102 protein-coding genes, 1 tRNA gene and 1 pseudogene (2 of these 104 running past the window's edge) are annotated in these 112817 nt (G+C 64.5%); 58 read left to right on the plus strand and 46 right to left on the minus strand.

What is annotated here, in order from left to right:
* Positions 1-274: the start of a TlyA family RNA methyltransferase gene (locus CHX26_RS12790; RefSeq protein WP_104942694.1), read on the minus strand. 491 nt of this gene lie to the left of the window's left edge; only the first 274 of its 765 coding nucleotides appear in the window; it begins with the start codon at positions 272-274; the stop codon falls past the left edge of the window.
* 35 nt (positions 275-309) lie between these two features.
* On the opposite strand from CHX26_RS12790, the gene CHX26_RS12795 reads away from it, so the two are divergent.
* Together CHX26_RS12795 and CHX26_RS12800 are read left to right on the plus strand one after the other, a co-directional pair.
* A complete protein-coding gene (locus tag CHX26_RS12795; protein WP_146107737.1) occupies positions 310-837 on the plus strand; it encodes a hypothetical protein in 528 nt (175 codons plus the stop codon).
* A gap of 781 nt (positions 838-1618) precedes the next feature.
* Positions 1619-2695: a branched-chain amino acid aminotransferase gene (locus CHX26_RS12800; protein WP_104942696.1), complete on the plus strand. Its 1077-nt coding sequence runs from the start codon at positions 1619-1621 to the stop codon at positions 2693-2695.
* 3 nt (positions 2696-2698) lie between these two features.
* Here CHX26_RS12800 and CHX26_RS15985 read toward each other — a convergent pair whose 3' ends face one another.
* Positions 2699-3697 carry a hypothetical protein gene (locus tag CHX26_RS15985; protein ID WP_199797834.1) on the minus strand — a complete coding sequence of 333 codons (999 nt, stop codon included), beginning with the start codon at positions 3695-3697 and terminating at the stop codon, positions 2699-2701.
* Between the two features lie 181 nt (positions 3698-3878).
* Between CHX26_RS15985 and trhO the strand changes: the two genes are divergently transcribed.
* Positions 3879-4679, plus strand: coding sequence for an oxygen-dependent tRNA uridine(34) hydroxylase TrhO (trhO, locus tag CHX26_RS12810; protein ID WP_104942698.1), 801 nt, complete (start codon positions 3879-3881; stop codon positions 4677-4679).
* Positions 4676-5305, plus strand: coding sequence for a glutathione S-transferase (locus tag CHX26_RS12815; protein WP_104943427.1), 630 nt, complete (start codon positions 4676-4678; stop codon positions 5303-5305). Before trhO ends, CHX26_RS12815 begins: the two co-directional genes overlap by 4 nt.
* Here the strand turns inward: CHX26_RS12815 and CHX26_RS12820 are convergent.
* Positions 5302-6195 carry a LysR family transcriptional regulator gene (locus CHX26_RS12820; RefSeq protein ID WP_104942699.1) on the minus strand — a complete coding sequence of 298 codons (894 nt, stop codon included), beginning with the start codon at positions 6193-6195 and terminating at the stop codon, positions 5302-5304. The two genes, CHX26_RS12815 and CHX26_RS12820, sit on opposite strands and share 4 nt — an antisense overlap.
* Before the next feature lie 211 nt (positions 6196-6406).
* Here CHX26_RS12820 and CHX26_RS12825 point away from each other — a divergent pair, with 211 nt between their 5' ends.
* Positions 6407-7108 (plus strand): pirin family protein, encoded by a 702-nt coding sequence (locus CHX26_RS12825; RefSeq protein ID WP_104942700.1) that lies wholly within the window; start codon positions 6407-6409, stop codon positions 7106-7108.
* 84 nt (positions 7109-7192) lie between these two features.
* Positions 7193-7789 (plus strand): FMN-dependent NADH-azoreductase, encoded by a 597-nt coding sequence (locus CHX26_RS12830; RefSeq protein WP_104942701.1) that lies wholly within the window; start codon positions 7193-7195, stop codon positions 7787-7789.
* Between the two features lie 137 nt (positions 7790-7926).
* Here the strand turns inward: CHX26_RS12830 and CHX26_RS12835 are convergent, their stop codons facing one another.
* Complete coding sequence (locus CHX26_RS12835) at positions 7927-8793, minus strand: DMT family transporter (RefSeq protein WP_233997156.1); 867 nt, start codon at positions 8791-8793, stop codon at positions 7927-7929.
* Positions 8794-8828: 35 nt separating this feature from the next.
* Positions 8829-10910, minus strand: a complete 2082-nt coding sequence (locus CHX26_RS12840; protein ID WP_104942703.1) for an NAD(+) synthase — start codon at positions 10908-10910, stop codon at positions 8829-8831.
* Between the two features lie 180 nt (positions 10911-11090).
* On the opposite strand from CHX26_RS12840, the gene yghU reads away from it, so the two are divergent.
* The 4 genes from yghU to CHX26_RS12860 all read left to right on the plus strand — a co-directional run bounded on the left by yghU (position 11091) and on the right by CHX26_RS12860 (position 13719).
* Positions 11091-11951 (plus strand): glutathione-dependent disulfide-bond oxidoreductase, encoded by an 861-nt coding sequence (gene yghU, locus CHX26_RS12845; RefSeq protein WP_104942704.1) that lies wholly within the window; start codon positions 11091-11093, stop codon positions 11949-11951.
* Between the two features lie 84 nt (positions 11952-12035).
* Positions 12036-12110, plus strand: a tRNA-Gln gene (locus CHX26_RS12850).
* A 119-nt stretch (positions 12111-12229) separates the two neighbouring features.
* The gene (locus CHX26_RS12855; RefSeq protein WP_104942705.1) at positions 12230-12961 is read left to right on the plus strand and encodes a hypothetical protein; all 732 of its coding nucleotides are present in this window, start codon (positions 12230-12232) and stop codon (positions 12959-12961) included.
* A 47-nt stretch (positions 12962-13008) separates the two neighbouring features.
* Positions 13009-13719, plus strand: coding sequence for a thermonuclease family protein (locus CHX26_RS12860; RefSeq protein ID WP_104942706.1), 711 nt, complete (start codon positions 13009-13011; stop codon positions 13717-13719).
* Between the two features lie 132 nt (positions 13720-13851).
* Here the strand turns inward: CHX26_RS12860 and CHX26_RS12865 are convergent, their stop codons facing one another.
* Positions 13852-14958: a hypothetical protein gene (locus CHX26_RS12865; protein WP_104942707.1), complete on the minus strand. Its 1107-nt coding sequence runs from the start codon at positions 14956-14958 to the stop codon at positions 13852-13854.
* Between the two features lie 4 nt (positions 14959-14962).
* A complete protein-coding gene (locus CHX26_RS12870; protein WP_104942708.1) occupies positions 14963-16012 on the minus strand; it encodes a phosphotransferase family protein in 1050 nt (349 codons plus the stop codon).
* Between the two features lie 277 nt (positions 16013-16289).
* On the opposite strand from CHX26_RS12870, the gene asd reads away from it, so the two are divergent.
* From asd to CHX26_RS12885, 3 genes are all read left to right on the plus strand, one after another.
* Positions 16290-17141, plus strand: coding sequence for an archaetidylserine decarboxylase (gene asd, locus CHX26_RS12875; protein WP_104942709.1), 852 nt, complete (start codon positions 16290-16292; stop codon positions 17139-17141).
* A gap of 75 nt (positions 17142-17216) precedes the next feature.
* Positions 17217-17672, plus strand: coding sequence for an MAPEG family protein (locus CHX26_RS12880; RefSeq protein ID WP_104942710.1), 456 nt, complete (start codon positions 17217-17219; stop codon positions 17670-17672).
* A 10-nt stretch (positions 17673-17682) separates the two neighbouring features.
* Positions 17683-18123, plus strand: coding sequence for an MAPEG family protein (locus tag CHX26_RS12885; RefSeq protein ID WP_104942711.1), 441 nt, complete (start codon positions 17683-17685; stop codon positions 18121-18123).
* A 26-nt stretch (positions 18124-18149) separates the two neighbouring features.
* Here the strand turns inward: CHX26_RS12885 and trxB are convergent, their stop codons facing one another.
* A complete protein-coding gene (gene trxB, locus CHX26_RS12890; protein ID WP_104942712.1) occupies positions 18150-19121 on the minus strand; it encodes a thioredoxin-disulfide reductase in 972 nt (323 codons plus the stop codon).
* A 55-nt stretch (positions 19122-19176) separates the two neighbouring features.
* The gene (locus tag CHX26_RS12895) at positions 19177-19992 is read right to left on the minus strand and encodes a tyrosine-protein phosphatase (RefSeq protein ID WP_104942713.1); all 816 of its coding nucleotides are present in this window, start codon (positions 19990-19992) and stop codon (positions 19177-19179) included.
* Positions 19993-20142: 150 nt separating this feature from the next.
* Between CHX26_RS12895 and CHX26_RS12900 the strand changes: the two genes are divergently transcribed.
* Complete coding sequence (locus tag CHX26_RS12900) at positions 20143-20604, plus strand: response regulator (RefSeq protein ID WP_104942714.1); 462 nt, start codon at positions 20143-20145, stop codon at positions 20602-20604.
* A 57-nt stretch (positions 20605-20661) separates the two neighbouring features.
* Here the strand turns inward: CHX26_RS12900 and CHX26_RS12905 are convergent, their stop codons facing one another.
* Positions 20662-22320 carry an acyl-CoA dehydrogenase family protein gene (locus CHX26_RS12905; protein ID WP_104942715.1) on the minus strand — a complete coding sequence of 553 codons (1659 nt, stop codon included), beginning with the start codon at positions 22318-22320 and terminating at the stop codon, positions 20662-20664.
* 389 nt (positions 22321-22709) lie between these two features.
* Here CHX26_RS12905 and CHX26_RS12910 point away from each other — a divergent pair, with 389 nt between their 5' ends.
* A complete protein-coding gene (locus CHX26_RS12910) occupies positions 22710-26024 on the plus strand; it encodes a TonB-dependent receptor domain-containing protein (RefSeq protein ID WP_104942716.1) in 3315 nt (1104 codons plus the stop codon).
* Between the two features lie 69 nt (positions 26025-26093).
* Here the strand turns inward: CHX26_RS12910 and CHX26_RS12915 are convergent, their stop codons facing one another.
* Positions 26094-27260: an acyl-CoA dehydrogenase family protein gene (locus CHX26_RS12915; RefSeq protein WP_104942717.1), complete on the minus strand. Its 1167-nt coding sequence runs from the start codon at positions 27258-27260 to the stop codon at positions 26094-26096.
* Positions 27261-27490: 230 nt separating this feature from the next.
* Between CHX26_RS12915 and CHX26_RS12920 the strand changes: the two genes are divergently transcribed.
* The 3 genes from CHX26_RS12920 to CHX26_RS12930 are packed head-to-tail and all read left to right on the plus strand — an operon-like array spanning position 27491 to position 30141.
* Positions 27491-27862, plus strand: coding sequence for an ArsR/SmtB family transcription factor (locus tag CHX26_RS12920; RefSeq protein ID WP_104942718.1), 372 nt, complete (start codon positions 27491-27493; stop codon positions 27860-27862).
* 14 nt (positions 27863-27876) lie between these two features.
* A complete protein-coding gene (locus CHX26_RS12925; protein WP_104942719.1) occupies positions 27877-28542 on the plus strand; it encodes a carbonic anhydrase in 666 nt (221 codons plus the stop codon).
* A gap of 30 nt (positions 28543-28572) precedes the next feature.
* Entirely contained in the window at positions 28573-30141 is a 1569-nt protein-coding gene (locus CHX26_RS12930) for a SulP family inorganic anion transporter (protein WP_104942720.1), read from the plus strand.
* A 25-nt stretch (positions 30142-30166) separates the two neighbouring features.
* On the opposite strand, the gene CHX26_RS12935 is transcribed toward CHX26_RS12930, so the two are convergent.
* Both CHX26_RS12935 and CHX26_RS12940 read right to left on the minus strand, forming a co-directional pair.
* Positions 30167-30532 carry an ArsR/SmtB family transcription factor gene (locus tag CHX26_RS12935; protein WP_172449834.1) on the minus strand — a complete coding sequence of 122 codons (366 nt, stop codon included), beginning with the start codon at positions 30530-30532 and terminating at the stop codon, positions 30167-30169.
* Position 30533: 1 nt separating this feature from the next.
* Positions 30534-31709 (minus strand): hypothetical protein, encoded by a 1176-nt coding sequence (locus CHX26_RS12940; RefSeq protein ID WP_146107738.1) that lies wholly within the window; start codon positions 31707-31709, stop codon positions 30534-30536.
* A gap of 211 nt (positions 31710-31920) precedes the next feature.
* On the opposite strand from CHX26_RS12940, the gene CHX26_RS12945 reads away from it, so the two are divergent.
* From CHX26_RS12945 to CHX26_RS12955, 3 genes are all read left to right on the plus strand, one after another.
* On the plus strand, positions 31921-33888 hold the full coding sequence (locus CHX26_RS12945) for an alkyl/aryl-sulfatase (protein ID WP_172449836.1): 1968 nt from the start codon (positions 31921-31923) through the stop codon (positions 33886-33888).
* A gap of 152 nt (positions 33889-34040) precedes the next feature.
* Complete coding sequence (locus CHX26_RS12950; RefSeq protein ID WP_104942723.1) at positions 34041-35513, plus strand: DUF1800 domain-containing protein; 1473 nt, start codon at positions 34041-34043, stop codon at positions 35511-35513.
* Positions 35514-35517: 4 nt separating this feature from the next.
* Complete coding sequence (locus CHX26_RS12955) at positions 35518-36684, plus strand: DUF1501 domain-containing protein (RefSeq protein WP_104942724.1); 1167 nt, start codon at positions 35518-35520, stop codon at positions 36682-36684.
* On the opposite strand, the gene CHX26_RS12960 is transcribed toward CHX26_RS12955, so the two are convergent.
* The 5 genes from CHX26_RS12960 to CHX26_RS12980 all read right to left on the minus strand — a co-directional run bounded on the left by CHX26_RS12960 (position 36681) and on the right by CHX26_RS12980 (position 45711).
* The gene (locus CHX26_RS12960) at positions 36681-39062 is read right to left on the minus strand and encodes a glycoside hydrolase family 3 protein (RefSeq protein WP_104942725.1); all 2382 of its coding nucleotides are present in this window, start codon (positions 39060-39062) and stop codon (positions 36681-36683) included. The genes CHX26_RS12955 and CHX26_RS12960 overlap by 4 nt on opposite strands.
* 89 nt (positions 39063-39151) lie before the next feature.
* The gene (locus CHX26_RS12965) at positions 39152-40351 is read right to left on the minus strand and encodes an MFS transporter (protein ID WP_104942726.1); all 1200 of its coding nucleotides are present in this window, start codon (positions 40349-40351) and stop codon (positions 39152-39154) included.
* Positions 40348-41403, minus strand: a complete 1056-nt coding sequence (locus tag CHX26_RS12970; protein ID WP_104942727.1) for a LacI family DNA-binding transcriptional regulator — start codon at positions 41401-41403, stop codon at positions 40348-40350. The genes CHX26_RS12965 and CHX26_RS12970 overlap by 4 nt, the downstream gene beginning before the upstream one ends.
* Before the next feature lie 22 nt (positions 41404-41425).
* A complete protein-coding gene (locus tag CHX26_RS12975) occupies positions 41426-42400 on the minus strand; it encodes a glycoside hydrolase family 16 protein (protein WP_104942728.1) in 975 nt (324 codons plus the stop codon).
* Between the two features lie 14 nt (positions 42401-42414).
* Entirely contained in the window at positions 42415-45711 is a 3297-nt protein-coding gene (locus tag CHX26_RS12980; RefSeq protein WP_104943429.1) for a TonB-dependent receptor, read from the minus strand.
* Positions 45712-45881: 170 nt separating this feature from the next.
* Here CHX26_RS12980 and CHX26_RS12985 point away from each other — a divergent pair, with 170 nt between their 5' ends.
* The 5 genes from CHX26_RS12985 (at position 45882) to CHX26_RS13005 (ending at position 50926) form a co-directional block, all read left to right on the plus strand.
* Entirely contained in the window at positions 45882-47417 is a 1536-nt protein-coding gene (locus CHX26_RS12985; protein ID WP_104942729.1) for a tryptophan halogenase family protein, read from the plus strand.
* A gap of 109 nt (positions 47418-47526) precedes the next feature.
* Positions 47527-48321: an NTP transferase domain-containing protein gene (locus CHX26_RS12990; protein ID WP_104942730.1), complete on the plus strand. Its 795-nt coding sequence runs from the start codon at positions 47527-47529 to the stop codon at positions 48319-48321.
* A 4-nt stretch (positions 48322-48325) separates the two neighbouring features.
* A complete protein-coding gene (locus CHX26_RS12995; protein WP_172449838.1) occupies positions 48326-48988 on the plus strand; it encodes an HAD family hydrolase in 663 nt (220 codons plus the stop codon).
* Positions 48985-50157 (plus strand): hypothetical protein, encoded by a 1173-nt coding sequence (locus CHX26_RS13000; RefSeq protein ID WP_104942732.1) that lies wholly within the window; start codon positions 48985-48987, stop codon positions 50155-50157. The genes CHX26_RS12995 and CHX26_RS13000 overlap by 4 nt, the downstream gene beginning before the upstream one ends.
* Positions 50150-50926, plus strand: a complete 777-nt coding sequence (locus CHX26_RS13005; RefSeq protein ID WP_172449840.1) for an FkbM family methyltransferase — start codon at positions 50150-50152, stop codon at positions 50924-50926. Before CHX26_RS13000 ends, CHX26_RS13005 begins: the two co-directional genes overlap by 8 nt.
* Here the strand turns inward: CHX26_RS13005 and CHX26_RS13010 are convergent.
* From CHX26_RS13010 to CHX26_RS13020, 3 genes are all read right to left on the minus strand, one after another.
* Positions 50899-51882: an NAD(P)/FAD-dependent oxidoreductase gene (locus CHX26_RS13010; RefSeq protein ID WP_335682303.1), complete on the minus strand. Its 984-nt coding sequence runs from the start codon at positions 51880-51882 to the stop codon at positions 50899-50901. The genes CHX26_RS13005 and CHX26_RS13010 overlap by 28 nt on opposite strands.
* A gap of 16 nt (positions 51883-51898) precedes the next feature.
* The gene (locus tag CHX26_RS13015; RefSeq protein ID WP_104942735.1) at positions 51899-53281 is read right to left on the minus strand and encodes a class II 3-deoxy-7-phosphoheptulonate synthase; all 1383 of its coding nucleotides are present in this window, start codon (positions 53279-53281) and stop codon (positions 51899-51901) included.
* Between the two features lie 119 nt (positions 53282-53400).
* The gene (locus CHX26_RS13020) at positions 53401-56454 is read right to left on the minus strand and encodes a M16 family metallopeptidase (RefSeq protein WP_104942736.1); all 3054 of its coding nucleotides are present in this window, start codon (positions 56452-56454) and stop codon (positions 53401-53403) included.
* A gap of 111 nt (positions 56455-56565) precedes the next feature.
* Here CHX26_RS13020 and CHX26_RS13025 point away from each other — a divergent pair, with 111 nt between their 5' ends.
* The 7 genes from CHX26_RS13025 to CHX26_RS13055 all read left to right on the plus strand — a co-directional run bounded on the left by CHX26_RS13025 (position 56566) and on the right by CHX26_RS13055 (position 60947).
* Positions 56566-57147 (plus strand): NifU family protein, encoded by a 582-nt coding sequence (locus tag CHX26_RS13025; protein ID WP_104942737.1) that lies wholly within the window; start codon positions 56566-56568, stop codon positions 57145-57147.
* Positions 57148-57150: 3 nt separating this feature from the next.
* Positions 57151-57753, plus strand: coding sequence for a malonic semialdehyde reductase (locus tag CHX26_RS13030; RefSeq protein WP_104942738.1), 603 nt, complete (start codon positions 57151-57153; stop codon positions 57751-57753).
* Between the two features lie 49 nt (positions 57754-57802).
* A complete protein-coding gene (tsaB, locus tag CHX26_RS13035) occupies positions 57803-58435 on the plus strand; it encodes a tRNA (adenosine(37)-N6)-threonylcarbamoyltransferase complex dimerization subunit type 1 TsaB (protein WP_104942739.1) in 633 nt (210 codons plus the stop codon).
* Positions 58435-58914 (plus strand): GNAT family N-acetyltransferase, encoded by a 480-nt coding sequence (locus CHX26_RS13040; protein WP_442956931.1) that lies wholly within the window; start codon positions 58435-58437, stop codon positions 58912-58914. Before tsaB ends, CHX26_RS13040 begins: the two co-directional genes overlap by 1 nt.
* 131 nt (positions 58915-59045) lie before the next feature.
* Entirely contained in the window at positions 59046-59480 is a 435-nt protein-coding gene (locus tag CHX26_RS13045; protein WP_104942740.1) for a MucR family transcriptional regulator, read from the plus strand.
* A 168-nt stretch (positions 59481-59648) separates the two neighbouring features.
* Positions 59649-60071 (plus strand): Fur family transcriptional regulator, encoded by a 423-nt coding sequence (locus CHX26_RS13050; protein WP_086609250.1) that lies wholly within the window; start codon positions 59649-59651, stop codon positions 60069-60071.
* A 9-nt stretch (positions 60072-60080) separates the two neighbouring features.
* Positions 60081-60947, plus strand: coding sequence for a lysophospholipid acyltransferase family protein (locus CHX26_RS13055; RefSeq protein WP_104942741.1), 867 nt, complete (start codon positions 60081-60083; stop codon positions 60945-60947).
* A gap of 36 nt (positions 60948-60983) precedes the next feature.
* On the opposite strand, the gene CHX26_RS13060 is transcribed toward CHX26_RS13055, so the two are convergent.
* From CHX26_RS13060 to CHX26_RS13090, 7 genes and pseudogenes are all read right to left on the minus strand, one after another.
* A complete protein-coding gene (locus CHX26_RS13060; RefSeq protein ID WP_104942742.1) occupies positions 60984-61868 on the minus strand; it encodes a LysR substrate-binding domain-containing protein in 885 nt (294 codons plus the stop codon).
* Positions 61869-61962: 94 nt separating this feature from the next.
* Positions 61963-62892 carry a hemolysin family protein gene (locus CHX26_RS13065; RefSeq protein ID WP_104942743.1) on the minus strand — a complete coding sequence of 310 codons (930 nt, stop codon included), beginning with the start codon at positions 62890-62892 and terminating at the stop codon, positions 61963-61965.
* Between the two features lie 26 nt (positions 62893-62918).
* Positions 62919-63397, minus strand: a pseudogene (gene ybeY / locus CHX26_RS13070) (rRNA maturation RNase YbeY).
* 3 nt (positions 63398-63400) lie between these two features.
* Positions 63401-63808, minus strand: coding sequence for a hypothetical protein (locus CHX26_RS13075; protein WP_104942744.1), 408 nt, complete (start codon positions 63806-63808; stop codon positions 63401-63403).
* Positions 63805-64866 (minus strand): PhoH family protein, encoded by a 1062-nt coding sequence (locus tag CHX26_RS13080; RefSeq protein ID WP_104942745.1) that lies wholly within the window; start codon positions 64864-64866, stop codon positions 63805-63807. The genes CHX26_RS13075 and CHX26_RS13080 overlap by 4 nt, the downstream gene beginning before the upstream one ends.
* 110 nt (positions 64867-64976) lie before the next feature.
* A complete protein-coding gene (gene miaB / locus CHX26_RS13085; RefSeq protein ID WP_104942746.1) occupies positions 64977-66320 on the minus strand; it encodes a tRNA (N6-isopentenyl adenosine(37)-C2)-methylthiotransferase MiaB in 1344 nt (447 codons plus the stop codon).
* Between the two features lie 170 nt (positions 66321-66490).
* A complete protein-coding gene (locus tag CHX26_RS13090; RefSeq protein WP_104942747.1) occupies positions 66491-66952 on the minus strand; it encodes a peptidylprolyl isomerase in 462 nt (153 codons plus the stop codon).
* A 103-nt stretch (positions 66953-67055) separates the two neighbouring features.
* Here CHX26_RS13090 and mgtE point away from each other — a divergent pair, with 103 nt between their 5' ends.
* Genes mgtE through CHX26_RS13105 form a run of 3 tightly spaced genes read left to right on the plus strand, consistent with a single transcriptional unit; the run spans position 67056 to position 69720 of the window.
* The gene (gene mgtE, locus CHX26_RS13095) at positions 67056-68504 is read left to right on the plus strand and encodes a magnesium transporter (RefSeq protein WP_104942748.1); all 1449 of its coding nucleotides are present in this window, start codon (positions 67056-67058) and stop codon (positions 68502-68504) included.
* A gap of 34 nt (positions 68505-68538) precedes the next feature.
* The gene (locus CHX26_RS13100; protein WP_104942749.1) at positions 68539-69297 is read left to right on the plus strand and encodes a glucose 1-dehydrogenase; all 759 of its coding nucleotides are present in this window, start codon (positions 68539-68541) and stop codon (positions 69295-69297) included.
* A 30-nt stretch (positions 69298-69327) separates the two neighbouring features.
* Positions 69328-69720, plus strand: coding sequence for a DUF1489 family protein (locus tag CHX26_RS13105; RefSeq protein ID WP_104942750.1), 393 nt, complete (start codon positions 69328-69330; stop codon positions 69718-69720).
* A 24-nt stretch (positions 69721-69744) separates the two neighbouring features.
* Here CHX26_RS13105 and CHX26_RS13110 read toward each other — a convergent pair whose 3' ends face one another.
* Positions 69745-70671 carry a Vgb family protein gene (locus tag CHX26_RS13110; protein WP_233997161.1) on the minus strand — a complete coding sequence of 309 codons (927 nt, stop codon included), beginning with the start codon at positions 70669-70671 and terminating at the stop codon, positions 69745-69747.
* A gap of 206 nt (positions 70672-70877) precedes the next feature.
* On the opposite strand from CHX26_RS13110, the gene CHX26_RS13115 reads away from it, so the two are divergent.
* The 13 genes from CHX26_RS13115 (at position 70878) to CHX26_RS13175 (ending at position 88904) form a co-directional block, all read left to right on the plus strand.
* Positions 70878-71960, plus strand: coding sequence for a putative urea ABC transporter substrate-binding protein (locus CHX26_RS13115; protein WP_104942752.1), 1083 nt, complete (start codon positions 70878-70880; stop codon positions 71958-71960).
* 31 nt (positions 71961-71991) lie between these two features.
* Entirely contained in the window at positions 71992-72807 is an 816-nt protein-coding gene (locus tag CHX26_RS13120; protein WP_104942753.1) for an ABC transporter permease, read from the plus strand.
* The gene (locus CHX26_RS13125) at positions 72803-73585 is read left to right on the plus strand and encodes an ABC transporter ATP-binding protein (RefSeq protein WP_172449918.1); all 783 of its coding nucleotides are present in this window, start codon (positions 72803-72805) and stop codon (positions 73583-73585) included. Before CHX26_RS13120 ends, CHX26_RS13125 begins: the two co-directional genes overlap by 5 nt.
* Positions 73586-73597: 12 nt before the next feature.
* Positions 73598-74110 carry a CopG family ribbon-helix-helix protein gene (locus CHX26_RS13130; RefSeq protein ID WP_104942755.1) on the plus strand — a complete coding sequence of 171 codons (513 nt, stop codon included), beginning with the start codon at positions 73598-73600 and terminating at the stop codon, positions 74108-74110.
* Complete coding sequence (locus tag CHX26_RS13135) at positions 74107-74928, plus strand: urea amidolyase associated protein UAAP1 (RefSeq protein WP_104942756.1); 822 nt, start codon at positions 74107-74109, stop codon at positions 74926-74928. The genes CHX26_RS13130 and CHX26_RS13135 overlap by 4 nt, the downstream gene beginning before the upstream one ends.
* A 17-nt stretch (positions 74929-74945) precedes the next feature.
* Complete coding sequence (locus CHX26_RS13140; protein WP_104942757.1) at positions 74946-75581, plus strand: urea amidolyase associated protein UAAP2; 636 nt, start codon at positions 74946-74948, stop codon at positions 75579-75581.
* Complete coding sequence (gene uca, locus CHX26_RS13145) at positions 75578-79162, plus strand: urea carboxylase (protein WP_104942758.1); 3585 nt, start codon at positions 75578-75580, stop codon at positions 79160-79162. The genes CHX26_RS13140 and uca overlap by 4 nt, the downstream gene beginning before the upstream one ends.
* The gene (atzF, locus tag CHX26_RS13150; protein WP_104942759.1) at positions 79159-80925 is read left to right on the plus strand and encodes an allophanate hydrolase; all 1767 of its coding nucleotides are present in this window, start codon (positions 79159-79161) and stop codon (positions 80923-80925) included. The genes uca and atzF overlap by 4 nt, the downstream gene beginning before the upstream one ends.
* On the plus strand, positions 80926-82416 hold the full coding sequence (locus tag CHX26_RS13155; RefSeq protein WP_104942760.1) for an ATP-binding response regulator: 1491 nt from the start codon (positions 80926-80928) through the stop codon (positions 82414-82416).
* Entirely contained in the window at positions 82413-83339 is a 927-nt protein-coding gene (locus CHX26_RS13160; RefSeq protein WP_104942761.1) for a response regulator, read from the plus strand. Before CHX26_RS13155 ends, CHX26_RS13160 begins: the two co-directional genes overlap by 4 nt.
* Positions 83340-83500: 161 nt before the next feature.
* Entirely contained in the window at positions 83501-84508 is a 1008-nt protein-coding gene (locus CHX26_RS13165; RefSeq protein WP_104942762.1) for a sterol desaturase family protein, read from the plus strand.
* Entirely contained in the window at positions 84505-85236 is a 732-nt protein-coding gene (locus CHX26_RS13170) for a hypothetical protein (RefSeq protein ID WP_199797835.1), read from the plus strand. The genes CHX26_RS13165 and CHX26_RS13170 overlap by 4 nt, the downstream gene beginning before the upstream one ends.
* 311 nt (positions 85237-85547) lie before the next feature.
* Positions 85548-88904, plus strand: coding sequence for a TonB-dependent receptor domain-containing protein (locus tag CHX26_RS13175; protein ID WP_172449842.1), 3357 nt, complete (start codon positions 85548-85550; stop codon positions 88902-88904).
* 42 nt (positions 88905-88946) lie between these two features.
* Here the strand turns inward: CHX26_RS13175 and CHX26_RS13180 are convergent, their stop codons facing one another.
* From CHX26_RS13180 to CHX26_RS13190, 3 genes are read right to left on the minus strand one after another with little or no spacing between them, the layout of a single operon-like run.
* Positions 88947-89639, minus strand: coding sequence for a DsbA family oxidoreductase (locus CHX26_RS13180; RefSeq protein WP_104942764.1), 693 nt, complete (start codon positions 89637-89639; stop codon positions 88947-88949).
* The gene (nudC, locus tag CHX26_RS13185) at positions 89636-90529 is read right to left on the minus strand and encodes an NAD(+) diphosphatase (RefSeq protein WP_104942765.1); all 894 of its coding nucleotides are present in this window, start codon (positions 90527-90529) and stop codon (positions 89636-89638) included. The genes CHX26_RS13180 and nudC overlap by 4 nt, the downstream gene beginning before the upstream one ends.
* Positions 90529-91917: a serine hydrolase domain-containing protein gene (locus tag CHX26_RS13190; RefSeq protein WP_335682304.1), complete on the minus strand. Its 1389-nt coding sequence runs from the start codon at positions 91915-91917 to the stop codon at positions 90529-90531. The genes nudC and CHX26_RS13190 overlap by 1 nt, the downstream gene beginning before the upstream one ends.
* 51 nt (positions 91918-91968) lie before the next feature.
* On the opposite strand from CHX26_RS13190, the gene CHX26_RS13195 reads away from it, so the two are divergent.
* The gene (locus CHX26_RS13195; protein WP_104942766.1) at positions 91969-92190 is read left to right on the plus strand and encodes a hypothetical protein; all 222 of its coding nucleotides are present in this window, start codon (positions 91969-91971) and stop codon (positions 92188-92190) included.
* On the opposite strand, the gene CHX26_RS13200 is transcribed toward CHX26_RS13195, so the two are convergent.
* Positions 92187-93242 carry an A/G-specific adenine glycosylase gene (locus CHX26_RS13200; RefSeq protein WP_104942767.1) on the minus strand — a complete coding sequence of 352 codons (1056 nt, stop codon included), beginning with the start codon at positions 93240-93242 and terminating at the stop codon, positions 92187-92189. The genes CHX26_RS13195 and CHX26_RS13200 overlap by 4 nt on opposite strands.
* 14 nt (positions 93243-93256) lie before the next feature.
* Between CHX26_RS13200 and CHX26_RS13205 the strand changes: the two genes are divergently transcribed.
* The 4 genes from CHX26_RS13205 (at position 93257) to CHX26_RS13220 (ending at position 98905) form a co-directional block, all read left to right on the plus strand.
* Positions 93257-93847: a DUF721 domain-containing protein gene (locus tag CHX26_RS13205; RefSeq protein ID WP_104942768.1), complete on the plus strand. Its 591-nt coding sequence runs from the start codon at positions 93257-93259 to the stop codon at positions 93845-93847.
* Positions 93848-93864: 17 nt separating this feature from the next.
* Positions 93865-94605: a DsbA family protein gene (locus CHX26_RS13210; RefSeq protein ID WP_104942769.1), complete on the plus strand. Its 741-nt coding sequence runs from the start codon at positions 93865-93867 to the stop codon at positions 94603-94605.
* A 97-nt stretch (positions 94606-94702) separates the two neighbouring features.
* Positions 94703-95452, plus strand: coding sequence for a thioredoxin domain-containing protein (locus tag CHX26_RS13215; protein ID WP_104942770.1), 750 nt, complete (start codon positions 94703-94705; stop codon positions 95450-95452).
* A gap of 30 nt (positions 95453-95482) precedes the next feature.
* The gene (locus CHX26_RS13220) at positions 95483-98905 is read left to right on the plus strand and encodes a chromosome segregation SMC family protein (RefSeq protein ID WP_104942771.1); all 3423 of its coding nucleotides are present in this window, start codon (positions 95483-95485) and stop codon (positions 98903-98905) included.
* Positions 98906-98908: 3 nt separating this feature from the next.
* Here CHX26_RS13220 and CHX26_RS13225 read toward each other — a convergent pair whose 3' ends face one another.
* The 5 genes from CHX26_RS13225 to rpmF all read right to left on the minus strand — a co-directional run bounded on the left by CHX26_RS13225 (position 98909) and on the right by rpmF (position 102079).
* Entirely contained in the window at positions 98909-99340 is a 432-nt protein-coding gene (locus CHX26_RS13225) for a MerR family transcriptional regulator (RefSeq protein WP_104942772.1), read from the minus strand.
* Positions 99341-99359: 19 nt separating this feature from the next.
* The gene (locus tag CHX26_RS13230; RefSeq protein ID WP_172449843.1) at positions 99360-99659 is read right to left on the minus strand and encodes an integration host factor subunit alpha; all 300 of its coding nucleotides are present in this window, start codon (positions 99657-99659) and stop codon (positions 99360-99362) included.
* A 139-nt stretch (positions 99660-99798) separates the two neighbouring features.
* Entirely contained in the window at positions 99799-100764 is a 966-nt protein-coding gene (locus CHX26_RS13235) for a beta-ketoacyl-ACP synthase III (protein ID WP_104943433.1), read from the minus strand.
* An 11-nt stretch (positions 100765-100775) separates the two neighbouring features.
* The gene (plsX, locus tag CHX26_RS13240) at positions 100776-101864 is read right to left on the minus strand and encodes a phosphate acyltransferase PlsX (RefSeq protein WP_104943434.1); all 1089 of its coding nucleotides are present in this window, start codon (positions 101862-101864) and stop codon (positions 100776-100778) included.
* A 38-nt stretch (positions 101865-101902) separates the two neighbouring features.
* Complete coding sequence (gene rpmF / locus CHX26_RS13245; RefSeq protein ID WP_086736123.1) at positions 101903-102079, minus strand: 50S ribosomal protein L32; 177 nt, start codon at positions 102077-102079, stop codon at positions 101903-101905.
* Positions 102080-102317: 238 nt separating this feature from the next.
* Here rpmF and CHX26_RS13250 point away from each other — a divergent pair, with 238 nt between their 5' ends.
* The gene (locus tag CHX26_RS13250; protein ID WP_104943435.1) at positions 102318-102713 is read left to right on the plus strand and encodes an MAPEG family protein; all 396 of its coding nucleotides are present in this window, start codon (positions 102318-102320) and stop codon (positions 102711-102713) included.
* Positions 102714-102838: 125 nt separating this feature from the next.
* Here CHX26_RS13250 and CHX26_RS13255 read toward each other — a convergent pair whose 3' ends face one another.
* From CHX26_RS13255 to CHX26_RS13265, 3 genes are read right to left on the minus strand one after another with little or no spacing between them, the layout of a single operon-like run.
* The gene (locus CHX26_RS13255; RefSeq protein WP_104942773.1) at positions 102839-103504 is read right to left on the minus strand and encodes an MBL fold metallo-hydrolase; all 666 of its coding nucleotides are present in this window, start codon (positions 103502-103504) and stop codon (positions 102839-102841) included.
* A 46-nt stretch (positions 103505-103550) separates the two neighbouring features.
* Complete coding sequence (locus CHX26_RS13260) at positions 103551-103844, minus strand: hypothetical protein (protein WP_104942774.1); 294 nt, start codon at positions 103842-103844, stop codon at positions 103551-103553.
* A 9-nt stretch (positions 103845-103853) separates the two neighbouring features.
* Complete coding sequence (locus tag CHX26_RS13265) at positions 103854-104534, minus strand: S24 family peptidase (protein ID WP_104942775.1); 681 nt, start codon at positions 104532-104534, stop codon at positions 103854-103856.
* A gap of 92 nt (positions 104535-104626) precedes the next feature.
* Between CHX26_RS13265 and CHX26_RS13270 the strand changes: the two genes are divergently transcribed.
* A complete protein-coding gene (locus CHX26_RS13270) occupies positions 104627-105505 on the plus strand; it encodes an IS1595 family transposase (RefSeq protein ID WP_104942776.1) in 879 nt (292 codons plus the stop codon).
* A gap of 62 nt (positions 105506-105567) precedes the next feature.
* Here the strand turns inward: CHX26_RS13270 and CHX26_RS13275 are convergent, their stop codons facing one another.
* On the minus strand, positions 105568-106014 hold the full coding sequence (locus CHX26_RS13275; RefSeq protein ID WP_104942777.1) for a hypothetical protein: 447 nt from the start codon (positions 106012-106014) through the stop codon (positions 105568-105570).
* Positions 106015-106383: 369 nt separating this feature from the next.
* Here CHX26_RS13275 and CHX26_RS13280 point away from each other — a divergent pair, with 369 nt between their 5' ends.
* Positions 106384-106587, plus strand: a complete 204-nt coding sequence (locus CHX26_RS13280) for a hypothetical protein (RefSeq protein WP_104942778.1) — start codon at positions 106384-106386, stop codon at positions 106585-106587.
* Complete coding sequence (locus CHX26_RS13285; RefSeq protein WP_104942779.1) at positions 106584-106994, plus strand: hypothetical protein; 411 nt, start codon at positions 106584-106586, stop codon at positions 106992-106994. The genes CHX26_RS13280 and CHX26_RS13285 overlap by 4 nt, the downstream gene beginning before the upstream one ends.
* Before the next feature lie 102 nt (positions 106995-107096).
* On the opposite strand, the gene CHX26_RS13290 is transcribed toward CHX26_RS13285, so the two are convergent.
* From CHX26_RS13290 to cysS, 4 genes are all read right to left on the minus strand, one after another.
* Positions 107097-108533, minus strand: a complete 1437-nt coding sequence (locus CHX26_RS13290) for an aldehyde dehydrogenase family protein (protein ID WP_104942780.1) — start codon at positions 108531-108533, stop codon at positions 107097-107099.
* A 41-nt stretch (positions 108534-108574) separates the two neighbouring features.
* Positions 108575-110257, minus strand: coding sequence for an acetolactate synthase large subunit (locus CHX26_RS13295; RefSeq protein WP_104942781.1), 1683 nt, complete (start codon positions 110255-110257; stop codon positions 108575-108577).
* 153 nt (positions 110258-110410) lie between these two features.
* Positions 110411-111361: a D-2-hydroxyacid dehydrogenase gene (locus tag CHX26_RS13300; RefSeq protein ID WP_104943436.1), complete on the minus strand. Its 951-nt coding sequence runs from the start codon at positions 111359-111361 to the stop codon at positions 110411-110413.
* A gap of 86 nt (positions 111362-111447) precedes the next feature.
* Positions 111448-112817: the 3' portion of a cysteine--tRNA ligase gene (gene cysS / locus CHX26_RS13305; protein WP_104942782.1), read on the minus strand. 100 nt of this gene lie beyond the right edge of the window; 1370 of the gene's 1470 nt are visible here — the last part of the coding sequence; its start codon lies beyond the right edge, outside the window; the stop codon is at positions 111448-111450.

Raw genomic sequence — 112817 nt, forward strand, 5'->3', positions numbered from 1 at the left:
CGCCTGCTGGATCGAGGCCGAAATGTTCGATCGCGTGCGCCAGCTTGATCCCGCCCCGGCTGACCCACGGATGATCGCGCCCGCGCACCTCCAGCGCCGCATCCTCGGCGATCTGGTGGCCGGGCTTGTCGATCTTCGTCTCGCCCGCAAACACCAGCCCCGCCATCACCAATGCTTGCGCCCGCGCACGGCTTTCGGCGAGGCCGCGCTCGACCAAAAGCTGATCGACACGGCGCTTTTGCGCTTTCGGGGGACGAGGTGGGTGGTCAGGCATGGACAACCACAGCCTCTAGCGCGCAAAGTGCAGGCATGAAAGCTGCTCTCCTGTCGATCGTTCTGCCCGCTCTTGCACTTGCGACCCACGCCCCTGCGCCCGCCCCGGTTGCGCTCCCGCTTTCAATTCTCACGCCTGCTCCGCTGCCAGTGGTGCAGGCCATGCCGAACGATATGTGGATGGACGCGCCAGCGACGCCGGGGGAGTGGCGCTATGAAATCAACGGTGAGGGATCGGCAGCGCTGTTTCTTGATGACCGGCAAAGTGCGAGTTTTTCGCTCTGGTGCGAGGCTCGGTCAGGCAGTGTTGCGCTTGTGCGCTATGGCACCGCACGGGAACCGCACGTCATTACAGTGCGCAGCGAGACCACCACTCGCAGCATATCGGCTGAGCAGACCCAAAGCCCATATCCCTATCTGGTCACAGCATTGAGACCATCCGACCCGCTGCTCGATGCGATAGCGCTGTCCAAGGGTCGCTTTGCGGTCGAGGTCGATGGCCTCCCGCCGCTCTACCTCCCCAGCCATGCCGAGGTCAGCCGCGTGATCGAGGATTGTAGATAAGGGGACATAGGCACGACCTGAGCGGATCGGTCGCGCAGCGACCGCAAGCGCGACCGCGCGCCCGCAGGCGCTCGATCCTGCAAGGATCGAAACGCGCCGAGGACGTGCCCGCGGAGGCGGGCACGCTCACAAGGACTCCCGATTCCATACATTAATATCCACAGGCCCATGCACAGGACATCCCCAATCTGTCCACACCCCGGCCCTGAAACGAAAAACGCCCAAGGAAACCCCGGACGTTCAGGCCGCAGTGTTACGCGGCGAGGAATGAGTATGACGGCGGAAAAGATTATTTCAAGACTTGTCTCGCCCCCTTGGATGACTCACATTGCTGCTTGAGGCCAGCGGCGAACGCGGCTCTCGGCCCCCGGTGAAACGCGGGGTCTGGCTCACAAGCGCGAAAGGAGGTGATCCGATGTCTCATGGTTCAGTAGCGAGGTCGGTGAAGATCCCTACGGAGCATACTCGGTAATTCTCCATCTGAGTAAGGCTACGTGAGCGGCACTTCCGGCCGCTGACCATGTCAAGGGCGTCTCCACCGACGGGCTGGAGACGCCCTTTTCATTTTTGGTTTTTTTCGCCCTCAAACGCCGGGCGGCGGACGTCCGTCCGCCTTGGCTTCGCGGCATAAGCCGCGGCGGGCGGTCGCCCTTGCGGGCCTGCGGCCCGTTTGATCCTCCCCTTCAGGGGAGGGGGACCATCCGCAGGATGTTGGAGGGGCGGGCGCCGTTGCTTCAATAGTCATCTTGCCCTGAGAGGCGCGCAGGATTAGGCGCGTGCCATGCAACTCACCCGCCTGCCCCACCCCTCGCCCACGCCTGACGCCACCCGCGAGAGCCTGATCGCCGATCCGGGCTTCGGCACCGTGTTCACCGATCACATGGTGATGATCGATTATGACGAGGCGGCAGGCGGCTGGCAGACCCCGGTGCTGGGGCCGCGCGAGCCGATCGCGCTCGATCCTGCCGCCAGCGTGCTGCACTATGCGCAGGAGATCTTCGAAGGCCTCAAGGCCTATCGCCACCCCGATGGCGGGCTCGGCCTGTTCCGGCCCGAGGCCAATGCCGCGCGTTTCAACGCCTCGGCCGAACGGCTCGCCATGCCCGCGCTGCCGGAAGAGCTATTCCTTGGCGCGATCCGCGCGCTGCTGGAAGTCGACGGCAGTTGGTACCCGGCGGTCGAGGGCGGCTCGCTCTACCTGCGGCCCTTCATGATCGCGACCGAGGCCTTCCTCGGCGTGCGTCCGGCGAAGAAGTACAAGTTCATCGTCATCGCCTCGCCGGCGGGCAACTATTTCAAGTCGGGCGCGAAGGCGGTGAGCATCTGGATTTCCGACTACACCCGCGCTGCCCCCGGCGGGACGGGCGCGGCCAAGTGCGGCGGCAATTACGCCGCCAGCCTCGTGCCGACCGGACAGGCCTTCGCCAAGGGCCACGATCAGGTGCTGTTCCTCGACGCCGCCGAGCACAAGTGGGTCGAGGAGCTGGGCGGCATGAACCTGTTCTTCGTGTTCGCCGATGGCACCGTCGTCACCCCGCCGCTGACCGGCACGATCCTGCCCGGCATCACCCGCAACTCGCTGATCACCCTGCTGACCGAGCAGGGGCTGAAGGTGTCGGAGGCCCCCTATTCCATCGACCAGTGGCGCGCAGATGCGGCCAGCGGCCATCTGGTCGAGGTGATGGCCTGCGGTACGGCGGCGGTCGTCACCGCGGTGGGCAAGGTCGCGGGGCCGGATGGCGAATTCACCATCGGCGCAGGCGGGATCGGCCAGACCACCGCCGCCTTGCGCGAAACGCTGGTGGGCATCCAGACCGGCCGGATCGCCGACACGCATGGCTGGGTGATGCGGGTGTAATCCTTATCGGCGCCCGGCGACGGTGCCGACGAAGAACAGCTCGTTCGCCCCGTCAAAGTTCTGATCGAGCCGATAGTTGAAGACATAGGCGAATTCGCTGCCCTGCGGGCCGAAAAAGCCGCCGTCGATGCTGCCCAATCCGCCGCCGGTGTCGAAATTGCCGGCCAATCCGGACGTCGCCTCGTTCAGCCCTCCGCTTCCCTGATAGGTGCCGATGCGGGTGGGTGTGCCGCCGAAACTGGTGTCGACGGCAAAGGAGAAATTGGCGTTGCCGGTCGTCAGGTCGACGACCAGCGCGGCCTCGGTGCCGTTGATGGTGCCGATCCGCAGCGTGCCGTTGCGGGCATCGAAGACCGTCCCGCGCACCTCGAATCCGGTGAAGGTGACCGTCGGCCCGGGGGGCAGATCGGTGTTGATCGTCGGCACGCCGGTGACGCAGAAAGCCTGAGTGCGGGCCTGCGTGCCGGTGGTCTCATCCCCCTCGATGTTGATGAAGGCCCCGCGGGTATAGACGAAGCCCTGGCCGCCGACGACGGGTGTGGCGATAAAGAAGTTCTCGGTCGCCCCCGGGGTTCGCGGCGAAGGCTTGGTGTAGCGGATCACGTTGGGATCGGTCTGGGTCTGCAAGGCGCTCGGCCCGAAGACGCTGCTGACGTTGTTGGGCGTGAAAACGCGGTAGGATTCGGTCGCCTGTGTGAAGGTGATGAGCCCGTTATTGCCGAAACTTGCAAAGCCCTCGACGCCCGGAACACCCAGCGGCGGACGACCGACATAGGCGGTGCATCCGACAGCCAGCGAACGGTCACCGGTTAGATTGGCGAAGGGCGTGTAAGTCGGCGACGGGGTTGGCGATGGCGTCGGCGTGGGGCTTGGTGAGGGACTGGGTGTCGGCGTCGGGGCCGGGCCTGACGAAGGCGGCGGCCCGCCTGAATCGCCGCCCCCGCAAGCACTCAAAGCGAGCACGAGCGCCAAACTGGCGCCATTACGAAGCCTGCGACCCATTTCCATGTCCCCCCCAATCAATACAAGCGCGTCAGCTAACACAATGCCAACTGCGGTCAATCCAGGTCTCTGTTGAAATTGCAGAAGTTTACACAGCTTTCCCAACCCATCAGAGCGACGGCAAGACGCCGCCACATAACGCGGCATTGTCACAGGCGCGCCACCCGCGATAAGAGCGCGCATGGCCCATTTGCCCTGCCACGTTGCCGCGCTCTACCAGTTCACGCGCTTCGACGATCCTCACGCCCTGCAAGCCCCGCTGCTCGCCGCCTGCGAGGCATTGGGCATCAAAGGCACGCTGCTGCTCGCGCAGGAAGGGATCAACGGCACCATCGCCGGAACCGACAATGCGCTCGCCGCGGCGCTCGGCCACATCCGCGCGCTGCCGGGCTGCGCCGACCTCGACGTGAAGTTCTCCGCCGCGCCCGCCACGCCCTTTGGGCGCCTCAAGGTGCGGGTAAAGCGCGAGATCGTCACTATGGGCGAGCCGGATATCGACCCTACCTTGAGCGTCGGCACCTATGTCGATCCGCAGGACTGGAACGCGCTGATCGCTGATCCCGATACGCTCGTGATCGACACCCGCAATGATTACGAAGTGGCGATCGGCACCTTCGCCGGAGCGGTCGATCCGGCAACCCCCTCCTTCCGCGACTTTCCTGCCTGGTTCCGCGACAATCGCAAGGAATTGCTGGCAGGCAAGAAAAGGATCGCGATGTTCTGCACCGGCGGCATCCGCTGCGAGAAATCGACCTCTTTTCTGCGGTCGGAAGGCGTGGATGCGGTCTATCACCTCAAGGGCGGCATCCTCAAATATCTCGAACAGGTGCCTGAAAGCGAAAGCCTGTGGCAGGGCGAATGCTTCGTCTTCGATGAACGCGTCAGCCTCGGCCATGGCCTCGCCCAAGGCACCCACACCCGCTGCCAGCCTTGCGGACGGCCCTTTCCGGTGGGCGAGGCTTGCTCGGTGTGCGGGCCGTGAGCCTGCCGGTCCTCTATTCCTTCCGCCGCTGCCCCTATGCCATGCGGGCGAGAATGGCCTTGTGGGCGGCGGGGGTGACGGTGGAACTGCGCGAGGTGAAGCTCGCCGCCAAGCCGCCGGCTCTGCTTGCCGCCAGCCCCAAGGGGACTGTGCCGGTGCTGGTTCTTCCCGATGGAACCGTGATTGACGAAAGCCTCGACATCATGCGCTGGGCGCTGGCGCAGGACGATCCCGAAGGCTGGCTGGCGGGGGACGACACAGACCTGATCGCGGCGAACGACGGGGTGTTCAAGCACCACCTCGACCGCGCGAAATATCCGGGGCGCTATGACGAGGACGGCGTTACCGATCACCGCGCCGAGGCCCTCGCCCTGCTGTCGCCGCTGGAGGCGCGGCTGGCTGAGGCGCCCTTCCTGTGCGGCGAGACCCGCAGCCTCACCGACATCGCGCTGCTGCCCTTCATCCGTCAGTTTGCCGCGATTGATCCGGCGTGGTTCGCCGCGCAGTCCTTGCCGCATCTGCTCGGCTGGCTCGACGGCCTGCTCGCCTCCGACCTGTTCGCCGCCGTCATGCCCAAGTTCGCTCCGTGGGCCGAGGGCGATGCGCCGGTGCTGTTCGGGCCTTAGCCCCCCAACCCCTCCCGGAACGCATCGACCAGCCAACTCGCCGCCGGCCCCAGCCGCGTGTCGCGCCGCCACAGGGCATTGAGGCCGTAATGCGCGCCGGGCTTCTCCGGCAGGTCGAGCTCCACCAGCGCGCCGCTCGCCAGATCATCGGCCACCATCGCGCGCGGCATGTTGCCCCAGCCCAGCCCCTCCTTGAGCAGCGAGTGCTTGGCCCCCAGATCCCCCAGCCGCCATGTCAGCGGACTAAGCACGGAGAATTCGCGGCCTTCGGTCAGCGGCGAACGATCGGTGAGCACCAGTTGCAGGTGACGGCGGCTTTCCCCCGGCGTCACATCCGGGCGCGCCAGCGGGTGCGCGGGCGCAGCAACGGGTATCAGTTCAATCTCGCCCACCGCCTGACGTTCGAGTGTGGGCTGGTCACCGATCACCGGCCCGCCGATGGCGAGATCGGCCCCGCCCTCGATCAGGCAGGCCGCGACCGCGCCGAGCCCCTCGATCCGCAGGGTGAGCGCGCAGGTCGGGAATATCAGGCGGAAAGTCCCCAGCACCCGCGCGGTGACCTCGCCCGGCACCATGACATCGACCACCAGCGTCAGCGAAGGCTCCTGTCCGGCATGGAGCGAACGGGCCTTGGCAAGCAGCGCGTCCGCCCCGTCGGCCACGGCCCGCGCCTCGGCCAGCAGGCCAGCCCCCGCCGCTGTCAGAACCGGACGGCGCGATCCTTCCCGCTCGAACAGGCTAAGGCCAAGCTGCGCTTCGAGCTGCGCAATACCGTAGGAAATCGCCGAGACCGCGCGCCCCATTGCCTTGGCCGCGCCGCCGAAGCTGCCCTGTTCCGCCACGGCAAGGAAGATGCGCAACTGATCGAGGGTGGGTTCGCCGAGTTTCACTTCACTGTCCCCATCCGTTCGTGTCGAGCGCAGTCGAGACACCTGCGCTTTTGCCTCTCGACTACGCTCGAGGCGAAAGGGGAATGGTGAGGCACGGCAGTCATCAGGCGTTTATGTTCGGATAATCTGAACATCTTGGCAAGTTTTATCGCACTTATCCGTTCACATCCGCTCGCCTATCTTCGTCTCAACGCAAGACAGGAGACACCCCATGATCGAACTCCGCCCCTTCAATACCCTCGGCGCTGCCAACCACGGGTGGCTGGATGCGCATCATCACTTCTCTTTCGCCAATTACCATGACCCCGCCCGCGTCCACTGGGGCGCCCTGCGCGTCTGGAACGATGACAAGATCGCGCCCGGCACCGGCTTTCCCACCCATCCGCACAGCGACATGGAGATCATCACCTATGTCCGCACCGGCGCGATCACGCACCGCGACAGCATGGGCAACGAAGGCCGCACCGAAGCGGGCGACGTGCAGGTGATGAGCGCCGGGACGGGCGTGCGCCATTCGGAATACAACCTCGAAGGCACCGACACGACGCTGTTCCAGATCTGGATCATCCCCGACGCGCGCGGCGGCGAGCCGAGCTGGGGCGCGCGCCAGTTCCCCAAGGACGACCGCAACGGCGCCTTCGTCCCGCTCGCAAGCGGGGCGGCGGATGATGATGACGCGCTGAAGATCCGTGCCGATGCCCGCGTGCTCGGCGCGACCATCCGGGCAGGCGAGAGCGTGACCTACACGCCGCGCTCGGCCGATCGCCACCTCTACCTCGTCCCCGCCACCGGCAAGCTGCGGATCGGCGATGTGGAAGCCTACGCCCGCGACGGCGTGGCGATCACGAAGCTGGCAAGCATCACCATCACCGCGCTCGAAGACAGCGAGGTGGTGCTGGTCGACGCGGCCTGAACCTTTCCCCGGAGCCGGCCGGTTCCCCCCATCCCCTCTCCACTGGCCGGCTCCACCCCCTCTCAACCTCGAAGGATCAACACAATGAGCAACATCCTCTACCTCACCGCCAGCATCCGCTCCGAGGCCCATTCCGTCTCGCGCGGGCTCGGCCAGCGGCTGGTCGACGGGCTTGCCGCGAAGACCGGCGCGAGTGTCACCACCCGCGATCTCGCCGCCAATGATCTGCCTTTCGTCAGCGCCGAACGCTTCGCCGCGAACCTCACTCCGGCCGCCGAGCGCACCGCGGAGCAGGCGGAGCTTGCCGCCATCGCCGACACGCTGATCGCCGAATTGCAGGCCGCCGATACCATCGTGATTGCCAGCCCGATCTACAATTTCGGCCCGCCCGCCGTGCTCAAGGCCTGGGCCGATCTGGTCGCCCGTGCCGGAACGACCTTCCGCTACACTCCGACCGGCCCGGAAGGTCTGCTGACCGGCAAGACTGCCTATCTCGCGATTGCCTCAGGTGGCACCCCGGTGGGCGCCGACTTCGACTTCATGAGCCGCTGGCTGACGTTCTTCCTCGGCTTCATCGGCATCACCGATGTCGAAGTGGTCGCCGCTGACGGGATCATGGGTCAGGACGGCGAGGCCAAGATCGCCGCCGCGCAGGAAGCTGCGCAGAAGCTGGCGGCATGATTTTTTGGCCCTCCGCCAGCCCGCCTTCGCTGGCGCTTCGGTGCCTGCCAGACCTCGGTTAGACGCCGGTCAGACCCCTGCCAGACCCCCTCCAGACCCCGGTCTGCGAGGGGGTTTCACGTGGAACACGGCGCCGCTCAGAGCTTGGGCCGCATCAGCTGCCATTTGAAGATCGTGCGGCTCGGGCGGATGACGATGATCGCCACCCCGATCAGCGCCATCGTCCCGCCGACGATCAGCGGCCAGTGGATCGTGTCCCCCGTCAGCCATGTCCCGAAGGCAATCGTCAGCAGCGGGGTCAACAGGGTCAGCGGCACGATCAGGTTCGCATCATGGGCCTGAAACAGCCGGAAATAGGCCGAATGCGCGCCGACCGAAACCACCACGCCGGCGAACAGGACACAGCCCGCCACGGCCAGCGGCGCAGCGGTAACTGCCTCTATTTGCCCGCTTTCCAGCACCAGTGACCCCGGCAGCATCACCCCCAGAGAGGCCAGCGCCGCCCAGGCCTGAAGGCTCACCGCGCCGACCTCCAGACGCTTTACAAAGACCGAGGCGAAGGCGCCGATGAAGACCCCGGCAAAGGCGAAGCCGAGGCCCACCGGATCACCCGCCTCCGACGGCGCGCCGATCGCAAGGCCCACGCCCCCCAGCGCCAGCGCCATGCCGAGGCCCCGCCGCCAGCGCACCTCCTCGCCCAGAAAGAAAATCGCAAACAACACGGTCAGCGGCGCGCCCGATAGGTTGACGATCCCCACGGCCGAAGGGCTCGCGGTCTGCAAGCCTATGAATTGCAAGCCGAAGCTCCCTCCGGTGATGGCAAATCCGATCAGCAGCACCAATCCCAGCCGCGCCGGCCGCCCGCGCATCAGCAGCGGGAACAGCACCGCCAAGACTACGCCCGAGCGCAGCACGGTATAGAACAGCGGCGGCAGGCCAAGGCTCGATACCGCGATCTTTGAGACCACGACATTCATCGCCCAGGCCACGTTGCAAAACAGCATGATCCCGAGCGCGGAGAGAGGCAGGCTTTTTGGCATCAGGCAGGCAGGTTTCGCGCCACCTCGTCAGGCAGGGCTTCGCGCAGTTCCTCGCGCCACACCGTTGCCACCGCATCGGACGGCGCACGCCAGTCACCCCGCGGCGAAAGTGCGCCCGCCGAGGAAACCTTCGGCCCATTGGGCAGTGCCGAACGCTTGAACTGCGAAAAGCCGAAGAACCGAGCACAGAACTTGTCGAGCCAGCGCGCTATGGTGGGAAGATTATATGCGTTTTTAGAGGTTTGCGGGAAACCAGCCGGCCACAGTCCGCCATTCGCATCCTTCCACGCATGCCACGCGAGGAAGGCGACCTTCGAGGGACGCTGGCCGTAGCGGATCACGTGGTGGAGGAAGAAGTCGTTCAATTCGTACGGCCCGATGATGCTCTCGGTCGACTGGATCGCCCCGTCCGCGTCGGGCGGCACCAGCTCGGGGGAAATCTCCGTCGCCAACACATCGCCCAGCACTTTCCCGCAAGTCTCGGTGAACTGGCCGGTGCTGATGACCCAGCGGATCAGGTATTGAATCAAGGTCTTTGGCACGCCTGCATTGACCCCGTAATGGCTCATGTGGTCACCTACGCCATAGGTGCACCAGCCGAGCGCCAGCTCGGAAAGATCGCCGGTGCCGACGACAAAGCCGCCATGCTGGCTGGCGAGGCGGAACAGGTAGTCCGTGCGAAGCCCGGCCTGCACGTTCTCGAAGGTCACGTCATGCACCGGCTCGCCGCCCGCAAAGGGATGGCCGATGTCTTCGAGCATTTTCAGCGCCGCCGGACGAATGTCGATTTCGTCCGCGGTGATCTCCATCGCCGTCATCAGGCGGTGGGCGTTGGCCCTCGTCCCCTCCGAGGTGCCGAAGCCGGGCATTGTGTAGCCGCGAATGGTCGTGCGCGGCAGGCCCAGCCGGTCACACGCCTTGGCCGCCACGATCAGCGCATGGGTGGAATCGAGCCCGCCCGAAATCCCGATCACGAGGCTTTTCGCACCAGTCGATTCGATCCGCCGCATCAGCGCATCGACCTGGATGTTGAACGCCTCGTAGCAATCCTCGTCGAGCCTCTCCGGCCGGTCAGGCACGAAGGGGAAACGCGCGACCGGGCGCACGAGGCCGATGTTGCCTGCCGCATAGGTGTGTTCGAACACGATCCGGCGATAGGTGTCAGCGGGGCTCCCGGCCCATTCCGCAGCGTCGGCAAAGGTCTGGTTGCGCATCCGCTCCGCCGCCAGGCGTTCGGTGTCGATATCGACAACGCACAGCTCGCCTGTCCGGTCGAACCGCTCCGACTGCGCGAGCAGATCGCCCATCTCGTAGATCACGCCCTGCCCGTCCCACGCGAGATCGGTGGTGCTCTCGCCGTGACCGCTGGCCGAATAGACATAGGCCGCGATGGCGCGCGAGGCCGAGGAGCGGCAGTGCAGGTGGCGATCATCCGCGCGCCCGATGGTGACGGGCGAGGCCGAAAGGTTGCACAAGATCAGCGCGCCGGCCAGCGCGGCCTGCATCCCCGGCGGCACTGGCGCCCAGAAATCCTCACAGATTTCAACGCCGAAGCGGAAGCCGGGGAGATTGGCGGCGGCAAACACCAGATCGGTGCCGAACGGCACTTCCTCGCCCGCCACCCCGATCCAAAGGTCGGTGCAGCCGCGCCCATGGGCGAAGTGCCGTTTTTCATAGAACTCGCGATAATTGGGCAGAAAACTCTTGGGAACGACACCCAGAATCTGTCCGCCTGCAATGACCACCGCGCAGTTATAGAGCTTGTCTGCCCGCCTGAGCGGGGCGCCCACCACCAGCACCGGCGTCAGCTCCGCTGAAGCAGCCACCACCTCGGCCAGAGCCTGCTCGACCCGCTCGATCAGCGCGTGCTGGAGCAGAAGATCGTCAATCGCGTAGGAGGATAGGGTCAGTTCGGGAAACACGACCAGATCGACGTTCGCCTCATGAGCCTTCCTCGCCTCGGCCAGCACGCCGGCCGTGTTGTGGGCGACATCGGCGGTGCGGCTCGCAGGCGTCGCGGTTGCCACGCGCACGAAGCCATGGTCATGGCAGTCGAAGAAGGGGTGCGAGGTCTCGCTCATGATGCTTCACGCGCTCCGGGTGGGCCTTGCCACAGGCTCTAGCGGCTAATCCTTGCCGTTCCTAGCAGCCCCCCAAAAAGTCCTGCTTCGCGCGCCCCAAGCCAATTTGCTGTCACCGGCGCTTGCGGAGCGGCGAAGGAGGCTTCAAGTGTCCCCCACATCATCAAGGAGCCGCACGCCATGGCCGATGCCACCTACACCCCGCCCGCCGTCTGGAGCGCCGACACCGTTTCAGGCGGGCGCTTCGCCAGCATCAACCGCCCGACGGCGGGCGCGCGTGAGGAGAAAGAACTCCCGCTCGGCGAAAACCCATTCCAGCTCTATTCGCTCGCCACGCCCAACGGGGTGAAGGCGACGATCATGCTCGAGGAATTGCTCGAAGCCGGACATAACGGCGCGGAATATGACGCCTGGACAATCAACATCGGCGCAGGCGAGCAGTTCGGCAGCGGGTTTGTCGACATCAACCCCAATTCCAAGATCCCCGCCCTGCTCGATCGTAGCAACCCGCAAGCCCCGTTTCGCGTGTTCGAGAGCGGCGCGATCCTTGTCCACCTGGCGGAAAAGTTCGGGATGTTCCTCCCCACCGATCCGCAGGCCCGCGCCGAGGTGCTGAGCTGGGTGTTCTGGCAAGTGGCAAGCGGCCCCTTCATCGGCGGCGGCTTCGGCCATTTTTACGCCTACGCACCCGAAAAATACGAATATCCGATCAATCGCTATGCGATGGAAACAAAGCGGATCTTCGACGTCGCCGACCGGCGGCTGGCGGAGAGCCGGTTCCTGGCGGGCGACGAATACACCATCGCCGACATCGCCAACTTCCCGTGGCTTGCCCCCTTCACCGAAGGGACGATCTACAATGACGCAAAGACTTTCCTCAGCATCGACGAATACCGCAACGTCGCGCGCTGGGTGGCCGAGATCAAGGCCCGCCCCGCCGTGCAGCGCGGGCGGATCGTCAACAAGGTGTGGGGCGATGAGGACACGCAGCTCAAGGAACGCCACTCCGCCGCCGACTTCGCAGGCAAGCGGCTCGATTAGGTGCAGGCACGAAAAAAGGGGGCAATTGGCTGTTTTCGCCCCCTTCACAACGCCGTTGGAGCCGTTATAGAGCGCGGCTCTTGCTGGGGCGTAGCCAAGCGGTAAGGCAGCGGTTTTTGGTACCGCCATGCGAAGGTTCGAATCCTTCCGCCCCAGCCACGAACATTTTCCGCCTTATGAAGCACCGCGCTGCTGAACTGCAATCGCCTTGAGGCCATCCGCATCATTGCACGCGTAACTGCTCGACACAGCAGGGCGCTTCGATCAGTTTCTGTGCAATGACGCTCATCCCCCTTGAACGGCCTCGGGTTCGGTCCACCGTGCCGTGGATCATTGTGTCGCTTGCCGGTGTGATCGTACCAGCCCTAGCCCTGCTGCTGCTGTTTGGCACGCCAACCGCTCCTGCAATGCTTGCTCTGGCAGCCGGGCCGGTTCTTGCGATTGGACTGATGGGCGCAGGCATGATTGCAGCCGCGACCGACGGGCGGCTGTGGGTGGGCGTTCTGCTGGCCTTGCTGTCGGGGATGGTGCTTAGTGTGGTGGCGCGGACGCTTGGGTTGCTGCCCTTGCCTGACCCGGTTTCGGCCACGCTCGCGCTTGTCATTGCCAGCGTCAGCTTTGCTGCAAGGGGCGCGCTGTTTGCCAGGTCTGCTGCCGAGCGAGGATGGTGGATCGCCGTTGCGGTGGTTGCAGGCGAGGCGGCGATCGTGGTGACTGCCTGGGCCAAGCCCGATGCCTTGCCGCAATGGCTTTTGGCACTGCTTCCAGCGCAGTGGGCAACCACTGCGATCCAGATGGCGATCAGCGGTTCAGGCACCCGTGGAGCGGTCCCGGCACTGGTGGCGCTGGGCGGCACGGCGGCAACCACGCTGCTGGTGGCAATGCTGTGGCCACGCCGCTGGCCCTATCTCCTGATGTTCTCGGCATGGCTCGGCCTGTCGGCACTGGTTTATCATCAGCCTGCACCGCCAGAACCCATCGAAGCGGCCAGGACAGTCAGAGGTTCTTAAGATCATTCGGCAAGACTGCGGCCTCCAGCCCTTGAAGGATGCCGCACATGTTCCGGTCCGCAAAGATCCACGCTCTCGCCGCTGTTGTTGCCCTCGGCGCGCCTGCGACCGCCAAGGCCAACGTCATCGAGGGGACCGCCGAGGTAATCGACGGGGATTCGCTCAGGGTGGGCGGCAGCGAGGTGCGGCTGTTCGGGGTCGACGCCCCAGAATTCACTCAGACCTGCTACAGCGACGGAGCGCCGGTCGCCTGCGGGATTATGGCCAAGGAGGCGCTGGAGGGCATGATCGGCGGCGGCCGACTGGTCTGCACGCCGCAGGACACCGATGCATTTGGCCGCGTTGTCGCCCGCTGCAGGACATCTGGCGTCGATGTCGGCGATGCACTTGTAGCTTCCGGATGGGCCACGGCCTTCAGGCGCTATGGTGATGATTATATCGCCGCAGAGGCCCGCGCCCGGGCATCGCGCGCGGGGATCTGGCGATGGGATTTCCAGCGTCCGGAGGACTTCAGGGCAAGCCAGCAGTCCGCACCAGAGCCCCGACGCACCACTCGTACCGGTACGCTGGCAATCGCGGCGCCGCGCCGGTACGAGAGCGGCGGGATGTGCAGGATCAAGGGCAATCATTCACGCCGGGGCGACTGGATCTACCATCTTCCGGGCATGCCCTATTATGATGCAACTCGCGCCGAAGTATACTTCTGCACCGAAGCGCAGGCTCAAGCAGCCGGTTATCGCCGGGCAATTGTGCGATAATCGGCAGCAGCACGCGCTCGACCTAATGGTCGGCGCGATCGAACCTTGTGGCTGAGCCCTTACGATTGTTCCGAGGGATGGTCGCAACATCGTAAACGCGGCGTCGTGTGTTGTGTCTCCTCAACTGCGAATCTATCCAGAGCCGGGATGACCTCCCTTGTCGGGCTGCGCAGGATCGGCCAGCCCGGTAAGCCCCAGCGGCACGTAATCGCCAATGGCAAGCTGTTCAAAGACGCCCATTCCCGTCTCGCCGTCAGTCCCTTCCACCCGGCAAAGCATCTGTACGTGAAGATTGTCCGGTCGGGCGGGATCGATGCTAGCAAGATCAATATCCTCGCGCTCCACCTCCAGTTCCCCGTGGTCGAGCCCATGGCCCCATTTGGGCGAGGTATAGCCCAGCCCTCGCATCTGGAATCGGGCAAGCGGCGTCAGGCGGAATTGCTCAGCGCCGACCGTCAATACGCTCGACCCCGGCCACCGGCTGCCAGCAACAAGGGTAGCTGCCATCTGCGGGGCGTGGTGCTCGATGAAGCTTGCGACCCCGCCGCCATCCGGCGCAATCACCGCACGCGTGTTCCAGGCCGTGCCATCGGCATGGGCGTTGAGGTGAAAGAACAGGCTGCGCCCCGGCAGGTTGATCGGAGTCCACTGCCAGAAGAACTGCGGCACTGCGCGTCCGGCGAATTGCGGATCAGCCGCGCCGATGGGCCGCACACCCCAGCTGCGATCGCGCGTCCCCATTGTGCCAGAGGCCAGCACCTCGCGTGAACCGTCCACTTCAATCCAGCCGGTATAATGTCCGTTCTGGGTAAGGCGGGTGTAATCCATCACCGTTCGCGGGCCGATGCGCCAGGTGAAGCGTGGCTCCTCGATCGGGAAGGCGCGCCCGGCAAAGGTGATGTCGGCGGCAATCCCCTCGCCCTCGACCATCAGACGAAGCGACTGAAGTGGCTCGACAATTTCGATACGGACAGGCCCGCACTCCAGCCCCATGCGCTCCATCCCGAGCCGGCGACTGGCGTGGAGGCAATGCTGCACGCCGTCTCGAACAACGCAGAAATGCGCGTCCGCCACGTCGAGATGCGGATAGACCCCGAAGGCCGCGGCAAAGAAGCTGCTGCCATCAGGCGCATAGCCGTTGAAGAAATAGCGGTCGTAGAAATTGCGATCGGTCCCCGCATAGGCGACCGGATCGGGAGTCTGGTGGATCGGGTAATCATCCCCGCGGCTCAGAGCCATCGCATCATCCCTTTTTCAGCATGGCAAGGCTGTCGTGCTGGCAGGCCAAAGCGCAGGCACCGCGGGCCATCGACAGGAAATTGTCATCGCCCCGTTCGGTGCGCACAACGAAGGCGGCGCTGAACACGGCAGTCGAGACACCGTGGAGCGCTCCTACCACATAGTCGCGCCAGATTTCCTCCACGCTGAGTGGTACCCCGCGCGCGGTCATTTCAGCGCAGTAAAGCTCGAGCAATTCGCGTTCATGCGTGCGGCGCAACACGTCCCCGATCCCGCAGCCGAGGAAATAGCCTAAATCTGTCAGACCATTACCGACAGTAAGCGTCTGCCAGTCGAGCACGGCGATCGGCTCTGCTCCGCCCTTGATATCGAACAGCAGATTGTCGAGCCGGAAGTCGCCATGGACCAGGCTGGTCTTCTCTACCGCCCGGTCGGTCGTGGCGGTGATCTCTGCCAACTCCTCGCATAGTGCCATGTATTCAGGTTCCAGCACCCCGGCGTAACGCTCGCGGAAGATGGCCTGAGCCTGAGGGTAGAGCGCCTTCACCTGTGCAGCGGCAGTGGGATCGGGCTGGAGCCAGTCAGCATCGAGGATCGCCGGATTGTGCCAGCTTGGCGCGTGGAGCGCTGCGGCCTGACGCACGCCTTCGCGCGCATCCTCCAGCGAGCATCCCGCAATCTGGTTCCCACCCCGCGCCGGACCAAGATCTTCAAACAGAAGGAAAAACGTCGCCCCGTCCGGCGCTATTTCGGCAAACAGGACCCGGGGGGTGCGCACCGGCAATTGCGGCGCAAGCTCGCGGTAGAAGCGCACTTCCTTGGCATAGAGCCCCAGCATCGCCGCTGTGCCGCGGCTGGTGGGATCGGCAGCAGCGAACTTGCCCGCCAGGGTCACCGGCCCTGCCTCATCGCCAAAATCCAGGGTGAAACGCACCGAGTCGCCCACCTGCCCGGTGCCGATCGGCTCCCAGTGCCAGTCACTTGGCGCACGGCCCAGCACCGCTTCCCACCAACCGGGGGTGATTGCGTCCGGGTGCGCCGGAAATCCGTTCATTTCGTCCTCTCCCGCTTACGGGATAGGCAGCACAGCCGAGCTCGGCAATGGGCTTGGCGTGTTTCACATGAAACACCGCGCAAGCGCGCGCGGGAGGGGGTCTGGACGCGGGCTAAGCAGGGTCTAAACGGAGCAAGACCCGATCAAGCGGAGGTTTGACACCGGGTAAGACGCGTTTGGCTCTGGCCGGGCGAGGAGGTTCAGACTAGAGCAACCCCGCCTTTTCCCACTCCCGGCCTGCCACGCGTGGGCCATCACACAGCGACCCCCCAAATCCATGTCCTCAGCTTTCATCGCGCTCCAGCACCTTTTGCCCCAGCACGCTCTGTCGCGGCTTGCCGGACGGCTCGCCGACAGCCGCCGCCCGTGGCTGCGCGATCGCCTGATCCGCCGCTTTGCCGCCGCCTATGCGGTCGACCTTTCCGAAGCCGAGCGCCAGATCGGCCAGTTTGCCAGCTTCAACGACTTCTTCACCCGCGAGCTGAAGCCGGGCGCCCGCCCGCTGGCGGATGCGGCGCAGTTCATCCTCTCGCCTGCCGACGGCGCGATCAGCCAGTGCGGCACGATTACCGCCGGGCGCATCCTGCAAGCCAAGGGGCGCGATTACAGCGTGACCGAAATCCTTGGCGGCGATGAGGCAGAGGCAGCGCGGTTCGAAGGCGGGACGTGGATGACGATCTACCTCTCCCCGCGCGATTACCACCGCGTGCACATGCCCGCTGCCGGAACGCTGGCAGCCACGACCTACCTTCCGGGCAAGCTGTTTTCGGTCAACACCGCCACCGCTGACGGGGTCGACAGGCTGTTCGCCCGCAACGAACGCCTCGCTTGCCTGTTCGACGGGCCGGATGGGCGCTTTGCGAGCATCATGGTGGGCGCGATGATCGTCGCCGGGATTGATACCGTCTGGCCGAGCAAGCACCGGACCCACGGCGCTGCATTGCTGCATGAGGATTTCGGCGGCACCGGCCCGGTGCTCGCGGCAGGGGCGGAAATGGGCCGCTTCTACCTTGGCTCCACCGTAGTCTTGCTGTTCGAGCCCGGACGGGTGCAATGGCTCGACGGGCTGGAGGCGGGAACTGCCTTGCGCATGGGGCAGGCAATCGGACGACGGCTTGGCGCCGGGTGACGGGCGGCGTTTGACAATCTCCGGCCGCTCTCGCAGACAAGCGCGCGAGAGAGGCTCTCGAAGGGGATCATTATCGTGCAAGCGCAAATTCTCGCGCCCGCTGCCGTGCTGGTGGTGTGGTCGCTGGTGGTGTTGTTGTGGATCATTCCGGCGCGTTTCGGCGCGGTGGCGAAGCTGGAAGACAAGTCCGCGCTGGCGGGCAAGGTGGGGGTCCGGGGGGCCGACCTTGAAGGCGTATTGCCCGACAAGGCCAACTGGCCTGCGCATAACTTCACCCACCTGATGGAACAGCCGACCGTGTTCTACGCGACGGTGATGATCCTTGCGATCATGGGGCCGGGCGCGCTCGATGTGACGCTGGCGTGGATCTATGTCGGCGTGCGGATCCTGCATTCGCTGTGGCAGAACCTGGTCAACACCATTCCGGTGCGCTTCGGCCTGTTCCTCATCAGCACCACCGCGCTGATCGTGCTGGCGGTGCGTGCGGTGATGGCAACCCTGCTGGCCGATCCTTCGGCCCTGCCCGCCTGAGGAGAGCACCATGATCGGAATGGATATTCTGCAACCCGTCGTGGTGCTGCTGGCGTGGACGATGGTAATGTGGGTGTGGATGTATGCGGTGCGCCTGCCCGCGCTGACGGCTTCAGGGCTGAAGCCCGATGACGCGCGCAACACCAAGACGCTCGACGGAGTTCTGCCGGAAAAAGCGCAGTGGAAAGCGCATAATTACAACCATCTGCACGAAGCACCTACAGTCTTTTATGCAGTAGCGATCGTGCTGGCGCTTATCGGGCATGGCGATGGCATGAACGCGACCATCGCGTGGGCCTATGCCGCCTTGCGGATCGCGCATTCGATCGTACAGGCAACGATCAACAAGGTGGCGCTGCGTTTTGCGCTCTATGCCCTGTCGAGCATCGCCCTGATGGTGCTGATCTTCCACGCGGCGATCCCGGTGTTTGATCTGCACCTGTTCGGTTGAGGAACAGACACAGACGGGGCGGCGGGCTATTCCGCCGCTTCGGTTTCCTTGGCTGCATGGGCGCGGGCTGCAAGATAGCGTTCGGCATCGAGCGCGGCCATGCAGCCCATCCCCGCCGCCGTCACTGCCTGCCGGTAGACGTGATCGGTTACGTCGCCTGCGGCAAACACGCCGGGGATCGCGGTCTTGGGCGTGCCGGGTTCGGTCAGCAGATAGCCGCTCTCGTCCATCGGAAGCTTGCCCTTGAACAACTCGGTCGCGGGTGCGTGACCGATGGCGACAAAGGCCCCGTCGACCTCAAGCGTTGATGCCTCGCCCGTCACCGTATCGGTCAGCGCAAGGTGGTGGAGCATGCCGTTTTCGCCCGCCTCGAAGCTGTCCACGGCCTTGTTCCACAGCACCGTGATCTTGGGATTGGCGAACAATCGCTCCTGCAAAATCTTCTCGGCGCGCAAGCTATCGCGGCGGTGGATCAGGGTGACGTTGTCCGAGTGGTTGGTGAGATAGAGCGCCTCTTCCACGGCGGTGTTGCCACCGCCGATCACCGCAACCTTCTTGCCGCGATAGAAGAACCCGTCGCAGGTCGCGCAGGCGCTGACGCCCTTGCCGCCCAGCGCCTGTTCGCCCGGAACGCCGAGCCATTTGGCCTGCGCCCCGGTGCAGATCACCACGCAATCAGCGATATATTCATCCCCGCTGTCCCCGATGGCGCGGAACGGAGAACCGTTGTCGAAATCGACCGAGACAATGGTATCCCAGATCATTCGCGTGCCGACATGCTCGGCCTGCGCCTTCATCTCCTCCATCAGCCATGGCCCTTGCACCACATCGCGAAAGCCGGGGTAGTTCTCGACATCGGTGGTGATGGTGAGCTGGCCGCCGGGCTGAAGCCCTTGCACAACAATGGGTTCCAGCATCGCCCGGGCCGCGTAAATGGCGGCGGAATAGCCCGCCGGGCCGGAGCCGATGATGAGCATCTTGGTGGTGTGGGTCGCCATGGGTTGTCTTCCGGTGAATCTCAGGGGAGCGATATGGAGGCGCTGCGCGCGATTGTCACGCCACCAGCCTGGCTCTGAGGCGCTGCTTGCGGGCCTCGTCCACACCTAATTGCGTGGCGAGATAGGTGTCGAGCGAGCCGTGATCTTCTGTCACCTTTGCGATGTAAGTGTCTATATATTCTGGCAGAACGCCCATGAGATTATGGAGCGCCTCTGGCTCTATGGTGCCATAATGCGCCTCCATCCGGGGAAGCGACTGGCGTTCGAGGATGGCGCGGGTGGGTGCGGCATTAGTCAGCAGGAATTCTTCAACAATATCATCATGATGCACCCCGAGCACATGGAGCAGCAGGCTCGCCGCGATCCCGGTGCGGTCTTTCCCAGCGAAGCAATGCACCAGGCTGCCGCCGTCATTTTCGTCCAAGGCCTTGAAATAGCGACTGAACATATCGATCATCGCGGGGTTGACCGGCATCCGCGTATAGACCGCCAGCATCCGTTCACGTGCCTTCTGCGGGGTCATCACCACGCGCCCGCCCCCGCCTTCATGCGGCGGTGAGTTCGACGTTTCCCCATCATAGGCAAGGACTTGTGCGGCAAACTTCGGATGGCGTCTGCACGGAAATCCCGCCCGCTCGCTCACCCCGCGCAAGTCGATCACGGTACGGATATCGAGCGCATGGAGCAGATCGAGGTCGGCGTCGCTGGCTTCCATGTGCTGACCCGAGCGCAGCAGCACGCCGGTCCGCACGCGCCCGCCCCCCGGCACCGCATATCCACCATAATCGCGAAGATTATGAATGCCTTGGGTGACAAAGAACGGGCCGATCCGGGCCGTGTTGGTATCTGTATCGAGAGAATCGCTGGTCATCGCGAACAACCCTTGCAGGTGCGCAGGGCCGGGGCAAGCCGGGGCTGACTGGGGTCTAGGGGATGATGCGGAGGGTTCGGGCAGGCCCGACAAAACCGGCGGGCGGCTAGACCGGCACGATCCAACAGCCAAGTACGAGGCCCCGCCCCCATGGCCCGAATCCTGATCGCCGATGATGACGAACTGATCGCTGCCCTCGCCAGCGAGGTGCTGATTGATGCTGGCCACGCTTGCGGCTGGGTGACAAGCGCCGAGGAGGCCTGGCGCTGCATCGGCCGCAAGCGTCCCGACATCCTGTTGCTCGACCAGTCGATGCCGGGCGAATCCGGCATGAGCCTGCTGCGCCGCCTGCGCCGCTCTGCACAATTCTACGATCTGCCGGTGATGATGTTCACCACCATGCAGGGCGAACAGGACGAGCTTCAGGCGATCTATGCCGGCGCTCAGGATTTCGTCTCCAAACCCTTCGACCCGGTCAATCTGGTCGCGCGGATCAGCCGCATGATCAAGCTGCGCGCCGGCCGCCCGCGCCATGTCGATCTGGTGAGCGCAGTGCGCGAGCAGAGCCTTGCCGCTCCCCTCGCAACACCGCCTCTGCGCCGGATGATCTAGGCAGCTTCGGTTGCCTCGCCTTCCGAGCGGCCGGGTGCTCCACCCGGCTCGAACACGCTACGCCGCAGCTGCCCGGCGCTGCGCGTCCAGCAGCCCGCGCCCGATCACTTGTGCCTGGATCTCCGCTGCGCCTTCGAAGATGTTGAGGATCCGCGCATCGCACAACACCCGGCTGATCGGATATTCCAGCGCGTAGCCATTGCCGCCGTGGATCTGCACCGCATTATCCGCCGCGCTCCATGCGGCGCGCGCGGCGAGGAGCTTGGCCATCCCGGCCTCGATGTCGCAGCGGCTGCGGCGATCCTTGGCCCGCGCCGCGAAATAGGTAAGTTCACGCGCCATCACCGTCTCTGCCGCCATCAGCGACAGTTTGTCAGCCACCCTTGGAAAGGCGACCAAGCTCTCGCCGAACTGCTTGCGGCTCAGCGCATAGTCCAGGGCAAGGTCAAAGGCGTTCCACGCCACGCCCACGGCCCGCGCGGCGGTCTGAATGCGGGCGCCCTCGAAAGTCCGCATCAGTTGCTTGAAGCCCTGCCCCTCGCGCCCGCCGAGCAGGCCGTCCGCAGCCACGGCAAAGCCATCAAACCCGAGCGCGTATTCTTTCATGCCCCGGTAGCCGAGCACTTCGATCTCGCTGCCCTCGATCCCCGCGTCGGGGAACGGCACGGCGTCGGTGCCGCGGGTCTTCTCTGCCAGCAGCATCGACAGGCCGGCATAGCCAGCCTCGCCCGGATCGGTGCGCACCAGCATGGTCATCAGATCAGCGCGGGCGGCGTGGGTGATCCAGGTCTTGGCCCCCGTCACCCGCCAGCTGCCGTCGCTCTGGCGTTCCCCGCGCGTGCGGACAGCAGCAAGATCGCTGCCGGTATCAGGTTCGGTGAACACCGCGGTCGGCAGGCACGAGCCATCAGCAATGCGCGGGAGCCAGCGCGCCTTCTGCTCGTCCGTACCGTTCTCCCCGATCAGTTCGCCCGCGATCTCCGACCGCGTGCCAAGGCTGCCGGCACAGATCCACCCGCGCGACAGCTCCTCGGACACCACCGCCATTGCCAGCTTGCCCAGCCCCAGCCCGCCATGGCTTTCCGGGATGCAGACGCCGAACACGCCGAGCGCGGCCATTTCGGCGATCACCGCATCGGGGATCAGCGCATCGGCAAGGTGCCATTGATGGGCAAAGGGTGTAATCTTCTCGGCGGTAAAGGCGCGGAAGCTTTCGCGCACCAGATCGAGCGTCTGGTCCCCCAGAGCCTCGCAGGGGCGCACGCCGTCCGCCAGCAGTGCCGCACAGCGGGCACGGGTTTCAGGGGTACTGCCTTCAGCGAGCAGGCGCGCGGTCGCCGGGTGCGCGGCAAGGTTGCGCGCGGCGCTTTCGAGCCCGAAGGCCGACGGGCGCACCACCTCGTGGGCGCTCATTGGCACGCCGCTGGTGATCTGCGCGAGGTATTCGCCGAACCCGATCCTCAGCGTCAGCGCCTCGATCTCACCGAACGCCCCGTCATGCTCGGCGCGCACCGCCCAGTCGAGCGTGGCTTCCAGCGCAGTGATCGTGGCCGCGATCCACGCCATGCCGTGCAGCCTGTGCTGTTCACGCGCAATCAGCGCCGGCTGCGGCACCCCGTCAGGCGCCACCACCTGCCCCGCAACGGCGCGCACCTGTTCTGCATATTCCCGCGCCGCGCCCAGACTCGCGCGCGCCAGACCGATCCATTCACTCATGCCCCCTTCGCTAGCAGAGGCGCAGGGCCAATGCGAAGCCGCAAGTTTGGTGAAAGGCAAACGATCACAGCCCAAGCAATGTTGCTTCAGGGTGACAGTGGGCGCACAAAAATGGCGTTGACAAGGGCTTGGAGCCATTTGCCCCTTAACCCGGCGTGTCAAAAGCGCGATACGTCAAATGCGCCATTGGATCGCCAATGTGCGCCAACTTGGATGGGGGCGATGCGGACAAGGGAAAGCCTTGCCGCGTGGTCTTGCGCAGGAAGAACCGCGAAAGCGAAGCCTTCCGGGCATACAGGGGCCCGGATGCGCGGACATCGCGAAACGAACAGGCTTCGGCAGGGCTCGGCTCTGCTGGCAGGCCAGATTTACCTATGCGAGGACAATTTATGCGCATTTTGAAGGTTACACTCCACTCGGCCTCGCGCCCCGCGCTGGCCGCCGCTCTGCTGGTCGCCGGTTTAGTGCCGACCGCAGCAGCCAGCGCCCAGGACAGCGTGACCGATGAAGAAGCGGCCGATGAAACGGCGCAGCAGCAGATCATCGTCACCGGTTCGCGCATTTCGCGCGATCCCAACGCGGTGGCTCCCGTGCCGATCAGCACGGTCGATGCCGATGACCTGCGCAATTTCGGCGGCACCGATGCCACGGCTGCGCTGCGCCAGATCCCGGCGCTGATTTCCTCCGGCACCGTGGCCGACTCGATCGAGCGTGGCGGCGGCGGCGTGGGTCAGGCGACCCTCAACCTGCGCCAGCTCGGCTCGAACCGCACGCTGGTGCTGGTCGATGGCTGGCGGCACGTTTCGGGCGTGGCCGGTACGCAGACGGTCGACGTGGCGACCATCCCCAACGCCCTGATCGAGCGGGTTGAAGTGCTCACCGGGGGCGCCTCGGCGGTCTATGGTGCGGACGCGGTGACCGGCGTCGTCAACTACGTGCTCAAGCGCGATTTCGAAGGCGTCCAGCTCAATGGGCAGATGGGCCTTTCGACCAAGGGCGATGGCCGCAGCTACCGGCTTGAAGGCGTGGTCGGCCAGAACTTCGCCGATGGTCGCGGCAACGTGACGCTGGCAGCTGGCTACACCAACGATGACGAGATCCTGTTCGGCGACCGCGAATTCACGCGGGACAATGGCCGTGGCAACAACTCGACCACCTATGCCAACCCGCTGCGCCGCTTCCAGGCCGGGGACATCAACCCGACAACCATGCCGAACTTTGCCAGCCGTTTCCGGCTCGGCGGTCCCGGGCCGGGCTCGACCCGTTTCCCGGTCGGCCCGCTGATCCCGACGCAGGCGCAGGCCAACACCCTGTTCCCCGGCGGCATCACCCCTGCCGAACAGGCGCTGATCGACCGGGCAGCCGGTTCGCCCGCCTTCGTGATCGGATCGGACCCGCGCTTCGCGATTTCGTCGAACCGCGGCCTGATCTTCCGCAACGATTTCGATTTCTTCAGCGCGGATACCAACAACAACGGCATCCCGGATTGTAACGAGAGCTTCATCGGCCGCACCGGTTTTGGCGGCGGCGGCTGCCTCGTCACCAATGACGATGGCACTGTGCGCCCGTTCCAGGACGGCATCATCGCCACGGGTGCGAACCAGTTCGGCGGCGACGGCGCGGTGGAGCGCACCAACGAAGCCTCGCTGATTCCGGGCTCCGAGCGCATCTATGCCAACCTGCGCTCCAGCTTCGAATTCTCGCCGGCGGCGCGGGCCTGGATCGATGCGAAGTACGTTCGCACCGAAACCACCAGCCGCAGCAACTACAACACCTTCTACGACAGCCTGTTCATCGCGCCTGACAACCCCTTCATTCCCGACGTGCTGCGCGCCGACGCGAATGAGGCTGGCGGTCTGCGCATCAGCCGCGACTTCCTCGATCTCGGGCCGGGCATTTCGACCGCCAAGCGCGAGACCTATCGCCTGGTTGCCGGGCTCGACGGGGAAATCACGCCGAACCTGCGGTACGAACTGGTCGGCAATTATGGCCGGACCGACAACGTCAACACCTTCAGCAACTCGGTGCAGTATGACCGCCTGTTTGCTGCGATCGACGTCGTGACCGATCCTGCCACCGGACAACCGGTCTGCCGCTCGACGCTCAACCCCAATGCCCCGCCGCATCCGGGTTCGGAATTCTTCCCGGTAATCGCGCCCGGCTTCTTCACTTTCCGTCCGGGTGACGGCCAGTGTGTGCCGGTGAGCCTGTTCCGCGGGATCAACTCGGTGAGCCAGGCCGGCGTCGATTTCATCACCACCCCGACCACCAACCGGTTCCGTCTCGAACAGACCGTCATCACCGGCATCCTGAGCGGCGATACGGGCGCGTTCTTCAACCTTCCGGGCGGCGCGGTGAAGTTCTCGCTGGGCGCCGAATACCGTGAGGAAAAGTCGCGGTCGCGCTTCAACGACCTGCTGCTGGGCCTGTTGCCCGAAGGCTCGCCCGCCGGCCCGGCGGGAACCTTCATCGGGGACATCTCGCCCAACCAGACCCTGCTGTTCGATGCGGCTGCGCGTCAGTTCAACGCGGGCGGCCAGTTCAACGTGAAGGAAGTCTTCGGCGAAATCCTGCTGCCGGTGCTCGATGATACGCCGTTCTTCCACGAACTGACCATCGGTGCGGCCGGTCGCTATGCCGATTACTCGACCGTGGGCGGCACCTTTACCTGGAACGTCAACGGCGTGTGGGCTCCGATCCCCGACGTGCGGTTCCGCGGTGCCTATGCTCAGGCGATCCGTGCGCCCAACATCGCCGAACTGTTCGATCCGCAGCAGGGCGCGACCTTCCGTCCCAACGATCCGTGCAGCCAGTCGAACATCGACCGTCTGATTGCCGATGGCGATCCGGCGGCTCAGAACCGTCTGAACAACTGCCGTGCTGACGGGATCCCGGCTGGCTATGAAGACCCGCTGACTGCGCGTTTCTCCGGTACCTCGGGCGGGAACCCCAACCTGCGGGAAGAAACCGCGACGACGATCACGGCCGGTGCTGTGATCCAGCCGCGCTTTATCCCCGGCCTGACGCTGTCGGCGGATTACTACTCGATCAAGATCGAGGACGCGATCCAGGCCGTCACATCGCAGGATATCGTCGACAGCTGCTATGACCTGCCGACCTTCCCGAACGACTTCTGCGGTCTGTTCACCCGTAACCGGACGCCCGGCTCGCCGACGTTCCTCGGGCTGAACTTCCTGCAGCAGACGCAGATCAACTTCGCCAAGCTCGAAACCCGCGGGGTCGATTTCCAGGCCAATTACGGGTTCGATGTTGGCAAGAACAACTTCAACATCAACATCGGCGGCAACTGGACCGAGCGGCTCAACCGCTTCTTCGATCCGGTTGATACCTCCTTCATCAACCCGGGCCTTGGCGAACTGGGCGCACCGGAATGGTCGGGCTTTGGCTCGGTCACCTGGAACCGGGGCGACTTCACGCTCAACTACGGGGTGCAGTACATCGATTCGACTGCAGTCGCATCGGTCATCCAGATCGAGCGACTGGAGACTGAATTCGGTCCGGCCGGTCTGGCGCCGGAGTACTGGCTCCACAACGTCGCCTTCAACCTCGATGCCACTGATCAGATCAGCTTCTACGGCGGCATCAACAACCTGACCGACGAGGAGCCTTACCTCTCCAGCTCGGCCTACCCGGTTTCGGGCATCGGGCGCACGGTCTTTGTCGGGGTGAACGCGCGGTTCTGATCGCGCGCCGCTTTCGGCGGTGCATTACGGCGGGCGGGACAGTTCAGGCTGTCCCGCCCGTTGCCGTTTCTATTCGCGCATGCCCAGCAGGCTGCGGGCGACCACCCAGTTGTGGATCTCGCTCGGCCCGTCATAAATGCGCATGGTGCGCAGCTTGTTCGACATGAGATACAGCGGCAGCTCGCGCGTCATGCCCATCCCGCCGAACAGCTGCATCGCATGATCGACGATCGCATAGGCGTTTTCGGTGCAGAAGCTCTTGATCATCGAGATTTCCGAGCGGACATCCCGCCCCTCGTCGATCTTCCAGGCGCAGTCATAGGTCATCAGCCGCATCGCATGGATCCGGGTCGCGGCATCGGCGATCCAGTTCTGCACGGTCTGCCGCGCGGCGAGCGGCTTGCCGAAAGTGCTGCGCTGGGGGGCGTAGTCGATCATCATCTCAAGCGCGCGCTGCGCCATGCCGATTGACCATGACGCCATCTCGATCCGCCGTGTTCCCAGCCGTACCTGCATCGGCGCAAAGCCCTGCCCGCGCTTGCCCAGCAGCTTCCACCCCGGCACCCGGCAATCATCAAGCGCGATTTCATAGGTCGAAGTGCCATCGATCATCGGGATCCGGCGCATCACGTTGAAGCCGGGCGTGTCGCGATCGACCAGAAAGGCGGAGATACCATTGCGCCCGTCGGGGTTCCTGTCCGTGACCGCCATCAGGATGGTGAAATCAGCCTCGGCCCCCTTGGTGATCCAGATTTTGCGACCGTTGATCACCCAGTCATCGCCGTCCTGCACGGCAGTGGTCTTCATCCCCGCCGGATCGGCTCCGGCACCGGGTTCGGAAATGCCGATGGCGCTGATCGTCTCGCCGCGCACGTAGGGCTCAAGATAGGCCACGCGCTGCCGCTCGTCGGCGGCGACCATCAGCATCCTGAGGTTGGGCGAATCAGGCGGCAGATAATAGGGGACAACGGTGCGGCCCAGTTCCTCGGACACGCCCACCATCGCCACCATTGGCAGGTTCATGCCGCCCACTTCCTCTGGCGCATCAAGCCCCCAAAGCCCCAGTTCCCGGCTGACGGCATCGACCTTGGCGGTCTCCTCGGGGGTGAGATAGGTGCCTTGCCCGAGATTCTCGCGGGCGATGACGCTGGCTTCGAGCGGCATCAACTGATCGCGCACGAACTTGCCGACCAGTTCCTTGAGCATGGCGTGTTCGTGGTTGAGTTCGAAATTCATCACTGGGGTCCCTGCATCTGATCCGGGTGCTTGCAGCGCTCCTGACACCACAGTTTGCACGACCTGTCATCCGCCCAGATTGAGAGGGCTGATCAAGGCAACCGCCCGCATCGCCGAGGCGTCAGGCCTGCTGGACAGCCGGGACACACCGACTCGCTTGACACCATTTGCAAAAATACATACCTTCACATTTGCAAACCTGCAAAACTGTGCAGGTTTGGGAGAGGGACATGCCAAGTCGGCTAATCGTATCAAAGGAGCTGGCCGAGCTGCTCAAGCTGCTCGCCCACGCTGATCGCCTGCGCCTCATCGAAGAGCTCAGAACGGGTGAAATGGATGTAACAGGGCTTGCCGAGACGCTCGATCTGCCGACCACCCGGGTCTCCCAGCACCTTGCCCAACTGCGGGCTCAGCGTCTGGTCGAAGAGCGCCGCGACGGGCGCAATCATTTCTACCGCCTGTCGCACCCGCAGCTTGCCGCCTGGATCGTCGAGGCGCTCCAGTTCGTCGATATCCGCACCCGGCTGGAAGATGCCGATCACATTGATGCCGCGCGCGCCCTGTGGAGCACGCCCGCCCCTGCTTCATCCGAATCTGACTGAAAGGACAATCTGCGATGCCCCATTTCGCTCAAGGCGTGGTCAAGTTCCAACGCGAGGTCTTCCCCGACAAGGCCGACCTGTTCGAAAAGCTGGCCACCGGCCAGAGCCCCGAGGCGCTGTTCATCACCTGCTCGGACAGCCGGATCGAGACAGCGATGCTCACCCAGACCGATCCGGGCGAGCTGTTCATCTGCCGCAACGCCGGCAACATCGTGCCTCCGCACACCAACCAGACTGGCGGCATGACCGCCTCGATCGAATTCGCCATCGGCGCGCTGGGCATCCCCCATATCGTGATCTGCGGCCACACCGAATGCGGGGCGATGAAGGGGGCGATGAACCGCGCTGGCCTCACCAGCCTGCCGCACGTGCGCGAGTGGCTGGGCTATTCGCAGGGCGCGGTCGACATTGTCGAGGCGCTGGGCACGGATCTCGATCCCGATGCCAAGATGCGCATGCTGCTGGAACAGAACGTCATCCTGCAATTGCAGCACCTGAAGACCCACCCCACGGTCGCAGTCGCCCTCGCGCAGGGGGCGGTGAAGCTCCATGGCTGGGTTTACGACATCAAGACCGGCGAGGTTTCGGCCTTCGACGATGCGACCGGCACCTGGGTTCCGGTCGAGGAACGCTACGCTTCCGAACTCGCCTCGGCCGCGCTGCACCAGCACGCCTGCTGATCTCAACCTCACGCGATTGGAACCCCTGCCATGAAAGCGCCTGCTGCCCACCAATTGACCTCCGCCGTGATCGGGCGGGACTTTCTGGCTTCGATCGTCGTCTTTCTCGTGGCCTTGCCGCTGTGTATGGGGATCGCGATTGCATCGGGCGCACCGCCCGCGCTTGGCCTGATCACCGGGATCGTGGGCGGACTGGTGGTCGGCGTTCTGGCGGGATCACCCTTGCAGGTGAGCGGCCCTGCGGCAGGCATGGCGGTGCTGGTCTATCAGCTGGTGCAGGATCACGGCCTGATCATGCTGGGGGTGGTCGGCCTGATCGCTGGCGGGCTGCAACTGCTCGCGGGCGTCCTGCGGCTGGGCCAGTGGTTCCGGGCGATCTCGCCCTCGGTGATCCACGGGATGCTGGCGGGGATCGGCGTGCTGATCTTCGCCTCGCAGCTCCACGTGATGCTGGACGATGCGCCGCGCGCCAGCGGTCTTTTAAACATTGCCGCGATCCCCGAAGCTTTCATGAAGGTGTTCCCGGCCGATGGGTCGGTGCATCACCTCGCGGCGATGGCGGGGATCGTCACGATCATCACCATTGTGCTTTGGAACCAGTTCAAGCCCAAGCGGCTGTCGTTGATTCCCGGCCCGCTGCTGGGTGTCATTACCGGAACGATCTTCGCGATCGCCTTTGCCCTGCCGATCACCCTGGTGGAACTCCCCGCCACCCTGACGAGCGGACTCAACATCCCAACCAGTGATGCGCTGGCCGGTTTTGTCGACCCCGACATCCTGACCCTTGGCCTGGTCTTCGCCTTTGTCGCCAGTGCTGAAACGCTGCTGTGCGCCACGGCGGTGGACAAGATGCACATCGGTGCGCGCACGGATTACGACAAGGAACTGCGCGCCCAAGGGATCGGCAACATGATCTGCGGCGGGCTTGGTGCGCTGCCGATGACCGGCGTGATCGTGCGTTCGTCCGCGAATGTCGATGCCGGGGCAACCACCCGCATCTCTGCGATCCTGCATGGCGCATGGCTGCTGCTGGCAGTCGCCGCCTTTCCCTTCATCCTCAACGAAATCCCGACCTCGGTGTTGGCCGCCATTCTGGTCTATACCGGCTACAAGCTGGTCAATGTTGCGCAGATCCGGAAAATCGCCGAATTCGGCAAGCAGGAGCTGGTGATCTACTTCGCGACCCTTGTGGGCGTGGTGGCAATCGACCTGCTGACCGGGGTGATCCTCGGCTTCGTTCTCGCGACACTGAAGCTGGTCTACACCTTCTCGCACCTTGATATCCGGCGCGAGCATGACGCCGAAACCAATCGGATCGATCTGTGGATGACCGGCTCGGCCACGTTCTTCTCGATCCCGCAGCTGGGCAAGGCGCTGGAAAGCTCACCGTTCGGATCAGAAGTCCATATCCACGTCGAAAAGCTCGAATATATCGACCACGCCTGCCTGGAGATGCTGTCTTCATGGGAGAAGCTGCACCAGTCCACCGGCGGCACACTGATCGTGGAATGGAACGAGCTGGTGGAGCGCTACGGGCGCCGCTCGGAAGATCCGACCAAGACTGAAATCCGCGGGCTGATGAGCCGCACCGCGGCCTGACGCCAAAGCTGCGCCCCCCAAGGGCTCAGATCACGGTTTCAGCGGCCTCGGCATGCCACAGCTTCTTGGCCTGTTCGATATCGTTGGCGCTGGCCCGGCCGAGGCGGTGCGCGATGAAGTCGATCCCTTCGATCAGCCACAGCGCCAGTTCCGGCTGAGCGAGGCGATAGACGCGCTTTTGCCCGTGGGTCTCTGTCTCCACCAGCGCAATGGCGCGCAGCACCCCGAGGTGCTGCGAGACGCGCGTGGGGGAGATTTCGAGGATTTCTCCCAACTCGTTCACCGTCTGGTCGCCCGATTGTAGCTTCAGCAGCAGGCGGATGCGATCGGGATGGGAAATCTGACGCAGCACATGGGCCAGTTCGTTTGCAACAATCTTGCGGCTCGGCATGTCAGCGCCCCTTCCAGTGAGCAGAACTATCGGAATTCGAAGCTACAACGCGCAAGACCCCGATATGGCTCCCCGCGTTTGGAGTTTCTGCATTTCCCAGCGCACGCCACGGCTTGACCGGTCGCTTGCTGGCGCACTGGCCGTGGCACAGCATGGCGATAAAGTCGACATCGCGGATCTCGTTGACATAGGGTGCATCACTGCCCCGGCCCGGCGTAGTAAGGCCGCTGTCGCGCAACCGCGCCCAGGCTTCGTGCAACCGCATGGCAGCGCGGATCGCGCCTGAGTGGTGCAGCACCAAAGCAAGCGATTGGATCAGTGCAGGCGCATCAAGCGCCGGGCGAACCGCGCCCTCGCCCGCTGCTTCACAAGCAACCAGCAGCGCATCACCGCCCTGCCACAGCATCGGCCAAGGGCCGCGCACGCCACTCGCTTCGGCCAGCAGGGTGAAGACGATGCTGCGCAGATCAGGCATGGCGATGATCGCGTCCCACCCGGCCGCGCCAGCCTTCAGCGGGCGCAGCGCCTCTTCGATGGTCAGCAGTTCAATCGCCAGTCCCTCGCGGGTCAAGCCACGGTCAGCCGCCATCAACTGGCGCGCGATCGCATTGCGCTGACGGGCGTGGAGGATGATTGCAAGCTTTTCGCGCCCTTCTTCGCGGGCGGCGCGGATCATCGCCTTCATCACATCGGCGCGTGGCATCGGCGCCCCGCCCGCTTCCTCGATGGCGCACAAAGCCGGGTGCGGGCTCATCAGCACCAGATCGATACCAGTGGCCTGCGCTGCACCAAGCCCACGGCCCTGATCGGCAAGATAGCTCGCAGCGAACTGCGCGACAGGCAAGCCTGCAAGCCCGCCATGCTGAAACGCAGTCGGCGACCAGCCGGTCCAGGGCGCAAACACCGGCACCCGGCGCGCGGTGTTGGCAGCGGGCAGCGCCCAGTCGGCCACGCGGGGCAAGCGACGCGGCACGGCAGCAGGGACGAATTCGGCCGTAATCCCCAGCCAGCCGAGCAGATTGTCGATCCCATCGCGCCATGGATCGGGCGCTGGCTGATCGGGCATGGCAAGCTGAAAACTGGCCGAAACCAGCGCGAGGCCAGGACGCGCAAACGCCTGCATCGGCTGCGAGGCGGCTTGTGACAGCCCTTCGGAAAGGGGGGTGCCATGGTTCATCCATCGGTTCCTTTGCGGCTGCGAGGAGAGAGTGACTGCTCCCTAACCGGCTGCCGAAAGTCTGAAAAATTCAATCTTTCTTCGCAAACGTTCTAAAATCTGAATGATTGAAGATAAGCAGCCACTCCTGCGAGAACGGCGGCGAGTGCGCGCTTGCAAGGCGCGCAAGCTGGGGGCATCAACAGGGGCGGGACGAGAGGGAATAACAAAAATGAAAAGATCGATGACAGGCAGCGCGCTGGCGCTGCTGATGACGGCAGAGGCTGTAATGGCGCAAGGCAATGTGCCGCCAAGCCCTGCTCCGGCCAGCGACACCACCCGCGCTGCGCAAGCCGCCGCCGCCGCGCAGCTTCCGCCCGAAGGGACGCGCGACGGCGCCTTTGCCACGCGCGGTTTTATGGCCACGCGGGCCGATCCGGTGATCCGCGATGCCGCCGGCAAGCCGGTCTGGAACCTCGATGCTTACGCCTTCGTCTCCGGCCCTGCCCCCGAAACTGTCCACCCCAGCCTGTGGCGGCACATGACTCATCTGAAACACCACGGGCTGTTCAAGGTGAGCGACAATATCTGGCAGGTGCGCGGGTTCGACCTGTCGAACATGACCATCGTGCGCGGCCAGACCGGCTGGATCGTGATCGACCCGCTCACCAGCGTCGAGACCGCAAAGGCGGCAATGGAGCTGGTCAACGCCACACTCGGCCAGCGTCCGGTCAGCGCGGTGATCTATTCGCACAGCCATGCCGATCATTTCGGCGGGGTGCGCGGCGTGGTCGATCCGAGCGATGTCGCGGCCGGCCGCACGCAGGTGATCGCGCCTGAAGGCTTCATGGAAGAAGCCACATCGGAAAACATCATGGCTGGCGGCGCGATGATGCGACGGGCCGCCTTCCAGTTTGGCACGGGGATGGAACCCGGAGCCACCGGACAGATGGGCAGCGGCATCGGCGCGGCGGTTTCGGGCGGCACCCTGTCGCTGATTGCCCCGACCCGGACCGTCGCGACCACCGGTGAAACCTTGCGAGTGGATGGTGTCGACCTGCAATTCCAGATCGTTTCCGGCAGCGAGGCACCAGCCGAATTCAACGTCTTCATCGCGCCGGAAAAGACCTTCCTCGCCGCAGAGATCGCCACCTGCACGCTCCACAACATCCTCACCCCGCGCGGGGCCAAGGTGCGCGATGCGCGGGCCTGGGCGCATTTTCTCGACGAGGCCGCAACCCGCTATGCGCCGCAAAGCGACACGGTGATCTCCAGCCATTGCTGGCCGATCTTCGGGCGTGAAGAAGGCATTGCCTGGCTCAGTGCGCAACGCGACAATTACCGCTGGTTGCATGATCAGACCGTGCGCCGCATGAATCGCGGCGAGACCATGCACGAAATCGCTGAAGCACTGGAGAATGCGACCCCGCCCGCGCTCGCGGCGGAATGGTCGACCCATGGCTATTACGGAACGGTGAGCCACAATTCGAAGGCGGTCTACCAGTTCTATCTCGGCTGGTATGATGCGGTTCCCGCCAATCTCCATCAGCACACCCCGGTCGCGCGGGCGAGGCGGCTGATCGATGCTCTGGGCGGAGCAGAGCGCACCCTGGCCCTCGCAGACAACGCGATGGCAAGCGGGGATTATCGCTGGGCCTCAGACCTGCTTCAGAACCTTGTCTTTGCCGAACCGGACAATGCCGCCGCGCGGGCGAAGCTGGCCGCCAGCTATGAACAGCAAGGCTACCGCGCCGAAAGCGCGATCTGGCGCAACCAGTTCCTTGCTGCCGCAGCCGATCTTGTTCGCGGACGCGCTGCAAGCAGTGCGGCGCAGAGCAGCGACCTGATCGCCGCCCTCGCAACCCAGGAACTGCTCGATAGTGCCGCAACCCGCTTCGCCCCCGAGCGCCATGGCGCGCGCCGACTGACGGTCGGCATCGAGCTGACCGATCGCAACGAACAGGCGATGATCGAGGTGAACGGGCAGGTCATGATCGGACGGATGGGCGCTTTGCCCGATGCGCCCGATGTCACCATCCGCGGCCCGCGCCTTGCGCTGCTGGCCTTGCTGTTCCTCAAGCAGCCGGTCAGCGCAGTGCAAGGGGCGGGGCTTGAGGTCAACGGCGATGCGGCAGGCTTGCAGGCGCTGATCGACGCGCTCGATCCGATGCCGCAGGGCTTCGATATCGTCACGCCCTGAGGCATCTTTTTGCGCCTTGGCGCGAAGGGAATGCAGCGTTGAGGCGTTGACCAAGCGGCAAGGGGCGCAATGCCCCATGCCGATCTGACACGCCGTGATGAGGTTTGCCCCGCCATGTCCCAGCTCCCGTCTGCTCCCTTGAAGGCCCGCCGATGAGCCCGGCCAGCATCGCCTTCAACCGCTTCGGCTATGGCGCACGCGCAGGTGAGACGCCGCCTGCCGATCCGCGCCGCTATCTGCTCGCGCAGCTTGATGCCTTTGATCCTGCGCCGCCGCAGATCGCAGGCCGCATCACCACGCGCGGCAAGACAGGCGAGCTGGTGCAGTTGATCCGGGGTCTGCGCCGCGAACAGCGGGAGATGGCGGGGATGGCGGAGAGCATGGCGGAACCGGGCGGCATGGCGATGTCTGGCGAAGACCGTCGGGCCGCCGCGCTGGCGGGATTGCCGCCAGAGCTTCGCGAACAGCTGATGATGGCGCGGCAAGCGCTGGCAGGCGACATCGCTGCGCGGGTTCAGCTTGCGGTGGCAAGCCCGACGCCGATGGCCGAGCGGCTTGTGCATTTCTGGGCCAACCACTTCAGCGTTTCGGCAGGAAAGCTCGGCACTCAGTTCGAAGTCGGCCCGCATGAATTCGCCGCGATCCGTCCGCGGGTGCTGGGGCGCTTTGCCGATCTGCTGAAGGCGGCGGTGTTGCATCCGGCGATGCTCATCTATCTCGACCAGTTCCAGTCGATCGGCCCCAATGCCCCCATCACCCAGCGCCGCGGTCGGCGGGGCGGCAGAGACGCCGCGCAGCGCCCGCGCGGCCTCAACGAAAATCTGGCGCGTGAAGTGCTGGAGCTCCACACGCTCGGCGTCGATGGCGGCTATGACCAGGCCGACGTCACCGAACTTGCCCGCGCGCTTACGGGCTGGACGGTGCCAGGGCTTGGCCGGGTAGGCCGCCTTGCCGAAGACCAACCGGGCGGCGCCGCCTTTGTGGCGATGGCGCATGAACCAGGCGCACGACAAGTGCTCGGTCGGCGCTACCCCGAAGGCGGAGCGCGACAGGCGCTGGCGATCCTCGATGATCTCGCCGCGCATCCGGCTACCGCGCGGCACATTGCCACCAAATTCGCCCGGCACTTTGCCGCGGACACACCCCCGCCCGCGCTTGTGGATCGGCTGGAAGCGGACTTCCGAAAGACCGGCGGCGATCTGGCGAGTCTCACCCGCACCCTGATCGCCTCCCCCGAAGCATGGGAGAGCAACCCGCGCAAATTCCGCGCGCCGTTCGAATGGCTGGTCGGCGTACTACGCCTGACTGGCGGGGCCGAGGCAATGCCGCCGCAGCGGGTCATGGGCGCGCTTACCCAATTGGGGCAAGTGCCATGGCGCGCGCCCTCGCCTGCCGGATATGACGATATTGCCGCCAGCTGGGCCGGCCCCGATGCACTGGTGCGCCGGGTCGAATTTGCCGAGCGCATCGCCCGGAGCGTCCCGCAGGAAAGCGTCATCACCCGCGCCGAAGCCGCTTTTCCCGGCGCGCTGAGCACCGCCACCCGCGACCAACTGACCCGCGCCGAAAGCGGCAGTCAGGCGCTCGCCCTGCTGCTGGTCTCGCCTGAAATGCTGCGGAGATAACCCCATGACGATCAATCTCAACCGCCGCACACTGATCGCCGGATCACTGCTTGGCGCAGGCAGCCTCGCCCTTCCCCGGCTCGCCTTTGCGCAAGGGGCCGGGACGCGCAACCTGCTGTTCGTGCTGCTGCGCGGCGCGGCGGACGGGCTGTCGATGCTCGCGCCCGTGGGTGATCCCGGCTTTGAACGGCTGCGCGGCGCAATGCTTGGCGATTACGAAAGTGCGCCGAGGCTCGGCAGCTTCTTTGCGGTTCACCCCGCGCTCGCCGAAATCGCGAAATCCGCGCAGGCGGGCGAGGCTCTGTTCGTCCACGCCGCGGCCACCGCCTATCGCGAGCGGTCGCATTTCGACGGGCAGAACCTGCTGGAGACGGGCGGCACTGCCCCCTATGCCAGCAAGGACGGCTGGCTTAACCGCCTCGTGGGAATGATGAACGAAGGAGCGCCCGATCCGCTGCGCACGCTCGCCATTGCCCCGACCGTGCCACTGGCCCTGCGCGGCAATGCGCCGGTATCGAGCTATGCGCCCTCGGCCCTGCCCGATGCGAGCGAGGATCTGATCGCCAGGGTCAGCCAGCTGTATGCCGCCGATGCCGAGCTTGGCGGGCTGTGGTCACGCGCGCTGGAAACCAGGGCGATGGCAGGCGATGATGGTCTCAGAAACCTCAATGATGCACGGGCAACAGGGACGCTGGCAGCGTCGCTGATGCGCGGATCACAAGGCGCGCGGATCGGCATGATCGAACTGGGCGGATGGGATACGCACGCCAATCAGCGCGGTGCCTTCATGCGGCAGGCGCGCGGGCTGGATGCGCTGATCGCGGCCTATCGCACAGGGCTTGGAGACGGCTGGGCCGATACGATGGTTCTGGTGGCGACCGAATTCGGGCGCACCGCGCGGCTCAACGGCACCGGCGGCACGGATCACGGCACGGCTGCGGCCGCGCTGATCATGGGCGGCGCGGTGCGCGGCGGGCGGGTGATCGCCGACTGGCCCGGCCTTGCCGAACGTCAGCTTTACGAAGGCCGCGACCTTGCGCCCACCATCGCGCTCGAAAACGTGCTGGCAGGTGCCGTGGCCGAGCATTTGCGGATCGACCCTGCCCGCGCCATGTCCCGCCTGTTCCCCGGACGCACCGGCGCGCCGCTTGCGGGGATCGTTCGGAGCTAGAATGAACACTCCGCGTTTGCGGCAACCTCGTCGCGGGCGATCTCGCTGATCTGGAGCACGAAGGCTCCTTGCGAAGCGAAGGTCAATTTGGCGCCGGTCTCGCCAAGGCATTGGGCGCTCAGCACCATTTCGCGCCAACCCTTGCCTTCCGCGACCGCAAGCCGCTGCGTGATGTCCAGCGCCGCACCGCCTGCGGTGACAGTCACCGGCCCCTTGGGGCGCTGCGCTACCTGGTAGGTGATGCGCCATGCCGCCGGGCTCTCCGGCCCGCTGAGCGCCAGTTTCGCACCGCGCGCAAAGACGATGCGGCGTGCATCTTCCTGCGCCCTGCGATCAAGCCCGGTGGCGGTGATGCCATTGCCGGTACCGCGCAGATCGGGAAGGAGGGCGTTGTCCGCCACCGCCTGCACCTCCCGCCCCAGCCTGCCATTGGCAAACCACGTCGCCCCGGTATCGGCGGAGAGCGCATCGCAGGTCTCGTCAAGCGGGGCAATCTCCCCGCTCGTGCCGAGATCAAGCCCGTAGCCGAGCGGGAACAGCGCGCCCTTGGGGCTATTGACCGGATTGCCCTCGCAGGTCGCAGGCCAGCTGAAGGACAAACGCCCGCTCGCCGGACGTGCGCCGAACAGCACATCGGCCACGCCAGCGCCCTCGCTGCCCGGAAGCCATGAAGCGACAAAGGCATCGGCGGCATTGATTTCGCGGTTCACCCACAAGGGGCGACCCGAAAGGAACACCGCCACGGTCGGAATGCCGCGCGCCCGGTAGGCTTTCAGAAGGGTGAGACCTTCCTCGTCGCGGAATGCCAGATCCTTCCGGTCACCGACGAATTCGGCATAGGGTTCCTCACCGAATACGACGATGGCGACATCGGGCTGACCGGATGCGCTGCCTTCAGGCGCAAGCACCGCTTCGCCGCCCGCCGCCTTGGCCGCATCGGCAATCCCGGCCCAGATCGACGTCGCACCGGGGAAGTCATCGGCGGTCAGCTCGCCGCCGCCCTGCCATGTCACCGACCAGCCCCCGGCCTGCTGCGGGATATTGTCCGCTGCAATGCCAGCCACTTCGATCCGCGCGCCCGGCTTGATCGGCAGCACGCCGCTGTTCTTCAGCAGCACCTGCGACTTGGCCACCGCCTCACGTGCGATAGCGCGATGTTCGGGCGAACCGAGCAGTTCCCACTTGCCGCCCAGCGCGCGGGACGAAGGCTTGACCTCGCCATCGAAAATGCCGAGCTGCTGTTTCAGCCGCAGCACCCGCAGCACCGCCTCGTCGAGCCGCGCCATCGGGATCGTGCCATTCTTGACCTGTTTCGTCAGCGTGCGGTGCAGCGCCTTCCAGTCTTCCGGCACCATGTAGACATCAAGCCCCGCCATCAGCGCCTGCGGGCAATCACCATTGGTGCAGCCATCGACCTGCCCGTGGCCGTTCCAGTCGCCGACAACAAGGCCTTCGAAACCCAGCTTTCCACGCAGCTCACCCGTCAGCAGCGGGGCATTGCCGTGCATCTTGGTGCCGTTGATCGAATTGAAGCTGGCCATCACGCTCGCTACGCCCGCGCCGATTGCCGCCGGATAGGGCGCAGCGTGGATACTCATGAGCTCGGCCAAGTCGCCGTTCACATCGCCTTGGTCGACGCCCTGCGCCGTGCCGCCGTCGCCGAAGAAGTGCTTGGCCGTCGCCGCGACCTTGCCCGTGCCGAGGAAGCCGGGTTCGCCCGGTCGGCCCTGAAGGCCTTCGACCATCGCCGCACCCAGCCGGCTGACCAGCGCCGGATCTTCGGAATAGCTTTCATAGGTGCGGCCCCAGCGATCATCGCGCGCAACCGCGATGGTGGGGGCGAAGGTCCAGTCGATGCCGGTAACCTCGATCTCGACAGCGGTGGCGGCGCCAATGCGGCGGATCAGGTCAGCATCGCCAGTCGCGCCCAGGCCGATATTGTGCGGGAAGACAGTCGCGCCGATGACATTGGCATGGCCATGCACGGCATCCGTGGCCCACACCGCCGGGATCGCCGGCTCACCCTTGGCGAGCGGCGCGGTGGAGGCTTCCCAGAATTCGTCAGCCAGCTTCAGCCAATCGGCCGCAGGTGCCTTGTCATCGCCATAAGGCCCGGAATTGCCGCCGTTGAGGATCGTACCGAAGCGATATTTGCGCACGTCCTTGGCCGTGATCGAGCCGATGTCGGGCATGATGATCTGCGCAACCTTGCGCTCAAGGCTCATGCGCGCAAGCAGCGCTTCCGGCGTATCGGCCTGGACGTCTGCCGCCGCCACCGGGGCGCTGGCCGAACGCACCTCAGACACGGGACTGCACCCGGCGACAAGCGCCCCCAGCCCCGCACCACAGGCGAGCCGCCCGAGCCATTGTCGTACCATCAGAACAGTCCCTCCCAAGACCGCGAGCTTTGAGAACGTTATCAAGCTATGCCGACAGGCTTGCTGTTTTGCAAGCCACTAGCATGCATTCATACCCGCCGGGCAAAGCCTGCGAGCAGCGCCGCGCTTGCCAGCGAAAGGCAGGCGAACAGGACGAAAAGCGCGCCAAAGCCGAAGCTCGGCACCAGCAGCACTGTCAGCCAGGGCATGACCATGCCCGGCACAGTGTTGGTCAGATTGAACAACCCAAGATCGCGCCCGCGATGCTGCGGCGCGGGGAGCACGCGCAGGGTCTGACTGGAATGGAGCGCGAGAAAGATCGCTGCGGCAATCGCAAACATAACATATCCCGCAATCGCGAAGTCCAGCGTCTGGGCCGCCGCCATTATCAGCATCCCCGTCGCGCACATCACCGCAGCGGAAATGAGGGGCGCGACCGGACGACTGTGCCGATCCGACCAGCGTCCCGCGATCAGCGAAGCCGGCACCGCGCAAACCAGCACCGCGCTGAAGATATTGGCCGCACCGTTTTCGGGATAGCCCGGCGCAAGCGAGCGTAGCCAGAACAGCAGGAAAGCGAACATCCCGCCCTCTGCCACCTGCACCAACAGCCGGGCAATCCACATCCGCAACACCACCCTGTCCCTGATGTGCAGCGGATCAAGCGATGCAAAGGCGGGAGCCATGAGCGCCGGGCGCACCCGCCCGCCGCCGAGGACCAGCGCGGGCATTACCAGCACGCTCACGATTACAGCCACCAGCCCCAGCCGCGCACCGGGATCGACCAGTCCTGCATAGGTCACCAGCGAACCCGCCAGCGCGCCCAAAGCGGGCGCAAGCGCCAGTGCTCCGCCCAGCACACCCTTCTGACAATCGGGAAAGCAGTCTCCCGCCCATGCCATCAGCGGCGAAAGCATCAGGTTGAGTGCCACCTGCCAGACCATCACCAGCACAATCAGTTCACTGACCGAGCGCGCCTCGCCTACGGCGATCAGCAGCACATTGGACGCAATCAGCCCGGCAGCGATCCACGGACGGCGCACGCGGCTGCGGTCGCTCAGCCAGCCGACAACGATATTGGCAAGGCTCGCCATCACCGCGCCCAGAAAGGTCACCTGCGCCAGCGCCGCGACATCTTCCCCGCCCTGCAAATCGGCGATGCGTTGCGGCAGCAGTACCGTCAGCAGCGGGACATAGCCAACCGCGCCCCCGGCGGCGGCAAGCGCGAACAGGATGAGGAACCAGCGCGGCTGGCGTTCGGGCGGGTTTTCGGGGGCCGGCCGGCTCAAACCGTGACCGGTGCGGGGGCAATCGAGGAACGCTCAACCAGCCCGGCGGCCACCTCGATCACGGCATCATCCACGCCGTCCGGTTCGCGCGCGATCAACTGTTCGACCGCGCGCGAGACGGTTTCGGCAATCGGCTGGTCGATAGCGGTCAGCGGCGGCTGGGAAAAGCGCACGATCGGGGTGTTGTCGAAGGAGATCAGCGACAGGTCGCGCGGCACCTGCCGGCCGCGATCCCGCGCGACTTCCAGTGCGGCCAGCGCCATCTGGTCGGAGGAAGCGATGATCGCAGTCAGATCGGGATTGCGATCCAGCAGCGCGCGCGCCGCACGCGTGCCGCTCTCATAGCCGAAATCCCCGGTCTCCAGCAAGCCTTGATCCGACAGACCGGCCTCAGCCAGCGCCCGCTTCCAGCCTTCGATGCGCCAGCCCGAAAGGCTGTATTGCGCAGGTCCGGCGATCATCCCGATATGGCGATGGCCCAGTTCGATCAGACGTGAGGTTGCAAGATGGGCTGCGCCTTCATCGCCCATCGTCATCGCGATGCCCGGCCCGGGCGCGTTCGATCCGATCCGCGCAAAAGGGATGCCACGGGCCGCCAGAAGATCGGTAATCAACCGGTTTTCTGAGTGCGGCGGGGTGAGGATCACCCCGTCCGGCTGCAACGCCGATATGGCCGCCCCCAGTTCCCGTTCGACATGATCGGTGTGGGTATCCACCAGTTCCACCATCATCCGGTAGCCATGCTTCGAACAGGTCAGGATCCCGCCCAGCAGCATCTGATCGACCCAGTCCGTGCCGCGCCGCTCACGCCAGTCGGCCAGCGTCCTTTCGCGGTCGTTGATGGCAAGGATGATGTAGGAGCGAGATCCGCTCATGCGCTGGGCCGCGAGCGAGGGGACGTAGCCCAGACGTTCGATCGAGGCGCGCACCTTGTCGCGCAGTTGTGGCCGCACGTTGGGGCCGCCGTTGACCACCCGGCTTACGGTCTGGAGCGAGACCCCGGCATCCTCGGCCACGTCCCTGATGGTGACAGTCTTGCGCGCCCGCGCCATTGTTTCCTGCGTCCCTGCCGGCCTACTTCATGCAGGCGCGCCCCTTATCGGGATCACTGCCGCACTGATAGACCCTGATCCAATCGATTGCGAATTGCGCGGGAAAGCTGCTGGCCGCAACCCCTTTTGCGTTGTTTTCTTCCGACAAGCGCCCACCCACGGCAAGGTTTGCCATGATGTAGAACGGCTGATCGAAAGGCGCAGCAGGCCTCCCCCTGGCGCGCGGCGATGCGGTCTTCCACTGATCAGCGGTGACGGTGAGATGCACCCGATCATCGACCATGAAACGGATCAACCCCTCGCCCCATTCCACAGCGTAGACATGGAAATCGTCAGACGGCAGGGCGAGATCAGGCAGCGCCGCGCGGCCATCGACAAAACGGTTCTGCGGCGGGAAATCCCCGAAATGGAGCGCGCTTATAGTGCGGTTCTCACCCCGCCCACCTTTGCACTTGCGGCACTTGGCCCCGATATTGACCGCTTCGAGAATATCGATCTCGCCCGAACGCGGCCAGCCGCCATAGACGGGCTGATCGGGCATCATCCACACAGCCGGCCAGGTCCCCTGCCCTGCAGGCACCTTGGCACGCACCTCGATCCGGCCATAGCGCCAGGCGTGCTTGCCGATCGTGCGCACCTTGCCCGATGTGTGCGACTGGGTCTGGCTGGGATTTGGGTTTTCGGCGATTTCAGGCGGGCGCGCAGGCCCCGTAAAACGTTCCTTGCGCGCTTTCAGCAGCAGCATCCCACCTTCCACCGCGATGTTATCGGGCCGGTCGGTGTAGCATTGCCGTTCGTAATTCCCCCCGCCCCAGCACGAGACTTCAGGCGTCCATTTGCTGCGATCAAGCGTGGGGCCGTCAAATTCGTCAGCCCAGACCAGCTCCCACCCTGCGCCTTCGCGCGGGGCGATCACCTGTTCCGGTGGCGATGTCGCCCCGACAAGCAACAGGGCCGCTGCCAGCGTTACCGCCTTGAGCGGCCCTGTGATTGTCATGACGCTTCCCCGTATCAGAAGTCGAAGCGGGCGAGGAAGGTAAAGCGCCGGTCGTTGCGGAAGGCCGAGCGGACAACCCGCGTGCCATCGAAATCGACCACCTGACTGGTGCGCGTCACTTCATCGAGCAGGTTCACGCCTTGCACGCCAAGCTTCAGGCCGTCCATCACTGTCACGAAGATCGACGCGTCGAGCTGCCCGGTCGACTCCCCCCAGATCGGCGAGAACGGGAAGATGTCGTCACGCGGCGTGATCAGGAAGGCCGAACGCCAGTTGTAGGCGGCGCGCATCGACAGCCAGTCCTTTTCGTAGAACACTGTAGCGTTGACAGTGTGCTTCGAAATCCCGGCCAGCGGCTGGGCCCCGGCGAACGGGCCGAGGTTACCGGCAAGATCGGTGTTTTCGAAGTCCGACCCGTCGACATAGGTATAGGTCATCTGCGTGCCGAGCCCGCTCAGCACTCCCGGCAGGAAGTCGTAGGTCTGCTGGTAGGCGATTTCCGCCCCCTTAAGCCTGCCGTTCTGCGAGTTGACCGGACGCTGATACTCGACATCTTCCGACGGAATTCCCGGGCTGCTGAAGTCGATGATCGAGACCCCGGTATCGATGATGCCGGACAGATCCTTGATGAAACCATTGATCGTTAGCGAGCCGACACGGTCGAAGTACCATTCAAGCGACAGGTCGTAGTTCCATGTCGTGATCGGACGCAGATCGCGGTTGCCGGAAACGAACCGGAAAAGCGGGCCGTTGGCGAGTTCCTCAGGGGTCTGCAACGCGGCGGTGCCATCAAAGATCAGGCCACCGGCGGTGAATGCGGCCAGGTCAGGCCGGCTCATGCCCTTCGACACAGCGGCGCGGAAGAGGAGGCCGTTGCCCGTGTCGAGCAAGAGGTTGAAGCTCGGCAACCAGTTGTCGAAAGTCACCGCCGTATCATCGACCAGAATCTCGCTGGTGTGAGCCGCGGCAAACTGCGCAAGACGCGCTTCGGACAGGCGACAGAACGAAGGACGCTGATCCGGCGGCAGGTTCTGCGCTTGTGCGCAAGGCGCTGTCACTTCGGACAGCTGCACGATTCCGTCACCATTGCCGCCTGCGATCACGGCATCGAAACGCTCGGCATTGGGAGTGCCGATAAGGCCCGTCGCCGGAACTTCGGTCTCGACATAGCGCAGACCGATGTTGCCGCTGATCTTCCAGCCGTTGTCGAAATTGGTGCCGTAATCAAGCCGGCCGTAGAACGCCTTGGTCTGTTCAGCCACCTGCGCGATTTCGGGTGTGCAGAACGGATCGCACCGGGTCACCACGCCGGTCACGGCATTGGTGAAGGTGCGGCCGTTCACCCCGAAGAACGGGTTGGGCGTCTGCGAGAAGACGTTGATCGCGCGGGCCTGCTCGTCCGAGGCACCCGAGAGATATTCGGCGAGGAAGTTGTCCGCACCGAAGAAGAACGCCCCGCCCGGCAGCGGTGCCGGTGCATTGCCGCGCTGGAAGCCGTTGTCGAACGGCGAACGCAGGTTGGCGAAATTGGGGAAATCGTCGACATAGGCGCCGCCCCCGATCGCGAATTCCTGACCCGGCAGACCCGTGAAGAACCGGCCCGGCTGGAACCCGCCCGTCGCAGCACAACCCGGCCCTGCGTTCCACGGCGCACAACCCGCACGGCCTGCCCAGGGTGCCGACAGGTTGCCCCATGTGGTGAAGTTGGTGTCGCGCGTCACCCGGTCACGATCCGACCAGCGCGCGCCGAAGCGGACGCTCTTGAAGAAGCCCTCGTCACTGATGTCATATTCGGCATCGAAGCGCAGGCTGTCGAGCTGACCTTCATTGCGCGCCACGCTGTCGAGCAGGAACCAGTAATAGGTGTTCTGGCCCGAGGTGAAATAATCGGACGGCGCGCCCGGAGGAGCAAGGAACTGCACCTGCGGCGTCCGGCCCGAAGCATCGACCGCAATGTTGGCCCAGCTGTTCATGGTGCCGATGATGGCATCCTGACGGAGGGTGGATTCGATGCGTTGCGCTTCGAAGTTGACGCGCAGACGATCAGTGATGCTCCAGTCGATGTCGAACGAGAAATCGCGCGTCATCGCGAGGGTCTCACGCTCCAGACGCAGGGTTTCAAGCGGGATACCGCCGCGGCCGAAGGGGTTGGCATAGGCGTCGCCGATGCGCTGGCTCAGAACGCCGCGCTGGAAGATGCCGTTCTGATCGAATTCCCAGGTGCTGCCCGCCGCCGGAACCGGGAACAACAGATCGTCATTGACCTGCGCCAGGGCAGAGAATTCCTTGCTGAAGAAGCTGGTGTCGGCCTGCAGGAATTCAAAGGTCATCAGGAAATCGCGCGCCGGGGTCTCGTATTGCAGCACGGCCGAAACCGCTTCGCGATTGCGTTCGAGATTGGTAGTGCGCACACCAGCACCCTTGGGCACGATCAATGCGCCGGCGGGCGGGAAGTTCGTCGGATCGAAGGTCGGTCCTTCGCCAAAGCCGGCACTGCTGACCGGACGCGGACGAATGCACGGCCCGTCAAGCGTGGCAGCACGATAGCACGGGTCGGTCAGCTGCGAGGCATCGGTCCGGCTGATCAGTTCGGACTTGGCATAACCAATCTGCACGCCGATCGTGCCGGCGTTGTTTTCGAAAGTGGTCGAACCCGTGATCGAGAAGCCGGGCGACCATTCCTTGGCCAGATCGCCATAGTTGCCTTCGATCGTCCCGGCGATGTGGGTACCGCGCCGGTCGAGCGGCTTGCGGGTGACGAGGTTGACTGTACCCGCGATGCCGCCTTCGACCATGTCGGCAGTAAGGTTCTTGAACACTTCGACCCGGCCCAGCAGCTCAGGCGAGACGTCATTGAAGCTGAGAACGGTACCACCCGTGGCCGAGAAGATGTCGCGGCCATTCAGTTCCGAACGCACGAAGGGCAGACCGCGCACGATCACGCCAGTACCCTCGACCGAGAAACGGTCAGGGTCGGACGGCTTTTCGAAACGGCCGATATTGACCCCCGGCACGCGCTGGAGCGCCTCTGCCACCGAACGGTCCGGCAGTGCCCCGATGTCTTCAGCGGTGATCACGTCGACAAATGTATCGGCGTTCCGCTTGATATTCTGCGCACTGGAGAGCGATGCACGGAAGCCGCCGGTCACGATGATCTCGCTTTCAGGCGCGACCTCTTCTTCGGCGGGCTGCTCCGCGTCATCCGCATCCTGGGCCAGCGCAGGCGCTGCGGTGGCGGCAGAAATCGCGATCGCCGAAGCAGTGCCCAAAGCGAACAGGCGCCGACGCGGCGCGAGGCTTGCGTATTTCATGATGTGTCGTCTCTCCCCTTGCCGCACGACAGATTCTTGCCTGACGCTGCGGGCTGCGAGATCGTAATAGCGCATCTTGAGAGCGTTCTCAAGACTTGTAATCCGCGCGCCATATTGCATTCTGGCAACAGTCGGCAGGGCGGCTTCGGCCCTGCACACAAGGCTCTCAGATGCCGTCAGGGATTGAGGAAAACGTGACTATTGAACGCATTATCATCGTCGGCGGAGGAACGGCCGGATGGATGGCAGCCGCTGCCCTGTCGCGTCTCAAGACCGGAGGATCTGTGGAAATCACGCTGATCGAATCCGAGAGCATCGGTACGGTCGGGGTCGGCGAGGCAACGATTCCACCCTTTGTCGGCTTCAATCAGCTGCTCGGCATCGACGAGCGCGAAATGCTGGCCGAGGTCGGCGGCACCTTCAAGCTGGGCATCCAGTTCGAAAACTGGGGCAGACGGGGCGACAGCTATATCCACCCCTTCGGCGCCTATGGCTACACGATGGGCGGCATCAGCTTCCATCATGTCTGGCACCGCATGGCGCAGGGTGGCGACAAGCGCCCGATTCAGGTCTTCAACCTCGAGACCATGGCCGCGGCCTTCGGCAAGTTCGCACGCACCGAGGATTATCAGCGCGACGACCTGCCGCCGGTCAACTACGCCTATCACCTCGATGCGGGGCGCTATGCCGCTTTCCTGCGCAAGTTCGCGGAAAAGCGCGGCGTGGTTCGGCAGGAGGGCCGGATTGCCGATGTCGCGCTGGATGGCCAAAGCGGCTTTGTAACCGGCGTCAAGCTGGAGGATGGGCGCGAGTTTGGAGGTGATCTGTTCATCGATTGCTCGGGCTTCCGCGGCCTGCTGATCGAACAGGCGCTGAAGACCGGCTATGACGACTGGAGCAACTACTTGCCCTGCAACCGCGCTGTCGCCCTGCCCTGCAAGCGCGACGATGGCAGTCCGCCCCCGCCCTTCACCCGCGCCACCGCTCACAGCGCCGGATGGCAATGGCAGGTGCCGCTCCAGCACCGGAACGGCAACGGCCATGTCTATTGCTCGGCCTATATGGAAGACCAGAAGGCGCTCGACATCCTGCTTGGGAATATCGCGGGCAAGCCTCAGGCCGAGCCAAACTGGCTGCGCTTCGTCACCGGGCGCCGCAAGAAGTTCTGGAACAAGAATGTGGTCGCCCTTGGTCTGGCGGCAGGGTTCATGGAGCCGCTCGAGTCGACCTCGATCCACCTCATCAACACCGGCATCGACAAGCTCATTTCGCTGCTGTCGCTGGACGGGATCACACAGGTTCAGGAAGATACCTTCAACCGCCTGACGGGCCGCGAATATGCCCGCATCCGCGACTTCCTGATCCTCCACTACAATGCCACCCAGCGCGACGACTCCGATTTCTGGAACTACGTGCGCACCATGCCGGTGCCTGACACGCTCACCGAAAAGGTCGAACTGTTCCGTGCCAACGGCCAGATCTTCCGGGAGGAAGACGAACTGTTTACCGAAACCAGCTGGGCAGCGGTGATGATGGGTCAGGGGATCACCATGGGCAGCCATAACGCCATGGCTGATGCGCTTGATCCGGCCCGCACACGCACCGAAGTGGACGAAATGGAAAAGTCGATCCGCTATCTCGTGCAGCATATGCCGGGGCACGGCGATTACCTCGCGCGTTATTGCCCTGCCCCGATGGCGGCATAAGTCGTCCGCGAGCCGGAGGAGGAGCGGGCGGCTTTCTTGACAAAGCCGGACGGCGCTAGGAGAGAGGCGCGTCGCCAACCCCCTGCTCTGCCCGAGGTTTCGTTCCGCCATGAATGACGCATCCCCCGGCTGGACCGCGCTGGTGCTGGCCGGACAGCGGCCGGGTATCGACCGGCTGGCGGCGCATTTCAGTCGTGAAGCCAAGGCGCTGATCCCGGTGGCGGGCACGCCGATGCTCGCCCGCGTGCTGCGCGCGCTGGCCGATACGCCTGAGATTGCGCGCATCGTTGTGCTCGCGCAGGATGCCCCCGCTCTGCTGGCCGACGCGGCGCTGGCGTGGACAGCAACCGACCCCCGTATCGCACCGCGCGTTTCGGGGCACACCATCAGCGGATCGGTGCTGGATGTAATTGACGATCCCACCATCGGCCTTCCGGTGCTGGTGACCACCGCCGACAACGTGATGCTTGCTCCCGCGACGATCAGCGAATTCATCGCCGGGATCGGTGCCGGGGATGTGTCAGTGGCGCTGGTTGAGCGTTCGCGGCTAGAAACGGCGGTCGGCCCCAATCGCCGCACATGGCTGACCTTCAGGGGCGGCGCCTATACCGGTGCGAACCTCTTTGCCCTCACCGGGGCGGGCGCGGTCAATGCTCTCAGGTTCTGGGAGCGGGTCGAGGCAGACCGCAAATCGGTGCTGCGCCTTGCTGCCCATTTCGGCCCGGTGCTGATGGTGCGCCTGCTGCTGCGATCGATGAATGTCCACGAGGCACTGGCGGCCGCAGGTGCAAAGCTGGGGGCAATTGTTGCCCCGGTACTGCTTTCGGACGGGCGGATGGGTGTGGATGTCGACAAGCCCGAGGATCATGCCCTTGCCGAACGCCTGCTGGCAGAGCGTGGCTGACCCGATGCAGCGCATTGCCCTCTACGACCTTGATCGCACGGTTACCCGCGCGCCGACCTTCACGCCGTTCCTCGCGCATATGGCGGCGAGCGGCACGGGCCTTCGCCTGCTGGGCCTGCCGCTGTGGGTGCTGGCGATGCTGGGCTACAAGTCGAAGCTTTACGGTCGCAAGGCCTTGAAGCAGTTCGGCCTCAGGCTGTTGGTTGGGCGCGTGGTGAAAAGCTCGGCGCTGCAACCGCGGATCGGTGCCTTCATCGCCAAGCAGATTGACTGCAACATCCAGCCCGGCGCACTGGCGCAGATCGCTGCTGACCGGGCGGCGGGCGTACGGCTTGTCCTTGTCACCGCTGCGCCTGAAATCTACGCCGAAGCTCTCGCTGATGCGCTCGGTTTCGAGGCTGCGATCGCCACGCGCCATCAGCGTGACGAGGCAGGCAACCTGCTGGCGCTGATCGAGGGTGAGAACAATTATGGCGCGCACAAGGTTGGACGGGTCAAGGAATGGCTTGCCGCGGAGGGAATAGCCCGATCCGACTGCCACCTCATCGCCTATACCGATCACGCCAGCGATGCGCCGATCCTGAACTATGCCGATAGGGGCGTGCTGGTGGGCCGCTATGCCAAGCCCCAGGGCGACTGGGCCTGCGCCGACTGGAGCGCGGCATGAAGCGCATCTGCTTCCTGTTCAATCACGATCAGACCCACCAGCTGGCCCATTCGCTACCGATCGCACTGGCGCTGGCGGCACGGGGAAACCACCGGATCGTGCTCGCTTTCGCAAAGCCGAGCATCCGGCGCGAGATCGAGCGGCAGGCCGACCCGGCACTGCTGGCGCGGATTGAACTGGTGCAACTCGGCCTCAGGCGCACGGGATCAAAGGCGCTGGCGGGTATGATCGAACGGCTCGTTCCTGCAACCAAGATGCTGATCTATCGTGATAATCTTGATTTCTTCCGCAGCTTCGATGCGGTGGTGGTGTCAGAGAAGACCACGCTGTTGCTCAAGACCCGCTATGGCCTAGATGATCTCAAACTGATCCACACCCGCCACGGCGCAGGCGACCGGGCGATCGGGTTCAATCCCGAAAGCGCGCGGTTCGATCTGGTGTTGGTCTCAGGCCCCAAGATCCGCGATCGACTGATGGCGGATGCGGGATTGCGGGCTGAGCAAATCGCGCTGGTCGGCTATCCCAAGTTCGATCTATGTGCGGGCAACCGCTTTGCGGGCAGCTTCCCTGCGCCCGAGCGGCCCACAGTACTCTACAACCCCCACCCTTCGCCCAGACTCTCAAGCTGGTTCAGGCACGGTGCAGCGGTACTGGAGGCGTTTCGCGGACAGGATCGCTACAACCTGATCTTTGCGCCGCACGTGATGCTGTTCGAACGCAAATGGGTGGTGACCATCGACCCGCCGAGCATCGCCCGTGTACGAACGCCGGGGACGGAATACCGCGCCGATCCGCGCATCCACATCGACACCGGCAGCGCCGCCAGCAGCGACATGAGCTACACCAACAGCGCCGACATCTACCTCGGCGATGTCAGCAGCCAGATCTATGAATTCCTGCGCACCCCCCGCCCCTGCCTGTTCCTGAACAGCCACGGCACCCGCTGGCAGGGCGATCCCAATTACTTGCACTGGCAAGCCGGCCCGGTGCTGAACAGCGCCGATGGTCTGCTTGATGCAATAGATGCTGCGGTTGCCGCGCATCCGGGCTATGCGCCCGTTCAGCAGGCGCTGATCGACGCGACCTTCTCGCTGTCGGAGCGTCCCTCTGCCGAGCGGGCGGCAGATGCGATCACCGCATTTCTCGAAGGAAGGGCTGCCCTTGGCTAGTCTCTCAGCATTCTGGCGTTACGGCGTGGTCAAGACAGCACGCAAGTGGAGGGCGGCGGCGCTCTCGCCCCTGCTGGCGGCACGCGGCGAGGCGGCGGTGCGATCAAGCTATGGCGTGCTGATGGTGCCCAACTGGCAGGACACGACGTTCCGCTATTGCATATTCGGCACCTATGGCCGCGATCTGGCCGACCTGCTGCTGGGCTACCCTGAGGATTTCGTGTTCGTCGATATCGGCGCCAATCAGGGGCTCTATTCGTTGATCGCCGCGCAGAACCCCCGGTGCCGCCGGATCATCGCCTTCGAACCCGTGCCCGCCACCCACGCGCGGCTGGCCGCCAATGTCGCACTGAATGACGGTGCGGCGCGGACAGTCCTGCACCCACTCGCCATCGCCGACAGCGCAGGCGAGGTGACGATCAACGTCGCCGCCGACCACACCGGCACGGCCAGCCTGGCCGGGCGCGAGGGGTCTTCTGGTGCGGGCGACGTAACGATCCGTACCATCAATGCCCCGCTGGTCGATCCGCTGCTCGCGGGCGAATTGCCGATGTTCGTGAAGATCGACGTCGAAGGGCTGGAGGCGGTGGTGATCGCCGAATTGGCCAAGACCGCGAGCTTCTCCCGCGTCGCAGCAATCTTCTACGAGGTCGATGACCGCTGGGCGAACGCACGGGAGATCGAGACGCGCCTGAGGGCCTCAGGCTTCACGCGCTTTGCCAAATATGGGCGCGGGCATCACTACGACGTGCTCGCGACCCGCTCCTGAAGCACCGCCTCGGCCAAGGCCCGGCCTGACAACCAAGCCCCCTCAATGCGCGGCGAGTGGAGCCAGTCTCCCGCGATCCCGATCCTAAGCGCCGGATCAAACCACGCATGCTCGCCCCGCAACGCCTGTGGCATAGCGTAAAGCCAGCGATGAGCGTCCAGATGCTGCGGCACGGCGGGGGCGACCTTGGCAGCGGCAAAGAAATCGGCGAGCAGGATGTGCGCAACCTCGTCCTTGGGCCGGTCGACCAGTTCTAGGCTACGCGCCGGGCTGGCGTGGATCACCCAGTTCTCCGTCCCGCTGCGCCCCGGCTTGGCTGAATTGCGTGCGGCCCAGCTGACAGAGGCGCTATCGGAACGGAAGATGTCGGAGGCCAGAGCGAGCGGCGCGGCAAAGCCTGCCATCACCGCCCAGCAGGGCGCGCTTATGACGCCAGCAGCCAGCGCCGCCAGATTAGGCGCGGCTTCGGTCAGCAGTACGACAGCCTGTTCGGCAGGCACGGCGACCAGCACGGTTGCGGCGGTAAAGACCTGCTCGCCCGCTTCGATCCGCCAGCCTTCTGCGGTGCGCGACAGCGTCTCGGCGCGCACGCCCCAGCGCATGTCCAGCGTTTCAGCCATCGCCCGGATCGGAGCGTTCATCCCCGGCATGCCGACCCATGCATCATCCCCTGCCGCTGGCCAGCGACTTGCCACACCTGCGGCTTCCCAAGCCGAGACGACATTGCGGAACGCCGGATCGCGCGCGGTGAAAAATTGCGCGCCGTGATCGAAACTCACGGTGTTACCTGCAATCTCGACCCTGCGCGCCGCCATCCGCCCACCCGGGCCGCGGCCCTTGTCGAGCACGATGATACGCCGTCCGGAGGCGGCGAGAGCGGTCGCGGCGCTGAGCCCAGCCATGCCGCCACCGATGATTACAATGTCACAATGTCCGTCCATCCCGCGCCAACGCATGGAGTGTCGGGAAGTTTCACGCCGCGTGACTGACCTCGGCCTGCCGCTCGCCCGCTGCCTCGTTGAGCATTTCGGCCACCAGAAACGCGAGCTCCAGCGACTGTTCGGCATTGAGACGCGGGTCGCAGTGGGTGTGATAGCGGTCACCCAGACGTTCCTCTGTGATCGCCACGGCGCCGCCGACACATTCGGTCACGTCCTGCCCGGTCATCTCGATATGGATGCCGCCCGGATGCGAGCCTTCGGCGCGGTGAACGGCGAAGAAGCCCTTCACCTCACGGGTGATCCGGTCAAAGGGCCGGGTCTTGAAGCCGGTGTCTGACTTGACGACATTGCCGTGCATCGGATCACACGACCACACCACCGGATGGCCTTCGCGCTGCACCGCACGCACCAACTTGGGCAGGCCGTCTTCAACCTTGTCGTGACCATATCGGCTGATCAGCGTGATGCGGCCGGCCTCGCGCTTCGGGTTCAAGTCGTCGAGCAGGCGCAGCAGCGCATCGGGCTCGAGGCTCGGCCCGCACTTCATGCCGAGCGGATTGCCGATGCCACGTGCAAATTCGATGTGAGCCGAACCGGGGAAGCGGGTGCGATCACCGATCCACACCATGTGCGCGCTGGTGGCGTACCAATCGCCGGTGAGCGAATCCCGCCGGGTCAGCGCCTGTTCGTAGGGGAGCAGCAGCGCCTCGTGGCTGGTGTAGAAGCTGGTGCCCTGCAATTGCGGCACGGTGGCGGGGTCGATCCCGCAAGCCTCCATGAAATCAAGCGCCTCGCCGATGCGGTCGGCCATCTCGCTGAACTTTTCGGTCCACGGGGTACGCCCCATGAAATCGAGCGTCCACTGATGAACCTGCCGCAGATTGGCATAGCCCCCGCCCGCGAAGGCGCGCAGCAGATTCAGCGTTGCAGCGGCCTGCGAATAGGCACGCACCATGCGGGCCGGATCGTTGCGGCGGCTGACCGGATCGAACTCGATCCCGTTGATATTGTCGCCAAGGTAGCTCGGCAGGGTGACATCGCCGATCGTCTCGGTAGGCGAGGAGCGCGGCTTGGCGAACTGGCCCGCCATCCGCCCCACCTTCACCACCGGACGCTTGGAGGCGAAGGTCATGACCACCGCCATCTGCAACAGCACACGGAAGGTGTCGCGGATGTTGTTGGGGTGGAATTCGGCAAAGCTCTCTGCACAGTCGCCGCCCTGAAGCAGGAAGCCGTGGCCATTGGCAACATCGGCCAAATCGGCCTTGAGCGCGCGCGCCTCGCCCGCAAACACCAGCGGGGGATAGGAAGACAGGGTCTTTTCCGCCTCGGCCAGCTCGGCCGCATCTTCGTAATGCGGCAGGTGGCGCGCTTCGAAGGCCTTCCAGCTATCCGGGGTCCAGGTCTCGGGCACGGTCTTGGGCTCTTTCTTTCAAATCTGCATATTCCGGCGGCGCAAAGCGCAGCGTGCGGGGGCGCCCGGTACAGGAGCGCGGCACGAATTGTAAAGCAGCAAAGCCGCTCAGAACAATTTTATTTCCCAAACGCAGTCTGCGGCTTTGCCGATTCAGGCTCCGAGGCACCAGACTGCGCAGCATTTGCACCGACCCCGACGGTGGGCGCTTCGGCAAGCTGCTGGCCTTCCGGGATAATCGCCAGCCGGAACGGCGCATCCTTGCCGAAATAGCGATCAGCAAGGAATTGCATGACCTGCGGGCTGGTCTGCGAGTAATCTGCCAGCAGGGTGCGCAACAGCATCAGGCGCTGCGGATCCTGCGTTGCGCCTTCGATGTTGTAGAGCCAGAACTGGTTGCCGGTCGACGCGCGCCGGATCAGCTGCCCCAGCGGCTCGGTCACGCGTGCCAGCTCGTCGGCGGTCGGCGGATTTGCCGACAGGTCCTTGGCGATCCGTTCAGCCTCGGCAAAGAACACCGGCACGAATTCGGGCTCCAGCTGCGCGAGCGCGGTAATCCGCCCGCCGCTTGCCAGATCAGCTGGCCAGTTCGAGAAGACCTGCGGCGAATAGCTCGCCCCGGCACGTTCGCGCAGGGCATCGAGCAGACGATTGTTGAACAACTGGGTGAGGATTTCGAGCTGACGGCTTTCCCGCAACGACGCCGTGCCGCCGCCGCTTTTCCACGCCACCACAGCGGCGGCTTGATTGGCATCGCCGCGGTGCGTGACGACCGCAGGCCTATCGGCGACGGGGGCAAAACCGGGCACGCGCGCGGCAACCTCCGGCGCAATCGGGGTGCGTGCCGGCAGAGCGCCGAAGGTCAGGCGCAATTGTTCGATGACCTTGGTCTTGTCGAACTCGCCGAACACCATCACCTCGACCGGACCCTGCTTCAGCAGCGGTTCCCACACGGCGCGGAAGCCTTCGGGCGTCACTCCCTTCAGCGCCGCGGGATCGGGTGTGGCAAAGCGCGCATCGCGCCCCGTCACGAGAAATTCGAGATCGCGCTTCAGCACGCCGCCGGGACTGGTCGAGTAGGTATTGTAGGCCAGCTCCGCCGCCGCCCGGGCGCGCAGCACCGGGTCCCTGTCCCAGCGCGGCATCCCCAGCTTGGCTGCAAACAGATAAAGCTGGTCGTTCACGTCCTCCGAACGGGTCTGGGCGGTGAAGGTGAACACCGCATCGTCAATGCTGAAATCGAAACCGAGCTTGCGCCCTGTCGCCAGCCGGTCGATCTCGTTCTGACCAAGCTCGCCAAGACCGGAGCCGACCAGCGCCGCTTCGCCGAGATCGGCATAGACCGCGCTTGCATCGTCAAACGCCCGCCAGCCCGCACCAAAGCGCACGCGGACGGTGACGCGACCGGGTTCGGCATCATTGGCCCACACCAGCGCCTTGACCCCATTGGCGAAATCGACCTGCTCGATTTCCAGAACGCCGAGCGACTTCTGCTCGGCAATGGTGCCGGGCGCGCCCACGGCAGGCAGATCGGCAAAGGAGATGGTCTGAGCCGCGAGCCGTGCGCTGCCATCGACGCGGGCCTCGCTCGCCAGCGCCAACCGGAGCGCAGCGGCATCGGCCTCATCTGCCCTGGGCGTGACATAGACCGAGCGGGTCACAGTACCTTCGAACAGAGCCTGCGTGCGGGCGAGCACTTCTTCGGGATTGAGCCGCGGCTTCATGCCCCGGAACACGTCGAGTACCACCTGCGGCGCCGCGATCGTCTCTCGGATGTCGACCGCGTTGACGAGATTGTTGACGAGATCGCTGCCCGACTGGACGCTTTCCTGCTGCACTCCATTGGCAAAGGCGACATCGAACTCGGCCGCCTCGCGGTCGATTTCCTCCTGCGTCGGCGGATTGGTGACAGCATCGGCAATCACGCTGCGGACATCGGCAAGCGCGGCCTGCCAGTCGCCGGTCAAGGGCGCGAACGTGACAAAGGTCGCGTCGACCGAGCGCGAGACGTCTTCCTGCTGTACCTGCGCATAAAGATAGCTGCCCCCGCTGCGCGCGCGCGATTCCAGCCTGCGATTGATGATCGCCTGCGCCACGGCATCCAGCAGCAGACCTTCATTATAGACGATAGTATCCTCAACCGGACGCCACGGGCGCATGACCGCATAGGTCAGGCTGCGCGGCAGATCGGGCTCGACGCCCACCGCAAGCTCACCGATGGGCGTGCCGGTTCCGGCGGTATCGGCAGTCGCTGAGGGTGCCGCCGGATCACCAAAATCGGGCGCAACGCCGGCCGTGCCGTTACCCTTCCAGTCGCCGAACCACTGCTCCACCAGTCCCGCCAGCACCATCGGGTCGGCATCGCCTGCAACCACGATCACGGTGTTTTCGGGCCGGTACCAGCGATCATAGAAGGCCTTGACGCTCTTGCCGTTCGCGGCCCGCAGCGTCTCGTCGGTGCCGATCGGACTGCGCGTGGCGAGACGCTGTCCGGCAAAGAAGGTCTGCCGGGTCAGCTCGGCCATGCGCTGCCCCGCTCCGCCGCGTTCGCGCTTTTCGGCGAGCACGATCGGTCTTTCGGCCGCGACATTGGCATCATTGAGCACCGGCTCGCGGATCATGCCCGACAGCAGCTTGAAACTCTCGGACAGCTTGGCCTCGTCGATGTTCGGAATGTCGAGCTTGTAAGCGGTGTGGGTCGGTGTCGTCTCGGCATTGGCATCGCTGCCGAAGGTCGCGCCCAGCCGCTGCCACGCTGAAATCGCCTCGGCCTGGCCGAGATACTTGCTCTCGCGGAACAGCAGGTGTTCGAGCAGATGGGCATAGCCCTGCTCGCTGTCTTCCTCATGGAGCGAGCCGGCGTCAATCCGCACCCGGATCGAGACTTGCCGCGGCGGAACGCCGTTGCGGCGCACAGCATAGCGCAGCCCGTTCTGCATCTCGCCGAACAGCCACTTGTCATCGACCGGCACATCCGATCCGCGATAGAGCCACGGCACTTCGCCATTGGTTTGTAGCGCTTTGGGGGCGGGAACTGGCGGCGTTGCAGGCGCCTGTGCTTCGGCGGAGGGCGCAGTCGGGGAAGCAGCCTGCTGCGCAAGCAGCGGCTGCACCAGCACGAACGGAGCAAGCAGAATGGCGAGAGCGCGATGCGCGCGGGTCAGCGACGTCATGGGCGCGACTATAGGGCGGCAAAATGTGAAGCGATAGTGAATGCGCCCGCACAGCACACAGTCCGGCTTTGCGCGCTTGAAATCCGACAAAATCGCTCTTAAATGTGTGCCATGTTCATCGAAACCGAAACCACGCCAAACCCGGCCGCGCTCAAGTTCCTGCCCGGCACCACGGTCATGCCCGCGGGAAGCCGCGAATTCGCCACCCCTGAGGCGGCCGACGCAAGCCCGCTGGCGCAGGCGATCTTCGATACGGGCGAGGTGGTGAATGTCTTCTTCGGGGCCGATTTTGTCTCTGTCACAGCGGCACCCGGCGCAGACTGGAGTGCCTTGAAGCCGCAGGTGATCGCGATCCTGCTCGATCACTTCGTGTCCGAAGCCCCGCTCTTCGCCCCTGCCACCGCAGGCGGCATCGCCGTGCCTCCCCCGGAAGACGACGCCGTGGTTGAAGAACGTCCCGAGGACGCCGAGATCATCGCTGCGATCAACGAGTTGCTCGAAACCCGCGTGCGCCCCGCCGTGGCAGGCGACGGCGGCGACATCGCCTATCGCGGCTTCCGCGACGGGGTGGTTTACCTTACCCTGCAAGGATCATGCTCGGGATGCCCGTCGAGCACGGCGACATTGAAGCATGGCATCGAAGGCCTGCTCAAGCATTACGTCCCCGAAGTCACCGAAGTGCGCGCGGCGTAACCCATGCAGTTTCACGATTCTGCCCTGAGCGCCGAGGCGCTGGCCCAACTGTTCAACGAGGCCCGCAGCTACAACGGCTGGCTCGACAAGCCCGTCAGCGATGAACAGCTCCATGCGATCTGGGATCTGGTGAAGATGGCCCCGACCTCTGCCAACATGCAGCCGGCGCGGATCGTCTGGGTCAAGTCTGCCGAGGCCAAGGCCCGGCTTGCCGACTGCGTGATGGAAGGCAACAAGGCCAAGGTCCTCGCCGCCCCCGTCACCGCCGTGATCGGCTACGATATCGATTTCCACGAGGAACTGCCCTGGCTGTTCCCGCACACCGATGCGAAAAGCTGGTTCGAAGGTGACGAGGAAGGCCGCAAGGAGGGCGCGTTCCGCAATTCCTCGCTGCAAGGTGCTTACCTGATGCTTGCCGCGCGCGCGCTGGGTCTTGATTGCGGGCCGATGTCGGGCTTCGATCAGGCAGCGGTCAACGCCGCCTTTTTTGCCGACACGCCCCGCCACCGGGTCAATTTCATCTGCTCGGTCGGCTATGGTGATCCTGCCAGCATCTTCGACCGCTCGCCCCGCCCGGATTTCGCGCGCTTCAACCGCATCGCCTGAAGCCATTTGCTCGCTTGCGCGCACTCGCTGACTGAGGCAGGGCGCGCTCATGCGGATGCTCGCCATCGAAACCGCCTCCGAGGCCTGCAGCATCGCCCTGTTCGAGGGCGAGAGCATGGTCGCGCATGATCACCGCGTGATCGGTCGCGGCCATGCCGAGGCGCTGGTTCCGATGATTGCCGCACTGCCTGACAAGGGGCGTGCTGCGCGCGTTCTGGTCGGCCTCGGCCCGGGCAGCTTCACCGGGGTACGGATCGGCCTTGCCACAGCGCGGGCGCTCGGCTTTGCGTGGGGTGCGCAAGTGCTGGGCTATCCGACGCTGGCGCTGATGGCAGCACAGGCGCAGACCGACCATCCAGCCAAGCCGCTGACCGTGTGCATTCACGGCGGGCATGGGGAGTGGTTCGTGCAGGATTTCGACACGGATGGTGTGCCTGCCAGCCGGGTTGCCTCGCTCGCCCCCGATGCCGCGGCACAGCGGCCCGTGGCTCCGACCATCGCGGGCAACCGGGCCGAGGCGCTGGCGGCGCTCGTCAGCGGTGAACGGCTTGTGCTTCCCGCACTTCTGCCGGACGCGCGCGCTGTGCCGCTGGTGAAGCAAGACCTGTTCACTGCCAATCTGGCCCCAATCTATGGCCGGGGTGCTGACGCCACCCCGATGGCCGAACGCGCACCGGCATGATGCCATCCTCCGCCCCCTCCCCGATCCTGCTCGACCGGATCATGATGGTGATGGAGGCAGCTTTCGATCCCGCCTATGGCGAGGCCTGGAACCGGCGGCAGGTTGCCGATGCACTGGCGATGCCCAACACTCATGCACTGGTGGTGGATGCGCAAGGCAGGCCGATGCCCGATACGCCCGGCACAGCCCCGGCGGGTTTCGTGCTGACCCGCCACGTGCTCGATGAAGAGGAACTGCTGCTCATCGCCGTCATGCCTGGTGCTCGCCGGCGCGGCGTCGGCGCAGCACTGATCGAACATTTGTTCGCCGCAGCCCGCGACCGCGGCATCGCCCGCATCTTCCTAGAAATGCGGCGCGGCAATCCGGCGATTGCCCTGTATCAGAAATTCGGCTTTGAACCGATTGGCGACAGGCGAAACTATTATCGCATGGCCAATGGCGAAAGAGTTGACGCCATTACTTTTGCCCGATCAATCTAATCAGATAGCATTTGTCGAAAATCCGTGACTAAGCAAAGCCCACCGGTTGCGAATTTCTCTGCAGTCCGGCATGGCCACCTCAGTAGCGCAATTCGAACGACGCTGCAGAGGAACTTACGCAGGATCTCGAAATGGATATGAAAGAAACACTCATCACGCTGACCAGCGACATTGTTGCCGCGCATGTCAGCAACAATGATGTGGCTGTGGCCGATGTGCCTGGTCTCATCACCAACGTCTATGCTGCGCTTGCCAATCTTGGCGAGGCTCCGGTGGTCGAAGAAGTCAAGCCACAGCCAGCCGTATCGATCCGTAATTCGGTAAAGCCTGATTACATCGTCTGCCTTGAAGACGGCAAGAAGCTGAAGATGCTCAAGCGATATCTTCGCACCAATTACGACATGTCGCCGGAAGAATACCGTGCGCGTTGGGGCTTGGCCGCTGATTATCCGATGGTTGCGCCCAACTATGCCGAAAAGCGCCGCGATCTGGCCAAGAAGATCGGTCTCGGCCGCAAGCCCGGAACGCCTGCGCCCAAGACCCGCCGCGCCAGGAAGTCCGCCTGATCCAGGCCACTTCGGGCGCATCGCGCAAAAAGCCGGGCAAGTCGCCCCTGTTGAGAGGGCGGGAACCCTGCTTGAGCAAGCAGCCTCGTCCCTGTAGGGATGAGGCTGTTCTGCTTTAGAGCGGCACCCACTCTCCGCAGGTGCCGCGATTTGGTGATGGAGCATCCCTTGACCCAGAAGATCGATCTCGAACAATTGTGCGCCGAAAAGGGCCTCCGCATCACCGAACAACGCCGGGTGATTGCCAAGGTGCTTTCCGAGAGCGACGACCACCCGGATGTGGAGCTGTTGCACAGCCGCGCTGTCGCAGTCGACCCGCGCATTTCGATCGCGACGGTTTACCGCACCGTCCGCCTGTTCGAAGAAGCAGGCATCCTCGACCGCCACGATTTCGGTGACGGGCGCTCGCGCTATGAACCCGTGCCGGAGGCGCATCACGATCACCTGATCGATGTCGAAACCGGCAAGGTCGTCGAATTCGTCGATCCCGAGGTCGAGGCTTTGCAACGCCAGATCGCCGAACGGCTCGGCTATCGCCTCGTCGATCACCGCATGGAGCTTTACGGCGTGCGGCTCTCCCGCAATGATTAAAGTGGCGCGATGACTGACGCCGAATTGCGCGATGCGGCCGCGCGCGGCGAAGAAACGCCGGTCTCGGTCGCGGGGTGGCTAAGGATCGGGGGGCGGGGACTGGCGCTGGTCAGCCTCATCGCCGTGTTTGTGCCGCTGCACTACCTGTATCGCACGCTGTCCTACGGCTCGCCTTTCCCGATGCTGTTCCTGCGCTATGCGGCACGGGTCTGCGGCGCGAAGGTCGAAGTGAAAGGCACCCACCTGAAGCGCGATGTATTCTTCGTCGCCAATCACTTGTCTTGGGTGGATATTCTGGCGCTGGCCGGTGCAAGCGGGACGGCTTTCGTTGCCAAGGCAGAGCTTGCCGATGCGCCGGTGGTGGGCTGGCTCGCGAGCCTCAACCGCACTGTCTTTGTGAAGCGCGAACACCGCATGGGCGTGGCCGAGCAGATCAATGCGCTCAAGGAGGCACTGGCCGACAACTGGTCGGTAACGGTGTTCCCGGAAGGCACCACCACCGACGGGCAATCATTGCTGCCGTTCAAGACTTCGATGCTGTCTGTGCTCGAGCCGCCGCCGCCGGGCGTGCTGGTGCAGCCGGTGATCCTCGATTATGGCCCGGTGGCCGAATGGATCGGCTGGATCGGGCAGGAAAGCGGCATCAACAACGCGAAGCGGGTTCTGTCACGCAAGGGCACGTTCAAGGTGCGGATCCACTATCTCGAACCCTTCAGCCCTGAAGATTTCCGTGGCCGCAAGGCGATCAGTCAGGAATCGCGCCGCCGGATCGAGGAAGCGTTGCTGGAGGTTCTCGGAAAGCCCCTGCGTCCCTTCGCCCACACGGTGGCACCGGTGCGGTATCAACCGAAGAACGAGGATCAGGCGGCAGGTTAGAGCAGTTTTCGGGACGCCGTATGATCCCGCTCGGCTCTAAAGCCCCGCGCGCACCAGCCAGTCGTGGAAGATCCGCACCGGGCGACTTTCCAGCGCCACGGGCTTGCACACGAACCAGTAGGAATAGGGGCTCTCCACCGGCTTGCCGGGAAGGTTGGTGAGGCGATTGTCGTTGGCGCGGCGCAGGTGATCATCATGCATGATCGCGATGCCGAGACCCTGGGCAGCCGCCTCCAGCATCAGCGCGCCCGAATCGTAATGGTCGATCGCTGCGGGGTCCATCTGCTCCAGCCCGTTGGCCTTCTTCCATGCGACAAAGCTTTCGGGCAGTTCGTTGTGGATCAGGAAGGTCTGCTTGGCCATTACCTCGGGCGTAATGTCAGGGCCAATGCTGCGGGAAGTGTCCTTTGAGCAGATCGCATGGACGAGATTGTGATCGAGCCTGACCGCGTGCAGGCCTGATGCAGGCCCGCGGGACAGGATAATGGCCGCATCAAGCGTGTCGCCCACCCGGTCTTCCAGGTGCGGTGCTGTATCGATGTCGATGTGGAGCAGCGGGTGGCGCTTGCGCAATTCGCCAAGCCGGGGGAACAGACGCTGGCTGCCGAACATGGGCAACACGCCAAGCCGAAGGCGCAAAAGTGCAATATTGTCCGACTGGCTTTCCACCGCCCGCGCCAGCGCTTCCATGTGCGGGTTCACAGCCTCGTAAAAGGCCTGCCCCTCGTCGGTCAGTTGCATCGACTGGCGGGCGCGGGTGAACAGCTTCTTCCCGACGAATTCCTCAAGGTTGCTGATCCGCCGGGAGAGGGCCGAGGGGCTGAGCCCGATCTCCTCCGCTGCCGCCCGGGCTGAACCGAGCCGGACGGTGCGCATGAAAGCTTCGAGCGCGCGCAGAGGGGGAAGACGACGTGCAGGCATGAACTCTCTCCTTGGGTGAGAGCAGATACGCCCGAAAATCGATTTGGATGCAAAAAATCGAAGAAAAAATGCGCTTGTCTGCAAAAAGTTGCGACTATTGCACCTCGTCCGCGTCAATCGGAGGGTGGAGACGCAGGCGCTTGACGTGGGTTTCGTCGCCAGCTGTCACTTCAATCCGCCACCCGCTGGGATGTTCCAGCACCGTGCCGACCGCAGGCACAGCCTCGGCCAGCACAAAGGCGAGCCCGCCGAGCGTATCGACCGCTTCCTCGACTTCGGCAAGACGCGGGTCGATGCGTTCGGCCACGTCGTCCAGCTCGGCGCGGGCATCACAGTCCCACATTCCTTCACCGATCGGACTGATCAGCTCCTCTGGGGCCTCGTCATGCTCGTCCTCGATCTCGCCGACAATTTCCTCGACCAGATCCTCGATCGTAATGAGCCCGTCGGTGCCGGAGAATTCGTCAAGCACGATGGCAAGGTGGACGCGCTGAGTGCGCATGTCGGCAAGGACGTCCAGGGCTCCGCGCGCCTGCGGCACATAGAGCGGCTGACGCATCAGCGTTGTCCAATCCTCAGGCGGGACTGAGCCGTTGGCAATAATCGGAAACACATCCTTGATGTGGATCATCCCGATCACGTGATCGAGCGTCTCGCGATAGACCGGCATGCGCGAATGGCCATGCTCGGAGAAGGCCGCCACCATCTCCGCCCAGCTGATCCCGGCTTCGACCGCAATGATCTCACCGCGCGGCACGGCAACATCATCGGCGTCATGTTCCGAGAAGTGCAACAGGTTGCGCAGCATCTGCCGCTCCACCCGTGACAGGTCACCGCCCGCCTTGCCGCCGTCATCGGCGCTGCCCGGACCGTTTTCGTCCTCATGCTCGTCGATCGCTTCTTCGAGCTGTTCGCGCAAGGAACGCGCGGCTTCAAGCCCGAGGATCTTGCGAAGCGCAGGCCAAAGCCCGCTGCTACTGTCCGCGTCTCCCGCAGGCGACGCAGAGGATGGAGAATCGGCCATGGCCTTCGAAACAGCTCCTGTTGGTTTCAATCGCCATATGGGTCAGCGATGCCCAGTTTGGCAAGTATTCGGGTTTCCAGCGCCTCCATCGCTTCGGCCTGTTCGTCGGAGTCGACATGGTCGTGACCGGCCAGATGGAGCAATCCGTGGACGATCAGATGGGTAGCATGAGCCTCAAGGCTGACACCCTTCTCCGCCGCCTCGCGCGCGCAGGTTTCATGGGCGAGTGCGATATCACCGAGCATTTCGGGCGGGCCTTCCGGGGCAAGGCTTTCGAGTTCCTCGCGCTCCAGCATCGGGAAGCTGAGCACGTTGGTCGGCTTGTCACGCCCGCGCCATTCGCGGTTGAGGCTGTGGACTTCGGCATCGGTGGTGAACAGCAGGCTGACCGTGAGGCGCGGGTTGGCCAGCAGAGTCTCCTCCTCGCTTGCCGCCCCCCGGCGCGCTCTGCCAGAGCCTCCCACTTACCTGCGGGCCAGTGTTCAATGTCGATATCGAGTTGCAAGGTTCAGCGGGCTCTCTGGCTGCCGGTTTTCACGTCACGCAATGGGATACCATCGCAAAAGGGGTCAGGGCCGATATTGACGGTGGGCGCCCATATGTGAGGTTTGGACAATCGGTCATAGCAGATTTTCGTATCCCCCGGCGTTGCGAATACGATGACAGTCGCAAATGCCCAGCACGTCAGGATTATCATGGCAAGGCCGATGCGCCAGGTTCGCGTGACCCGTTCGTTCACCGCGCGCCGGGCAAAGAAGGCTGTCGCGCCGGTGAGATAGGCAGACAGGCCAAGAAACCAGTAATCCTGCTCGTAGAAAGCCATGACGAGAAAGGCCAGAACCAGTCCATAGAGCACAGCATACTTGGCCAGCCAGATGTGTGGCCATGTGCTGGTATCGCTATTGGGATGCTTCATGCCGGAAGGTCAGCCGCCCCCACACGGTCAGCATCCTTGCCCTCATAGGCTTCGACGATCCGGCCCACGATCGGGTGGCGCACGACGTCCGCGGCGCTGAAGCGGATCGTGCCGAAGCCTTCCACCCCTTCGAGCCGTTGCACCGCATCGTTCAATCCGCTCATGCCGGGGCCGCCGGGAATGTCGACCTGCTTCGGATCGCCGCAAATCACCATCCGGCTGTTCTGGCCGAAGCGGGTGAGGAACATCTTCATCTGTTCGCGCGTGGTGTTCTGCGCCTCGTCCAAGATGATGAAGCTGTCCGCCAGCGTGCGCCCGCGCATGAAGGCGATCGGGGCGATCTCGATCTCGCCATTGGCCAGCCGCCGCTCGACCTGTTCGGGCGGCATGCAGTCGTTCAAGGCGTCATAGAGCGGGCGGAGGTAGGGATCGACCTTCTCCTTCATGTCGCCCGGCAGGAAGCCCAGCTTCTCCCCCGCCTCGACCGCCGGGCGCGATAGGATCAGGCGCTGCACGCTGCCGGTGATGAGCTGGCTGACCGCCTGCGCCACCGCGATATAGGTCTTGCCCGTCCCCGCCGGGCCAAGCGCGAAGATGATGTCGTCCTTGGCCAGCGACCGCATGTATTCGATCTGTGTTGCCGAGCGCGGCACGATGGTTTTCTTGCGCGTGCGGATCATGATCGGCGGACCATCCATATCGCCCGCAATGATCCCTTCGAGCGTCGGTTCGGCCGACATCGCAATCAGCGATTCGATCGCCCCGCTGTCCAGCGCCTCGCCCCGCGCCAGCCGGTCATACATGGTCTTCAGCGTCTCGCGGGCGCGGGCGACATCGTCCTCCGGCCCTTCGATCACCACCTGATGGCCGCGGGCGTGGATATAGACCCCAAGCCGGTTTTCGACCTGCACCAGATTGGCGTCGAACTGCCCGAACAGCGGCCCCAGCAAGGCCTGGTTCTCGAAGGTCAGATCGACACGCGCGCGCCGGGGTTCCGGGATGCCGCGCGGATCGGGCGAGAGCGCCGGGTGTCCGGCACGGGAGGGTCGTCGGCCCATGGTTTCCTTTGGCTAAGGCACAAGGGACAATCCCGTGTCCTTGAGTCGCAAAGGTAAGCCTGAGGCAGCGGATAGCAAGCCGGGTGCGGCGAGATGGCGGTGGAAAGTCGTCAGACTGTCACGGTCTGGCGCACCAGCCCCATGAGCGAATTCGGCCCGGCTTCGGCCAGCTCCACCTCGACCATGTCACCGATCGCGGCGGGTGCTTCGAACCACACGCTCTGAAGCCAAGGCGACTTGCCGAGCCACTGACCTTCGTGCTTGCCTCTGCGTTCGACCAGCACGGTGCAGGTCTTGCCGGTGCTGGCCTGATTGAAGGCCATCTGGTGGTGGCCGATGCGCTGCTGGAGGCGCTGGAGCCGCTCGTCCATCACCTCGGGAGCGATCTGCCCCTGCATCGTCGCGGCAGGCGTGCCAGGGCGCGGCGAGTATTTGAAGCTGAAGCAGGCGGCGTAGCGGACTTCATCGACGATGCTGAGGGTGTCCTGAAACTCCGCCTCGGTCTCGCCCGGGAAGCCGACGATGAAATCGCCCGAAAGCGCGATGTCGGGGCGAGCGGCACGGAAGCGCTCGATCAGCTTGAGGTAGCTTTCGGCGGTGTGCTGGCGGTTCATCGCCTTGAGGATGCGGTCATTGCCCGCCTGCACGGGCAGGTGCAGATAGGGCATCAGCTTCGCCACGTCGCCATGGGCGGCGATCAGATCATCGTCCATGTCGTTGGGGTGGCTGGTGGTGTAGCGGATGCGCTCCAGCCCCTCGATCCCGGCCAGCACCCGAATCAGCCCGCCCAGCCCGGTCCCGCGGCCCTTGTCATCCTCGCCGCGCCACGCATTGACGTTCTGGCCGAGCAGGGTGATCTCCTTCGCGCCTGCTTCGACCAGCTTGTGTGCTTCGGTAACGAGATGGCTGAAAGGCCGCGAGATTTCCGCACCGCGGGTATAGGGCACCACGCAATAGGTGCAGAACTTGTCGCAGCCTTCCTGCACCGTCAGAAAGGCGCTGGGGCCACGCTTCTTGCGCTGGGGGAGCGCGTCGAACTTGGCGATGGCGGGCATGTCGGTGTCGGTCGCCCGGCCACCTTCCACCGCCTTATCAAGCATTTGTGGCAGGCGGTGATAGGCCTGCGGGCCGACCACGATGCTCACCGCCGGGGCGCGTGCCATGATCTCCTCGCCCTCGGCCTGCGCGACGCAGCCCGCGACCGCGATCAGCGGTTTCTTCCCCGCCTCCTCGCCTGCCTTCACCAGCCGGCCGATATCGGAATAGACCTTTTCCGCTGCCTTTTCACGGATATGGCAGGTGTTGAGGATGACGAGATCCGCCTCCTCCCCCTCGGGCGCAGGCACAATACCGCGCTCCGCCAAGAGCTCGCCCATGCGCTCGCCGTCATAGACGTTCATCTGGCAGCCGAAGCTCTTGACCCGGTAGGTCTGGGGGGGTGCGGAGGGTTTCATGAGGGGTGCGCCTTTAGCGCCGATCGTCCGCGCGTTCAATCGCGCCGACAGCGCATTGTTCCACGTGAAACCGCGCAACAGGCAGGGGCCAAGACGGGGCGAGAGAAGGTCTGGAGGGGGTCAAAGGGGGGGCAAGCGCGCTCGACACCCCCGCAGACTGGTACGAAAGATCAGGCCACCGTCGCCTTCACAATCTTGCCGGGGCTGCGCGGCGGTTCGCCCTTGGGGATGGCGTGGACGTGTTCCATGCCGCTGATCACCTGGCCCCAGACGGTGTATTGCTTGTCGAGGAAGCGCGCGTCGTCGAGGCAGATGAAGAACTGCGAGTTGGCGCTGTTCGGGTTCTGCGCACGCGCCATCGAGCACACGCCTTCGACGTGCGGCTCGGCGTTGAATTCGGCGGCGAGGTCGGGCTTGTCGCTGCCGCCCATGCCGGTGCCGGTCGGATCGCCGCCCTGCGCCATGAAACCGGCGATCACGCGGTGGAAGATCACCCCGTCGTAGAAGCCTTCCTGCGCCAGCTCGGTGATGCGCGCGACGTGGCCGGGGGCCAGATCAGGGCGCAGCTTGATGACGACATCGCCGGTCTCGCCGGTGCCGTTGTCGAGGGTGAAGGTAAGGGTTTCGGCCATTTCGATGTGTCTCCTGATGGAATTTGCTCCGGCTTTACGCAGCCAATCGCTGCCTGTCACCCTCCAGCCTTGCTTTTCATTCCTCCCCCCGTAAACGCCTCATATGACCGATGATCGCATCCTCGATGAAGACCTTGCGCTCGCCGATGTGGGCGAGGTCGAGGTGCGTCCGGATGACCGCGTCGATGATGAACGCCACGACGAGGAAAACCGGCTCAAGCCGGAATATGTCAGCGCCGTCCATCTTGCACTGGAAGCGGGTGACAAGGGCGCGGTCTATGATCTGGTCGAGCCGCTCCACGCCGCCGACATTGCCGACCTCATCGAACTGCTCGAACCGCGCGAGCGCGCGCAGCTCGCCGCGGCCATCACCGACCTGATGACCGGCGACGTGATCGCCGAACTCAACGATTACGTCCGCGAAGACCTGATGGACACGCTGTCCGCGCAGGCAGTCGCAACCATCGCGGAACAGCTCGACACCGATGATGCGGTGCAGCTGATCGAAGACCTCGACGAGGCCGATCAGCGCGCGGTTATAGCCGAGCTGGAGCCGGAAACCCGCGAAGCAGTCTCCAGCGCGCTCGCCTATCCCGAAGAGACCGCCGGACGCCTGATGAGCCGGCACTTCGTGGCGGTGCCGGAGCATATGAGCGTGGGCGACCTGATCGATTATCTGCGCGAGGAAGGCGATCTCGAACATGACTTCTTCGAAGTCTTCGTGATCGACGAGCGGCATCACCCGGTCGGCACCTGCGCGCTCTCTTGGGTGCTCACCACACCCCGAAGCGTGCGCCTGACCGACGTGATGAAGCGCGAACAGACCCTGATCCCGGTGACGATGGATCAGGAAGAGGTCGCGCTGATGTTCCAGAAATACGCGCTGATCTCGGCCGCTGTGGTGGATGAAAGCGGCCGGCTGGTTGGGCAGATGACGGTCGACGATATCGTCCACATCATCTCCGAGGAAGCGGGCGAGGACGCGCTGCTGCTGTCCGGCGCGGGCGACGGGGACATCAACGAGCCGATCCGCGAGGCTTACACCGCGCGGGTGCGCTGGCTGATCGCCAATCTGGGGACGGCGGTGGTGGCCTCGGCGATCATCGCCTTTTTCGGCGCTGCCATCGAACAACTTGTCGCACTCGCCGTGCTGATGCCGATTGTCGCCAGCATCGGCGGCAATGCCGGGACACAGACGATGGCCGTGGCGGTGCGCGCAATCGCGACCAATCAGCTGACACGCTCCAACACCCGGCGCATCCTGTGGCGCGAATTCCGCGTGGCGCTGCTCAATGGCGGCACCATCGCGCTGTTGATCGGCGCGGCGGCGGCGGTGCTGTTCACCCCGCTGATGGGCGTGGTGATTGCGCTGGCGATGATTATCAACATCGCCGTGGCAGGGCTGGCTGGCGTGCTGGTGCCGGTGATCTTCGAGCGGCTCGATCAGGATCCGGCGGTGGCGAGCAGCGTGTTCGTGACCATGATCACCGACTCGATGGGCTTCTTCGCCTTCCTAGGTTTGGCAGTGGCGGCAGGTCTCGCCCCGCTTTAACCCTCGTCTCCGAGAGACTATCGGGGAGAGTGCAATGGCAGGACGGGTTTCGGGCAAGGTGGTGCTGCTGACCGGCGGCGCGATGGGCCTCGGCAAGGCAGCGACCAAGGCGCTGCTGGCCGAGGGCGCGACAGTGATCATCACCGACATCGACGAAGCCGCAGGCCGCGCCACGGCGGAGGAACTGGGCTGCGGCTTCCTCCATCAGGACGTCACCGACTGGGCGCGCTGGCAAGCGGTCATAGCCGAGGTCGAAGCCACCCACGGTCGGCTCGACGTGCTGGTCAACAATGCCGCGATCACCGTGTTCGGAAGCATCGCCGACATCTCGCCTGAGGATTTCCGGCGTTGCTACACCGTCGATGTCGATTCGATCTTCATGGGCTGCAAGGCGGCGATCCCCTTGATGGCCAAGGGGGGCGGGGGCTCCATCGTCAATTTCTCCAGCGCGGCGGGCAACAAGCCCTCGCCCGATCTTGCCGCCTATAACTCCGCCAAGGCGGCGGTGGTGACCCTGACCAAAAGCATCGCGCTCTATTGCGCACGGGAGAAGAACGGCGTGCGGGTCAACTCTGTCCAGCCGGGGACGATCCTGACCCCCAATGTCGAAAGCGTGATCGCCGGAACGCCCGATCCCGATGCCACCCGCGCGGCCTTTTCGGTTGCGCAGCCCATCGGCCGCATGGGATTGCCTGAGGATATCGCGCATCTGGTGGTCTACCTTGCCAGCGACGAAAGCAAGTTTGCCACCGGCGCACCCTTCATTGTGGACGGGGGCCTCTCCATCGCTTGATCGCGGGGCGCTTTGCCCCACATTGGCGCCATGCCTCTCCACCTTACCAAAATCGCCTTCGGGGCGAAAAGCTATGACCAATTGGCGCGCTGGTTTGACGGGCGCGAAGCCATCGGCCTCACGACCCGCAACCGTCCGACCCGGCACGAGGAATGCATCGGCGGCTCGCTTTACTGGATCATCAATCACGCGATCGTGGCGCGTTCGCCGATCCTCGGCTTTGCCAAGACTGATGACGGGCGCTGGGACATCGTGCTGGAGCCGCGCCTGATCCGCGTCCATACGCAACCCAAGCGCGCGCATCAGGGCTGGCGTTACCTTACCGAGGACAAAGCGCCGCGCGATGTCGCGGAGGGCGAGGATATCGGCGATGCCCTGCCCGGCCGTCTCGCGATGAAGCTGGAGCGGCTCGGCCTCGTCTGATCAGGGCGTGCGACTGCACCCGCTTCAGGGTTTTGGCGGCGCGCTCCACCACGAAAGCGTCTGGTTGTCGTGGGCCGATGTCCACACGCCTGCGGGCGTCCAGCGCAGCGCGCCGCTGCCCACCGCCGCACCCATCCGCGCGCGGATCGCGCCGCTCTCGGGATCGATCACCACCATCGTCTGATCGTCAGTGGTGCGCAGCCACACCGCCCCGCCGCCGGTGTCGATATCGCCCCACTTGAGATTGTCGCCAACCTTGGTGCGGCCCGCCACTGCCAGCGTGTCCGGATCGACCTTGGCCACGGTGCCGTCGCCCTGTTCCTGCACCCACACCGCGCCCTCGCCCGCCGCGAGGAAGCCCGGCGTATCGCCCAGCGCCGCGGTGCCGGTGACGGTGTTGGTGGCCGGGTCGATCCGCTGGAGCAGCTTGCCCTCGCTGCTGACGGCCCAGATCGCGTCGAAACCATAAGCGAGATACCAGGTCTCAGGCGCGACCGGGATGGTGGCGATCACTGCGTTGGTGGCTGGATCGATCCGCGCGACCTTGCCGGCCGGGTCGCTCGCCACCCAGACCGAGCCTGCGCCCGCGACCACATTGGTCTCGCCCTTGGCATTGGCTAGCCCGGTGGCGACCTTGGCTTCGAGCGTCGCAGTCTCGAGATTGATGCGATAGATCTCCGCACCCTTGCAATTGGCGACCCACAGCGACCCTTCGGCAATCGCCATAGTCCCGCACGGGCGCGGCACGGCAAAGCTGGCGAGCTTTTCGGACGTCGACCATTTCTCGACCCGCCCGTCATTGGTGACCCAGACGGCATCGCCATCGACCGCGAGAAAATCGGCAAAGCCCGGCACCTGCAGCGCCTTTTCGACGAGATCGGGCGCGGGGCCTTCTGCCGGAGGCGGCGGATCACCCGGGCCGCAGGAAGAGGCCAGCAGGGCCGAAGCCATGAGAAGCGAGAACGGGCGTGCTGCCGGGTATCGGGCCATCGCAATCCTTTCCTGTATCGTCCGGGCGCGGGGCTCGCAGGCAGGCGCAACCCCGGCAAGACTGGCATGATGGTCGCGGATATTACACTTTTTAGCAATCGTAATAATTCCCCATAGACAAAAGCGGCTGATGGGGTGATGCTGCGACTGCGAAAGGATTCCGAATCATGCTCCATCAGCTTCGCCGCGCGGCCCGCTTCCTCTTGATCGCCTGCGCCTTGGCGGTCGCTGGGTGTTCGGAAACGGAGGGGCCGGCCGAGCCGCGCACCGAATTCACCATCGGCTGGTCGATCTACGCCGGATGGATGCCCTGGCCCTATGCCGAGCAGGCCGGGATCGTGAAGAAATGGGGCGATAAATACGGCATCACGATCAAGTTCGTGCAGGTCAACGACTATGTCGAAAGCGTCAACCAGTACACCGCTGGCAAGCTGGACGGGGTGACGGTCGCCAACATGGATGCGCTGACCATTCCGGCGGCGGGCGGCAAGGATACCAGCGCGATCATCCTCGGCGACTATTCCAACGGCAATGACGCGGTGCTCCTGAAAGGCGCAAGCGATGTGGGGGCGATCAAGGGGCGCGAAGTCAATCTGGTCGAGCTGTCGGTGTCACACTACCTGCTCGCCCGCGCGCTCGAAAAGAACGGCATGAAGCTGACCGACGTCAAGACGGTCAACACCGCCGATGCCGACATCGCCAGCGCCTTCGCCTCGCCTGAGGTCACCGCCGCCGTGGCCTGGAACCCGCAGGTGACGACGATGAAGGGCGTTCCCGGCACCACTGCTGTCTTCACCTCGGCCGATATTCCGGGCGAGATTCTCGATCTGCTGGTGGTCGACACCGCTACGCTCAAGGCCAATCCGAACCTCGGCAAGGCGCTCGCGGGCATCTGGTACGAGACGATGGCACTGATGGCCAAGCAGGATGCCGAAGGCGCTGCCGCGCGCGCGGCCATGGCCAAGCTGGCTGGCACCACGCCGGAAGCCTTCGAAGGCCAGCTCGCCACGACCTTCCTCTACACTAACCCGGCAGCGGCGGTGGCGGCAATGGAATCGCCCGATCTCGTCACCACCATGACCCGCGTGCGCGATTTCAGCTTCGCTCAAGGCTTGTTCGGTCAGGGCGCGCGCTCAGCGGATGCGGTGGGCATGGAGTTCCCCGGCGGCAAGACGCTGGGGGATCCGAACGCGATCACCTTGCGCTTCGATCCGACGTTCATGCAACTGGCCGCCGACGGCAAGCTGTAAGGGCGGCGGGCGGATAGCGGGGGCCGAGGCGATGCGCTGGGTAAACCGCACAATCAGCCGCAGCAATGCACTGCTGCTTGGCGCGCTCCCGCTGGGGGTGCTGGCGCTCGGCTATATCTTCGCCGCTGCGGCCCGCCATGCGGGAAATCCCGCCGACAAGATCCTGCCCCTGCCCGGCGCGATGGCGAGCGCCATGGCGGCGCTGGTGTTCGAAGCCGATCCGCTCTCGGGGCAATACCTGTTCTGGGCTGATACCATCGCCAGCCTCAGCAGGCTCGGCATGGGCCTCGGCATTGCCACGCTGTCGGCGCTGCTGGTAGGCCTCGTTCTCGGCGCGCTGCCGCCGGTGCGCGCCACATTTGGTCCAACGGTAACGGCGATCGCGGTCATCCCGCCGATTGCGCTGCTGCCGATCCTGTTCATCACCTTCGGCCTTGGCGAGACCGCCAAGGTGGCGCTGATCGTGGTCGGGATCACTCCCTTCATGATCCGTGATCTGGCCGGACATATCGCCGCCCTGCCACGCGAACAGGTGGTAAAGTCGCTGACGCTGGGCGCATCGAGCTGGCAATTGCTGCTGCGCGTCGCCTTGCCGCAGGCCATGCCGCGGCTGATTCAGGCGCTGCGCCTGTCGCTCGGCCCGGCCTGGGTGTTCCTGATCTCGGCTGAAGCCATCGCGGCGGATGTGGGCCTTGGCTACCGCATCTTCCTTGTCCGGCGCTATCTCGCGATGGACGTGATCCTGCCTTATGTTGCGTGGATCGCGTTGCTGGCTGTCGCCATCGATTTCCTGCTGACCCGCACCAGCCGCAGCCTGTTCGGCTGGGCGCACAAGGCGGGGCATTGATCGGATGCTGAGCCTTGCCAACGTCTGGGTCGAATATGGCGAGAGGGTGGTGCTCGAACGCATCAGCCTCGACATTGCCGAGGGCTCTTTCGTGTCGATCATCGGGCCTTCGGGGGCGGGCAAGAGCAGCCTTTTGCGCGTCATCCTCGGGCAGGACCAACCGAGCCGAGGCAGCATCACCCTAGACGGCGCGCCCCTGCCCAGGGAATGCGGGCCGGATCGCGGGGTGGTGTTCCAGCGCTATTCGGTCTTCCCGCATCTGACTGTGCTCGGCAATACGCTGCTGGGGCTGGAATTCGCGCAGGCGCCGCTGGCCGCGCGCCTGTTTGGCGGAACCCGCAAGGCCGCCATCGCGCAGGCGCAGGAAATGCTCGCCGCAGTCGGCCTCGCCGACAGCATGAACCTCTACCCCAGCGAAATGTCAGGCGGGATGCAGCAGCGCCTCGCGATTGCGCAGGCGCTGATCAAGCGGCCGCGCATCCTCTTGCTCGACGAGCCGTTCGGCGCGCTCGATCCCGGCATCCGCACCGACATGCACGCGCTCATCACCCGGCTGTGGCGCGAATTCGGCCTCACCATCGTCATGGTAACCCACGACATCAAGGAAGCCTTTGGGCTCGGCACGCGGGTGCTCACGCTCGACAAGCGCCGCCACGATCCGCACGCGCCGCATCGTTACGGCGCAGGCGTGATCTACGACATCACGCTGACGCGGAAAATGGCGGCGGGGATTGGCGAGGATACTGGTATTACGATTGACACGATTGGTAATAATTGAGATGGCCAAACCATGAGCACTCCAGAGCCTTCGCGCCCCGAACCTGCACGGTTGGCCCGCCTGTCCATGAGCCTTCCGGCAGACCTGTTCCGCCAGCTCGACGTGATGGTGGAAGAACGCGGGCTCCCGTCCCGCTCGCAGCTGATCGCCGAGCTGATCCGTCATGCACTGGCCGAGCATGAGGCACTGACCCGCCCGGACGATATGCTCGCTGGCACGGTCACCATCGTCTATGCCGGCGGCGGCGGAAGGGTGCGCCAGCAGCTTGCCGAGACCCAGAGCGATTACCTCAAGGAGGTCATCTCCTCGCAGCACGTCTTCCTCGAACAGGATCAGTCGCTTGAAGTGCTGCTGGTGCAAGGCCCGGCAGTGCGGCTGAAGCAGATGTGCGATGCATTGCGCAAGATCAGGGGCGTGCAGCAATTGCAGCTGGTCACCACCACCGCCCTGCTGCCGCCGCTGCACGAACAGGACGCAGCCGGTGCGCCAGATGCGACCGACCCCGCGCAGGAGGCCGCCGAATGAGCCAGACGGCAGATCCGAAGGCCGCCCGCGAACACGCCCGCGCCCAAGGCGGCACGCGGGTAGAGACCATGCCGATCCTCCCGCCGGTGGCCGACGACCTGCCCGACGATGTTGCCCCTGCCGACCTCGTTTGGGAGGAAACCGTCGCGCCGGGGGGCTACACCTCGCGGAGGCTGTCACGCGGCACCCGCCTGCGCCTGATCGACAAGGGCGGCGATGCCTGCGCCTCGCTCAACATCTTCAATGCCGAATTGCCGACCGAACGGCTCAATGTTGCCGACACCGTCAAGGTACAATGGAACGCCTACCTCGGTGTCGGCAAACTGCTGCTGTCGGACATGGGCCGGGTGCTGATGAGCATCCTTGCCGACGATGCGGAAACCCATGACGCTTTCTGCGGCACCTCCAACGCCGCCACCAATGAAGCGAAATATGGCGAGGGGCGCAATTCCGGCGCCTTCCCCAATGGTCGCGACCGGCTGATCCTGGGCGCGGCCAAGCACGGGCTGACGCGGCGCGATGTTCACCCGTGCATCAACCTGTTCAAGGGCACGCGGATCGAGGCCGACGGGGCGATCACGCCGGTCATCGGCCCCTTCGCTCCGGGACGCAGCGTGGTTCTGCGGGCCGAGATGGACGTGATCGTGGTCATCGCCAACTGCCCCCACGTGCGCGACCCGCGCCCCGAATATTGCTCCACCCCGCTGCGCCTCACCGCATGGCGCGGCGCGATCACGCCCGAAACCGACCCGCTGCGCAATGCCACGCCAGAAGGGCAGCGCGCCTTCCTCAATGTCGAGGACTATTACCGCCGCTGAGACAGGAAAACCCTGCCATGACTGACGATACGGCCCTCTCCGGCCTTTCCGGTTCCATCGTTCTCGACACCATCGTCCCGGAACGTGCGCCCTGGCTGCACCATGTTGCCAAGGGGCAGACGCTGCGCATCGTCGATGTCGAGGGCAATCAGGCGGTCGATTTCCTGATCTATGCCGCCTCCGACGATGCCGAGCGTTATTCGGCGCAGGACACCGTCGCCGCGCAGGGCAACCTGTTCCTGCGCACCGGCACCGTGCTGCTGTCGAACGAGGGCAACCCGATGATGACGATCGCCGGCTCCGCGGTCGATTATCACGACACGATCGGCGGGGCGTGTTCGTGCGAATCCAATACTTTGCGCTACGGACATCACACGAGACATCAGCACGCCTGCGTCGACAATTTCCTCGAAGCCAACCTCACCCAAGGGCGCGGCAAGCGCGACATCGTGTCCAACATCAACTTCTTCATGAACGTGCCGGTGGAAGAGGATGGAACGCTCGGGATTGTCGACGGAATTTCAGCACCGGGCCTGACAGTCGATCTCAGAGCCGAGATGGACGTGGTCGTGGTCGTGTCCAACTGCCCGCAAATCAACAATCCCTGCAACGCCTTCAACCCCACCCCCGTGCGCATGATCGTTGCGGCATGAGTTTCGACACGGTCCTCGTCGCCAATCGGGGCGCGATTGCCACCCGGATCATCCGCACCTGTCGGCGGATGGGGCTGAAATCGGTGGCGGTCTATTCCGAGGCCGATGCAGGCTCGCTCCACGTGGCGCAGGCCGATGTGGCGGTGTGCATCGGCCCCGCCCCCGCCGCCGAAAGCTACCTCAACGTCGCCGCGATTCTTGCCGCAGCGCAGGCGACCGGCGCGGGTGCAATCCATCCGGGCTACGGCTTCCTCGCCGAGAACGCCGACTTCGCCGAACAATGCGCCGCGGTGGGAATCGCCTTCATCGGGCCGACGCCTGACAACATCCGCACCTTCGGCCTCAAGCATTCCGCCCGCGCACTGGCCGAGGCGCATGACCTGCCGCTCGCTCCCGGCACGGGCCTCTTGACCGGCGAGGACGAGGCGGCAGAGGCTGCCGCGCGCATCGGCTATCCGGTGATGCTCAAGGCCACGGCAGGCGGCGGCGGCATCGGCATGCGGATCTGCGAAACCGAGGCCGCCGTGCGCGAGGGCTTTGCCGCTGTCGTCCGGCAGGGGCAGGCGAGTTTCGGCGATGCGGGCGTGTTCCTTGAACGCTACATCGCCAATGCCCGCCACATCGAGGTGCAGGTCTTCGGCGACGGGCAGGGCCGCGTCATGGCGCTGGGCGAACGCGACTGTTCGCTCCAGCGCCGCAACCAGAAGGTGGTCGAGGAAGCCCCCGCCCCCAACCTGCCTGAAGCCAAGCGCGCCGCGCTGATCGCGGCGGCGGTGCGATTGGGCGAAGTGGCACGATACCTTTCGGCGGGAACGGTCGAATTCCTCTATGATGCCGACCGCGCGGAATTCTTCTTCCTCGAAATGAACACCCGGCTTCAGGTCGAACACGGCGTCACCGAGGAGGTGATGGGGATCGACCTCGTCGAATGGATGATCCGCGGCGCGGCGGGCGATTTCGCCATGCTGGATGCCCCAGCGCCGACCCCCAAGGGCCATAGCGTGCAGGTGCGGCTCTACGCTGAAGACCCGGCATTGGATTACCGCCCGACCACGGGCAAGCTTACCAATGTCGTCTTTCCCGGCGATGTCAGGGCCGAGACCTGGGTGATGGCGGGCAGCAATGTCAGCGCCTTTTACGATCCGATGCTGGCCAAGCTGATTACACATGCGGCAACCCGCGAGGACGCGATTGCGGCGATGCAGGTCGCGCTCGCAGCATCGCGCGTGGACGGGATCGAGACCAACCTCAGGTGGCTGCGCGATGTGCTCGGCGAACCCCGCTTCATCAGCGGCGATGTCACCACCCGCCTGCTGGCGAGCGTCACCCACCACCCCGCCAGCATCCGGGTAATCTCCGGCGGCACATCGACCACGGTGCAGGACTGGCCCGGCCGGCTCGGCCTGTGGGACGTGGGCGTGCCGCCTTCGGGGCCGATGGATGATCGCTCGCTTCGGCTCGGCAATCTGCTGCTCGGCAACCCCGAAGGCACGGCGGGGCTGGAAATCACTGCCAGCGGCCCGACCCTGCTGTTTGAGGCACCTGCGCGCATCTGCCTGACGGGCGCGGATTTCGGCGCGAAGCTGGACGGCGCGCCGGTGGCGCTCGGCCAGCCGCTCGACGTTGCCGCCGGGCAGACGCTTGCCATGGGGCGGGTCAGCGGCGGGGGGATGCGCGGCTATATCCTGTTCGCGGGCGGGCTCGACATTCCCGCCTATCTCGGCAGCGCGAGCACCTTCACGCTCGGCCAGTTCGGCGGCCACGCCGCGCGCGCGCTGGTGGCGGGCGATGTGCTGCACCTCGCCGGGGGCGAGACCACGGCCCCGGCACTGGCCGGGGGCCTGCCACCGCTCGGCAAGAGCTGGGAGCTGCGCGTCCTCTACGGCCCCCACGGCACGCCCGATTTCTTCACGCCGGATGATATCGCCCGCTTCCTCGCCGCCGATTGGCAGGTGCATTACAACTCCAACCGCACCGGGGTGCGTCTCGTCGGTCCCAAGCCGGAATGGGCGCGGCGCGACGGGGGCGAGGCGGGGCTGCATCCGTCGAACATCCACGACAACCCCTATGCCATCGGCGCGGTCGATTTCACCGGCGACATGCCGATCATCCTCGGGCCGGACGGGCCATCGCTGGGCGGGTTCGTCTGCCCCTTCACCGTGATCGCCGCCGACCGCTGGAAGATCGGGCAACTTGCGCCCGATGACCGGGTGCGCTTCGTCCCCGTCACCATCGACGACGCCATGGCTGCCGACGCCGCGCCGCTCACCGCCCTGCCCGCGCCGACAGCAGCGCGAAGCATTGCCACCCTCTCCCCGATCCTCGCCGAATTGCCCGCGCAAGGCGCCCGCCCGCGCGTCACATGGCGCCAGCAGGGGGATCGCAACATCCTCGTCGAATATGGCGAGATCGTGCTCGATATCGAACTGCGCATCCGCGTCCACGCGCTGATGCAGCAGCTCGAAGCGATGCAGCTTCCCGGCGTGATCGACATCACCCCCGGCATCCGTTCGCTGCAATTGCATTTCGACGGCAAGGTGCTCGATCAGGCGGGCGCGCTCGCGGCGCTGATGCAGGCCGAGGAGGCAATGGGCGATCTGGAGGATTTCACCACGCCGTCGCGCATCGTCCACCTGCCGCTGAGCTGGCGCGATCCCGCGATCACCGAGACCATCGAGAAATACATGGGCGCAGTGCGCGACGATGCGCCGTGGTGCCCGGACAATATCGAGTTCATCCGCCGCATCAACGGCCTTGCCGATACGCAGGCGGTGGAAGACCTGATCTTCGATGCCAGCTACCTCGTGCTAGGCCTCGGCGATGTCTATCTCGGCGCGCCGGTGGCGACACCGGTCGATCCGCGCCACCGGCTGGTGACCACCAAATACAATCCCGCGCGCACCTGGACCCCGCCCAACGTGGTCGGCATCGGTGGGGCTTACATGTGCATCTACGGCATGGAAGGGCCGGGCGGTTACCAGCTGTTCGGGCGCACCATCCAGGTGTGGAACACCCACCGGCAAACCGATGCTTTCGTCGATGGCAAGCCGTGGCTGCTCAGGTTCTTCGACCAGATCCGCTTCTATCCGGTCTCGGCAGAGGAACTGGCCGAATGGCGGCGCGATTTTCCCACCGGGCGGCGGTCGATCCGGGTGGAGGAGACCACCTTCCGCCTCGCCGATTACCGCGCCTTCCTGAAGGAAAATGCCGACAGCATCGCCACGTTCGAGGCCCAGCGACAGGCCGCCTTCGATGCCGAACGCGCCGCGTGGGAGGCAAGCGGCGAATTCGACCGCGTCACCGATCTGCTTGCCGAAGATGCGCCCGGAGCGGCCGAAGCCATCGACCTGCCCGAAGGTACCGACCTGATCGAGGCGCCCTTTGGCGGCTCTGTGTGGAAGCTGCTGGTCGCTCCCGGTGACGAGGTGGCCGAAGGCGAGGTTATCGCCGTGATCGAGGCGATGAAGATGGAATGCCCCTTGGAAAGCCCGGCCAGTGGCACCATCGCCGCGCTCTATATCGAGGAACGCCAGTCGCTCCAGCCTGGCGCGCCGATGCTGGCGCTGAGGAGAGCCTCGTGACCGCGCCCGAACGCCTTTCCGCCGGGGCCATCGCAGCCGCCGTCACTGCGGGCGAGAGCAGCGCGGTCGCGGTGATGGAAGCCACGCTCGCCCGGCTCGCCGCCTATGACGCGATCCAGCCGCAGGTGTGGATCAGCCGCGCCGACCCGCAAGCCCTGCTGGACGCCGCCCGCGCCATCGACGCGCGCGTGGCGGCAGGCGAGTACCTGCCGCTGGCAGGCGTGCCCTATGCCGCCAAGGACAATATCGATGTTGCGGGGCTTGAGACCACCGCCGCCTGCCCCGCCTTCGCCTATCAGCCGGAACGCTCGGCGACGGTGATCGAACGGCTTGAGGGGGCGGGCGCGATCTGCGTCGGCAAGACCAATCTCGACCAGTTCGCCACCGGCCTTGTCGGTACGCGCAGCCCCTATGGCGCGCCGCGCAACGCCAGCAACCTCGCCTATGTCAGCGGCGGATCGAGTTCCGGCTCGGCGGTGGCGGTGGCGGCGGGGCTGGTCGCCTTCGCGCTCGCCACCGATACGGCGGGATCGGGGCGGGTTCCGGCGGCGTTCAACCACCTCGTCGGGCTGAAGCCGACCAAGGGCCGCTGGAGCACGCAGGGGCTGGTGCCCGCGTGTCGCAGCATCGACTGCATCACCGTGTTCACCGACGCGCCCGGCGATGCGGCGCTGGTCGACAGCGTGGTTGCGGGGTTCGATGCGGCCGACCCCTTCTCGCGCCCGCTGGCCGATGTGGCGATTGCGGGCAAGCGCATCGGCGTTCCGCGCCCTGACCAGCGGGTGTTCTTCGGCGATTTGCAGTCGGAGGAACTCTACGCGCGCGCACTGGCGGTGCTGGGCCAGACGCACGCGCTGGTCGAAGTGGACATCGCCCCGCTGCTCGAAGCCGCGCAATTGCTCTATGGCGGGCCGTGGGTGGCCGAGCGCACTGCTGCGGTCGAAGCCCTGCTGCAGAGCGATCCCGATGCTATCGAACCCACCGTGCGCAGCATCCTTGAACCCGGTCTCGCAATGACCGCGGTCGAGACCTGGAACGGGATCTATCGCCTCGCCGAACTCGCCCGCCATGCCGAGGCACTGTGGCACCACGTCGATGCGCTCGCCTTCCCCACCACTGGCACCACCTATCGCGTCGCCGAACTGGCCGCGGCGCCGGTGGCGCTCAACAGCAATCTCGGGCGCTACACCAATTTCGTCAATTTGTTGGACATGGCTGCGGTCGCGGTACCGGCAGGCGCGCGGCACAACGGCACAGGCTTCGGCATCACTCTGATCGGCCCGGCGCACAGCGACCTCGCGCTGATCGCCATGGCGCAGGATTATCTCGCAGCCGCAATGCTTCCCGCCCTCCCCCCGCTTGACCTTGGAGACCACATGGACACCGTCAAACTCGCCGTCGTCGGCGCGCATCTTGAAGGCATGCCGCTGCACTGGCAGCTCACCAGCCGGAGCGCGAAATTCATCGGTGCATTCACCACCGCGCCGACCTATCGCCTTTACGCCATGGCCGATTCTGTTCCGCCCAAGCCTGCCCTCGTGCACAGCCCCGATGGCGGCGAAATCGCACTCGAGGTGTATGAGCTGGGCATGGCCGAATTCGGCAGCTTCGTTGCCGAAGTCCCGCCGCCGCTGGCGATCGGCACGGTCACGCTTGCCGACGGCACCAGCGTCAAGGGCTTCGTCGCCGAGCCGCGCGCGACCCTTGGGGCCGAGGACATCACCCATCTGGGCGGCTGGCGCGCCTATATCGGGAGGGACTGATTGCCGAACGATGCCGCCGATACCCTGCTGACATTGCTGCATGAACGCGGCGAGGATGCGCATGCGGCGACGCTGGCGGCGTTGCTCGACGATTACGCAGCACTGGCCCGCGCCAAGGACGCTGCCGAAGCCGCCAACGAAGCCAAGACCCGCTTCCTCGCCAGCGTCAGCCACGAGATTCGCTCGCCGCTCAATGCGATCTACGGCTATGCCCAGCTGCTTGAACGCGGCGAAGGACACAATCCGGTCGAAGCGGGCAAGGTCATCCGCCGCAGCGCCGAACACCTGTCCAACCTTGTCGAAGGCCTGCTCGATATCGCGCAGGTCGAAAGCGGATCATTGAAGCTGGCGCGCAACACGATCCGCTTTCCTGCCTTTCTGCGGCAGGTGGTCGACATGTTCGCTCCGCAAGCGACGATGAAGGGTCTGTCACTCACACTGGATGCACCGCCAAGCCTGCCCGAATTCGTCCGCACCGATCCCAAGCGTTTGCGGCAGGTGCTTATCAATCTCCTGTCCAACGCCATCAAGTTCACCGATCATGGGACAGTCGCGCTGAAGGTGCATTACCGCAACCAGCTGGCGCGGTTCGAGGTGGTCGACAGCGGGATCGGCATCCCGCCCGATGACATGGCGCGCATCCTGATGCCGTTCGAGCGCGGCGGCGGCGCTTCCGCAGAGCGGGCAGGGGTCGGCCTCGGCCTCGCGATCACGCAGGCGCTGGTGCATATCATGGGCGGCGAACTGACGGTGGAGAGCACGCCCGATGAAGGCTCGCGCTTCATCGTCCGGCTGATGCTCTCGCAGCCCCTGACGCCGCCTGCGGATCTGCCAGAGGGCGAGACGCCGCACCTTTACCTCGGGCGCGAGCGCAGGCTGTTGCTGATCGATGATGATCCCGCACACCGCGAAGCCCTGCGCGCCCTGCTGGAGGCGCGCGGCTTTCGGGTAAAGAGCGCCGCCAGCGGCGAAGAAGGGCTGGCACAGGCAGGCGACATGCAGCTCGATCTGGTTCTGCTCGATGTCTCCATGCCGGGCATGAGCGGGTGGGAGACAGCGGCATTGCTGCGCCAGCGCCATGGCCAACGGCTCAGGATTGTAATGCTATCGGGCGAAGCGCAGCAGTCGGGCCCGGAGGAGAATGGTGCTCCGGTCAACGATGTGTTCGTGACCAAGCCGTTCGATTTCGCCGTGCTGCTCGACGTCATCAGCCAACAGCTCGGTCTGGAATGGCCGCAGCCGCCCACAAGCGCAAAGGACGACGCCCACGCCGCGCTGCCCACCTTGATGGTGGCAGAGGCCCGGCCCCACTTGGACGAAATCGCACGGCTGGTGCGGATCGGCCATGTCCGCGCGATCGAGGCGCAGATCGATGCCATCGCCGCGCTAGGACCGCAGGCGGCTGCATTGGCAGAGCGGATGCGCGTGTATCTTGACGCTTTCGACCTCAAGGCGCTGGCAGCGCTGGCGCGGACGGAGAACGGGACATGATTGCGACAGACCGCCCATCCAGCGCGCGCGACTGCATTCTGGTGGTCGACGACAATCCTGAATCATTGCGCTTTCTGGTCGATACTCTCGAAGCAGAAGGCATGGACGTGCTGATCGCTCGCAGCGGCGAGGCAACGCTTGAACTGCTGGGCGAGGTGTTGCCCCATCTCATCCTGATGGATGCGGTGATGCCGGGCCTGTCGGGGCTGGAGACCACCCGCCGGATCAAGGCGAACCCGGCGAGCGCGCATATCCCGGTGATCTTCATGACCGGCCTGACCGATCCTGATCATGTCATCGCTGCCCTTGAAACCGGCGGGGTCGACTACGTCCGCAAGCCTGTGGTGGTCGGCGAACTGCTGGCGCGCATGAGGGTGCATCTTGCCAATGCCCGCGCCTCGTACCGCTCGCGCCTCGCCTTGGGCCGCGCCGGGCGCAGCCTTGCGGCTATCGGCATTGCAGGCGACCTGCTGTGGTGCACGCCGCAGGCCGAGGGCCTGTTTCAGCGCCTTGACCCTGACTGGGACAGCAACAGCAGCAGGGTGCCGTTAGGCCTTGCTCCCGCCCTTGCCCAATTGCGCGGCGATCCGGGCCACGGCAGCAACGTCACGCTCAAGCTTGCCGGGATCGAGATCGAGGTCGCGCTGGCCGAAAGCGACCGCCCCGAAGAGGCGCTGTTCAAGATCACCGAAGTGGGCGAGGCTTCCAAGGTCGATGTCCTGCTGCGCAACACCGATCTGACCCGGCGCGAGGCCGAGGTGCTGTTGTGGGTCAGCTATGGCAAGACCAACCGCACGGTCAGCGAGATTCTCGGCATCAGCCCGCGCACGGTCAACAAGCACCTGGAGCAGGTGTTCCGAAAGCTCGGTGTGGAAACGCGCGCTGCCGCAACTGCAGTCGCTGTGCGGTATCTTTCTGAATAAATTCAGACACCTGAACCAAAGGGGTGTCGATCAGCCGCACACCCTACGTCATTTGGACACTTACCCAAACCCGGCAGCTTGCCATGGGTAGCAGCGTGGATCGGAGACCGAGGTTGCGCAGCCAGTGCAACCAGTGACAAACGTCTGATCGGAGTGAGTAAATGGCCGGAGTACGGGTTGGAAATCGGATCATCGGGGCAGATTCCCCCGTTACGGTCGGATGGGAGAACATCGGCCGGGTGGAAGGCGGCCCGATCAAGCAGTTTGTCTTCACCTGGTTCCAGCCGGCCGTCCTGTTCGGCCTGATCGCCTTCTGGTATTACGCCCCCAACGAATGGGCGCTTGCCTCGATCGGGATTGCGATCGGCCTCGGTTTCAAGGTGCTGCTGCTGGGCCTCGAATGGGTCAATCCGCGGTATCGCAGCTGGCAGCTGACCTGGAAGGAATTCGCCACCGACGTCTTCTATGTCGGGATGGGCTACACGCTGCTGCGGATCGTTGACGCCTATATCGGCGACGGGGTGATGATCGAGGCTGTTCAGAACGCCTTCGATTGGGAAAAGGTCTCGTGGTTCACAGGCCTCCCGCTGCTCGTTCAGGCCATCCTGATTTCGATGATTTTCGATTTTGGCCAATACTGGATGCATCGCGGGATGCACAACTGGTATCCGCTGTGGCTGACCCACGCGCCGCACCACTACATCACCCAGCTCAACATCAACAAAGGCGCGGTCGGAAACCCGGTCGAACTGTTCCTGATCGGTTTGGGGATTGGCGGGTTCTTCGATTTCCTGCCCCGCGCGGCCCTGCTGGCGGGCGCGATCGGCATGGCGGTGGGAACCTATCAGCACATCAATGTGCGCTTCAACACCCCGCGCTGGTGGAGGTTCATCTTCAACACCACCGAGCATCATTCGGTTCACCATTCGCAGGACTACGAAGCAACCCGCAGCAATTACGCCAGCACCTGGATCATCTGGGATCGCATTTTCGGCACCTGCGTCGATGGAGAGGCCGAACTCCTGGGCATGGAGGGCGGTCGCCGCATGGATATCGCCGAAACCATGGTGTTCCCCTTCACTGAGGGTTACAAGACCTTCAAGGCATGGTTGCGCGGGCGGTTACAGACACCCGAGACTGCCGAGCCGCAGGCGGAGCCGGCCGAGTGAGCCGCGCCCCGGCCGGGCAGAGCGCGCTGCGTACGGGCATTGACCTGCCCTATATCGACCGCATCTGGCGCGCGTCCGGCGAGGTCGCAATCGACGAAGCCTTGACCCCTGAAGAGGCTTTCCAGCGGCTTGATCCGCTATTCCAGACCCCCGGCACGCGCTATGCCGTCGAAGGCAATACGCTCGCTTATGCCAAGCACAATCCTGCCGCGCAGGACAAGCTGGCCACTTTCACCAGCGGGACTCTGCGGGTGGAACGGGGTCATGACGGAAAGTCGCGGCTGCTGTTCCATGTAAGGAGCAACGCGCTGCTGCTATGCTTCCTTGCGCCCCTGCTGTTTCTGGGTTTCGCGCAACTGATGGTTACCATCAACGCATGGGAAAAGGCGGACGCTGCGGCGGTTCAGTCAGCCGAGAAAAAGGTCGCAGACAAGCCGAAGGTCAAGCACGAACTCCACCCGATCGACAAGCTGCTCGGCGCGCCGGAGCCGGAAGATCCGGAAAAGAAGAAGGAAAAGGCGAAGGACAAGAAGAAGGAGAAGTTCGATCCGACCGGCGCCTATGTGCTCGCGGGGCTGTTCTTCCTCATCTATCTTGTCGGTCGCATGTTGGAGCCGTGGCTCCTCAAGCGCACCTTGCGTGCAGCCTTGTTGGGCAGGCTCGACGACACGCAAACACAGACCAACCGACGCGATAGTGGTTCGGTCGCGCAACCGGAGGCCTGCTGAGGCCTAGCCGCGCGCCTCTGCGTCGTCGCACACCATTGCAGATTATTCCAAGCTGATAGCAGAAATCAGCAAGTCTATATTATTTATAGAATATATCTGACTATGTAATAATATCACGCATCAGGCCATTTTACCTCGTTTTCATAAGTCAAATGGCCCATAGCGGATTATTACTCAAACCCACATTAGTATGAATATTGCACTGCGCGCGTGGGGAATCGTGCGGGCAATTGCATGAACCTGCGCGCCGAACGATGCAGGTCAGGCCGCCAAAGGGGAGGATAATAATAACCCAGCTATCGGGGGCAAAGATGAACATTGCAAAGAACGCGCTGATCCGTCGCACTCTCCTTTCCACCACGCTCCTGACCGGGATCGCGCTCGCTGCGCCGGCCATGGCCACCGAGGACCTCACAGCCGAGGTCCTGGCCGAGGATGCAGCCGCTGATGCCGCAGCTGAGGCCCCTGAAGATGGCCCGATTGTGGTCACCGGCTCGCGCCTTCGCCGTGATTCGAACCTCGATTCACCTTCGCCGGTTGTCAGCATCACCGCCGAAAGTTTCCGCGGCGAACAGGAAGTCGCCGATGCGCTGCGCACCATTCCGGCGCTGTCAGCCTCCGTCAGCTCCGCCCAGTCAGTGGCGCCGGGCGAAGTCGGGTCGGGCGGCGCGGTGGGCGCGGCAACGCTCAACCTGCGCGCTCTGGGTGCGGAACGCACGCTGGTGCTGGTCAACGGCCGCCGCCACGTCGCGGGTGTTGCCGAGACTTCGGTTGTCGACATTAATTCCATTCCCTCGGCTCTGATCAAGGAGGTTGAAGTCCTCACCGGCGGCGCCTCGGCGGTCTATGGGGCCGACGCAGTGACGGGTGTGGTCAACTTCATCCTCGACCGCGAATTCGACGGGCTCGAAGTCGGCCTTAACGGCAGCATCTCCGATCGTGGCGATGGCGAGAGTTTCGATGGCTACGTAAAGTTCGGCAAGAACTTTGCCGACGGGCGCGGCAACATCACGCTGGTAGGCGATTATGCCTATGACAAGGGTATTCGCTTCGGTGATCGCGCACAGTTCCGCGACGGCAATCTGGCGACCAACGGGCCAAACCCGGACCTGCGTTTCCAGCGCGGCGATCTCGGCACAAATACGCCCAATTTCAGCAACTTCTTCAGCCTTGCCAACGGCCGTTTTCCCTATGGTTTCGTGATCCCTACCCCGGGCAGCTCGCGTTACAACCAGATCTTCCCGACGGGGACCACGCCGACGACCGCCGAACAGGCACTGATCGACCGTGCGCTCGCCGCGCCGACCCGCGCCATCGGCCCGCAATACCAGTTCAACATCACCTCGGCCGGCGGGGTGATCATCCCGGCGAACTTCGCCGATCCCTTCTCCGACATCGACGGCAACGGGCGGAGCGACTGCACCGAGAGCTTCACCGGCTTCAACGGCCTGTTCGACTATGCGGGCTTTGGTGCGCTGGGTGGATGCTGGATCGCAACCGGCAATGGGATCGACGTGATTACCGACGACGGCCTCATCGCCAGCAACTTCAACTCCTTCGGCGGTCAGGCCGTTATCTTCGACAATAACGGCTTCCTCATTCCTCAGACCGAGCGTGGCGGCTTCAACGTGCTGGCCGATTACGACATCAGCGACAAGGTGAACGCCTATTTCGAAGGCAAGTATTTCCGCCAGGAAACCACCTTCGGCACCAATCAGAACTCGTTTTACGACCTTCTGACAATCGCGCCTGACAACCCCTTCATCCCGGACGTGCTGCGGCCGATTTCCGATGCCGCAGGTGGCCTATTCATCACCCGCGACCCGACCGACCTCGGCCCCAATATCGACACCAACATCTCCGAGACCTTCCGCTTTGTGGGCGGGTTCAAGGGTGATCTGACCGACGAGATCGCATTCGACCTGTCGGCCAACTGGGGGCGTTACGACCTCAAGTCGATCAACCGCAACAACGTGCTTTACGACCGGTTCCTCGCGGCAATCGACGTGACGAGCGATGCACAGGGCAACCCGGTATGCCGCAGCGAGCTTGATCCGACCGTACGTTCGCCCTCGACCCCGTTCGGTATCCCGACCGGCGAGTTCGGCTATCTCACCTTCGTGCCGGGCCAGGGCCAGTGCAAACCTGCCAACCTGTTCGGGGTGGGTTCGATCAGCCAGGAGGCGGTCGATTTCATGACCGTCACCACCACAAACACCTTCCGGACCGAACTGTTCGAGATTCATGGCCTTGTCAGCGGCGACACCTCGGCCTTCTTCAACCTGCCCTATGACAGCATCCAATTTGCGCTGGGTGCCGAATATCGCCACGAAAAGAGCAATTCGGTCTTCGATCCGCTGGTACGCGGCATCCTGCCGGTCACCACGGTCGACGGCACGGCAGGGCAGTTCGTGGGCGATGCGCCGGGCTTTGACGGCAACGGCTTCTCGCAGACCTCGCTTGCTACCCCGCCCGACGGGTTCTTCCAGAATTCGGGCGGCAGCTACAGTGTCGTCGATATCTTCGGTGAAATCGGCACGACGCTGGTCGAAGGCGTGCCCTTTGTCGAGGAGCTGCGACTTGAACTTGCCGGACGCTATTCGGACTACAGCACGGTTGGCGGGGTGTTCACCTACGCCATCAACGGCTTCTGGGCGCCGATCGAGGACGTGCGCTTCCGCGGCACCTATTCGCGTGCAGTGCGCGCGCCGAACATTTCGGAACTGTTTGCCCCTCCGCAGGCTGCATTCTTCCGGCCTTTCGATCCGTGCGATCAGACCGAAATCGACCGGTTGAGCGCGGCGGGCGATCCCAACGTCACCAACCGTATCGCCAACTGCCGTGCGGACGGCATTCCCGAAGGCTTCTCGGACCCGCTCAGCGCCCGCTTTGCCGGGACCATCGCCGGCAATCCCGACCTGCGCGAGGAAACTGCCGATACCTACACTGTCGGTGTGGTGCTGCAGCCGCGCTTCATCCCCGGCCTTGCGATCACGGCGGATTACTACAACATCCGGATCGACGACGCGATCAGCACCATCGCCGCACAGGATGTGGTCGACAACTGCTATGACAGCACCAACTTCCCCAATGATTTCTGCAACAGCTTCACCCGCAACCGGGATGCAGCCTCGGCGCAGTTTCTTGGCTTCAACTCGCTCAACCTGACGACCATCAATTTCGTTCGTATCGAGACAGCCGGGCTGGATGCCTCGGTTTCGTACAGGACGACCATCGGCCAGCATCGCCTGGGGCTTTCGGCCACGGCCTCGTGGACCGACAAGATCGACTTCTTCTTCGATCCGACCGATCTTACCCGGATCGATCCCGAGCTGGGCGAAATCCAGCGTCCGGAATGGTCAGGCCGCGCGACAGCGACCTACGGGATCGGCGATTTCAATCTGAACTACACAGTCACCTATCTCGACGGGATGGCGCTGCGCGGGGTGGAAATCGAAACGATCGACGCTCAGTTCGGCCCGGCGGGGCTGGTGGACGAGACCTGGACGCACAATATCGGCGCGTCCTACACCTTTACCAACCTCGGGCTGGAAGTGTTCGGCGGGATCAACAACCTGTCGGACGTGAAGCCTTTCATCACTGAGCGTGCCTATCCGGTCAGCCCCATCGGGCGGTCGTTCTTCCTTGGACTGCGCTGGACGATGTAGGAACGCTCGCCAGCGCGTTTCCGGAAGAGCCGGGGGGCCTTGTCAGGCTTCCCGGCTTTTCTGTGCCACCCGCCTGAGCGCGTTGACATAGACCTCTGGGGACTGTGCGCCGGGGATGAGGTACTTGCCGGAAACGATCATCGCCGGGACTCCGGTGATATTGAGATCCCACGCCTGCTGTTCCTCGGCGATCACCCGCGCCTCGAGTGCGGGATCGTCAAGCGCCGCCTTGGCCGCCTCACGGTGCAGGCCGACCGAGGCCGCGATATCCAGCAACACCGCCCGCTCGCCCAGCCGCTCACGCCGGTTGAAGTGCGCGCTGAACAGCGCCAGCTTCAGCCGCGTCTGCACCTCGGGGCCAGCCTGTTCGAGCGCGAAGGCGAGCAGCTTGTGGCAATCGCGCGTGTTCCACATCATCGCCGGCGGGGCTTCGCCCTCTCCTTCCCACGACAACGAGACCCCCGCCCCTTCCGCAATCGTCTTCATCTGCCCGCGAAGCCGCGCGCCCTCTTCCGCCGGGCGGCCATATTTACGCTGCAGATGCGCCTCCTGCTCCTCACCCTCAGGCGGCATCTGCGGGTTCAGTTCGAACGGGCGCCAGCGGATCTCCGCCGTGATCTCTCCATCAAGCTCGGCCAGCGCCTTCTGCAATTGTCCATAACCGATCAGGCACCACGGACACATGACATCGGAGTAGATGTCGATGGTCAGGCTCCGGGGGCTCTGGGCGTTCATCGGTCCAGCCACCAACTGACCAGATGATGCGCAATGGCGAAGGGACGCGGGAAATAGAGCAGGTCAGTGCCATGCTCGCCCGCCGCGCGGGCCTCTTCCAGCTCGGCACGGGTGAACCAGCGCGCATCTTCCAGTTCAGTCTTGTCGATGGTGAGTTCGGGATCGTCGGCCACGCTGGTGCAGCCGATCATCAGCTGGCTCGGGAAAGGCCAAGGCTGGCTGGCGATGTAGCGCACATCACGCACACGCACGCCAGCCTCTTCGTGAATTTCGCGCGCGACCGCTTCCTCGATCGTCTCGCCCGGCTCCACGAAGCCTGCGAGCGCGGAATACATCCGCGGCGGGAAACGGGGCTGACGACCGAGCAGCAGCCGGTCTTCATGTTCCACCAGCATGATGGTCACCGGATCGGTGCGGGGAAAGTGATCAGTGCCGCAAGCCTCGCAATGCCGCTGCCAGCCGCCCTTCACCAGCTTGGTCGGGGCGCCGCAATTGGCGCAGAAGCGATGCCGCGCGTGCCAATCGATGAGGCTCCTCGCCCCGCCATAGATCGCCAGATCCTCCGGCTGGAGCATCTGCATCACCTGCCATGCGCGCGGCATGGCGGGGCCGCCGGAACCTTCGGCGGGAACCGGAGCAAAATGCGCCTTGTCATCGAGCATGCCGAGGAACACCAGCTCCGCATCGGGCGCCACATCGGCGATGGTGTGCCACAACAGGCGCCCCTGATCGTCGAATTCGGGCAGCAAGCCATCAAGGTTCATCACCCGCGCCCGCCAGTTCATCAGGTTCCCGAGCGCGGCCTGATCGACCCGGATATGATCCGCCCGGTCAAGCGGCGAACCGGCAAAGGCCATCAGCGGAGCCGCAGAGGAAGCTGGCGCGTGCATCAGGCGGCCTGCTTCTTTTTCGCACGCATCATCGCCATGTCGGCTTCCATCGCGGCCATGAATTCGTCGCGGATCGGATAGGCTTCCGCCGGCATGTACTGGGTGAACAGACAGCTGCGCAGGCCGAGGTCGAAATCGACCGCCGCCAGCGTTCCAGCCGCCCCGCCCCAACCGAACTGTGCGCCCTTGGAACGCCCGCCCGCGCCGTGGCCCTCGCCTTCAACCCAGCTGCCAGTGAGATCGACCGTCGCCGGGACAAGGTTCGAAGTTCCGACCCGCACCGCTTCCTCGCTCATGACGAACTTGCCGTCGAGCCGGCCATAGCCCAGCAACATCCTGAGGAAGCGGTCGTAATCCTTCGGACTCGACACCAGCCCGCCGCCGCCGGCGGGGACTTCGGGCGGATCGAGATAGATCGAATTCGCCCCCGGATCGATCGGGAAAGGCACACCGCCGACGATGCCGTAATTATCGGTCAACCGGTGCGCCTCGCTCGCTGGAACCTGCATCCACGTGCTGGTCATGCCGCAGGGATCGAATATCCGCTGCTTGAGAAAGGCCTCGAACTCCATCCCGCTCGCCACCTCGATCACACGCCCAAGCAGATCAATCGAGCAGGAATAGCTCCACTTCGTCGCAGGCTGATACATCAGCGGCAGCCCGGCAAGGCGGTCAGCCCATTCTGCAAGGCCCGGCGCAGGGGTGACCGGCTCGATCCCGGGGATCGGCATGCGGCTCACCCGCCCGCCGACCAGACCCTGTTCGTTATAGGCCTTCTGCAGCGGCCCCTTGCTAATGATCTGATAGCCCAGCCCCGACGTGTGGGTCAGCAGTTGGCGAATGGTGATCGGGCGGATCGCCGGGACAGTCTCCTCAAGCGGACCTTCGGGGTCGATCAGCACCTGCATATCGCGGAAGGCGGGCAGAATCTCGGCGACTGGCTGATCGAGGCCGAGCTTGCCTTCGTCGATCAGGATCATCGTCGCCATGCCGGTAATCGGCTTCGACATCGAATAGATGCGGAACAGGGAATTTTCGTCCACCGGCGTCGGCTTGGCGAGCGAGAGCGTGCCGCCGCCCACCGTGTGGGCGTGATCTTCCTGCCCCCAGCCGAAAGTCATGTAGAGGTTGGCGAGCTTGCGGGTGCCGACGTATTTCTGCGCCAGTGCGGCAACTGCGGGCCAATTCTCCGAAACATCATGGGCAAGCAATTGGCGGCCAAACGGCAAGCCAGCGAGCGCCGCGCCGCCCGCGAAAAGCGCGCTTTGCCGGAACAGGTCGCGGCGCGAGACAACGGGCGAAACAAAGCTGGTGTTGGTCATCGGGGCAGAATCTCCGGATCGGGTGCGCGGCCCTGTCTGCGGCAGGGCGCGGCGCGGGTCAATCATGCGGTCGGAAGGTCGCTTGCAATCGAAAGGTGCCTTATCCATATAAGACACATGCTGAACATCCTTGCCTATATCGTCGGCCTTGTCAGCCTGGTGATCGTCCTTCCCGCGCAGATCCCGCTTTTGGGCTGGGCCAACTGGCTTGCCCTGCCGCTGATCGTGACAGGAATCATTCTGGGGGCGCTGTCATCGAAGGATGGCGGGCGCAATTTCTGCCTCGTGGTGCTGCTGATCGCAGCCGTGCGGCTGATGCTGGGCGGCGGGGTGTTCTAAGCCTCGGCCAGAGCCAGCCCGGCCGCCTTGGCGAACAGGGTCGCAAGCCCTGCTTCACCAATCTGTGCGACCGGCCACCATTGCCCTTCGCCCCGCGGCTGATCCCGGGTGTCCATCGCCAGCACCTGCAAGGTCAGGCTTGCGTGGGTGAAGCCATGGCGCACAGCGCCGACACTGCGCCATGCCCCTGCCAGCGGCGGTTTGCCAGAGCCATCGACCCGCGCGCTCCAGCCATCATCGGGCAAGGCGCGCATGCCGCCGAGCATCCCGGTGCCGGGCCGGGTGACAAGCCAGACCTCGGTACCGTGGCTGCGGGTGATCCAAAACGCCGTGCCGCTGCGTTCGGGTACCTGCTTTTTCGGCGGCTTGACCGGCAGGCTCTCAGGCGCGCCCTGCCTGCGGCCTTCGCAGAGCTCTGACAGCGGACACAGAAGGCAGCGCGGGACCTTGCTGGTGCAGATGTGACTGCCCAGATCCATCAGACCCTGGGCAAAGTCCCCCGCCCTTGCATCGGGCGTGATCCGATCGGCGGCGGCGCGGATCGCCTTCCTCGCCTTGGGGAGCGGTTCACGGATCGCAAACAGCCGTGCGACCACACGTTCGACATTGGCATCGACCACCACCGCGCGCCGTCCAAAGGCAATCGCGGCAATCGCGGCGGCGGTGTAATCGCCAAGGCCGGGCAGCGCGCGCAGCTCTGCCTCGGTTGAGGGAAACCCGCCCCGCTCAGCCACAGCGCGCGCACATTTCACCAGATTGCGGGCCCGCGAATAATAGCCCAGTCCCGCCCATGCCGCCATGACAGCGTCATCGCTCGCAGCGGCCAGCGCCTCGACATCGGGCCATGTCTGCGTGAACTTCTCGAAATACGGCTTCACCGCTGACACTGTGGTCTGCTGCAACATCACCTCGGACAGCCACACCCGATAAGGCCAGGCCGGATCATCAGGGAGCGGTTCGCCCGGCGGCAGACGCCAGGGCAGATCGCGGGCGTTAGCATCATACCAGGCAAGCAGGCGCTCGGCGATGGTGGCGGAGATACTGGCAGTCACGCGCTGCCTATGGCATGGTAGCCAGACCTATGGGAAGCGACAAGAAATCACCCCCGGCCAAGGACGGCAAGTCCCCGGCCTCAAACAGCAAAGCGGGAGGCCAGCAAGGCCGTCCCTATTCCCGCCCGCGCGGGCAAGGCGCGCGGGCGATCGGCGATCTCATGCCCGAAATCGGCCGCACCGCGTTCCGCCGCTTCGGCTTTGTGCAATCCTCGGTCGTGACCCGCTGGCCAGAGATTGTCGGCCCCACCCATGCCCGCGTGTGCAGCCCAGAAGCGATCCGCTTTCCCCCCGGCGAAAAGGCCGAAGGCATTCTGCAACTGGTGGTGATACCGGCCCATGCACCGCTGATCACACAGGTCATCCCCGAGATCATCGAGCGGGTGAACCGGTTCTTCGGTTACCGCGCCGTCGCCAAGGTCAAGCTGCGCCACGGTGCTGTCACTCCTCCTGCGAGCGACGGCAGACCCGCCCAGCCCCCACCATCATTGAAGCCGATCCCGCTGGAACTGGGCGACAGCTTGCGCGATATCGGCGATCCGGAACTGCGCACTGTTCTCGAATCGCTCGCCCGCAGCATCTCGAACAGCGAAAAGCCGTCCTGACAGGAACCCCGACCGCGATGAACAAGCCTCTCTTTCTTGCCGCCGCCGCCACCGCACTGGCCCTTGCGGGCGGCTCTGCCACCGCGCAACAGGATCTGTCCCGCCCGGGCAGCGCCTTTGCCCCGCAGGACAATCCAGGAAACTGGCAGACTACCATTGCCCGCACCGAACGCGGGCATCTGATCGGCAATCCGGATGCGGGCACGCGGCTGATCGAGTTCATCAGCTACACCTGCCCGCATTGCGCGGATTTCACCGCCCGCGGCGAACCGGCGCTGGAGATCGTGCTGCTGATGCCGGGCAAGATCAGCCTCGAAGTGCGCCCCGTCATCCGCAACGGGCTCGATCTTACGGTTTCCATGCTGGCCCAATGCGGCGATCCGGCCGGGTTCAAGGGCCGCCATCAAGCACTGATGCTGAGCCAGGCAGACTGGCTCGGCAAGGCGCAAAACGCGCCCGAGAGCCAGATTAAGATCTGGCTTCGCGGCGACAAGGCCGGGCGCATGAATGCCGCCAACGCGCTGGGACTGACAGCGATGCTGGTCAAGCGCGGGCAATCCCAGGCCGAGCTTGATGCCTGCGTGTCGAACGATGCTGCGGCCAAGAAACTGCTCGCCAACGACACCGCCGATCACGATGAATTCGCCATCCCCGGCACGCCCAGCTTCGCACTCGACGGTAAGCTGCTGGCCGATGTCTACAGCTGGGAGGCGCTCTATCCGGTGCTCTCGGCGCGCTTTGCCGAACCGGCGGGCTGATCCACCTGTTCACAGGCCTGCGCTGCACCCTTGCTGAAGGGTAGCAGCGGGGGCTATCCTCTTTCCCGCGTCATTCTGCCTGAGGATTTCCCATCTCATGACTGTCTCCCGCCTGCTTTCACTCCCCCTGCTTGCCCTTGCCCCGCTGATGCTGGCCGCGTGTGATGATGCCGCGACCACCGATGGCGCGGTTGCCGCAGGCGATCCGATCCCGGCCATTGCCGCGCCGGCTGGCACGAACTGGGCGGATACGGTAACGGTAACGCCGGAGGGCGGTTACAAGATCGGCAATCCCGATGCGCCGCTCAAGCTGGTTGAATATGCCTCCCACACCTGCGGCGCCTGCGCGAATTTTGCCAAGACCGGCAAGCCGGTGATCAAGCAGAAATATGTTCCCACCGGCGTCGTCAGCTTCGAACAGCGCGAAGTCTTCCTCAATCCCTATGACGTGGTGATCGCGGGGCTGACCCAGTGCGGGGCAAAGGAACAGATGCAGCCGCTTTCGGACGAGGTGTGGCAGAACCTCGATCAGGTCTTCACCGGGCTTCAGGGCAATCCGGCCGCGGTTGAGGCTGCAGGGCAGCTTCCCATCAACCAGCGCTTTGCGGTCATGGCCGAAGTCACCGGCCTGCTCGAATTCTTCGCCGCGCGCGGTCTCAGCGCGGATCAGGGCCGCGCCTGTCTGAGCGATGCGGCCCGGATCGAAGCGCTGGTGAAGAACACCGAAACCATGTCGAAGCAGGACCGCATCACCGGAACGCCGACCTTCTTCCTCAATGGCCAGCGCATGGATGGTACGGCCTGGGAACTGATCGAGGCTCAACTCCAGCGCGCCGGCGCGCGCTGAGGCTGACAGGCGGGGCGCCCCGGCAATCCGATGCAGATCCACCGGCTCAAGCTCAGCGGGTTCAAGAGCTTTGTCGAACCAGCCGAACTGCGCATCGAGCCGGGCCTGACCGGGGTTGTCGGCCCCAATGGCTGCGGCAAATCCAACCTGCTCGAAGCGATCCGCTGGGTCATGGGGGAAACCTCGGCCAAGTCGATGCGATCGGGCGGGATGGAGGACGTGATCTTCGCGGGCACCTCGACACGGCCCCCGCGCGACTTTGCCGAGGTGGTGCTCCACGCCAGCGATGATGCGGGCGATGAACTCGTCGTCACCCGCCGGATCGAACGTGGCGCGGGCAGCGCGTACCGAGTCAACGGTCGCGATGTGCGTGCCAAGGATGTCGCGCTGACCTTTGCCGATGCCGCGACCGGCGCGCATTCGCCCGCGCTGGTCAGTCAGGGCAAGATCGCGCAGGTTATCGCCGCGCGCCCCGCGGAACGCCGCGCCATGCTGGAAGAAGCCGCCGGGATCGCGGGCCTGCACGTCCGCCGCAAGGATGCCGAAAGCAAGCTGCGCGGGGCAGAGGCGAACCTTGCGCGGCTGGAAGACCTTATGGCCGGGCTCGACGCTCAGATCGCCTCCCTGAAACGGCAGGCCAAACAGGCCGAACGCTACACCGAACTCACGAACCGGATACAGGCCGCCGAAGCCCGCCTGCTGTTCGCCCGCTGGCGGGAAGCGGCAGCAGCTGCCAAGGCCGCGCGCGCGGCGGCAGAGGCGGCCAATGCCGCCGTCGCTGAAGCGCAGGGCAAGGTCGAAGTGGCGCAGCGCGAGCAAGCCGAAGCCGCCCAAAGCCTCGCTGAAGCGCGCGACGAACTGGCTGATCGCCGCGATGATGCCAGTGCTCACGGACATCGTATGGCCGCGCTTGCCGAGAAGCTCGAAGCCGCCGAGACCCGGCTTGCCGATCTCGCGCGTCAGCGGCAGCGGCTGGAAGAAGACCGATCGGACGCCGACCGGCTGACCAATGCCGCGGTCGAGGCGCTGGCGCGGCTTACGGATGAACTCGCGGCCAGCCGGGAAAAACTCGCAGAAGCCGAAGCTGCCCGTCCGGTGCTTGCGGAGAGGTGCGAGGACAAGGAACGCGCCAGCCGTGCCGCGGAGCTGGCGCTGGCGAAGGCGACCGCTGATCAGGCCGGGGTCGAGGCCGAATGGCGGGTGGCGGAAGCCGCAGTTGAACAGGCCGAAGCCCGGCTCGCCCGGATCGAGGCCGAAGCCGCGCGCATCGCTCGCGCGCGGGCCGATCTTGCCGCAAGCGGCGATCCCGAGGCCGACGTGATCGCAGCGCGCGCCGCAGCCGATGATGCGGCTGCCGACCTCGCCCGACTGCGGGCCAAGCTCGCCGAAGATCAGGCACACAAGGGCGAATTGCAGGCGGCGCGCGATGAAGCCGCCACCACGCTGGCTGCCGCCCGGGCTGAGCTGGCCGGGGTCGAGCGCGAACACACCGCCCTTGCCCGCGATCGCGAGGCGCGTGCCAGGCGCGAGGCCGGGAGGCAAGGCATGGCAACCCCGCTTGACCGGGTGAGCGTCGCGCCTGGGTATGAACGCGCACTCGCTGCGGTGCTGGGGCGCGATGGCAAATCGCCGTTGGGCGCGCCACAGGGGACGCCGGATGGGCGGTTCTGGGCGGGGGCGACGGCACCCAAGCCCGTAATCGACAGCCTGCTCGGGCGCCTTTCCCAATGCCCCGATGAACTGCGCGCCCGCCTCGCCCTGGTGCATTGCGTCGATGAGGATGATGGCCGCGCACTGGCCCCCGGCGAATGGCTGGTGACCCGCGCCGGACACCTGCGCCGCTGGGATGGCTTTCTTGCCCGCGGTGAGGGCGCGGCTGAGGCCGCCCAACTCGAAGCGGCCAACCGCTTTGCCGAGCTTGAAGCCGCCCTCCCTCCCCTGCGGACTGCCGCTGAAACCGCCGAGGCTGCGGACAGGACGGTGCGTGAGGAACTTGCTGCGCTGCAGACCGGTCTTGTCGCACAGGAACGCGGGATTGCAGGCGCGATCGAGGCTGAGCGTCAGGCGCTGCGGCGGCTTGATCAGGCCGAAGCTGCCAGAGAACGCATCGCAGCGCGCCTTGCAGAGCTTGCCGCCAACGCCTCTGACATCAACACCCAGATCGCTGCTGCCGCCGCAGAAGTCGACACCGCCCGCGCCGCACGCGAACGCCTTCCTGCCCGCGATGCCGGACGCGCGGCGCTCGAAGCCGCGCAGGCCCGCAACGAAATCGCTCGCGCTGCCGTGCAAGCCGCGCTTGCTGAACTGGCCGCACAGGATCAGGCGCTTGCCGCGTTGCGTGAACGGCTGGCAGGGCAGCAGGCCGATCACGCAGGATGGCAGGCACGCTCATCGGATGCCGAGCGGCGGATGGCCGAGACCACAAGGCGGCTTGCCGAAATTGCCGAGGAACACGCTGTCCACGCCGCCAAACCTGCCGCGCTGACCGCTGAAATCGAGGCTGGCGAAGAAGCCCGCGCGCGCTTTGCCGCCGAACTTGCCGCAGCCGAGGCAGCCATGCGCGAAGCCGAAGCGCGCAGCCGCAGCGCTGATGCCGCTCTGGCGCAGGTCACAGAGACCCTCGCGCAGGCCCGCGAGAGCCGCGCAAGCCTCGCAGCGCGTGCCGAGAATGAAGAACTGCGCCGCGCGGAAATGGCCCGCATTTCGGGCGAACGCTTCCAATGCCCCCCGCCGCTGCTGGGCGAACGCTTCGGCTTCGACGAGAATGACCTGGCTCCGGCCGCCGAGGAATCGGTCGAACTGGAAAAACTCACCGCCGCGCGCGAACGCATCGGCCCGGTCAACCTTGTCGCCGCCGATGAACTCGCCCGGATCGAGGGGGAGCACGGCAACAGCGCCGCCGAACAGGCCGAACTGGTCGAAGCCATCGCCCGGTTGCGCGGTTCGATCGGCAGTTTGAACCGCGAGGGCCGCGAACGCCTTCGCGCCGCGTTCGAGGCGGTCGACGGCCATTTCCGGGTATTGTTCACGCGGCTGTTCGAAGGCGGGCAGGCGCATCTGGCCTTGGTAGACAGCGACGATCCGCTGGAGGCCGGCCTCGAAATCTACGCCCAGCCGCCCGGCAAGCGACTGCAATCGCTGTCGCTGTTGTCAGGGGGCGAGCAGGCGTTGACAGCGACCGCGCTGATCTTTGCGCTGTTCCTCACCAATCCCGCCCCGATTTGCGTGCTCGACGAAGTCGACGCGCCGCTCGACGATGCCAATGTCGAACGCTTCTGCGACCTGCTCGAATCGATGGTCGCGACCACCACAACCCGCTACCTGATTGTCACCCACAACGCGGTGACGATGAGCCGGATGCACCGGTTGTTCGGGGTGACCATGGCGGAAAAAGGTGTGTCGCGCCTCGTCAGCGTCGATCTGGGAGAGGCCGCGCTGCTGGCAGCCGAATAACGCCTAGACCTCGAGCGCTGCCGCCAGCTTCGCGCGGACAGTCTTCAGCCCGGCGATGATTTCGACCATGTCCGGCCCCTCGGAAACGACCAGCCGCACGCCTGGCGCTGCATCCTGATTGGCATCGGCACGACGATCTCCGCTGCGGCGATCATCCTTGCGGCGGTCGAGATCGGACTTGGACGCCGCACGCAGTACGGCCTCGGCCCCCTTGAGGGTATAGCCTTCGCGGTTCACCAACCGGTCGATCGTCTCGACCATGGCGACATCGGCAGGGCGGTAATAGCGTCTCCCGCCGCTACGCTTCATCGGTTTGAGCAGAGGAAACTGCTGCTCCCAGTAACGCAGGACATGGGGGCGGATTCCGAGCGCTTCGCTGACTTCGCCGATGGTGCGCAGCGCACCTTCGTCCTTGCCGTCATCGAACGCAGTCATCACTCCGACCCCCTGCCTTTCACCCCTTGGCAATCCGTTCCTTGAGCAATTGGCTTGCCCGGAACGTCATCACCCGGCGCGGCGTGATCGGCACCTCAACCCCGGTCTTGGGATTGCGACCGATCCGTTCGTTCTTGTCCCGCAGCACGAAGCTGCCGAATCCGGAAATCTTGACGTTCTCTCCCCGGGCCAAGGCGTCACTCATCTTCGTGAGGATCGACTCGACCAGATCGAGCGACTCGGCACGGCTGAAGCCCATCTTGCGATTGATGGTTTCCGCCAGATCGGCGCGAGTCAAAGTGCCAATCGAACGCATCATGCGTACTCTCCTTCGCGGCGCGACCCGAAAGAAGATCATCTGCTTACGGTTTTTTCGCGCCTTTGCAAAGCGATGCTGCGTGGAATGTTGTGTTTTCAGCAATAGTGTTAGCGAATAAGGCAGATCCGCAACCGCGCGATCACATGCGGATCAGGCTGGCACCCCAGGTAAAACCGCCGCCCATCGCCTCCAGCATCACTAGATCGCCTGCCTTTATGCGTCCGTCCTTGCGCGCGGTATCGAGCGCGAGCGGCACCGACGCCGCCGAAGTGTTGGCATGATTCTGCACCGTCACGACGACCTTTTCAGGCGCAATACCGAGCTTCCTTGCGGTCGCATCGAGGATCCGGGCATTGGCCTGATGCGGCACGACCCAATCGAGATCTTCAGGCGTTACGCCTGTATCTTCAAGCACTTCCTTCAGGACATCGGCGAGGTTGACGACCGCGTGGCGGAACACCTCCTGACCGCGCATCCGCACATGGCCGACGGTCTGTGTGGTCGAAGGCCCGCCATCGACATAGAGCAGATCGTGCTGCGCACCATCGGCATGCAGCCGCGTGCCGAGGATGCCCTGACCGGCGCTGTCGTCCGACGGCGCTTCGAGCACCACCGCCCCGGCCCCGTCACCGAACAGAACGCAGGTTGTGCGGTCTTCCCAATCAAGGATGCGGCTGAAGGTTTCCGCGCCGATAACCAACGCGCGTTTGGCCATGCCGGTCTTCAGCATCGAGTCGGCAACACTCAGGGCATAAAGAAAGCCCGAGCATACCGCCGCGACATCGAATGCAATGCCGCCATTGCAGCCCAGCGCGTGCTGCACCTTGGTGGCGGTGGCGGGAAAGGTGTTGTCGGGCGTCGCTGTGGCAAGCACGATCAGCCCGATACTGGCCGCATCAACCCCTGCATCCGCCAGTGCCGCCCGCGCCGCGGCGGTGGCGAGCGTGGCGGTGGTTTCGTCATCTCCGGCGATGTGCCGCTGTCGGATACCGGTGCGCGCCGCGATCCATTCATCCGACGTGTCGACCCGCTCGGCCAGCTCCGCATTGGTCACGACCCGGCGCGGCAGGGCCGAACCTGTGCCAAGAACACGTGAGCCGCTCACCTTGCCCTGGCTCACTGGGTTGCCTCGCCGTCCTTCGCCGCTGGCCGCGTGCGACCATTGCGGGTCAGCGCGCCTTCGCCCAGCCGCGACAGATCATCGGCGATCCGCTCTGTCAGCTTGTTTTCGAGCAGCCGCGCTGTCACCGCCACTGCGTGCGCCACACCCTTGGCCGTCGCGCTGCCGTGGCTTTTGACGACCACCCCATTGAGGCCGAGGAACACCGCGCCATTGTGGTTGTTGGGATCGAGATGGTGCTTCAACAGCTCGGTCGCCGGGCGCGAGACCAGAAAGCCGATCTTCGAACGCAGCGAGGACGTGAAGGCCTGACGCAGCAGGTCGGTCACGAAACGCGCCGACCCTTCGATCGCCTTGAGCGCAATATTGCCGGAAAAGCCGTCGGTCACGACCACATGGGTCTCGCCCCGGTTGATCTTGTCGCTTTCCACAAAGCCATCAAATTGCAGCGCGAGGCCACCGTCGGCAGAAGCAGCGGTGAGCATCGCGGCGGCATCGCGCAATGCCTCGGTGCCCTTGATTTCCTCGGTGCCGATATTGAGCAGCCGCACCACCGGCTTGTCGAAGCCGTTGACGATGCGCGAATAGGCCGCACCCATCACCGCGAATTGCACGAGATTGCGGGCATCAGCTTCGGTGTTGGCACCCAGATCAAGCATCACCACGTCATGCGCCTGCAAGGTCGGCATGATCGCCGCGAGCGCCGGGCGGTCGATCCCCGGCATGGTGCGCAGCGCAAGCTTGCTCATCGCCATCAGCGCGCCGGTATTGCCCGCGCTGACGGCAGCACCGGCCTCACCGGTCTTCACGGCGTTGACGGCGAGGCCCATCGAGGTTGTCTTGGCGCGGCGGATCGCCTTGCTGGGCAGTTCATCCCCACCCACTACGTCATCGCAATGCAGGATTTCCGAGGCGGCGCGCAGGTTCGGATGGTTCTCCAGCGCGGCTTCGATCCGCGCCCCATCACCAACCAGCAGGAACTTGAACTTGTCGTGATCCCGGCGGGCAAGAGCCGCGCCTTCGACCATCACGCGCACGCCTTCATCACCGCCCATCGCATCAACAGCGATACGCGGCAGGCTCATGGTGCTCATCTCCGGTCTATCGTCGGGGCCAGCGGCAATCAGCCGACGGCGACAACCTGACGCCCGTTATAGTGGCCGCAGTGGCCGCAGATATTGTGCGGGCGCTTCAGCTCGCCGCAGTTCGGGCATTCGTGAAACGCCTCGACCTTGAGGGCATCGTGCGAACGACGCATGCCGCGACGGGAAGGCGATACTTTTCTCTTGGGGACAGCCATGGCGGCACCAATTCCTCAAATAACTTGCGTGTAGCGCCACCGCCTGTTGCTGACGGCGCCTGTGATTCTCGAAGGCCGCCCTTACGGCAAGGAACGAGCGCGCACAAGCAGCAAGCGGGTGCGCGCATTCCTTGGCCAGCAGTGGCGGGAAGCCGCGCGCTATAGCGGAAAAATCGCACGTTGCAACCCGCGTGGCCGCGCCCTAGCACGGCGTCGCAAACTTCGAGGGGATCTCACCATGACCGCGCTGACTGTAACGCTTGCTGCTGCTGCGGCGGCTGCCTTGCTCAACATCTGGCTGTCGATCCGCATCGGCGCGGTGCGCCGCGCGCTGTCGATCAGCGTGGGTGACGGCGGCAACGAAAGCCTTCAGCGCCGGATGCGCGCGCAGGCAAACTTCGTCGAGAACACGCCCTTCGTGCTTGTACTCATCGCGGCGCTGGAACTGGCGGACGCAGGCGACGGGTGGCTAGCCTATGTCGCGGCGGCCTACATGATCGGCCGGGTGTTGCACGGCTTCGGCATGGACGGCGGCAACTGGGGCTGGGGCCGGATGATCGGCACACTGGTGACGATGCTGGTTCTGCTGGGTCTCGCCGTGGTGGCGGCGCTGGTGGCAGCGGGGGTGATGTAGTCCACTCAAAGTGTGGCGCTGATCGGCCCGCCAAAGAGCGGGCCGCAAGCGCGACCGCGCGCCCGCAGTGACGCGGCCGTCAGGCCGTGTGAGCGAGGATGCCGCACGCCGGACGGCGTGCGAAATCAAGAAAGCGCGTAATCGCTCACGAAAGCATTGGTCTTGCGCTCTCGCCCGAAGGTGCTGGTGGGGCCGTGGCCGGGGATGAACATCACGTCTTCGCCGAGCGGCCAGAGGCGCTGGGTGATGCTATCGATCAAATCCTGATGATTGCCGCGCGGAAAATCGGTGCGGCCGATAGAGCCCTGAAACAGCACGTCCCCGACGATCGCGAAGCGGCTCGGCGCGTGGTAGAATACCACGTGGCCCGGCGTGTGGCCGGGGCAGTGGATCACGTCCAAGGTGAGTTCCCCCACCGTCACCGTGTCGCCGTGCTTCAGCCAACGGGTCGGCGTAAAGCTCTTGGCGACCATCCCCCAGCGCGGGCCGTCATCGTCCAATTGGTCGATCCAGAAGCGGTCATCCTCGTGCGGGCCTTCGATGGGCAGGCCCAACTCGTCCGCCAGCATCCCGGTCTGCCCGCAATGGTCGAGATGCCCGTGGGTGACGAGCAGCTTTTCGAGCGTGACGCCCGCCTTGGCGACGGCCTCCTTGAGCTTGTCGAGATCCCCGCCCGGATCGACCAGCGCGCCTTTCATGGTCTTGGTGCACCAGATCAGCGAGCAGTTCTGTTGCAGCGGCGTCACAGGAATGATCGCGGCGCGCATGGGGAGTGTGGGTTGGTCGGTCATGTAAGCGGGACTGCGCATTTTGTCGGCGATACGCAACCGCGATTTTTCAGGATTGGCGCAGCACTGGCTCTTCCCATGGGCCAACGTCCAACTCGATGTCGAGCGGCTCTGTCGGAACGAGGTCGGCCCTTGAGTTCAGCTTTGCCTGCAATCCAGCGACAGCATCCTCTCGACGGGAATAGATGCCTGATGGCGGATAGTCATTCATCCAATAGCCGCCACATTCTTCGTCCGGCTCGTTGAAAGTCTCGGTCGCGAACTGGAACAGGCCATCAGGACGAACGAAAAGACGCCCCCGCCGGTTGCCTACCATCAATAATTCGGTCGCTGTGGCGATCATGGCGGTAGGCTAAACCCGCCCCCCCTTCCACACAACCCGGCCGATGATCTCGACCTCATCCGCCGCCACCTCGACCGGCGGGTAGGCGAGGTTCTGCGACAATAGCGCCACCCGCCCTGCCCCGGCGCTGGCAACGCGCTTCACCATCAGCGTGTCGCCGAGGCGTACCACGTGGATGCCGTCGCGGAACGGGCGGGGGCTGCGGTCGACGAGGATCTCGTCGCCGTCGTTCAGCAGCGGCTCCATCGAATCCCCCTCGACCCGGATCGCCGATAGCTGCGCGCGTTCCAGCCCCTGTTCGGCCAGCCAGCGGCGCGAGAAGCGGAAGGTGTCGAACGCCCCCTCACCGCCTGCCACCCGCCCCGGCCCGGCTGACGCACCGAGATCGAGCCGAGGCACCTCGACCCACTCGCCCGCGTCGCGGCGCTTAGGGGTACTTTCGTAGGAATTTTCCTGCGCCTCTCGCAACTCCTCCTCGCCCACCCCGAAAAACCGGGCGAGCTTGGCGCGGTCCTGTTCCTCCAGCTTGCGCGGGCTTCCTTTGCGAATGAATTGCTGGAGATAGGTCGGATTGCGCCCAAGCAATTCGGACAGGGCGGCAAGGCTAACCCCCCTCCCCTGCGACAATTCCAGCAGGCGGGCGCGTGGGCCTTGTAGGGCTTGGGTGGGATTTTGCGGAGGATAAGACATGGAAACATCCTACGCGAAGGATTTTTCCTAGACAAGTAGGAAATGGCTATTATCCCCTTGCGACACGTAGGGCTTTGTGGCATACAATCCCTATGACGCAGAAAGCCCCCACCCTTCGCCAGTTTCAAGACCGCTTCCCCACGGAAGAAAGCTGCCTTGAGCATCTCAAACTGGTGCGCTTTGGCGAGCGTCACGAATGCGAGAAGTGCGGCAAGTCGGCCAAGTTCTACCGCATCGCCAAGCGCCGTTCCTACGGTTGCGAGTATTGCGGGCATCAGATTTACCCGACCGCCGGAACGCCGTTCCACGCGACCCGCACCAGCCTGCGCGACTGGTTCTTTGTCATGTTCCTGTTTTGCTCAAAGCGTAACGGCGTTGCCGCCAAGGAAGTCGAGCGCCAGATCGGTGTGACCTACAAAACCGCTTGGAGAATGTGCCACGAAATTCGCAAGTATATGGCTGTCGTGGACGGTGACGAGCCTATGGGTGGGCCGTTCAAGGTCGTGGAGGTCGATGAGACTTTCATCGGCGGCTATGACAAGGGCGGCTTCGGCGGCAAGGGCAAGACCATTGTTATGGGGATGCAGGAGCGCGATGGCCGCATCACCACGCGCATTGTGCCGGATCGCAAGACCGTCTCGCTAGTCCCGCACATTCTCGACCACGTGAAGCCGCACACTACGGTCAACACTGATGAACTGCATGGCTACCGCGAAATCGCCATGTGGAACAACTATCGACACAAGACCGTGAACCACTCGAAGGGCGAGTATGTGAACCCTAGGACCGGCGCGACCGTGAACGGGATCGAAGGTTTTTGGGCGCAACTTAAGCGGTCAATCAACGGCACTCACATTCATGTCAGCCAGAAGCATCTTTCGAAGTATCTGGGCGAATTTGAGTTCCGTCACAACCGTCGCCACCGTCCTGCGACGATGCTGACTGAGTTGCTTGTTTCTTTCCCGCGCTAGGGGCTTGGCCATGGGCCATGGCGTCTAAGAGGCGGTCAAAGCGGGATTGTGTGGTATCCACGTTACTCCCACCTCCCTTCCAGCTTTGCCAAAATATCTTCAAGTTTAATAAGGGCTTCTTCAGCTTCGGATTTAGCCCTTCTTATTTCATCAGCAGCGTGGAACCCTATTCCGCTTTCACCCTGCATTCCCTTGATAGTTTCTTCAAAGCGTTTGCTCAACTCCGCGTGAAGCTTCTCCGCCTTACCGACCGTCTCATGTTGGTTAAAGTACAACTGATCAGCGTGCGTTATGGCTAAGGATGCTTGCTTTTCAGCAGCTTCTACCTTGCCGCGCATTTCCTCAATCGCCTCAGTGAGTAAATCACGTTGCATTTTCAGCGACTGCTCTAAGGCTGCTACACGGCCCTCAATCGCGGAGAGGTCGCGCGATTTAGCAAGCCCGTGGCTTCGAGCCTTTCGCTCGCCGATGGCAAAAAACACAAGGCCGATGGCAAAGCTGAGGGCCATGAACCACGCTGGCGGATTTACTAAAAAGCCAATCACTGGACCACTCCCGCACTCTCGCGGAGACCTGCCAGAAATGGCGCAAGCGGTATCCACCTCTCCCAGTCGCGCAAAGATGAACGCCACAACAAACTGAGAGAAGGAAAAGACGGACACGAGGTAAGGCCATGTCCGCGATAGGAAACTGCGTTCTTGCTGCATGGTCCGCCCATAGCATTGCGCCAGACTATGCGGGAGTCCTTGACACTAACTAGCATGATTACGTGCTCCTAGGGGATAATAGCCTAGGAAATGTTTTGAAACAAATCAGGAACATCGGGCGAATCGCTCGGTGATCGCCAACCCAGCCAGCAACTTCAGGGACGCAAAACCATGCTGCTTCGGACCATCGAAACCTTCCTCAGGGCGCATGCCATGCCCGCCACCAAGTTCGGGCGCCTCGCCGCCCATGACCCGCGCTTCGTGCTCGATCTGCGCATGGGCCGCACCCCGCGCCCCGAGACCGAGCTGCGCACCCGTGCGTGGATGCAGGGCTATGCCGACTGCGCCGCCGCCGAGCAGAAGGAGGCTGCATGATGCTGACGGAAAGCCTGCGCGACCCCTTCGCCCACATTTTCGCCGATCTTGACACCATCGAGATCAAATCGCTGCACGCCGCCTTGCGCCCGCGCAGAACCCTTGCCGACCGGGTTCGCGCCGCGGTGCTGGGCCTGACCGGCGGGGCCGGTACGGTGCTGGCGCATGAGGAGAAGGCCTGGGCCTCGATCACCTTCGCGGGCACCCGTCACGAGGTGGTAATGGAGTTCTGCGGCGCCGATGCGGTGGTCGCGGGAGAGGAATTGATCGAGCGCCTGCCCGATCATGAATTCACCCTCCCCGGCCAGCTGGTCGCCGATGCCACCATCACCAAGGTAGACCACCGCTTCGGCGCGATGGAGCGACTGGAGGTGACGGCGGTATTGTTGTTGCTGGAGGAGGGGTGATTTGAGAACCCCGCCTCCCCGGCTCTTGAGCCGGGGTCCCGCCACTTCCTCGCCGCAGCAAAGAAGCGGGGTCCCGGGTCAAGCCCGGGAAGGCGATGCCCTTTAAGTCCTGCGAATGACCAAATTCCGGATTTCGCTCATGTCCTCCATCGCGAAGCGGATGCCCTCGCGGCCCAGGCCTGAATCCTTCACCCCGCCATAGGGCATATTGTCCACCCGGTAGCTCGGCACGTCATTGATCACCACGCCGCCGACATCGAGCCGATCCCAGGCGTCGAACATCTGGAACAGGTCGCGCGTGAAGATGCCCGCTTGCAGGCCGAACTTGGAGTTGTTGACCTCCTCCAGCGCGGCGTCGAAATCATCGAAGCGTTGCAGGATCGCCAGCGGCCCGAAGGCTTCCTCGTTCTTCGCCTTGGCATCCTCAGGCACGCCTTCGAGCAGGGTTGCCTCCAGCATATTGCCGCGCGTCAGGCCCCCGCCGCACAAGAGGGTCGCGCCTGCTGCTACGGCGTCGTCGATCCAGCCCTTCAGCCGCTTTGCCTCGCCGTCGGAAATCATCGGGCCGATGAAGGTTTCGCGGTCCTTGGGGTCGCCCGCGATCAGTTTTCCCGCGCGTTCGACCAGCATCGCCTTGAAGGTGTCATACACATTGGCGTGGATCAGGATGCGCTGCACCCCGATGCAGGACTGGCCCGACTGGTAGAACGCCCCGAAGATCACCCGCTCGAGCGCGTCGGCAAGGTCCGCGTCCTTGTCGATGATGACGGCGGCATTGCCGCCGAGCTCCAGCACGACCTTCTTCTTGCCCGCCTTGGCCTTCAAGTCCCAGCCCACCCCCGGCGAGCCGGTGAAGGAGAGCAGCTTCAGCCGCTCGTCCTCGGTGAACAGGTCCGCGCCGTCGCGGCTGGCGGGGAGGATGCTGAAGGCACCCTCGGGCAGCACGTCGCATTCGGCCAGCACTTCGCCCATGATGATCGCACCCAAGGGCGTCTTGGAGGCAGGCTTCATCACGAAGGGGCAGCCGACCGCGATAGCCGGCGCGATCTTGTGCGCGGCGAGGTTCAGCGGGAAGTTGAACGGGCTGATGAAGCTGCACGGCCCGATCGGCACGCGCTTCCACATCCCCATGTAACCCTTGGCGCGCGGGGAAATGTCGAGCGGCTGGACTTCCCCGTAGTTCCGCACCGCTTCCTCTGCGGCGATGCGGAAGGTGTCGATCAGGCGCGTGACTTCGCCCTCGGCATCCTTGATCGGCTTGCCCGCCTCGACGCACAGGGCAAAGCTGAGTTCGTCGAAGCGTTCCCTGAACCGCCGGACGCAATGCATCAGTACGTCCTGCTTTTCGTAAGAAGCCAGCCGCGCCATCGGCTCGGCGGCGCGTACGGCCCCGGCGATGCCTTCCTCGATGATGTCCGGCGTCGCCAGCGCGGTGCGAAACGCGACCTCGCCGGTATATTTGTCGGTCACCGCAAGATCGGTGTTGGGCTGCACCGCCTTGTTGTTGAGGTAGAGCGGGTAGGTGTCTTTCAATTTCATCGGGCGTCCTTCCCCCTCCCGCCAGCGGGAGGGAAGCGAGATTACAGCTCCTTCGACAACCGCTTGATGTCGATGTTCAGGATCTGGTCGTTCTCGGTATAGTCGACCGGGCAATCGATCAGATGCACCCCCGGCGTATCGCGGCAATGAGCGAGCAGATCGGTGAGGTGCTCGGACGAGGTCACCCTATGCCCGATCGCGCCGTAGCTTTCGGCATAGGCGACGAAATCGGGATTGCCGTAGGTCAGGCCGAAATCCTTGAAGCCCATGTTGGCCTGCTTCCAGCGGATCATCCCGTAGGCATCGTCGCGCAGGATCAGCACGGTGAGGTTGAGGCCCAATCGCACCGCGGTCTCCATTTCCTGCGAGTTCATCATGAAGCCGCCGTCGCCGCAGATCGCCATCACCTTGCGATCGGGGTAAAGCATCGCGCTCATCATCGCGCTCGGGAGACCTGCGCCCATCGTCGCCAGCGCATTATCCAGCAGCACGGTATTCGGCAGGTAGGCGGTGTAGCCCCTCGCAAACCAGATCTTGTAGACCCCGTTGTCGAGGCAGATGATCCCGTCTTCGGGCATCGCGCCGCGCACCTGCGCCACCAGATGCGGCGGGAAGATCGGGAAGCGGGTATCGGCGGCGAGCGGTGCGGTGTGAGCAACCTCTGCTGCGCGATATTCGAGCATCCGCTTGAAATCCCAGCGCCCTTGCGGGACGATGTCTTCCTTGATCTGGTAGATCGCGTTGGCGATGTCGCCGATCACTTCGATATGCGGGAAATAGACCGGATCGACCTCGGCGGTCTTGGTCGAGACGTGGATCACCACCGGCGGGCTGTCCGATCCGACCGCGCCCTCACCATCGTTCTTCATGAAGAAAGGCGGCTTTTCGATCACGTCGTGACCGATATTGACGATGCAGTCCGCGTCCTCGATCGCGCGGTGGACGAAGTCTCCGGCAGACAGCGCCGCACAGCCCAGAAACAGCGGGTGGCGTTCATCGACCACGCCCTTGCCCATCTGGGTGGTGACAAAGGGAATGCCGGTCTTGTCGATGAACTGGCGGAGCATCCGCCCGGTCATCTTGCGGTTCGCGCCTGCGCCGATCACGAGAATCGGCTTCTTCGCCCCCTCAAGTGCCAGCACCGCCTGCCGCACCGCCTTGGCCTCTGCCGAAGGGCGTCGGGCAAGGCTGGGCGCGAGCGGCCTGCTGCTGGTGTGTTCCTCGGCAATATCCTCGGGGAATTCGAGATGCACCGCGCCGGGCTTTTCCTCCTCGGCCAGGCGGATCGCCTCACGCACGCGGCTGGGAATGTTGTCGGCGCTCGCCAGCTGGTGGGCGTATTTGGTGATCGGGCTCATCATCGCCACCACTTCGAGGATCTGGAAGCGGCCCTGCTTCGATTTCTTGATCGGCTTCTGCCCGGTGATCGCCAGTGTCGGCATCCCGCCCAATTGCGAATAGGCGACCGCGGTTACCATGTTGGTCGCGCCGGGGCCGAGCGTTGCCAGAAACACCCCGGTCTTGCCGGTGTGGCGGCCATAGGTTGCGGCCATAAAGCCCGCGCCCTGTTCATGACGGGTGAGGATCAGCTTGATCTTTGTCGAGTGTGACAGGCTTTCGAGGAAATCGAGGTTCTCCTCCCCCGGTACGCCGAAGATATACTCGACGCCCTCGGCTTCGAGGCATTCGATGAACAGGTCCGATGCCTTTTTGGTGTCGCTCATGATGATTTCCCCCCAAGATGCACTGCGAGAGGCGAAGGCCTCCGGCGATCCGCCCCCTTGCGGATAGCCAAGCAGTGTGACCCCTCCATGATGGAGCGGACGCGGCGGGGAGTATTGCAGAAATGCGCCAAGCCGCAAGGCGCAGGCGGGAAATCAGTAGCCCAGACGCGGGTCAAACACCGGCGCGACCGGCTCTCCGCGCAGATATTTGGCGAGATTATCAAGGAAGCGTTGACCGCTACGCAGAAACATCTTGTCCTGTGCGCGGCCCGACAGGTGCATGGTGATGTGGGCGTTATCGAGGCTCCACAACGGGTGGTCGGCGGGCAGCGGCTCAGGCGTGGTGACATCGAGAAATGCAGCCCCGATCGCCTTCTTTTCCAGCGCTTGGACGAGCGCTGGCTGGTCGATCACGCTCCCGCGGGCGATGTTGACGATGACGGCATCGGATTTCATCGCCGCCAGTTCCGCAGCGCCAATCATCCCTTCGGTCTCGGGCGTGGCGGGGACGGCTAGGATCACCCAGTCGAACTCGCCAAGGCGGGCGCGCCATTCGTGGGGGCGCAGCACGCCCTCCCCCCCAGAGCGGCGAACGACCGTGACCTCCACATCGAACGCCTCCAGCCGCGGCTGGATCAGCTTGCCAATCGCGCCATAGCCCAGCAGCAGCGCCTTCGACCCCGCCAGCTCGCGCTTGCCGGGCGAATCGAACAGCCATTCATGCCGTTCCTGCGCGCGCACCACCTCGCGGTAGCCCTTGGCGATATTGAGCATCCCCATGACGACATATTCGGCGATGGTGATGGCATTGATCCCGGCCCCGTTGGTGACGGTGATCCCGCGCTCTATCAGCACGTCCATCGGCAGGAAATCGAGCCCGGCGTAGATCGAGTTGAGCCATTTGAGCTTCTTCGCCGCCATCAGCGAGCGGACCATGTCCTCCTTGCTGTTGGAATCGAACCAGCCGATTTCCGCCTCGGCAACCGCCTCGAGCGCCTCTTCGTGGGTCATGAACCAGCGCACGTCGAGGCCCGCCGGCAGGTGCGGTTCGAGCATCGGGCGGATAAGGCCGGAAATCGCGAGCGTGACGGGTCGTGCTGTCATGTTCATTCCTTATCCGTTCGCCTCGAGCGAAGTCGAGAGGCGGCGCGAAGGTGTCTCGACTACGCTCGACACGAACGGGATGGGGTTCAGCCGAGCTTCCACTCCCATCCGAGCGGATCGCCGTCCATCACCTCGACGCCCGCGGCTGCGAGTTCGTCGCGGATCGCATCGGAGGTGGCGAAGTCCTTGGCGGCACGCGCCTCCGTGCGGCGGGCGAGCGCGGCTTCGATTTCGGCCTCGGTGATGGTCGCCGACTTCGGGCGGATGCGCAGGTCGGCGCGCTCCAGTCTGCCGAGGTCGAGGCCCAGCACGCTGTCCATCCTGACCGCCGCCGTCACGATGCATTCGGGCGCGACCTTCTTCAGGCCGAGCATTTCTTCCAGCACCGTCAACGCTTCGGCAGTGTTGAGATCCTGCGCAATCGCCGCATCGAAACGGGCAATCAGATCGCGGGTGACGCGCTCATATTCCCAGCTGTCGCCGGGAACGTCGGTGTCGGACAGCTTGTCGTGCCACTTGTCGAACGCCATGACCATCCGCTTCAACCGCGTCAGCGCCGCGCCCAAGCCCTCCCACGAGAACTCCAGCTCCGAGCGGTAATGCGCCTGCAGGCACATCAGCCGGTAAGCCAGCGGGTGATAGCCCCTGTCGATCAGCAATTGCAGCCGCAGGAACTCTCCGGAAGACTTCGACATCTTCCCCGAACGTTCGACGAGGAAGTTGTTGTGCATCCAGATCCGCGCGCCCGAATTCCTCGGGTCATCCAAGCCATTGGTGCAGCAATGCGCCTGATTCTGCGCGATCTCGTTGGGGTGATGGATTTCGCGGTGATCGATCCCGCCAGTGTGGATGTCGAAGGGAAAGCCCAGCACCTCGCCGCTCATGACCGAGCATTCGAGATGCCAGCCGGGAGCGCCCTTGCCCCACGGCGAATCCCATTCCATCTGCCGCGTCTCGCCCGGCGGGGTCTTGCGCCAGATCGCGAAGTCGGCGGCGTTGCGCTTGCCTTCGACCGCTTCGATCCGGCCCTCGCCCTCCTCGGTGTTGGCTCGCGCCAGTCGCCCGTAATCGGCAACGGTAGAAACGTCGAAATAGAGCCCGCTCTCCAGCTCGTAGCAATGCTTGTCCGCGATGCCCTTGGCGAACTCGATCATCTGCGGGACGTAGTCGGTGGCGACTGTCCACTGCGCCGGCTGACGTATGTTGAGCGCGCGCACATCGGCCCAATAGGCCTGCTTGTAGTGCTCGGCGATGTCCCAGATGGATTGGGCGCGCTCGGCCGCCATCTTCTCCATCTTGTCCTCGCCCGCGTCGGCATCGTCGGTGAGGTGGCCCACATCGGTGATGTTGATGACGTGGGTGAGCTTCAGCCCCTTCCACGTCAGCGTCCGCCCCAGCACATCGGCAAACACATAGGCGCGCATATTGCCGATATGGGGGTAGTTATAAACCGTCG

Origin of the sequence: Porphyrobacter sp. HT-58-2 (genome assembly GCF_002952215.1) — a bacterium.
In the GTDB taxonomy this organism is placed as follows: domain Bacteria; phylum Pseudomonadota; class Alphaproteobacteria; order Sphingomonadales; family Sphingomonadaceae; genus Erythrobacter.

Excerpts from the sequence above, each read along its gene's own strand:
- CHX26_RS12795 (WP_146107737.1), top strand. The coding sequence starts at position 310 with ATGAAAGCTGCTCTCCTGTCGATCGTTCTGCCCGCTCTTGCACTTGCG.
- CHX26_RS12800 (WP_104942696.1), top strand. The coding sequence starts at position 1,619 with ATGCAACTCACCCGCCTGCCCCACCCCTCGCCCACGCCTGACGCCACC.
- CHX26_RS15985 (WP_199797834.1), bottom strand. The coding sequence starts at position 3,697 with ATGGGTCGCAGGCTTCGTAATGGCGCCAGTTTGGCGCTCGTGCTCGCT.
- trhO (WP_104942698.1), top strand. The coding sequence starts at position 3,879 with ATGGCCCATTTGCCCTGCCACGTTGCCGCGCTCTACCAGTTCACGCGC.
- CHX26_RS12825 (WP_104942700.1), top strand. The coding sequence starts at position 6,407 with ATGATCGAACTCCGCCCCTTCAATACCCTCGGCGCTGCCAACCACGGG.
- CHX26_RS12830 (WP_104942701.1), top strand. The coding sequence starts at position 7,193 with ATGAGCAACATCCTCTACCTCACCGCCAGCATCCGCTCCGAGGCCCAT.
- CHX26_RS12835 (WP_233997156.1), bottom strand. The coding sequence starts at position 8,793 with ATGCTGTTTTGCAACGTGGCCTGGGCGATGAATGTCGTGGTCTCAAAG.
- CHX26_RS12840 (WP_104942703.1), bottom strand. The coding sequence starts at position 10,910 with ATGAGCGAGACCTCGCACCCCTTCTTCGACTGCCATGACCATGGCTTC.
- yghU (WP_104942704.1), top strand. The coding sequence starts at position 11,091 with ATGGCCGATGCCACCTACACCCCGCCCGCCGTCTGGAGCGCCGACACC.
- CHX26_RS12855 (WP_104942705.1), top strand. The coding sequence starts at position 12,230 with ATGACGCTCATCCCCCTTGAACGGCCTCGGGTTCGGTCCACCGTGCCG.
- CHX26_RS12860 (WP_104942706.1), top strand. The coding sequence starts at position 13,009 with ATGTTCCGGTCCGCAAAGATCCACGCTCTCGCCGCTGTTGTTGCCCTC.
- CHX26_RS12865 (WP_104942707.1), bottom strand. The coding sequence starts at position 14,958 with ATGGCTCTGAGCCGCGGGGATGATTACCCGATCCACCAGACTCCCGAT.
- CHX26_RS12870 (WP_104942708.1), bottom strand. The coding sequence starts at position 16,012 with ATGAACGGATTTCCGGCGCACCCGGACGCAATCACCCCCGGTTGGTGG.
- asd (WP_104942709.1), top strand. The coding sequence starts at position 16,290 with ATGTCCTCAGCTTTCATCGCGCTCCAGCACCTTTTGCCCCAGCACGCT.
- CHX26_RS12885 (WP_104942711.1), top strand. The coding sequence starts at position 17,683 with ATGATCGGAATGGATATTCTGCAACCCGTCGTGGTGCTGCTGGCGTGG.
- trxB (WP_104942712.1), bottom strand. The coding sequence starts at position 19,121 with ATGGCGACCCACACCACCAAGATGCTCATCATCGGCTCCGGCCCGGCG.
- CHX26_RS12895 (WP_104942713.1), bottom strand. The coding sequence starts at position 19,992 with ATGACCAGCGATTCTCTCGATACAGATACCAACACGGCCCGGATCGGC.
- CHX26_RS12900 (WP_104942714.1), top strand. The coding sequence starts at position 20,143 with ATGGCCCGAATCCTGATCGCCGATGATGACGAACTGATCGCTGCCCTC.
- CHX26_RS12905 (WP_104942715.1), bottom strand. The coding sequence starts at position 22,320 with ATGAGTGAATGGATCGGTCTGGCGCGCGCGAGTCTGGGCGCGGCGCGG.
- CHX26_RS12910 (WP_104942716.1), top strand. The coding sequence starts at position 22,710 with ATGCGCATTTTGAAGGTTACACTCCACTCGGCCTCGCGCCCCGCGCTG.
- CHX26_RS12915 (WP_104942717.1), bottom strand. The coding sequence starts at position 27,260 with ATGAATTTCGAACTCAACCACGAACACGCCATGCTCAAGGAACTGGTC.
- CHX26_RS12920 (WP_104942718.1), top strand. The coding sequence starts at position 27,491 with ATGCCAAGTCGGCTAATCGTATCAAAGGAGCTGGCCGAGCTGCTCAAG.
- CHX26_RS12925 (WP_104942719.1), top strand. The coding sequence starts at position 27,877 with ATGCCCCATTTCGCTCAAGGCGTGGTCAAGTTCCAACGCGAGGTCTTC.
- CHX26_RS12930 (WP_104942720.1), top strand. The coding sequence starts at position 28,573 with ATGAAAGCGCCTGCTGCCCACCAATTGACCTCCGCCGTGATCGGGCGG.
- CHX26_RS12935 (WP_172449834.1), bottom strand. The coding sequence starts at position 30,532 with ATGCCGAGCCGCAAGATTGTTGCAAACGAACTGGCCCATGTGCTGCGT.
- CHX26_RS12940 (WP_146107738.1), bottom strand. The coding sequence starts at position 31,709 with ATGAACCATGGCACCCCCCTTTCCGAAGGGCTGTCACAAGCCGCCTCG.
- CHX26_RS12945 (WP_172449836.1), top strand. The coding sequence starts at position 31,921 with ATGAAAAGATCGATGACAGGCAGCGCGCTGGCGCTGCTGATGACGGCA.
- CHX26_RS12950 (WP_104942723.1), top strand. The coding sequence starts at position 34,041 with ATGAGCCCGGCCAGCATCGCCTTCAACCGCTTCGGCTATGGCGCACGC.
- CHX26_RS12955 (WP_104942724.1), top strand. The coding sequence starts at position 35,518 with ATGACGATCAATCTCAACCGCCGCACACTGATCGCCGGATCACTGCTT.
- CHX26_RS12960 (WP_104942725.1), bottom strand. The coding sequence starts at position 39,062 with ATGGTACGACAATGGCTCGGGCGGCTCGCCTGTGGTGCGGGGCTGGGG.
- CHX26_RS12970 (WP_104942727.1), bottom strand. The coding sequence starts at position 41,403 with ATGGCGCGGGCGCGCAAGACTGTCACCATCAGGGACGTGGCCGAGGAT.
- CHX26_RS12975 (WP_104942728.1), bottom strand. The coding sequence starts at position 42,400 with ATGACAATCACAGGGCCGCTCAAGGCGGTAACGCTGGCAGCGGCCCTG.
- CHX26_RS12980 (WP_104943429.1), bottom strand. The coding sequence starts at position 45,711 with ATGAAATACGCAAGCCTCGCGCCGCGTCGGCGCCTGTTCGCTTTGGGC.
- CHX26_RS12985 (WP_104942729.1), top strand. The coding sequence starts at position 45,882 with ATGCCGTCAGGGATTGAGGAAAACGTGACTATTGAACGCATTATCATC.
- CHX26_RS12990 (WP_104942730.1), top strand. The coding sequence starts at position 47,527 with ATGAATGACGCATCCCCCGGCTGGACCGCGCTGGTGCTGGCCGGACAG.
- CHX26_RS12995 (WP_172449838.1), top strand. The coding sequence starts at position 48,326 with ATGCAGCGCATTGCCCTCTACGACCTTGATCGCACGGTTACCCGCGCG.
- CHX26_RS13000 (WP_104942732.1), top strand. The coding sequence starts at position 48,985 with ATGAAGCGCATCTGCTTCCTGTTCAATCACGATCAGACCCACCAGCTG.
- CHX26_RS13010 (WP_335682303.1), bottom strand. The coding sequence starts at position 51,882 with ATGCGTTGGCGCGGGATGGACGGACATTGTGACATTGTAATCATCGGT.
- CHX26_RS13020 (WP_104942736.1), bottom strand. The coding sequence starts at position 56,454 with ATGACGTCGCTGACCCGCGCGCATCGCGCTCTCGCCATTCTGCTTGCT.
- CHX26_RS13025 (WP_104942737.1), top strand. The coding sequence starts at position 56,566 with ATGTTCATCGAAACCGAAACCACGCCAAACCCGGCCGCGCTCAAGTTC.
- CHX26_RS13030 (WP_104942738.1), top strand. The coding sequence starts at position 57,151 with ATGCAGTTTCACGATTCTGCCCTGAGCGCCGAGGCGCTGGCCCAACTG.
- tsaB (WP_104942739.1), top strand. The coding sequence starts at position 57,803 with ATGCGGATGCTCGCCATCGAAACCGCCTCCGAGGCCTGCAGCATCGCC.
- CHX26_RS13040 (WP_442956931.1), top strand. The coding sequence starts at position 58,435 with ATGCCATCCTCCGCCCCCTCCCCGATCCTGCTCGACCGGATCATGATG.
- CHX26_RS13045 (WP_104942740.1), top strand. The coding sequence starts at position 59,046 with ATGGATATGAAAGAAACACTCATCACGCTGACCAGCGACATTGTTGCC.
- CHX26_RS13055 (WP_104942741.1), top strand. The coding sequence starts at position 60,081 with ATGACTGACGCCGAATTGCGCGATGCGGCCGCGCGCGGCGAAGAAACG.
- CHX26_RS13060 (WP_104942742.1), bottom strand. The coding sequence starts at position 61,868 with ATGCCTGCACGTCGTCTTCCCCCTCTGCGCGCGCTCGAAGCTTTCATG.
- CHX26_RS13065 (WP_104942743.1), bottom strand. The coding sequence starts at position 62,892 with ATGGCCGATTCTCCATCCTCTGCGTCGCCTGCGGGAGACGCGGACAGT.
- CHX26_RS13075 (WP_104942744.1), bottom strand. The coding sequence starts at position 63,808 with ATGAAGCATCCCAATAGCGATACCAGCACATGGCCACACATCTGGCTG.
- CHX26_RS13080 (WP_104942745.1), bottom strand. The coding sequence starts at position 64,866 with ATGGGCCGACGACCCTCCCGTGCCGGACACCCGGCGCTCTCGCCCGAT.
- miaB (WP_104942746.1), bottom strand. The coding sequence starts at position 66,320 with ATGAAACCCTCCGCACCCCCCCAGACCTACCGGGTCAAGAGCTTCGGC.
- CHX26_RS13090 (WP_104942747.1), bottom strand. The coding sequence starts at position 66,952 with ATGGCCGAAACCCTTACCTTCACCCTCGACAACGGCACCGGCGAGACC.
- mgtE (WP_104942748.1), top strand. The coding sequence starts at position 67,056 with ATGACCGATGATCGCATCCTCGATGAAGACCTTGCGCTCGCCGATGTG.
- CHX26_RS13100 (WP_104942749.1), top strand. The coding sequence starts at position 68,539 with ATGGCAGGACGGGTTTCGGGCAAGGTGGTGCTGCTGACCGGCGGCGCG.
- CHX26_RS13105 (WP_104942750.1), top strand. The coding sequence starts at position 69,328 with ATGCCTCTCCACCTTACCAAAATCGCCTTCGGGGCGAAAAGCTATGAC.
- CHX26_RS13110 (WP_233997161.1), bottom strand. The coding sequence starts at position 70,671 with ATGGCTTCGGCCCTGCTGGCCTCTTCCTGCGGCCCGGGTGATCCGCCG.
- CHX26_RS13115 (WP_104942752.1), top strand. The coding sequence starts at position 70,878 with ATGCTCCATCAGCTTCGCCGCGCGGCCCGCTTCCTCTTGATCGCCTGC.
- CHX26_RS13120 (WP_104942753.1), top strand. The coding sequence starts at position 71,992 with ATGCGCTGGGTAAACCGCACAATCAGCCGCAGCAATGCACTGCTGCTT.
- CHX26_RS13130 (WP_104942755.1), top strand. The coding sequence starts at position 73,598 with ATGAGCACTCCAGAGCCTTCGCGCCCCGAACCTGCACGGTTGGCCCGC.
- CHX26_RS13135 (WP_104942756.1), top strand. The coding sequence starts at position 74,107 with ATGAGCCAGACGGCAGATCCGAAGGCCGCCCGCGAACACGCCCGCGCC.
- CHX26_RS13140 (WP_104942757.1), top strand. The coding sequence starts at position 74,946 with ATGACTGACGATACGGCCCTCTCCGGCCTTTCCGGTTCCATCGTTCTC.
- uca (WP_104942758.1), top strand. The coding sequence starts at position 75,578 with ATGAGTTTCGACACGGTCCTCGTCGCCAATCGGGGCGCGATTGCCACC.
- CHX26_RS13160 (WP_104942761.1), top strand. The coding sequence starts at position 82,413 with ATGATTGCGACAGACCGCCCATCCAGCGCGCGCGACTGCATTCTGGTG.
- CHX26_RS13165 (WP_104942762.1), top strand. The coding sequence starts at position 83,501 with ATGGCCGGAGTACGGGTTGGAAATCGGATCATCGGGGCAGATTCCCCC.
- CHX26_RS13175 (WP_172449842.1), top strand. The coding sequence starts at position 85,548 with ATGAACATTGCAAAGAACGCGCTGATCCGTCGCACTCTCCTTTCCACC.
- CHX26_RS13180 (WP_104942764.1), bottom strand. The coding sequence starts at position 89,639 with ATGAACGCCCAGAGCCCCCGGAGCCTGACCATCGACATCTACTCCGAT.
- nudC (WP_104942765.1), bottom strand. The coding sequence starts at position 90,529 with ATGCACGCGCCAGCTTCCTCTGCGGCTCCGCTGATGGCCTTTGCCGGT.
- CHX26_RS13190 (WP_335682304.1), bottom strand. The coding sequence starts at position 91,917 with ATGATTGACCCGCGCCGCGCCCTGCCGCAGACAGGGCCGCGCACCCGA.
- CHX26_RS13195 (WP_104942766.1), top strand. The coding sequence starts at position 91,969 with ATGCTGAACATCCTTGCCTATATCGTCGGCCTTGTCAGCCTGGTGATC.
- CHX26_RS13205 (WP_104942768.1), top strand. The coding sequence starts at position 93,257 with ATGGTAGCCAGACCTATGGGAAGCGACAAGAAATCACCCCCGGCCAAG.
- CHX26_RS13210 (WP_104942769.1), top strand. The coding sequence starts at position 93,865 with ATGAACAAGCCTCTCTTTCTTGCCGCCGCCGCCACCGCACTGGCCCTT.
- CHX26_RS13215 (WP_104942770.1), top strand. The coding sequence starts at position 94,703 with ATGACTGTCTCCCGCCTGCTTTCACTCCCCCTGCTTGCCCTTGCCCCG.
- CHX26_RS13220 (WP_104942771.1), top strand. The coding sequence starts at position 95,483 with ATGCAGATCCACCGGCTCAAGCTCAGCGGGTTCAAGAGCTTTGTCGAA.
- CHX26_RS13225 (WP_104942772.1), bottom strand. The coding sequence starts at position 99,340 with ATGACTGCGTTCGATGACGGCAAGGACGAAGGTGCGCTGCGCACCATC.
- CHX26_RS13230 (WP_172449843.1), bottom strand. The coding sequence starts at position 99,659 with ATGATGCGTTCGATTGGCACTTTGACTCGCGCCGATCTGGCGGAAACC.
- plsX (WP_104943434.1), bottom strand. The coding sequence starts at position 101,864 with ATGAGCCTGCCGCGTATCGCTGTTGATGCGATGGGCGGTGATGAAGGC.
- rpmF (WP_086736123.1), bottom strand. The coding sequence starts at position 102,079 with ATGGCTGTCCCCAAGAGAAAAGTATCGCCTTCCCGTCGCGGCATGCGT.
- CHX26_RS13250 (WP_104943435.1), top strand. The coding sequence starts at position 102,318 with ATGACCGCGCTGACTGTAACGCTTGCTGCTGCTGCGGCGGCTGCCTTG.
- CHX26_RS13255 (WP_104942773.1), bottom strand. The coding sequence starts at position 103,504 with ATGACCGACCAACCCACACTCCCCATGCGCGCCGCGATCATTCCTGTG.
- CHX26_RS13260 (WP_104942774.1), bottom strand. The coding sequence starts at position 103,844 with ATGATCGCCACAGCGACCGAATTATTGATGGTAGGCAACCGGCGGGGG.
- CHX26_RS13265 (WP_104942775.1), bottom strand. The coding sequence starts at position 104,534 with ATGTCTTATCCTCCGCAAAATCCCACCCAAGCCCTACAAGGCCCACGC.
- CHX26_RS13270 (WP_104942776.1), top strand. The coding sequence starts at position 104,627 with ATGACGCAGAAAGCCCCCACCCTTCGCCAGTTTCAAGACCGCTTCCCC.
- CHX26_RS13275 (WP_104942777.1), bottom strand. The coding sequence starts at position 106,014 with ATGGCCCTCAGCTTTGCCATCGGCCTTGTGTTTTTTGCCATCGGCGAG.
- CHX26_RS13280 (WP_104942778.1), top strand. The coding sequence starts at position 106,384 with ATGCTGCTTCGGACCATCGAAACCTTCCTCAGGGCGCATGCCATGCCC.
- CHX26_RS13285 (WP_104942779.1), top strand. The coding sequence starts at position 106,584 with ATGATGCTGACGGAAAGCCTGCGCGACCCCTTCGCCCACATTTTCGCC.
- CHX26_RS13290 (WP_104942780.1), bottom strand. The coding sequence starts at position 108,533 with ATGAAATTGAAAGACACCTACCCGCTCTACCTCAACAACAAGGCGGTG.
- CHX26_RS13295 (WP_104942781.1), bottom strand. The coding sequence starts at position 110,257 with ATGAGCGACACCAAAAAGGCATCGGACCTGTTCATCGAATGCCTCGAA.
- CHX26_RS13300 (WP_104943436.1), bottom strand. The coding sequence starts at position 111,361 with ATGACAGCACGACCCGTCACGCTCGCGATTTCCGGCCTTATCCGCCCG.